General features: G+C 62.1%; 104 protein-coding genes, 1 tRNA gene and 2 pseudogenes (1 of these 107 running past the window's edge). 55 read left to right on the top strand and 52 right to left on the bottom strand.

Annotated features, from left to right (window positions below):
- The 4 genes from LDB05_RS06415 to LDB05_RS06400 all read left to right on the top strand — a co-directional run.
- Positions 1-1048: the 3' portion of a sodium-dependent transporter gene (locus LDB05_RS06415; RefSeq protein ID WP_226007096.1), read on the top strand. The gene continues 380 nt to the left of window position 1, outside the view; the window shows 1048 of its 1428 coding nt (coding positions 381-1428); its start codon lies off the left edge, out of view; it ends in the stop codon at positions 1046-1048.
- A 385-nt stretch (positions 1049-1433) separates the two neighbouring features.
- Positions 1434-2183, top strand: a complete 750-nt coding sequence (locus LDB05_RS06410; protein ID WP_226007095.1) for a hypothetical protein — start codon at positions 1434-1436, stop codon at positions 2181-2183.
- A 203-nt stretch (positions 2184-2386) separates the two neighbouring features.
- A complete protein-coding gene (locus LDB05_RS06405) occupies positions 2387-2938 on the top strand; it encodes an HD domain-containing protein (protein ID WP_226007094.1) in 552 nt (183 codons plus the stop codon).
- Between the two features lie 375 nt (positions 2939-3313).
- On the top strand, positions 3314-3760 hold the full coding sequence (locus LDB05_RS06400; protein WP_226007093.1) for a DUF302 domain-containing protein: 447 nt from the start codon (positions 3314-3316) through the stop codon (positions 3758-3760).
- 31 nt (positions 3761-3791) lie between these two features.
- Here the strand turns inward: LDB05_RS06400 and LDB05_RS06395 are convergent.
- Together LDB05_RS06395 and LDB05_RS06390 are read right to left on the bottom strand one after the other, a co-directional pair.
- Positions 3792-3920, bottom strand: a pseudogene (locus tag LDB05_RS06395) (transcriptional regulator TrmB); the annotation flags it as partial.
- Between the two features lie 193 nt (positions 3921-4113).
- Positions 4114-5016: an ADP-ribosylglycohydrolase family protein gene (locus tag LDB05_RS06390; RefSeq protein WP_226007092.1), complete on the bottom strand. Its 903-nt coding sequence runs from the start codon at positions 5014-5016 to the stop codon at positions 4114-4116.
- A 559-nt stretch (positions 5017-5575) separates the two neighbouring features.
- On the opposite strand from LDB05_RS06390, the gene LDB05_RS06385 reads away from it, so the two are divergent.
- On the top strand, positions 5576-5893 hold the full coding sequence (locus tag LDB05_RS06385; protein ID WP_226007091.1) for an RPA12/RPB9/RPC11 RNA polymerase family protein: 318 nt from the start codon (positions 5576-5578) through the stop codon (positions 5891-5893).
- A gap of 199 nt (positions 5894-6092) precedes the next feature.
- Positions 6093-6623 (top strand): annotated as a pseudogene (locus LDB05_RS06380) (thiamine pyrophosphate-dependent enzyme); the annotation flags it as partial.
- Positions 6624-6692: 69 nt separating this feature from the next.
- Here LDB05_RS06380 and LDB05_RS06375 read toward each other — a convergent pair.
- A complete protein-coding gene (locus LDB05_RS06375) occupies positions 6693-8003 on the bottom strand; it encodes a serine hydrolase domain-containing protein (protein ID WP_226007090.1) in 1311 nt (436 codons plus the stop codon).
- A 171-nt stretch (positions 8004-8174) separates the two neighbouring features.
- On the opposite strand from LDB05_RS06375, the gene LDB05_RS06370 reads away from it, so the two are divergent.
- From LDB05_RS06370 to LDB05_RS06355, 4 genes are all read left to right on the top strand, one after another.
- Positions 8175-8468 (top strand): PadR family transcriptional regulator, encoded by a 294-nt coding sequence (locus LDB05_RS06370; RefSeq protein ID WP_226007089.1) that lies wholly within the window; start codon positions 8175-8177, stop codon positions 8466-8468.
- Positions 8469-8720: 252 nt separating this feature from the next.
- Positions 8721-8993 (top strand): helix-turn-helix transcriptional regulator, encoded by a 273-nt coding sequence (locus LDB05_RS06365; protein ID WP_226007088.1) that lies wholly within the window; start codon positions 8721-8723, stop codon positions 8991-8993.
- Positions 8994-9079: 86 nt separating this feature from the next.
- Complete coding sequence (locus tag LDB05_RS06360) at positions 9080-9583, top strand: hypothetical protein (RefSeq protein WP_226007087.1); 504 nt, start codon at positions 9080-9082, stop codon at positions 9581-9583.
- Positions 9584-9704: 121 nt separating this feature from the next.
- Positions 9705-10127, top strand: a complete 423-nt coding sequence (locus LDB05_RS06355; protein WP_226007086.1) for a hypothetical protein — start codon at positions 9705-9707, stop codon at positions 10125-10127.
- A gap of 679 nt (positions 10128-10806) precedes the next feature.
- Here the strand turns inward: LDB05_RS06355 and LDB05_RS06350 are convergent.
- A complete protein-coding gene (locus LDB05_RS06350) occupies positions 10807-12039 on the bottom strand; it encodes an FG-GAP repeat protein (protein WP_226007085.1) in 1233 nt (410 codons plus the stop codon).
- A gap of 637 nt (positions 12040-12676) precedes the next feature.
- Between LDB05_RS06350 and LDB05_RS06345 the strand changes: the two genes are divergently transcribed.
- Genes LDB05_RS06345 through LDB05_RS06335 form a run of 3 tightly spaced genes read left to right on the top strand, consistent with a single transcriptional unit; the run spans position 12677 to position 15399 of the window.
- Positions 12677-13894: a CaiB/BaiF CoA transferase family protein gene (locus LDB05_RS06345; RefSeq protein WP_226007084.1), complete on the top strand. Its 1218-nt coding sequence runs from the start codon at positions 12677-12679 to the stop codon at positions 13892-13894.
- 3 nt (positions 13895-13897) lie between these two features.
- A complete protein-coding gene (locus LDB05_RS06340) occupies positions 13898-15031 on the top strand; it encodes a thiolase C-terminal domain-containing protein (protein WP_226007083.1) in 1134 nt (377 codons plus the stop codon).
- Positions 15028-15399 carry a Zn-ribbon domain-containing OB-fold protein gene (locus LDB05_RS06335; protein ID WP_226007082.1) on the top strand — a complete coding sequence of 124 codons (372 nt, stop codon included), beginning with the start codon at positions 15028-15030 and terminating at the stop codon, positions 15397-15399. The genes LDB05_RS06340 and LDB05_RS06335 overlap by 4 nt, the downstream gene beginning before the upstream one ends.
- On the opposite strand, the gene LDB05_RS06330 is transcribed toward LDB05_RS06335, so the two are convergent.
- Entirely contained in the window at positions 15387-16019 is a 633-nt protein-coding gene (locus LDB05_RS06330; RefSeq protein ID WP_226007081.1) for a TetR/AcrR family transcriptional regulator, read from the bottom strand. The genes LDB05_RS06335 and LDB05_RS06330 overlap by 13 nt on opposite strands.
- 110 nt (positions 16020-16129) lie before the next feature.
- Here LDB05_RS06330 and LDB05_RS06325 point away from each other — a divergent pair, with 110 nt between their 5' ends.
- On the top strand, positions 16130-17485 hold the full coding sequence (locus LDB05_RS06325; RefSeq protein WP_226007080.1) for an amidohydrolase family protein: 1356 nt from the start codon (positions 16130-16132) through the stop codon (positions 17483-17485).
- 44 nt (positions 17486-17529) lie between these two features.
- Entirely contained in the window at positions 17530-18417 is an 888-nt protein-coding gene (locus LDB05_RS06320) for a fumarylacetoacetate hydrolase family protein (RefSeq protein WP_226007079.1), read from the top strand.
- Between the two features lie 49 nt (positions 18418-18466).
- Here the strand turns inward: LDB05_RS06320 and LDB05_RS06315 are convergent, their stop codons facing one another.
- On the bottom strand, positions 18467-19471 hold the full coding sequence (locus LDB05_RS06315) for a TatD family hydrolase (RefSeq protein WP_226007078.1): 1005 nt from the start codon (positions 19469-19471) through the stop codon (positions 18467-18469).
- 128 nt (positions 19472-19599) lie between these two features.
- On the opposite strand from LDB05_RS06315, the gene LDB05_RS06310 reads away from it, so the two are divergent.
- The gene (locus tag LDB05_RS06310) at positions 19600-20652 is read left to right on the top strand and encodes a WD40/YVTN/BNR-like repeat-containing protein (protein WP_226007077.1); all 1053 of its coding nucleotides are present in this window, start codon (positions 19600-19602) and stop codon (positions 20650-20652) included.
- Positions 20649-21038: a DoxX family protein gene (locus LDB05_RS06305; RefSeq protein WP_226007076.1), complete on the top strand. Its 390-nt coding sequence runs from the start codon at positions 20649-20651 to the stop codon at positions 21036-21038. The genes LDB05_RS06310 and LDB05_RS06305 overlap by 4 nt, the downstream gene beginning before the upstream one ends.
- Positions 21039-21166: 128 nt before the next feature.
- On the opposite strand, the gene LDB05_RS06300 is transcribed toward LDB05_RS06305, so the two are convergent.
- On the bottom strand, positions 21167-21436 hold the full coding sequence (locus LDB05_RS06300; protein WP_226007075.1) for a hypothetical protein: 270 nt from the start codon (positions 21434-21436) through the stop codon (positions 21167-21169).
- A 56-nt stretch (positions 21437-21492) separates the two neighbouring features.
- On the opposite strand from LDB05_RS06300, the gene LDB05_RS06295 reads away from it, so the two are divergent.
- Positions 21493-24708 (top strand): DUF499 domain-containing protein, encoded by a 3216-nt coding sequence (locus tag LDB05_RS06295; protein ID WP_226007074.1) that lies wholly within the window; start codon positions 21493-21495, stop codon positions 24706-24708.
- Positions 24709-25036: 328 nt separating this feature from the next.
- Here the strand turns inward: LDB05_RS06295 and LDB05_RS06290 are convergent, their stop codons facing one another.
- Together LDB05_RS06290 and LDB05_RS06285 are read right to left on the bottom strand one after the other, a co-directional pair.
- Positions 25037-25390, bottom strand: coding sequence for a hypothetical protein (locus tag LDB05_RS06290; RefSeq protein ID WP_343232908.1), 354 nt, complete (start codon positions 25388-25390; stop codon positions 25037-25039).
- A gap of 275 nt (positions 25391-25665) precedes the next feature.
- Positions 25666-26460, bottom strand: a complete 795-nt coding sequence (locus LDB05_RS06285) for a CPBP family intramembrane glutamic endopeptidase (protein WP_226007073.1) — start codon at positions 26458-26460, stop codon at positions 25666-25668.
- Positions 26461-26738: 278 nt separating this feature from the next.
- On the opposite strand from LDB05_RS06285, the gene LDB05_RS06280 reads away from it, so the two are divergent.
- A complete protein-coding gene (locus LDB05_RS06280; RefSeq protein WP_226007072.1) occupies positions 26739-27734 on the top strand; it encodes a restriction endonuclease in 996 nt (331 codons plus the stop codon).
- A 231-nt stretch (positions 27735-27965) separates the two neighbouring features.
- On the opposite strand, the gene LDB05_RS06275 is transcribed toward LDB05_RS06280, so the two are convergent.
- From LDB05_RS06275 to ddh, 10 genes are all read right to left on the bottom strand, one after another.
- Positions 27966-28760, bottom strand: coding sequence for an enoyl-CoA hydratase/isomerase family protein (locus tag LDB05_RS06275; protein WP_226007071.1), 795 nt, complete (start codon positions 28758-28760; stop codon positions 27966-27968).
- Between the two features lie 160 nt (positions 28761-28920).
- A complete protein-coding gene (locus LDB05_RS06270) occupies positions 28921-29382 on the bottom strand; it encodes a MaoC family dehydratase (protein WP_226007070.1) in 462 nt (153 codons plus the stop codon).
- Positions 29383-29610: 228 nt separating this feature from the next.
- Positions 29611-30036, bottom strand: a complete 426-nt coding sequence (locus LDB05_RS06265) for a universal stress protein (RefSeq protein WP_226007069.1) — start codon at positions 30034-30036, stop codon at positions 29611-29613.
- A 551-nt stretch (positions 30037-30587) separates the two neighbouring features.
- Positions 30588-30929 (bottom strand): hypothetical protein, encoded by a 342-nt coding sequence (locus LDB05_RS06260; protein ID WP_226007068.1) that lies wholly within the window; start codon positions 30927-30929, stop codon positions 30588-30590.
- A 751-nt stretch (positions 30930-31680) separates the two neighbouring features.
- Entirely contained in the window at positions 31681-32151 is a 471-nt protein-coding gene (locus LDB05_RS06255; protein ID WP_226007067.1) for a DUF7970 domain-containing protein, read from the bottom strand.
- Positions 32148-32990, bottom strand: coding sequence for a ParA family protein (locus tag LDB05_RS06250; protein WP_226007066.1), 843 nt, complete (start codon positions 32988-32990; stop codon positions 32148-32150). The genes LDB05_RS06255 and LDB05_RS06250 overlap by 4 nt, the downstream gene beginning before the upstream one ends.
- An 809-nt stretch (positions 32991-33799) precedes the next feature.
- Complete coding sequence (locus tag LDB05_RS06245; protein WP_226007065.1) at positions 33800-34519, bottom strand: cysteine dioxygenase family protein; 720 nt, start codon at positions 34517-34519, stop codon at positions 33800-33802.
- Positions 34520-34707: 188 nt separating this feature from the next.
- Positions 34708-35880, bottom strand: coding sequence for an MFS transporter (locus tag LDB05_RS06240; RefSeq protein ID WP_226007064.1), 1173 nt, complete (start codon positions 35878-35880; stop codon positions 34708-34710).
- Positions 35881-36017: 137 nt separating this feature from the next.
- A complete protein-coding gene (locus LDB05_RS06235; RefSeq protein ID WP_226007063.1) occupies positions 36018-37187 on the bottom strand; it encodes an acyl-CoA dehydrogenase family protein in 1170 nt (389 codons plus the stop codon).
- A gap of 178 nt (positions 37188-37365) precedes the next feature.
- Complete coding sequence (gene ddh / locus LDB05_RS06230; RefSeq protein WP_226007062.1) at positions 37366-38295, bottom strand: D-2-hydroxyacid dehydrogenase; 930 nt, start codon at positions 38293-38295, stop codon at positions 37366-37368.
- A 228-nt stretch (positions 38296-38523) separates the two neighbouring features.
- Between ddh and LDB05_RS06225 the strand changes: the two genes are divergently transcribed.
- Positions 38524-39744, top strand: a complete 1221-nt coding sequence (locus LDB05_RS06225) for an MFS transporter (RefSeq protein ID WP_226007061.1) — start codon at positions 38524-38526, stop codon at positions 39742-39744.
- Between the two features lie 19 nt (positions 39745-39763).
- Here LDB05_RS06225 and LDB05_RS06220 read toward each other — a convergent pair whose 3' ends face one another.
- Positions 39764-40951, bottom strand: coding sequence for a CaiB/BaiF CoA transferase family protein (locus tag LDB05_RS06220; RefSeq protein ID WP_226007060.1), 1188 nt, complete (start codon positions 40949-40951; stop codon positions 39764-39766).
- Positions 40952-41229: 278 nt separating this feature from the next.
- On the opposite strand from LDB05_RS06220, the gene LDB05_RS06215 reads away from it, so the two are divergent.
- The gene (locus tag LDB05_RS06215; RefSeq protein ID WP_226007059.1) at positions 41230-42021 is read left to right on the top strand and encodes an HpcH/HpaI aldolase family protein; all 792 of its coding nucleotides are present in this window, start codon (positions 41230-41232) and stop codon (positions 42019-42021) included.
- Between the two features lie 84 nt (positions 42022-42105).
- On the opposite strand, the gene LDB05_RS06210 is transcribed toward LDB05_RS06215, so the two are convergent.
- Positions 42106-43749 carry a thiamine pyrophosphate-binding protein gene (locus tag LDB05_RS06210; protein WP_226007058.1) on the bottom strand — a complete coding sequence of 548 codons (1644 nt, stop codon included), beginning with the start codon at positions 43747-43749 and terminating at the stop codon, positions 42106-42108.
- Positions 43750-43957: 208 nt separating this feature from the next.
- On the opposite strand from LDB05_RS06210, the gene LDB05_RS06205 reads away from it, so the two are divergent.
- Genes LDB05_RS06205 through LDB05_RS06195 form a run of 3 tightly spaced genes read left to right on the top strand, consistent with a single transcriptional unit; the run spans position 43958 to position 45643 of the window.
- Positions 43958-44332 carry a VOC family protein gene (locus LDB05_RS06205; RefSeq protein WP_226007057.1) on the top strand — a complete coding sequence of 125 codons (375 nt, stop codon included), beginning with the start codon at positions 43958-43960 and terminating at the stop codon, positions 44330-44332.
- A gap of 18 nt (positions 44333-44350) precedes the next feature.
- Positions 44351-44512, top strand: coding sequence for a hypothetical protein (locus tag LDB05_RS06200; RefSeq protein WP_226007056.1), 162 nt, complete (start codon positions 44351-44353; stop codon positions 44510-44512).
- Between the two features lie 57 nt (positions 44513-44569).
- A complete protein-coding gene (locus LDB05_RS06195) occupies positions 44570-45643 on the top strand; it encodes a zinc-dependent alcohol dehydrogenase (protein ID WP_226007875.1) in 1074 nt (357 codons plus the stop codon).
- 48 nt (positions 45644-45691) lie between these two features.
- Here LDB05_RS06195 and LDB05_RS06190 read toward each other — a convergent pair whose 3' ends face one another.
- Positions 45692-46456 carry a CoA-transferase subunit beta gene (locus tag LDB05_RS06190; protein ID WP_226007055.1) on the bottom strand — a complete coding sequence of 255 codons (765 nt, stop codon included), beginning with the start codon at positions 46454-46456 and terminating at the stop codon, positions 45692-45694.
- A gap of 97 nt (positions 46457-46553) precedes the next feature.
- A complete protein-coding gene (locus LDB05_RS06185) occupies positions 46554-47468 on the bottom strand; it encodes a CoA transferase subunit A (protein WP_226007054.1) in 915 nt (304 codons plus the stop codon).
- Positions 47469-47618: 150 nt separating this feature from the next.
- Between LDB05_RS06185 and LDB05_RS06180 the strand changes: the two genes are divergently transcribed.
- Positions 47619-48755 (top strand): acyl-CoA dehydrogenase family protein, encoded by a 1137-nt coding sequence (locus LDB05_RS06180; protein ID WP_226007053.1) that lies wholly within the window; start codon positions 47619-47621, stop codon positions 48753-48755.
- A 6-nt stretch (positions 48756-48761) separates the two neighbouring features.
- On the opposite strand, the gene LDB05_RS06175 is transcribed toward LDB05_RS06180, so the two are convergent.
- Positions 48762-49544, bottom strand: coding sequence for an enoyl-CoA hydratase/isomerase family protein (locus LDB05_RS06175; RefSeq protein WP_226007052.1), 783 nt, complete (start codon positions 49542-49544; stop codon positions 48762-48764).
- Between the two features lie 6 nt (positions 49545-49550).
- Positions 49551-50717 carry an enolase C-terminal domain-like protein gene (locus tag LDB05_RS06170; RefSeq protein WP_226007051.1) on the bottom strand — a complete coding sequence of 389 codons (1167 nt, stop codon included), beginning with the start codon at positions 50715-50717 and terminating at the stop codon, positions 49551-49553.
- A gap of 102 nt (positions 50718-50819) precedes the next feature.
- Here LDB05_RS06170 and LDB05_RS06165 point away from each other — a divergent pair, with 102 nt between their 5' ends.
- Both LDB05_RS06165 and LDB05_RS06160 read left to right on the top strand, forming a co-directional pair.
- Positions 50820-51794 carry an LLM class flavin-dependent oxidoreductase gene (locus LDB05_RS06165; RefSeq protein WP_226007050.1) on the top strand — a complete coding sequence of 325 codons (975 nt, stop codon included), beginning with the start codon at positions 50820-50822 and terminating at the stop codon, positions 51792-51794.
- Between the two features lie 84 nt (positions 51795-51878).
- Entirely contained in the window at positions 51879-53135 is a 1257-nt protein-coding gene (locus LDB05_RS06160; RefSeq protein WP_226007049.1) for an MFS transporter, read from the top strand.
- Between the two features lie 63 nt (positions 53136-53198).
- On the opposite strand, the gene LDB05_RS06155 is transcribed toward LDB05_RS06160, so the two are convergent.
- The gene (locus tag LDB05_RS06155; RefSeq protein WP_226007048.1) at positions 53199-53633 is read right to left on the bottom strand and encodes a GNAT family N-acetyltransferase; all 435 of its coding nucleotides are present in this window, start codon (positions 53631-53633) and stop codon (positions 53199-53201) included.
- A gap of 158 nt (positions 53634-53791) precedes the next feature.
- Here LDB05_RS06155 and LDB05_RS06150 point away from each other — a divergent pair, with 158 nt between their 5' ends.
- From LDB05_RS06150 to LDB05_RS06140, 3 genes are all read left to right on the top strand, one after another.
- A complete protein-coding gene (locus LDB05_RS06150; RefSeq protein WP_226007047.1) occupies positions 53792-54988 on the top strand; it encodes a 3-hydroxyacyl-CoA dehydrogenase in 1197 nt (398 codons plus the stop codon).
- Between the two features lie 139 nt (positions 54989-55127).
- Positions 55128-56303, top strand: coding sequence for a thiolase domain-containing protein (locus LDB05_RS06145; protein ID WP_226007046.1), 1176 nt, complete (start codon positions 55128-55130; stop codon positions 56301-56303).
- Positions 56300-56710, top strand: a complete 411-nt coding sequence (locus LDB05_RS06140) for a Zn-ribbon domain-containing OB-fold protein (protein ID WP_226007045.1) — start codon at positions 56300-56302, stop codon at positions 56708-56710. The genes LDB05_RS06145 and LDB05_RS06140 overlap by 4 nt, the downstream gene beginning before the upstream one ends.
- Before the next feature lie 57 nt (positions 56711-56767).
- On the opposite strand, the gene LDB05_RS06135 is transcribed toward LDB05_RS06140, so the two are convergent.
- The 4 genes from LDB05_RS06135 to LDB05_RS06120 form a co-directional block, all read right to left on the bottom strand.
- Positions 56768-57772 carry an ornithine cyclodeaminase family protein gene (locus LDB05_RS06135; protein WP_226007044.1) on the bottom strand — a complete coding sequence of 335 codons (1005 nt, stop codon included), beginning with the start codon at positions 57770-57772 and terminating at the stop codon, positions 56768-56770.
- A gap of 106 nt (positions 57773-57878) precedes the next feature.
- Positions 57879-58394: an Lrp/AsnC family transcriptional regulator gene (locus tag LDB05_RS06130; RefSeq protein ID WP_226007043.1), complete on the bottom strand. Its 516-nt coding sequence runs from the start codon at positions 58392-58394 to the stop codon at positions 57879-57881.
- Between the two features lie 61 nt (positions 58395-58455).
- A complete protein-coding gene (locus tag LDB05_RS06125) occupies positions 58456-59781 on the bottom strand; it encodes an aminotransferase family protein (protein WP_226007042.1) in 1326 nt (441 codons plus the stop codon).
- A gap of 89 nt (positions 59782-59870) precedes the next feature.
- The gene (locus tag LDB05_RS06120) at positions 59871-61208 is read right to left on the bottom strand and encodes an aminotransferase family protein (protein WP_226007041.1); all 1338 of its coding nucleotides are present in this window, start codon (positions 61206-61208) and stop codon (positions 59871-59873) included.
- A gap of 177 nt (positions 61209-61385) precedes the next feature.
- On the opposite strand from LDB05_RS06120, the gene LDB05_RS06115 reads away from it, so the two are divergent.
- Positions 61386-62867: a CoA-acylating methylmalonate-semialdehyde dehydrogenase gene (locus LDB05_RS06115; protein ID WP_226007040.1), complete on the top strand. Its 1482-nt coding sequence runs from the start codon at positions 61386-61388 to the stop codon at positions 62865-62867.
- Between the two features lie 112 nt (positions 62868-62979).
- Here the strand turns inward: LDB05_RS06115 and LDB05_RS06110 are convergent, their stop codons facing one another.
- Together LDB05_RS06110 and LDB05_RS06105 are read right to left on the bottom strand one after the other, a co-directional pair.
- The gene (locus tag LDB05_RS06110; RefSeq protein ID WP_226007039.1) at positions 62980-64212 is read right to left on the bottom strand and encodes a mandelate racemase/muconate lactonizing enzyme family protein; all 1233 of its coding nucleotides are present in this window, start codon (positions 64210-64212) and stop codon (positions 62980-62982) included.
- 120 nt (positions 64213-64332) lie between these two features.
- Positions 64333-65727: an FAD-binding oxidoreductase gene (locus tag LDB05_RS06105; protein ID WP_226007038.1), complete on the bottom strand. Its 1395-nt coding sequence runs from the start codon at positions 65725-65727 to the stop codon at positions 64333-64335.
- An 88-nt stretch (positions 65728-65815) separates the two neighbouring features.
- Between LDB05_RS06105 and LDB05_RS06100 the strand changes: the two genes are divergently transcribed.
- Positions 65816-65998, top strand: a complete 183-nt coding sequence (locus LDB05_RS06100; RefSeq protein WP_226007037.1) for a hypothetical protein — start codon at positions 65816-65818, stop codon at positions 65996-65998.
- Between the two features lie 46 nt (positions 65999-66044).
- On the opposite strand, the gene LDB05_RS06095 is transcribed toward LDB05_RS06100, so the two are convergent.
- Positions 66045-66890, bottom strand: coding sequence for a beta-keto acid cleavage family enzyme (locus LDB05_RS06095; protein WP_226007036.1), 846 nt, complete (start codon positions 66888-66890; stop codon positions 66045-66047).
- A gap of 61 nt (positions 66891-66951) precedes the next feature.
- On the opposite strand from LDB05_RS06095, the gene LDB05_RS06090 reads away from it, so the two are divergent.
- Together LDB05_RS06090 and LDB05_RS06085 are read left to right on the top strand one after the other, a co-directional pair.
- The gene (locus LDB05_RS06090) at positions 66952-67959 is read left to right on the top strand and encodes a 3-hydroxyacyl-CoA dehydrogenase family protein (protein WP_226007035.1); all 1008 of its coding nucleotides are present in this window, start codon (positions 66952-66954) and stop codon (positions 67957-67959) included.
- Positions 67960-68034: 75 nt separating this feature from the next.
- Positions 68035-68472, top strand: a complete 438-nt coding sequence (locus tag LDB05_RS06085) for a universal stress protein (protein ID WP_226007034.1) — start codon at positions 68035-68037, stop codon at positions 68470-68472.
- A 56-nt stretch (positions 68473-68528) separates the two neighbouring features.
- Here LDB05_RS06085 and LDB05_RS06080 read toward each other — a convergent pair whose 3' ends face one another.
- Together LDB05_RS06080 and LDB05_RS06075 are read right to left on the bottom strand one after the other, a co-directional pair.
- Positions 68529-69710 (bottom strand): CaiB/BaiF CoA transferase family protein, encoded by a 1182-nt coding sequence (locus LDB05_RS06080; RefSeq protein WP_226007033.1) that lies wholly within the window; start codon positions 69708-69710, stop codon positions 68529-68531.
- Between the two features lie 79 nt (positions 69711-69789).
- Positions 69790-71415 (bottom strand): gamma-glutamyltransferase family protein, encoded by a 1626-nt coding sequence (locus tag LDB05_RS06075; RefSeq protein WP_226007032.1) that lies wholly within the window; start codon positions 71413-71415, stop codon positions 69790-69792.
- 108 nt (positions 71416-71523) lie between these two features.
- Between LDB05_RS06075 and LDB05_RS06070 the strand changes: the two genes are divergently transcribed.
- On the top strand, positions 71524-72315 hold the full coding sequence (locus tag LDB05_RS06070; protein WP_226007031.1) for an SDR family oxidoreductase: 792 nt from the start codon (positions 71524-71526) through the stop codon (positions 72313-72315).
- Between the two features lie 16 nt (positions 72316-72331).
- On the opposite strand, the gene LDB05_RS06065 is transcribed toward LDB05_RS06070, so the two are convergent.
- Positions 72332-73726, bottom strand: coding sequence for a M20/M25/M40 family metallo-hydrolase (locus LDB05_RS06065; protein ID WP_226007030.1), 1395 nt, complete (start codon positions 73724-73726; stop codon positions 72332-72334).
- A 321-nt stretch (positions 73727-74047) separates the two neighbouring features.
- On the opposite strand from LDB05_RS06065, the gene LDB05_RS06060 reads away from it, so the two are divergent.
- Positions 74048-75100, top strand: coding sequence for a TAXI family TRAP transporter solute-binding subunit (locus LDB05_RS06060; RefSeq protein ID WP_226007029.1), 1053 nt, complete (start codon positions 74048-74050; stop codon positions 75098-75100).
- A 27-nt stretch (positions 75101-75127) separates the two neighbouring features.
- Entirely contained in the window at positions 75128-77134 is a 2007-nt protein-coding gene (locus tag LDB05_RS06055; protein ID WP_226007028.1) for a TRAP transporter permease, read from the top strand.
- A gap of 49 nt (positions 77135-77183) precedes the next feature.
- Here LDB05_RS06055 and LDB05_RS06050 read toward each other — a convergent pair whose 3' ends face one another.
- Positions 77184-77576, bottom strand: coding sequence for a Zn-ribbon domain-containing OB-fold protein (locus tag LDB05_RS06050; protein WP_226007027.1), 393 nt, complete (start codon positions 77574-77576; stop codon positions 77184-77186).
- A 3-nt stretch (positions 77577-77579) separates the two neighbouring features.
- On the bottom strand, positions 77580-78746 hold the full coding sequence (locus LDB05_RS06045; RefSeq protein ID WP_226007026.1) for a thiolase family protein: 1167 nt from the start codon (positions 78744-78746) through the stop codon (positions 77580-77582).
- Between the two features lie 240 nt (positions 78747-78986).
- On the opposite strand from LDB05_RS06045, the gene LDB05_RS06040 reads away from it, so the two are divergent.
- The 5 genes from LDB05_RS06040 to LDB05_RS06025 all read left to right on the top strand — a co-directional run bounded on the left by LDB05_RS06040 (position 78987) and on the right by LDB05_RS06025 (position 85380).
- Entirely contained in the window at positions 78987-80261 is a 1275-nt protein-coding gene (locus LDB05_RS06040; protein WP_226007025.1) for an MFS transporter, read from the top strand.
- 104 nt (positions 80262-80365) lie between these two features.
- Positions 80366-81121, top strand: a complete 756-nt coding sequence (locus LDB05_RS06035) for an SDR family oxidoreductase (RefSeq protein WP_226007024.1) — start codon at positions 80366-80368, stop codon at positions 81119-81121.
- A 352-nt stretch (positions 81122-81473) separates the two neighbouring features.
- Positions 81474-82250, top strand: coding sequence for an IclR family transcriptional regulator (locus LDB05_RS06030; protein WP_226007023.1), 777 nt, complete (start codon positions 81474-81476; stop codon positions 82248-82250).
- A 336-nt stretch (positions 82251-82586) separates the two neighbouring features.
- Positions 82587-83222, top strand: a complete 636-nt coding sequence (rdfA, locus tag LDB05_RS23580; RefSeq protein WP_425498591.1) for a rod-determining factor RdfA — start codon at positions 82587-82589, stop codon at positions 83220-83222.
- Between the two features lie 208 nt (positions 83223-83430).
- Positions 83431-85380 carry an archaea-specific SMC-related protein gene (locus LDB05_RS06025; RefSeq protein ID WP_226007022.1) on the top strand — a complete coding sequence of 650 codons (1950 nt, stop codon included), beginning with the start codon at positions 83431-83433 and terminating at the stop codon, positions 85378-85380.
- Positions 85381-86294: 914 nt separating this feature from the next.
- Here the strand turns inward: LDB05_RS06025 and LDB05_RS06020 are convergent.
- Positions 86295-87068, bottom strand: coding sequence for an SDR family NAD(P)-dependent oxidoreductase (locus LDB05_RS06020; protein ID WP_226007021.1), 774 nt, complete (start codon positions 87066-87068; stop codon positions 86295-86297).
- Positions 87069-87313: 245 nt separating this feature from the next.
- Here LDB05_RS06020 and gfo6 point away from each other — a divergent pair, with 245 nt between their 5' ends.
- The 3 genes from gfo6 (at position 87314) to LDB05_RS06005 (ending at position 91692) form a co-directional block, all read left to right on the top strand.
- A complete protein-coding gene (gene gfo6 / locus LDB05_RS06015) occupies positions 87314-88387 on the top strand; it encodes a D-xylose 1-dehydrogenase Gfo6 (RefSeq protein ID WP_226007020.1) in 1074 nt (357 codons plus the stop codon).
- Positions 88388-89045: 658 nt separating this feature from the next.
- Complete coding sequence (rdfA, locus tag LDB05_RS06010) at positions 89046-89675, top strand: rod-determining factor RdfA (RefSeq protein WP_226007019.1); 630 nt, start codon at positions 89046-89048, stop codon at positions 89673-89675.
- Between the two features lie 61 nt (positions 89676-89736).
- Positions 89737-91692, top strand: coding sequence for an archaea-specific SMC-related protein (locus LDB05_RS06005; protein ID WP_226007018.1), 1956 nt, complete (start codon positions 89737-89739; stop codon positions 91690-91692).
- Positions 91693-92243: 551 nt separating this feature from the next.
- Here the strand turns inward: LDB05_RS06005 and LDB05_RS06000 are convergent.
- Positions 92244-93701 carry an MATE family efflux transporter gene (locus LDB05_RS06000; RefSeq protein ID WP_226007874.1) on the bottom strand — a complete coding sequence of 486 codons (1458 nt, stop codon included), beginning with the start codon at positions 93699-93701 and terminating at the stop codon, positions 92244-92246.
- Between the two features lie 270 nt (positions 93702-93971).
- Between LDB05_RS06000 and LDB05_RS05995 the strand changes: the two genes are divergently transcribed.
- Complete coding sequence (locus LDB05_RS05995) at positions 93972-95879, top strand: helix-hairpin-helix domain-containing protein (RefSeq protein ID WP_226007017.1); 1908 nt, start codon at positions 93972-93974, stop codon at positions 95877-95879.
- A gap of 148 nt (positions 95880-96027) precedes the next feature.
- Complete coding sequence (locus tag LDB05_RS05990) at positions 96028-96444, top strand: hypothetical protein (RefSeq protein ID WP_226007016.1); 417 nt, start codon at positions 96028-96030, stop codon at positions 96442-96444.
- Between the two features lie 86 nt (positions 96445-96530).
- On the opposite strand, the gene LDB05_RS05985 is transcribed toward LDB05_RS05990, so the two are convergent.
- The 3 genes from LDB05_RS05985 to LDB05_RS05975 all read right to left on the bottom strand — a co-directional run bounded on the left by LDB05_RS05985 (position 96531) and on the right by LDB05_RS05975 (position 97960).
- Positions 96531-96671, bottom strand: coding sequence for a hypothetical protein (locus tag LDB05_RS05985; protein ID WP_226007015.1), 141 nt, complete (start codon positions 96669-96671; stop codon positions 96531-96533).
- Between the two features lie 898 nt (positions 96672-97569).
- Positions 97570-97644 (bottom strand) — tRNA-Val (locus LDB05_RS05980).
- Between the two features lie 40 nt (positions 97645-97684).
- Positions 97685-97960 carry a DUF7553 family protein gene (locus tag LDB05_RS05975; protein WP_226007014.1) on the bottom strand — a complete coding sequence of 92 codons (276 nt, stop codon included), beginning with the start codon at positions 97958-97960 and terminating at the stop codon, positions 97685-97687.
- Between the two features lie 377 nt (positions 97961-98337).
- Here LDB05_RS05975 and LDB05_RS05970 point away from each other — a divergent pair, with 377 nt between their 5' ends.
- Positions 98338-98754, top strand: a complete 417-nt coding sequence (locus LDB05_RS05970) for a DoxX family protein (RefSeq protein WP_226007013.1) — start codon at positions 98338-98340, stop codon at positions 98752-98754.
- 156 nt (positions 98755-98910) lie between these two features.
- On the top strand, positions 98911-99099 hold the full coding sequence (locus LDB05_RS05965; protein ID WP_226007012.1) for a hypothetical protein: 189 nt from the start codon (positions 98911-98913) through the stop codon (positions 99097-99099).
- A gap of 127 nt (positions 99100-99226) precedes the next feature.
- Here the strand turns inward: LDB05_RS05965 and LDB05_RS05960 are convergent, their stop codons facing one another.
- On the bottom strand, positions 99227-99760 hold the full coding sequence (locus tag LDB05_RS05960) for a cob(I)yrinic acid a,c-diamide adenosyltransferase (RefSeq protein WP_226007011.1): 534 nt from the start codon (positions 99758-99760) through the stop codon (positions 99227-99229).
- Between the two features lie 133 nt (positions 99761-99893).
- Here LDB05_RS05960 and LDB05_RS05955 point away from each other — a divergent pair, with 133 nt between their 5' ends.
- Both LDB05_RS05955 and LDB05_RS05950 read left to right on the top strand, forming a co-directional pair.
- The gene (locus tag LDB05_RS05955) at positions 99894-100070 is read left to right on the top strand and encodes a DUF7838 family putative zinc beta-ribbon protein (RefSeq protein WP_277521778.1); all 177 of its coding nucleotides are present in this window, start codon (positions 99894-99896) and stop codon (positions 100068-100070) included.
- 158 nt (positions 100071-100228) lie between these two features.
- A complete protein-coding gene (locus LDB05_RS05950; protein WP_226007010.1) occupies positions 100229-100606 on the top strand; it encodes a twin-arginine translocation signal domain-containing protein in 378 nt (125 codons plus the stop codon).
- 54 nt (positions 100607-100660) lie between these two features.
- Here the strand turns inward: LDB05_RS05950 and gcvPB are convergent, their stop codons facing one another.
- The gene (gene gcvPB / locus LDB05_RS05945; RefSeq protein ID WP_226007009.1) at positions 100661-102172 is read right to left on the bottom strand and encodes an aminomethyl-transferring glycine dehydrogenase subunit GcvPB; all 1512 of its coding nucleotides are present in this window, start codon (positions 102170-102172) and stop codon (positions 100661-100663) included.
- Positions 102169-103506, bottom strand: a complete 1338-nt coding sequence (gene gcvPA / locus LDB05_RS05940; protein WP_226007008.1) for an aminomethyl-transferring glycine dehydrogenase subunit GcvPA — start codon at positions 103504-103506, stop codon at positions 102169-102171. Before gcvPA ends, gcvPB begins: the two co-directional genes overlap by 4 nt.
- Positions 103507-103720: 214 nt before the next feature.
- Between gcvPA and LDB05_RS05935 the strand changes: the two genes are divergently transcribed.
- Positions 103721-104434, top strand: coding sequence for a DUF2270 domain-containing protein (locus tag LDB05_RS05935; RefSeq protein WP_226007007.1), 714 nt, complete (start codon positions 103721-103723; stop codon positions 104432-104434).
- Positions 104435-104441: 7 nt separating this feature from the next.
- Here LDB05_RS05935 and LDB05_RS05930 read toward each other — a convergent pair whose 3' ends face one another.
- The 5 genes from LDB05_RS05930 to LDB05_RS05910 form a co-directional block, all read right to left on the bottom strand.
- Complete coding sequence (locus LDB05_RS05930) at positions 104442-105593, bottom strand: AI-2E family transporter (protein ID WP_226007006.1); 1152 nt, start codon at positions 105591-105593, stop codon at positions 104442-104444.
- A gap of 279 nt (positions 105594-105872) precedes the next feature.
- Positions 105873-107210, bottom strand: coding sequence for a hydroxymethylglutaryl-CoA synthase (hmgB, locus tag LDB05_RS05925; RefSeq protein WP_226007005.1), 1338 nt, complete (start codon positions 107208-107210; stop codon positions 105873-105875).
- Positions 107211-107306: 96 nt separating this feature from the next.
- A complete protein-coding gene (locus LDB05_RS05920) occupies positions 107307-109001 on the bottom strand; it encodes a hypothetical protein (protein WP_226007004.1) in 1695 nt (564 codons plus the stop codon).
- A 76-nt stretch (positions 109002-109077) separates the two neighbouring features.
- The gene (locus tag LDB05_RS05915) at positions 109078-109656 is read right to left on the bottom strand and encodes a DUF2150 family protein (RefSeq protein ID WP_226007003.1); all 579 of its coding nucleotides are present in this window, start codon (positions 109654-109656) and stop codon (positions 109078-109080) included.
- A 169-nt stretch (positions 109657-109825) separates the two neighbouring features.
- The gene (locus LDB05_RS05910; RefSeq protein WP_226007002.1) at positions 109826-110677 is read right to left on the bottom strand and encodes a TatD family hydrolase; all 852 of its coding nucleotides are present in this window, start codon (positions 110675-110677) and stop codon (positions 109826-109828) included.
- 271 nt (positions 110678-110948) lie between these two features.
- Here LDB05_RS05910 and LDB05_RS05905 point away from each other — a divergent pair, with 271 nt between their 5' ends.
- Both LDB05_RS05905 and LDB05_RS05900 read left to right on the top strand, forming a co-directional pair.
- Positions 110949-112502, top strand: a complete 1554-nt coding sequence (locus LDB05_RS05905; RefSeq protein ID WP_226007001.1) for a Na+/H+ antiporter NhaC family protein — start codon at positions 110949-110951, stop codon at positions 112500-112502.
- Positions 112499-112771: a DUF7513 family protein gene (locus LDB05_RS05900; protein WP_226007000.1), complete on the top strand. Its 273-nt coding sequence runs from the start codon at positions 112499-112501 to the stop codon at positions 112769-112771. The genes LDB05_RS05905 and LDB05_RS05900 overlap by 4 nt, the downstream gene beginning before the upstream one ends.
- A 15-nt stretch (positions 112772-112786) precedes the next feature.
- On the opposite strand, the gene LDB05_RS05895 is transcribed toward LDB05_RS05900, so the two are convergent.
- The gene (locus tag LDB05_RS05895; protein ID WP_226006999.1) at positions 112787-113245 is read right to left on the bottom strand and encodes an NYN domain-containing protein; all 459 of its coding nucleotides are present in this window, start codon (positions 113243-113245) and stop codon (positions 112787-112789) included.
- Between the two features lie 324 nt (positions 113246-113569).
- Here LDB05_RS05895 and LDB05_RS05890 point away from each other — a divergent pair, with 324 nt between their 5' ends.
- Positions 113570-115273 (top strand): S8 family serine peptidase, encoded by a 1704-nt coding sequence (locus LDB05_RS05890; protein ID WP_226006998.1) that lies wholly within the window; start codon positions 113570-113572, stop codon positions 115271-115273.
- Positions 115274-115343: the final 70 nt, after the last annotated feature.

Genomic DNA, 115343 nt, shown 5'->3' with positions numbered 1-115343 from the left:
CCACTTCGCGGCGATCAGCTACGGTGCCGAAGCGTTCGGCTACCAACTCGCCGTCCTCGCGGCCACGTCTCTGATCGTCGCCGCGGGGATCAGACGCGGCATCGAGGCGGCGACGAAGGTAATGATCCCCGGCGTCGTCGTATTGCTCATTGGACTTTCGATCTGGGCGGCCCGACAACCCGGCGCCGCGCAGGGGTACGAGTTCTACCTCACATTCGACGGTGCCTACCTCGCTGAGAACTTCCTATCGGTACTGGGAGCGGCCGCCGGCCAGGCGCTGTTCACGCTCTCGATCGGCAGCGGGACGATGATCACCTACGCCTCCTACATTGACGACGACCGCTCGCTGCCCCTCGACGCCTCGGCTATCGCCGCGTTCAATCTCGGTATCGGCATCCTGGCCGGATTCGTGGTGTTCCCGTTGCTGTTTTCCTTCGCGGCGGGACCGACTGAGGGCGGCCCCGGCGCCCTGTTCATCGGTATCGCCGGCGCGTTCGCGAGCCTGCCCGGCGGGCGACTTCTCGGCGCGGTCTTCTTCCTCGTCGTTCTCCTCGCAGCCCTGACGAGTCTGATCAGCATGCTCGAGATTCCAGTCTCGTTTCTGGTTGACGAATTCGATCTCGAGCGGTCGACGGCAACCCGAGGTCTATTTGCGCTGATCGTATTCACCGGCGGTGTGAACGCATTCAGCCCTGCGGTGTTTACGCTGTTCGCGAACCACCTCGTCGATCTACTCTTGGTGCTTGGCCTGACCGGGTTCATGGTGTACACGGCTTGGGTCCTCGGTCCGGCTGCGGTCAAAGAGTACCTCGAAGGTGCGGGACAGCTCTCACGCCCGCTGGTGGTCCCGTGGCGATACGCGATCGGGACGCTCTTCCCGGTGTTTCTCCTCTTTACGTTCTACGCCGACATCGCGGCTCTGGTCGGGCTCTCAGCGGGAACGGGACTGTTGTTGGTCGCGGCGCTGCTGACGGTGATGGCACTCGTCCTAGTGGCCCGCCGTTCCGTCTCCGAAAACCGACCGCAACCAAGCGAGAGTACAGACTAACTGAGACAAATCGTTCAGTGCGAACCGAACGCTTGCGCTCCGAGCGCGACAGAGTCGCGCCCTCGGCGAAATCTCGAGAGAGCGAAGCTTGCTCGGACTGGGCGATTCCGAAGGAATCGCTTCCAGTCGGGTGTTAAGCCGTCCGACGACAGCGGGGGACAACGGCGTTCGAGCGTCGGCGCTTCGTGCCGACACCCTCACGGGATCTTCGATACCGCTTAGCTTCGACGACAAGTACTCCTCTCCCTCAGCTCATGGCCGTCGGACGGTCACCCCCGGTGAGTACGCGTACACTCACTGTCCTGAACAGAACGGTAACTATGTGCGCATACTGAACAGCCGGGTTTCAGAAAGCACTTATCCCATATTCAATAGTTATCATTTAATGAAGTCTCGAGCCGTTCTACGTATATCAGTCCTTGTTTCTTTTCTCCTTCTAGGTGCTATTCTCTACCCAGGGGCGCTTACACAGCCATATAGTGGAGAGACTGACCATTATTCCATTGCGCACGAATCTTCAGAAGCCTTCAACGAGATTGTTGACGAAGAGAACCTTTCTATGAGTGACGCTCGATCGGTAGAAGAACTCTCTGCGGGCGAGCAGAGAGCCTTTGCCCAAGCACAAGAACAGAAACCAACCGAAGACGGCTACGGCCCAAATGGTTGGCAGTCCTTCGGTGATCCTCTCGTCTGTGATAATACGCTACTCCTGTGTAATGAGTATGAGCAGATTCCGAACCCTTCCGCCGGCAGCGTCTATACCGTCGTGGAAGATACTACTGGAGAGTTGTATCTTGTGAGAGTCGGTTTTGATATGCCGGGTCCAACATGGTCAGGGTTTGATGTACTCGTTGAATTTTTCATTAAGCTAGCTATTTTGGGGCCGTATTCCTTCTTCCTTATTCATCGAGGGTGGACGGTCGGCCCGCCAGAACCAACGCGCTCCTCAGCCGGGTACGGGGTGGCGCTCGTTGTAACAGTATTTGCGTATCCGTATCTCCTCATGTTCACAGATCTCTCACTCCCGTCGTGGCATCTTCACGCCTTAGCGGCGATAACATGGGCGATGATATTCGCTGAAATCTGGAGAGGGCGTAGCCAAATTGAATCAGAGACCGGTCAAGTCTCCGATTGACAACGTGGGTGAGAAAGCCTCGTGCAGGGCCTGGTAGTTCTTTTACACGCCCGGCATCGAATCTGGTGTTACGTGTTCCGTCTATACTTCCTGCTGTCCTCAGGGACCCGCTTTGTGGACGCAGTACTTACGGCAAATAGAGATGCGAACTGAGCATCACTGCACGACTGGTGTTTTTATTGATCAATACTGATACCAGAGGTATGAGCGAGGACGTAGTCCGGGCCGCATTCCCTGAACTCGAGGTGATCGAAGACGACGACCTGCGAGCAGGCGTCGCCAGTGCGTGGGCGACAGCCATCGAAGAGAACGACGTCGACGACCTTTCCGAGGTACCGTGGTTGCCCCCGACACAGCGTGCGTTGGGGTTGGAGGACGAACTACTGGTAAGCCACGTTCGGGACGTAACTGCCTGTGCTGTCACGCTTGCAGAGACGCTCCTCGAGCGGCGTGAGGTCGATCTCTCGTTGGATACTGTCGTTGCAGGTGCCCTTATCCACGACGTGAGCAAGCTCGCCGAATTCGACGGAATGGCTGAGACGCCGGTATACGACCTACTCGGGCATCCCTACTACGGAGTCTACGTTGTTGCAGCGGTGGACTTGCCAGTTGAACTTGCACACATCGTACTCTCCCATACGAGTCGAACGACGGTCGAGCCAGCGACGATCGAAGCGGAACTCGTCAAGCGGGCCGACGAAGTTGCGGCAGCTGCCATCCGGTCACAGGCGACAGACGACCTTCGAACTGCGTAAAAGCTGCACTGAACACCAACGATGTGCAAACTGAGAACTGTGAAATTACTGTGGATCCGAGCAGCTACGTGAGCAGCGTTCGGCGGGCGTCGACGTACGCTTCGGAGTCACGGATGTCGGTCCCGTTGCAGGCACTCGCTCACCGGATCACCCATCCTCGTGGCAGGGAAGGTCCGAATGGAGATAAAATTGTTTACGAATGCTACAATACTATTCAATATAATTCCGAGCGAGGGTATTCGGATTCCGTACGATTGTTACCGTCACTTAGATGCCTTACGTCGTGTGAATCCGACTGATTGGGGATACTACTGGTGGTCCATGTCGGATCGATGGCGAAAGAGTTATTCTCAGTCAGTACAATATTACACACGAATGACGCTCCCAATCGATCCGGCGCAGATCGACCCCAACGAGATCGGTACCGAACAGACGACCCTGGAGATGGACCACGATGAGGCCATCGAGCACGTGCGCGAAGCGTTCACCGACGCCGGGTTCGGCATCCCCGTCGAGTTTTCGCCATCCGAGATGCTCAACGAGAAGGTTGACGCCGACCGGGATCCCTACTACGTGCTTGGCGCGTGCAACCCGTCTGTGGCCGATCGCGCGCTCGACGCGACCGACAAGCGGATGGGCGGGCTGTTCCCCTGCAACGTCGTCGTCTGGGAGGAAAACCCGGGCACGCAGCGCGTCTATCACGTCTCGATCATGCGCATCGCGCGACTCGTCGGCATGGCACCGAACAACGACGAGATGGGCGACATCATCGCCGAGACGGGCGAACTCGTCGACGAAGCGTTCGAGAACCTCTACCGATAGGTCTCGATATACTCGCGTCCGAATGTTGCTCTCATTGTGGTCGGTCCACTTCGTAGTCAGTCGCCAGTTCCTGGAACTCGTCCCACTCCAAGAAGCGATCGTCGTCAATCTCGCCGTGCGTCTCGAGGTAGCGGAGCAAGGCGTCGATTTTTACAGATAGCGAGCACGTGAACCGGCGCCACCGACTTAACCAACAAAACGATGGATTGGCGTTCCGTGTTGGTTACTATCCTTGATCCCTCGTTCTGGTTGAGAGCACTGATAGCTGCGGCAAGGCGGATGAGTGTTCGTCTCAGTTTTGACAAATCTACATTATAACGGTCACCCCACTGAATAGACCAGCCACGTCTTCACTAATTTCGGAGTTGCAATGCGAGCTGAGCCAGTTCGTCGCGTTCATCGATCGATGACAGCCAGCCCCCCGGAAGATCACTTGCACCAAATCGTGCTCCGGCGACGGCGCCGGCGACCGCACCGATAGTGTCGGTGTCCCCGCCGCGGTTGACCGTGGTAACGATCGCGCTCTCGGCGCTATCGGCCGTGAGTGCGTCAGCGAGTGCCGTCTGAAGCGTGTGCACGACGTATCCAGACGTCTGCAGTGTTTCGGGTCGGTCGTCGTTGGCAATCGGATCGAGTGCCGAGCACAACTCATCGGGAGCGTCTCCTCGAATCGCGTTCAGTGCGCTCGAGAGTGGCTCCGATTCGTCGTTCAGGAGCCCTGCGATTGTAAGATTCAGAATGGCACACCCGTATGTACATCGGGGATCGGCGTGTGTGATCACCGAGGACTGTCGACTCACTCGAGTGAGTGTCTCTCGATCGTCGTGATACGCAATGGAGAGCGGCGGACATCGCATCACGCTACCGTTGCCGGCGTTGTTGCCTTCGGAACTCGCCTCCCAAACCTGCCGGCCTGCCTCGTCCCACGCGCGACCTCGCTTCAGTTGTTCGAGTGAGCGACGCGTCATATTCCCGATATCGAAGGGGCCGCTGTCGTACCACTGTACGAACCGGTCGGCGACGTCAGCGGGTTCGAATTCGTCGTGTTCGGCGAGACTACGAGCGATACAGAGCGCCTGCTCCGTATCGTCGGTGATAGTCCCAGCTGGTTGACCCCACGTGCCGTTGCCGACCATTCCAGTGAGCGTTCCGTACTCAGCCGCGATCCGGTCAGTGCCTTTGAATTCCACCGGACGACCGAGTGCATCACCACAGGCGAGTCCAAGGAGGACCCCTTCAGCACGGTCTTGATTCATAGGTCTTGTAGAGAGAGAGAGAGTTCGGAAAAGTGTATTCACCAATGGCTCCTCCTCGGGGAAAACAGCGGAATTCTTTCTCCGAAGCCATGTTAAAACACTCTCCCAGTGACAGGTTTTGTCAAACGTGCTGAATACAGGGCGGCAGCACGTCGTAAACCGAGAACCGGAGCTGTCTGATTCGGTCAGGACAGAGCAAACACGAAGTACACTACCGCTTTACCGCTGTAACTCCGCTAGTGTTTTTATTCCGAATAGATCCAGTGAAATCTCGATGCCAGCGGCTAAGAGTGCGTTTCGTGATACTGACGAGCGGCTGGTAATTGTATGATGACGAGTGTTCCCGCTATAATTCCGATGCCACCGACGTCCACTTTCGTCCCGAGATTCTGAGCCAGATCTACGACAACCCCGTGCCAGTCGATAGATATCGGGCAAGATCAAACGTTTCCTATTGCATATTCGATAACTCAGCACAATTAGAATGCGCAGTTGGGTGAAATCCACGACGGATCGGAAGTTGACACATTTATCCGACAACCTTGTATTCCTCCTTTATATGCAATTCTGTGACGAGTGTGGTTCGATGATGCACACGGAGGGCGACACGTGGGTGTGTCGCTCCTGTGAGAACGAGGAGCCGCGGGACTCGCAAGCAGAATCGGCGATGGCGACCCAGGATGGACAGCGGGACGACGGGGCACCCGCCGTGGCCGACGCGACCCAGGGCTCCACCGAGACGATGCAGGAGCCCTGTCCGGCGGACGACTGCGACAGCGACCGGGCCTACTCCGAGATGATGCCGAAGCCGGGCGGGTCCTACGAGGTTCGGCTATTCACCTGCGTCGAGTGCGGTCACAAGTGGCGCGAGTCCTGACGGCGCCTCTCGCGAACCCCGCCGCTGAAATATACACAGACCGCCACTTCAGACTTTCAACTGCCGGGGTTACTCGGTCTCAAGCGGAGCCACACATCGACTCCAAACCAACTCCCACAACGTTCTCGAGGGTATCAACAACCTCTGTCACAAGAGCCCCAGCCCGGATTTGAACCGGGGGCTCGGCCTCGAGCAAACGCCCTCAACCGAGGCACCATTCACCGTCCGTAATGTCCTCCCTGTCCTCCGAGAAGCAATGGAACCCGAAGACGTCCTCGTTTCGGACGTCGGCAGTCACGAGATGGCTATCGCCCAGCACTTCCCGACGTACGAGCCCAACACCTGCGTGATCTCGAACGGACTGGCGACGATGGGGATCGCGGTTCCGGGCGGAGTCGCGGCAGATCCGGAAGTCGACGCGAACGTCGTCGCCGCGACTGGAGACGGTGGATTTCTAATGAACGCCGCCGAAATCGAGACGGCCACTCGACTCGGCTGTGCGTTTATAATCATCGTTTTCACCAACGACGACTACAGCCTTCTCTCGGAGAAACAATGTGCACACACCGGAGACTCTGTCGGAACCGAGTTGACGAATCCCGATTTCGTCACGTTCGCCGACAGCTTCGGGATCGACGGCTATCGACCGGCCACTCGAGCCGAACTCGATGCGGCGCTCAGGGACGCGATCGGAGACGGAATGTCCCTGGTCGAGATTCCGATCGCCTAGCGCCTCCTATCGATCTCGATTCCCTGACAGAAAATAAACGGACGGAAGAACGGCCAGGTAAGTTCGTTGTTACGATAATTCGTGACGGACCGTGTCACCAAGGCGGGCGACACGCTGACTGTGTTCGTATCCATCATGGATTCCGTTAGTGACGTAGGCGAATGCGATGTCGTTGTCGGGGTCTGCCCAGGTCATGATACTACCGAGACCACCGTGTCCATAGACACCGTGTGAGGCAGTCATTCCGAAGTCGTCGCCGGGTTTACCACCGAACCGGACGCCGAGTCCACGGCGGGAGTATTCTCCGTTCTCCTCCTGTTCAACCTCAACAGAAGTAAAGGCACGAGCCACCTGATTGCTGAAGACGTCTTCGCCGTTGTTCAGGAGACAGTTGTAGTACCGGGCGAGATCGCGTGCAGTTCCGATCCCAGTTGCGGCACCGACAACGCTCTCCTGGACGTGGTCCCAATTGAAGAGGTCGGCCACGTAGGACGTGTACCCTGGTGAGTCGGGTTCGGTGATCTGGTTGTACGGTTCGAATCCGACCAGCGTTGCAACATCAACTTCGGAGGCGTCCGCAACACCGATACTCGTGTTGTCCAATCCGAGTGGGTCGAAGATCACCTCCTCCGCGAGGTCGTCGACCTGTTTCCCGACTACGTTCCGGGTGAGACCATCAATGATCCACCCATAGCTCAGGAGGTGGTAGTCAGTGCGTGTGCCCGGTTCATATGCGGTCTCCGCCTGTTCTACGAGGGCCTCCTTCTCGTCAGGATCTCCCCAGATCTCTGGATTATCATCGATTGCAGGGATCGAGTGCAGCCCTGATTGGTGCGAGAGGACATGCCGAATCGTCACTTCTTCCTTCCGTTCGTCGCCACGGGCGAAGTTTGGCCAGTGATCAACGACGTAGTCGTCGTAATCCACAAGCCCCTCGTCAACGAGGTGGTGAACCGTCCCTGCTGTGTATGGTTTCGTCGTCGAGAAGAGAATGTGACGTGTATCCGTCGTCTCTTCCGCTCCGTCAGGTCCAGTCGTTCCACCAGCGATGTTCAGGACGAGTTCGTCCTTGTGATAGACGGCGAGCTGTGCGCCGTGATGGAGTTCTTGCTCGACCTGATTATAGAACGTTTCCGAAATTCGCTCCGTACCAGTTGGAAGGATATCCGAGTTCCGAGCCGAATTCGAGCTCGACGGCGGATTCGGACGGTTCCCTCCTTTCTCTGGACCTGACGACGCAGATACTGGTACTGCCGATCCGACTGCCGCAGCAGCAATACTGCCCAGGAGTGTGCGGCGCTGCATAGATACAAGTCCATTGTATATATCTAAATAATAATTGGTTAGAATCATATTCTGAAAGGTTCTGTTTGTATACACCAAGTAAGGTAATCCAGTACGGTGATCCGTTTTCGGCTACCCACAATCGAGCAGTCGGAGACTGCCATGCTTGACGGTGTCCCCCTGAACGCGAGTAATAGCGCATTTGTATATACTTTCTCTCACACCCACTCCCGAAATCTTTATTTACTAATAAACGGTAATTTCCGTATGCACGATCTTACTGGTTTCCAGCGTGATTTGCTGTATACGATTGCTGGACAGGACGATCCCCACGGGCTCGCGATCAAAGAGGAACTCGAGGACTACTACCAGACAGAGATCCATCACGGGCGCCTCTATCCGAATCTCGACGAGGTCGTCGACAAGGGTCTGGTCGAGAAAGGCAAACTCGATCGGCGAACGAATTATTACACGGTCACCGCTCGCGGTCGGCGTGAACTCGAGGCTCGTCGAGACTGGGAAGATCAGTACATTGGCGAGTTGTTCCTGGAAGCAGAGTGACGGCAGTGATAACCGGCTAATTTACCCTAGTGTATTGGGCCTACCAGTCGTGAAATAGACTTTCTCATTCAACTCGATGGAGTATCAAACTGTGAGAGTGGAAACCAGGAACGTAGTGTCTTACCCAACAACTGCCAGATATCTGTTTCTTTGTTGGGTAGCTAACTACATCACAATGGAACTGCTATTTGTATAAGCTTACAGCTCTTTACGAACAAATAACAAATATTACCCCAATTGAATGTCGGCAGCATGGACGACCTCACGGGGTTTCAACGGGACCTCCTATACGTGATCGCTGGCGCTGATCAACCATCCGGGCAAGATATTAAAGAAGAAGTTGAGCACTACTACAGTGACGAAATCAATCACGGGCGATTGTATCTAAACCTCGATACGGTTGTCAACAAAGACCTCGTCGAAAAAGGGCAACTCGACAGAAGAACGAACTACTATGCGATTACAGAGGATGGTGAGCAAGCTATCGAGCAGCGACAAGAGTGGCAGTCACAATACATCGACTAGCTACTGCTGCTGCTGGTGTGATTACGTTCAATCTCGAGTTGGGAGTTCGTGTTAGAGCATGCTCTCGTCCAAATAGAACGAATAACATGTTCGAATTCACGACGAACCTCGAGGAGTTAGCGGTCGCTAATATATGTGATTCTGCTGTTGGAGAGATGTGTCTCATAAGAGACGAGGAAGAAGTTGGATACGTATCGTATCCTCCTCGCTTTGTCCCAGAAAACGGTCGCTATCTCCCTGCGCGGCACCGCGTAGGACTGACGGTATCCACCGAACCACTGGGAACGAAAACATCGGTTGATGCGACTGTTTCTATCAAAGAATTCAACGGCCAGATCATCAACATCGGGTTCGGCTCCCCTGTCCTTAAACTATTCTCCCTGAAGACTGAGGACCCGGTAGCCCAAGTCGAACTGCAACCGGAATACCTTCCTAACGGTGTAGGTGAAAAAGGAGATAGTTGTTACATCTCTATCCGGTTAGAATACGATCACCAAGCCATGCTGGATCACTATGATGAAAGCGGAATTGAAGACCGTCGGGAACGGTTTCATGATGAGGTCAAAGAGATCGAAGAAGAATATTTCTAATCTCTCTTAGAAGGTGTATTTTCGAACTCCAATACTACACCTCGACCTACTAACCACCAGAATATTTCACAACGAATTCGAACCTCTAGGATTATTAATGGATAGACATGTACGGTAATTCATGAGCGAAACGGTAGAGTTCGAAACGAGCTATGAGGAGTTAGAGCTGTTTTATAATGACGAGGCCGTGGGTGTTATGTGGCTCATATCTATCGATGGGAAGCGTCTAACCGAACATCTGTACTATCCTCCTCAATTTATGCCGAAGAACGGCCGGTACCTTTCGGCACCATATTCTGTCCGCGTATCGATATCCGATGAACGGCTCCCGGTTTCACCATCCATCGGGGCAACTATTTCCGTTCAGCAATTTGAGGGACTGATTTCTGGCTTCGAGTTCGACGCTCCGGCGTTCAAACTGTCCAACCTCAGCTCCGATGAGGTTGATATCGTGGCTCAGATTCAATTGCATCCGGAACATCTCCCCGATTGGCTGGGAAGGCGATACGTGTTACATCTCGATTCGACTCGAGTACGACCATGAGGCGATGTTGGAGAACTTTAGTGAGGACGAAATCGCGGAGAAGCGAGCACACTTTCAGGAGCGGATTACGAAAGTAGAGGGCAAGTGGTTGTAAACCATTTTGCCCGGAAAATCGCACCTGAAGCCGGCGATACAACTAATCGATCCACAAGAAGACCTCTTTATCACCGTCGCTCTGACCCAGCTCTGTATCCACTACGAGAACGCCGATCCCATCTCGCCGAACGTGTAGCTCTCGAGTTCGGAGTACGATACCGTCGACGTCGAGGCGCTCGAGGGAGTCTTGTACGCCTCGAGTGAGAACATCGAAGTACAGTTCACGGTAGAAGGAATTCGGCTCGCAGTGACGCCGAAAAGCGTCGATGTCCTGTTCGACGAAGAACCCTGCTCAGCGGATCAGTAGCGAAACCACGGTCAACGCCCGGAAAAGTTCCTGAAAGCCTGGGGCTGGTCGACATCCCGCGACTGCGCGAAACCCCGTCTCGCTGGCCCTCGTGTGCGGAGCGAACGAGGACGCCGCTGAGCGCCTCTTGCCTGCGGTGCTTGCGGGTCGGGGGACGGCCGAGGCGGATGCTCCGAGTACTCGGAGTGGATGTCGATGTGCTGGGTGCTTGCTTTTCAAACCCAGTATCACCGTTTGCTGAACTCAGAGGATTCGCGTTCTGAGAGCGACTGGGGGTCACTGCTCGTAAATATAGACGAAGCTCTCCTCGGAACACCTGCCTGCGACGATCGTCGTTCCGTTCGTGGTCGCTATCGCGTCGCCGAATTGCTCGGTCGTATCGGGCGCTGTGAAATATATTCCTCGCGGATCGTTTGTACTAGACGGCTGATCGAGGTTGTAAACCGCGCCGACCGAGTCACCGAACTGAGCATGTGGTGCGCCGACTAGCAACGTATCGCCATCCATCGCGACTATGTGACCGAAATATTGATGCGAGTTACCACTGGTCGCAGTATACATCTGCTCGCGAGACCATTGTCCATCTGAGAGGCCGAACACGTACGCTGTATCGTTGATATAATCGCCGATCAATGCCTTCCCATCGATCACCGAAACCGACCAGCCGAAGTGATCCCTCCCTGTCGCTCCGGAGAGGGTCGTCCGATGACTCCAGGTACCGTTCGATCGGTTGAAGACGTGAACGACACCCGATCCCGCGCGTCGACGCTTCGGCCCTGACTTCGGTGGCGCTCCGACCAGTATCGTCTCGCCATCAGTCGCGATTGATCTGACGGCCCGTCCGTCATCCTGATCAGTAGCAGACAGCGTCTGTCGCAGGCTCCATTCCCCGCCTTCACGCTCGAAGACATCTGCGAGCCCGTCGCTGTCTGCTGTCCGCAGGACGGCCGTATCATCGGCCACCGCCATCGATTCGATGTAGACGCCCTCGGTTAGCTCCGTCGTCAGTTGCCAGCCGTCACCGTTCGATCGCTCGAACACCGACACGGGGATTCGCGACGTCCCCGAAAAGTTGTACTCGTTACCGACCAGCAGCGTCGACCCGCTGGCTGCGATCTGTCCGCCGAAATAGTCGCGTTTCTGTTTCTGACCGGTCAGCGTCGCTGTCTGCCCCCATCCAGTCCCCGATTGTTTAAAGACGGCCACGGTTCCGGCTTTTTCGACGCCATCGGGAGCAGCTTGGGGCACGCCAACGAAGACAGTATCGCCCGTCGTAGCGACCTCCTGCCCGAACGATTCCGATCGATCAGAGCCGCCGAGTGTGGCTACTGGAGAGCGTGGTTTGGAAACCTCGGTGAACGGCTCTGGCGAGACAGTCTTCCAGTTCTCGTCTTCGGATTTGGGGCCGGTTGCGTTCTCCGAGAACACCTCCAGACAGCCACCGATCCCGGCGAGCGTTCCCCCCGTGAGACATCCCAGGATTGTCCGCCTCGTAAGCTCATCTCTCACCATAGTTCTGTTTCGAGGACTAATGCGGTATATTTTTTGAACGGACCACTTTCAAAAACTTGCTCCGATCGAAGTGGCGTGTAAAACACGCGCTGTGTATTCAGCACGTGATGTCTGTCGTTGTCGTCGGAAAACCGCGATGGAGGAGCATCGCGGTGTCGGGCGCTGAGCGCCTTCGGAATCTGGTCGATTCCACTGTCTAGTAGCAAGAAGGAGGGGTAGATCACTCCAAGCGGTCGGTCACTCCTTGTGGAACTACAACGCGATTTCCTCTTCTGCATCCGCCAGTTCGGCCGTATAGATCAAGTCACGCAATGCAAAGCCCCGAAAGCAGAACGAAATACATCCCCACCCGAGGCCGTCACGACGGCCGCCGAGAAGACAGTTCTGACACCGAACTCCGGACTGCCCCGACGGTATCTCGGTATACGCAACCGATCCTAACCGGGTAATCGTCGTTCAGAACGCGAGCCCGACCTTGCGAAGGTTTTACCACTTGGTAAGTCAATGACTCACCACGGATGTGTACTAACCACACGCTTGCTTCGAATAGCGGTCGAGAGCCCACCGTATCGTCCGCTTCGATACTTCGCTGGAAGGAACTCGAAGACACGAACGGCACACCGGTAGGGGAAGTATGACTGCCAACGGGAAGATCCTGGAGGGTGTCAAGGTAGTCGATCTCTCTACGTTCGTCACCGGCGGCTTCTGTTCGGCGATGCTCGCTAATCAGGGGGCAGAGGTCGTGAAGGTCGAACAGCCGGGCTACGGCGACGCTGTCCGGCATTCCGGCCCACCGTTCATCGACGGCGAATCGCCGTACTACTGGACGCTGAATTACGGGAAGAAGAGCCTCGAACTCGACCTGAAGAACGAGAGAGCGACGGAGGCGTTGTACGAACTCGTCGCAGAGGCCGACGTCTTCATCCAGAACTTCCGACCCGGGACTGCAGAGCGCCTCGGCGTCGATCACGAGACGCTCTCGGAATACAACGAGGACCTCGTCTATCTCGCTATCTCCGCGTTCGGACAGACTGGACCCTGGAGCGAGCGATCGGGATACGATCTGCTCATTCAGGGGATGAGTGGGATAATGGACGTGACTGGAGAAGAGGGACGACAGCCAGTCAAGGTCGGCTTGCCGATGACAGACCTCATCACAGCCATGTGGGCTGCTTTCGGCACGATGACTGCGCTCTATCGCCGAGAACAGACCGGTGAGGGAGAATACATCGACCTCGGAATGCTCGAGGCGACGCTGCCGTGGCTGACGAAACAGGCCGGCATGGTGTTCGCCGGCGAGGAGACGCGGCGGATGGGGACGAAGGATCCGGTACTCGCGCCGTACCAGACCTTCGAGACCAAGGACGGGCACCTGAACATCTGCATCCTCAACGAGAAGCTCTGGGGCGAGCTCTGTGAGGCACTCGACCGGCCCGATCTCCCGGCCGACGATCGCTTCGAGATGAACAAGGACCGCGTCGAGCACATCGACGAGTTGGAAGCGGAGATCGAGGACACCCTCAGCGAGAAGACCACGGACCAGTGGATCGAGATCATCGCGGAGGACGCCGGTGTCCCGGCCGGCCCAGTCTACGACGTCGAAGAGGCATTGCACAACCCACAGATAGACGCACGAGGGACGATCACCGAGATCGAACATCCGGAGCTCGGGGAGATTCCGGTCATCGAACACCCGCTCCGGTACGATAACGCAGAGAGCGGGTTTGACTCCGCGCCGCCGCTACTCGGTGAGCACAACCGAGAGGTGTTCCGCGAACTGGGTTACTCCGAGGAGGAGATCGAGGCGCTGGCAAACGCCGGCGTGTTCGGCTCGGCAGACGAGGAGGAGTAAGGGATGACGGATGTCCGTATCTCCGGGGTCGGAATGACCCCGTTCGAGAGCGAGGCGGCACAATCGATCCTCGAACTCGCGATAACCGCTGCAGAGAGAGCGATCGCGGACTCACCGCACACCCGAGACGAGATCACGTCACTTCACGTCGGCAACGCGCTCACCGAAGCGCTCGGGACGCGGACCGGATTAGCGAACGCGCTGATCTCCGCGCTCGGGATCGAAGGGGCGGCCGCCGATCGGATCGAAAACACGAGTGCCAGCGGCGCTAGCGCGTTCCAGCGCGGGGCGCACGTGGTCGATAGTCGCGCCTCGGACGTCGCGCTCGTCGTCGGCGTCGAGAAGATGTCGGTGGCGGAGACGCGAGAAGTCACTGAATCGATAAGCCGTCTCGTACACGATCGCGAGTACGAACAGGGAGTTACTCTGCCGTCTTTCGGGGCACTCGCTGCCGGGACGTATCTCGACCGCTACAACGTTTCCCGGGAGGCACTCGGTGCGGTCGCCGCGAAGAACCACCGGAACGCAGCGAACAACCGCGTCGCACAGTTCCAGACGGAGATCAGCATCGAGGATGCAGCCGAATCACCGATCGTCGCGGAGCCGCTCCGGCTGTACGACTGCTGCCCGACGACCGACGGCGGTGCCGCAGTGGTCCTCTCACGTGACGCAGGTGTTCGCGTCGAGAGCGTCGAAAGTGCGACCGGTACGCACGCCGTCGCAGACCGTACCGATCCGCTCGACATCGAGAGCGTCCGCCTGGCCGGCGAGCGCGCGTTCGCTGCCGCCGGGCTGGGGCCGCAGAACGTCGACGTGGCCTGTATCCACGACGCTTTCACGATCTTAGAGCTCCTCGAACTCGAGGAACTGGGTTTCTACGACGCGGGGACCGCGTGGGAGGCGACACTCGACGGGGAGACCGCGTTGGACGGAGGACTCCCCGTTAACCCGGGCGGCGGGCTGAAAGCCCGTGGCCACCCGCTCGGGGCGACAGGGATCTCGCAGATCATCGAACTGGTGTGGCAGCTCCGTGGGGACCTCCGACCGGACCGACAGGTCCCGAACGCAGGGACGGGACTCGCTGTCAACGTGGCGGGCTTCGGAAACAACAGCGTCTGCACGGTGTTAGAAGGATGAGCGGGGAACTGGCACCGCCGACGAACTCGCTCAGCGTCGATCGGGCGTTCGTCTGTGACGACTGCGGACACTGCTGGTACTACGACCGCCATCGGTGTTCCGAGTGTGCCGGGCAGTCGTTTTCGACGTATGAACTCGACACCGGAGAAGTGATCGCGAAGACGACCGTCGAGATGACACCACCGGACATCCGGTCACCGAACTACCTCGGACTCGCCCGGTTCGACGGGGTACAGGTGATCGCCCAGCTGGCCGACGACGCAGTGAGTGTGGGCGATACGGTCGAGTTCGCCGGCGAGCATCAGCTTCGAGCGGAACAGCGCACTGAGAAGCCCCGCCTCACAGCGGTCGAGGGTCAAGCCGATTGATCCTCGGCCTGTGACGCGTACAACGAATCGAGAATGAACTCGTCGATGGCCTTTCGAGCTTCTTCCGGTGCGTCCTCGTGACCCAGCGAGATCCGACGGCCGCGGGCGGCGTGGATGACGTCGGTGATGAGCTGGCCCATGCGGTCGGCGTTGACGGGTTCGAACGTTCCCTCTTCGATGCCCTCTTCGACGACTTCGACGATGCTGCCGCGAATCCGGTCGTAGTGGTCGTTGAATATCTCTCGGTGCTCGCCGTCGTTCTGGGCGTACGTGTACAGTTCGTGGTACACCTTCATTCGCTCCCAGTGACTGAAGTCCTCGAACTCCGGCCCGAACAGACACTGGTCGATCCGGGCATTGAGTTCCGTTCTGACCTCGGCGTCCTCGTTGACCTCGACGCTTCCCTCGTACTGGTCGATGACGTACTCGAGGAACGACGACAGGAGGTCGTACTTGCCGTCGAAGTGGTAGTGGATGACTTGCCGAGTGAGTTCCATCTCGTCACCGATGTCACGCATGCGCAGGTCCTTGTACCCGTGCTTGCTCAGGGCACGGAAGGTCGCTTCCATGATGACCTGCCGGGTGTCTTTGGAGGAGACCTTTTCGCGGGATTCGCTCATACGGGTAATCGTAGCGAGAGATATATAATACGATTGCTCCGAAACCCGCGACGGACGTGGTTTACCAGACGGTAAATTTTTAACCTCATGGTCAAACATAGCAGTTGTTCATGTCACGAACGATCATACAACACGGAACTGTCGTTTCCCTCGATCCAGAGATCGGACAACTGGACGAGGCCGACGTTCTGATCGAAGACGGAGAGATAGTCGAGATCGGCCACGGACTCTCTCCATCGAACGCCGAGGTCATCGACGCGGAAGACCACATCGTCGTTCCCGGCTTCGTCGACTCGCACATCCATCTCGCACAGACCCAGGTACGGGGAATCGCCGGGGACTGGTCGCTCATGGGCGAATACTTCGATGATATGCTCGGCAATCTCACCGGGCTCTACCAGCCCGAAGACATGTACCTCGGCGGCCTCTTCGGCGCGCTGGAGAAGCTCTATACGGGAACGACCACGGCCTTGGACTGGTCGTACCCCAACTCGCTCGAACACGGCGAGCGGGCCGTCGACGCGCTGAAGGATACCGGGATACGAGCGGTGTACACCTACGGCCCGCCGGGTGACGACGCGGCGAAGTGGTGGTACGACAGCGACGTCGGCCTCCCCGAAGGGAAGATCCGCGAGCTCCACGAGGAGAAGATCCGCGACGACGACCTGCTCAGCTTAGCTCTCGGGCTCCGAGGACCGGATTTCTGTACCGATGAAACCGCCCGCAGCGACTTGGAACTGGCACGAGATCTGGGAGTCCTCAGTACTATCCACATGGGTGCCGCGCTGTGGCCGTCGTCGGTGTACGGCGACGACTACCAGGGCTTCGGGGCCCTCCACGACATGCTCGGCCCCGACGTTAACGTCGCCCACGGGAACCACTTCGCCCAGGAAGATATCGACCACGCCGTCGAGCAGGGCGTCTCCTTCTCGTCGACCCCGGAGGTCGAGATGCAGATGGGCCACGGTATCCCCGTCACCGGAAAGGTGCTCGAAGCGGGCGGACGCCCGGCGTGGGGCGTCGACGTCTGTTCGAACATCAGCGGCGACATGGGCAGCCAGATGCGGATCGGGATGCAGCTCCAGCGGATGTTCGACAACCAGGAGATCCTCGAGAGCGACGAGGAGGTCGGCGAAGTCAGCATTTCGGCGCGAGATACCCTCGAAATGGCGACGATCGAGGGGGCGAAGGCACTGAACATGGAGGACGAGATCGGGACACTCACGCCGGGCAAACGCGCAGACATCGTGCTGATCGACACCAACGACTTCATGACGGCGCCGTCGCACTCTCCGATCGAGACCGTGGTGTTCCAGTCCGATCCGTCCCACATCGAGACGGTGCTCGTAGACGGCGAACCGGTCAAGCACGACGGCGAACTCCTGAACCCGAAGGTGAACGAGGAGTTCGAACGGTTCGTGGAATCCGGACAGCGCCTGATCGACGAAGCCGGGCTGGAGCTGTGAATACCTGCAGCGCGTGAGACGACGACACCAATACAGTACATCAAATGCGACTAGGACAATATCAGACGACGGCGACGGACGAACCGTGGTGTGGCGTAGCGATAGATGACGAGACAGTCGTCAACCTTCCGGAGGCAGGCGCTGCCACCGGCGTCCACATCGAAAACGAGACGAGCGCGCTCTTAGAGAACTGGGAGTGGCAACGGAAGGCCGAATTGGCGATCGAATACGCCGAGGAGACCGGTGTCGGCGTCTACGACCTCGCGGACGTCGAGCAGACTGCGCCGGTCACCGATCCGGAGAAGATCGTCTGTGTCGGACTCAACTATCAGGACCACGCCGAGGAGGGAGACAATCCGATCCCGGACGAGCCGGTGCTGTTCTCGAAGTTCCCCACGACCGTCACCGGGCCCGAGAGCACTATTTCCTGGGACCCGGAGCTGACCGAACAGGTCGACTACGAGGCCGAGCTGGTCGTGGTGATCGGCGAGGAAGCGCGACGCGTCGACCAGGACGAGGCACTCGACCACGTCGCCGGGTTCATGATCGGCAACGACGTCTCTGCCCGAGACCTTCAGCACGGCGACGGCCAGTGGGTCCGCGGGAAGAGCCTCGACTCGTTCGCCCCGACCGGGCCGGAGCTCGTGACGAAAGACGAGGTCTCCGACCCGCACGATCTCGAGATCTGGGCAGCGGTGAACGGTGAACGGTTACAGGAGTCGTCGACGTCGAACCTCATCTTCGGCATCGACGAGCTCGTGTCGTTCTGCAGTCGAGCGTTCACGCTGAAACCCGGCGACCTGCTCTTCACGGGGACGCCGCCGGGTGTCGGTGTGTATCGAGAGCCGCCGGTCCTGCTCGAGGACGGCGACGACGTGACTATCGGTGTCGAAGAGCTCGGAGAACTGCGGAACAGCTGCGAATACGACTGACGGCGCGCTGAGCGTCGTTCCGATCTGCCGTGGGCCGGCAATCCGGAACTCAGGCGTCGAAGTCGAAGACGTCGCGCGGGTTCTCGAGGACGACTTTTCGGATTGCCGCTTCGTCGATTCCGTAGCGATACAGTTCGAAGATCGCTCGCTTCAGCGCGAAGGGGTCCGTTCTGAGGACGTTCGCACAGTCCGTGTCGATCATGATCCGCTCCGGACCGTACTCGTCGATAGCGTTCGCCACGTCGGCCGCAGTCACACCGATGAGCCACGAGTGTCCGATGGTGTAGCTCAGATAGCAGTCTGTATTCTCCATCAGATACTCAGTATTGTTCCCGTCGGCGTGAGAGGCGACTACCTGTCGGTCGGCTAGACCGGCGTCACGCATCGCTTCGATATCCCGCTTGACCGAATCGAGCGCGGGGTTATCACTGTCGATGACGGGATCGGCGCCGAGGCCGGTGTTCTTTTCGTATCCCGGAATCCCGATCCCGTCACGGTACGATCGCTTCGAGTCGGTAGACTGGTTCGGCGTGTGCAGGAGGACCGGCAGGTCGTGCTCGTCGGCGAGTTCCATCTGTCCCTGAACGATCGCCTGCTGCTGGTCGACGTCCCAGCGACTCACGTGCTGGGAGGGCGTCACGCCCGTCTCGCCGATCGCGATCACTTCGTCGAGTTCGCAGTACGCGTTCAGCGCGTCCAGAAGTTCGTCCGGGTTCTCGATACGGACGCCCGTGTGAATCCCGAGGCCCAGTTTGGCCTCGAAGAAATGATTGCGCTGGATTGCTGCGCGTCGATTGATCGCGTCGTCCCAGAGGAACCGGATATCGTCGGCCTCGACGGGCTTGTACGGTGTCCAGTGATAGCCGGAAGCGACCATCATCATCGACCGACAGCCGGCGAGCGCGTACCGCTCCCGGTCCTCCCACGAGAGCGTGTGCGCGTGGTTGTGAATGTCTATCCACGGGAGATTGAGGAGTTCCGGCGGCAAGTCGACGTCGGAGTTATCGAGATGCGCTGCGTCTGTCGGTCGCTTTGTCGGGTGTGATGAGGTCATGGTGAGTCGGTGGATCCTGTGGGAGATAGCGGGCCACAGTGAGCGGTCGTATCCCCGTTTCTGCCCCTCCCACTTAGCGTTTTACAGCTTGGTAAAACTTTATTATGAGCCCGCCGTACACGGTACGTATGACACTGTTAATCGGGACAGATGACGGTCTATACCGAGCTGAAGGTGTGCCGTTCGAACCCAGTGACCTCGAACAGGTCCTCGACTGTGAGGTCGTGACCGCCGTCAAGTCGTGGGATCACACAGAGGGCGTGTTCGTCGCGTCGTCGACGGGTGCGTATCGCTCGCTGGACGGGGGCCGGACGTGGGAGGACCTCGGCGTTCCGCTCGGCGACCGCTTCTGGCACGCCGGGCAAAGCGAGGTGTGGTCGATTCTCGCGACCGCTGATGACGTGCTCTACGCCGGAACGAACGACCCGTACATCTTCAGGTCCGTCGACGACGGCGAGACGTGGTCTGAGCTGAAGGGGTTCCGCGAACTCCCGTCTCGCGGTCACTGGGAATCACCGATCGACCCACACTACGCTCGGCTCCGAGCCCTCGAGGTCGTTCCGGGGCGGCCGGAGCAGTTGATCGCCGGCGTCGAAGCGGGCGGCATCCATCTGAGCGACGACGGCGGCCAGACGTGGACCGACCGGCGCGACACCATCGTCGACGACGTCCATCAAATCCTCCCGATCTCCGAGGACGTCTGGCTCGCGGCCACCGGCTATCTCGACCACGATCTGGAGAACCTCGGCCTCGGCCACGCTGTCGGCGAAGGCGGACTCTACCGGACGACCGACGCCGGCGACTCCTGGACGCGGCTCGACCGCGGCAGCGACTTCTCGTACATCCGACGCGTCTTCGTCCACGACGGGACCGTGTTCTTCTGCGGTGGCGAGGAGGCACCCCCGGCATGGGTCAACGACGACCACGAGGTGGCGCTGTTCGAGTCGACGAACTTCGGTCGGGACTTCGAACGCGTCTCGTTCCCGGGTGAACCCCACGAGGTCATCGAAACGTGGGACGTCTACGACGGGGACGTGATCTGTGGCTCCGGACTCTTCGACGTCCCAGACCAGCGCGACGACGTAGCGGGACGGATCATGCGTCGGATGGACACAGGTGAGTACGAGACGGTCGGCCGGGTCCCGACGAACGTCAGTCGGATCGAGGTGGTGAACGCATGACTAAGACTGAAGCAGCGGACACGCCGCCGTCGTTCCTCGGACGGGCGCTGTACGGTGGTATCCTCGCGTACATGGCCGTCGACGGGTTCAAGAGCAACGACAAACGTGTCGCTATCGCCGAGGAGAAGGGCGTCCCGATGCCCGACGTACTTGTCCCGTTCGTCACCGGTATGCTCTTCGTCGCGAATCTCGGAGTCATTCTCTGGAAGTTCCCGCGGGCGTCAGCCGGCGCGCTGATCACGTTCTTCCTCAGTACGACGCCGTTCATTCACAATTTCTGGACGATGGAAGGGAAGGAGCGACAGGGTAACAAGATCAACTTTCTCAAGAACCTCGCGCTTCTCGGCGGTGCGATCGTGCTTCTCGACGAAGCGTCAGAAGAGTAACTGGTAGCGCGTTCATTGCTGTTCTTTCTACGTACCACACCGCTCTATCGCCGTCGATCAGCGGCGCCTGACAGCAGAGCTCCGCCGGAGAGATTTCCGCTACGTCTTCGGAGTAGATTCAGAAGCACTCAGCTATCTGCGTCTAATGGGCCATCAATCACGATATTCACCTGATGTCGGGATTCGTCACTGCCAGGAATCGGATCCACTTCACCTACGTACTCTTCGTGAATTTCGACAGATTCCTCATTTGTAACTTCCTCTACGAGAGTTCTTGCTGATTCGATAGCTGCAGATTTGTTTTCCGTGAACGTGGCCTCGATCGTTCTCGGTTCGGGGCTGAGAACGTCATTCTTAGCGCTCATTAGAAGATCAACTGTTTCTCCCAACTCGCCCATGACTCCGTATTCTTGTCCAATGTTTTAATGGTAGTTCATTTCCCGTGATGAGTTACATGAGTACTGAAGGAACTCCCAATACGATCAGCGACTACGTCACGCTGAGCCAGGAACTCCGCGAGGGTAGTGGCACGATCAAGGGGCAGATTCGCCTCTACGACGTCGAGAGCGACGAAGAGACGCTCGAATCCGACGTCACGCGGTTCTTCCAACGCACGCTTCTCACTCAGGGACTGGAAGACTCGTTCAAGCGTCTGCGGGACACGCTCAACGGCGAGGATACCGACGGGACCCACGAAATGTACGGCCCCTACGGGACCGGGAAGTCCCACCAGATGGTGGCACTCTATCACGCCTTCGCCAACCCGGAGACCGTCGGCGACTGGGCCAGGGGGCGCATCGATGGGCTGGCCGAAGCACTCCCCGACTCGGCCACCCCTATCGTCGTCTCGCTGCAGAAGAGCCAGTCGGACTACCTGTGGGAACCGTTCTTCGACGCGCTGGACTACGAACCCGACGAGGACGAGTTCGACGACGGGGGCTATCCTCCCATCGACATGATTCAGGACGCAATCGGCGACCGCACGGTTGCGTTCTTGGTCGACGAACTGGAGGACTGGTTCGGGTCGCTTCAGGGACGCCGCAAGCGCGCGAACAAGGGGTTCCTCCAGGCGCTCCTGGAGACGACGTCCCGTCCGGAAACGGAACTGTTCGCCATCGTCTCCGTACTCCGGGAGGGATCGGAGGTCCACGATATCCTCTCGCGCCAGGAGACAGTCCCAGTGAACATGTCCAACCAGGTCGACATCCGGGACGTGCTCCGCCACCGCCTGGTCGGGGAGATCACCGACGAGCCCGGCGTCCGGACGCTCGTGGAGCACTACATCGAGACGTATGCCGATACGGATTACGTCGACCTCCCGGAGGGACTCCGTGAAGACATGCTCCAGACGTATCCCTTCCACCCGGAGCTTATCGACGCGCTGAAAACGCGCTACTTCGCCGAGACCGAATCCGGAGCGACTCGCGGGATGCTCTTCTTGTTCGCCAAGCTCCTGAAGGACAAACACGAGGAGACGGACCTCCTGACCCACGGGACCGTCGACGCCGTCGGGTACATCGACGAACTCACTCGCATCAACGTCGAACACGCCCGTCCTGACCGCTGTTACGACGACATCACCGACCGCCTGGCGGACGCGAACATCGGCTACGGGCGGGAGATCCTGAGTACGGTCCTGATCTACTCGCTCACGCCCGGGCTGGACGAAGGAGCGACGACGGGTGATATCATCCAGGGCACCTACCACCAGGGTGACCGAGCGAACGACATCATCGTCAACCTCGAGCGCCTGCAGGGGGAGGTCTATCACCTATGGGAGACCGACGACCGATACGTCATCCGAGAGGACGAAAATCCCCGGTCGCTCGTCCGGAATGCCGCCAGAGATATCGCTGATGACGACGCTATGGCGCTGCTGGGCGAGGACGTTGAATCTATTTTCGCCGGGAGCACGCACGCTGTGGGCTTTTCGAAAGACCTGGGATCGGTCCCTGACAGCCAGAACATCAAGCTAGTCGTCCGGAACGAACCCTGGGACGCAGACAGCGTCGCGGCAGTCATCAAGAATCAGCCGGCGGGCCGCCAATGGCGCAACTCGCTATTGTTCATCCAGCCGAGCAACGACAAGAAGATCTCGCCGAGCGACCAACAGGATAAGTTCCTCGGCAAGGCAAAGGAAGTCCTCGGTGCCGAAATCCGCAAAGACGACCCGAACCTCAGTGAGGAGATCCGTGAGGAGATCGACAGCCTGCACGACGAGTATAAAGATGAGCTTCGCTCGCGGCTGACAAGCGCCTACGGTGAGGTGATCGACGGGAACGACCTCCTGAACGAGTTCGGCTACGCGGCGGCGACGCCCATAGAGAGCATCGTTGCCGAAGAGCCGGTTCTCAACCACCGGAATATCGAACGGGCGATGGAGGCTGACCCATTCGAAATTGAACAGAGCATCTGGGCGGTCGTGCAGGACCGGTTGGACAATAGATCTTCGACGACGATCGAGGATCTCTACGAACAGTTCCTCCAGAACCCGAGGATGCCAATCCCCGGTGACAGCAACGTCGTTGTCAACGCCGTCGAAAGTGAGTTGGAAGACAAGCCAGTGCTCGCCCACGATGGAAGTGAATTCAAGCCGCAGTTCCGTAATCTGAACCAGGACACGACGCTGGTCCTCGAGTCGACTGTGGATCACTGGGGGGTTGACGAGGTCGAGGAAGAGCTGCGACGGCGCTTCAGTGGCGGCACGACCGAGGTCGACGTGGGTAATTTCGAACTCGAGCTAATGCAGGACATCGAGATCTGGATCGATGGCGACTCACATGACGCCGTGATGCGGGCAGTAGGGCGGCTGGCAGCCGAGGACAAGTCTGTCCTCGTGTCGGGCACCGAGATTATCGACATGGCTCGCTCGGACGCCACACTCCGTGACGTCTCTAATGTTACCGAGATCGGGACGGAGGAGGTCCGGTCGCAAATCGAAGCGGTGCTCGAGGCCTCGGGCGAGGCAGACACCAGCCAGGTGCTGACAGCGATCCGCGGCGACTCCGATGTGTACCTCCCGAAAGACGAGACCGAGACCGCGTTCCGTGCTGCGGTGACTGGCCTTCTCTCAGACGGTTACAAGATTAAGGATGACTGGTCGTTCCTCGGCTCATTGGGCGACCGTCATCCGACACGTGTCGTGGTCGTTCCCTGGGTCAGCGAGGAGAACGAACAACGCATCCTCGACGACATCCACGATATGGAAGACGATCGAGATTTCGATGTCGACGAGATCCAGTCGAACGCCGTCCCCGAAGAGCTCGAGTACGCGATTCGGCACTTCCTCCTGGCAAACCTGGGTGAGGATGAGCCAGCCTACGTCGTCGGCGCTACGGGATCAACCGACTCTAGCGAGTGGTTCCCCGGTGCCGGGTTCAAGACCGATGGGACTGGGCGTGAGACCTTCGAGTACGCCGGTAACAGCGTGTCCGAGCTACGTGATGAATGGCTCGAGAGCGATATCACGGGTTCGGTTAGCTACGGATCGATCTCCTACACCACCACTGACGGTACTGGCGGTCCGGGGGCATTCAACGAGATCGGATTGAGTAAGGTCCATGCCGACCTCCAGCTCGAACTAGGACAGTCACACGACACGGTCACCACGATTTTCGAGGCCTTCCCCGAATCGGCCGGGGATATCGATGTACTGATCGAGTTTGAGTGACCCGACGACTGAAATACAATCACGGATCCACCCACTCCTATGCCTGATTCACCAAGAACATGAGGTTCCAGAGCAACTCTGTGTCGTCGGGTTAGCGTCCGTCTTCGAGTGACTGAGGTCGGAACCAGGGAGAGGAGGCAACTATCGGCTACGCCAGGAACCCGATACAGGTCTGCCGATGTTCTGCTGTTTGCGCGGGCCGGTGCTGCGTCGTTGGCGGCCTCGACGCCGAGATCTCGAGACTACCTTCGATGAATTCGATCCACAATTCTTCGTGCTGTTTTGGCTTTCGGGTATCACGTATCGATTCGTGTTGACGGAAGCCGGATCACTCGACGAATAGGTCTCTCAGCCGGGACAGTGGTCCCTCCGGGAACAACTGAAAGAACACGGCCCGTACTAGGACGAGTCCTCCGAGTATCCTTCCGAACACCAGCACAAAGATCGATGGGGAAACACCGCCCGTTTCCGCCAGGTGGTGAACGTATAGGGTCGCAACGACCCACCACAGGGTGTACACGGTGAGGGCTCCGAGGACGAACGAAGCGAAGATCCGAGTCACCGCCGTGTCACCGGGCCGGATCCGATCGCCGGAACCGAGAACTGCGGAGCCGAGTCGAATTCCGTGTGCCACCACACCGATCAAAACGGAAAGGGAGAGAAGACCGGGAACGAGTATCACTGCCGGGTACCAAAGCCGTCCGGGGACGATCTCGAAAAGAATCGGCCGTTCGTTGATTATACCGGCCGTCAAGAGAATTGCGAGGACGGCGAGGACTGGTTCGGCTATTCGTCTTTTAATCGGGCTCTCGAGGTGGAGGGGGAATATAATATATATATCTAACTATTTATTTGAAAATAATAAATTCACCTCCTGAATCGATGTCATCGAATTCCTGAGCGATGATCGTGATCTCTGATAGAAATCCGTGTCTGGCGAACTACTGCTCCACACCGCTACGACGCACGGTATCCGGAGAACGATTTCCGGGACAGTGTCGGCGTATCGAGAACTGCGATGGCAATCGCAGCAACGCCGAACGCGAGCACGCCGGCAGCACCCACGGGGCTTGCGACCAGCTCCTCGAGAGCCGCCCCATCCGCGGTCGCGTACACGACGACGAGACCAGCCGACCCGTTGAACACACCATGGAGAAGCGCTGCGGCGAGCACGGACTTCGCACGCACGACGACGTAGGTGTAGACCGGCGAAAAGGAGAGACACGCGACCGTCATGGCGAGAACACCGATATAGGGGAACGATGGGTAGTTGTACCCGGCGACGATCACGGGCGTATGCCAGATGCCCCACAGCGCACCGATCGCGAACGACGCCTTCCAGAAACCCCACGGTGCGAGTTCCCACAGGAGGTAGCCGCGCCAGCCGAACTCCTCTCCGAACGCAAAGATCGCGTTGACCGTGGCCCCGAGAACAAGTGCGAGTCCGACCGCTACCGCGACGCCGAGGAGGCCCGGCGGTAGTTCGAAACCCGGAATCGGGGTGGCGGTCGGATCGAAGTCCACCCCGGGGACTGCGAGGGCGAATGCGAGGGTCAGACCGATGAGTGGCAGCGCGACCACGGCCGCTATGGCAAGCCATCGGAGCCGGCCCCGTCGAAGCCCGACATCCGACAGTCGGATGTCCCGGGAGAGGCAGACTGCAAGGCCAGCGACCATCGGTGAGAACATGTAGGCCGGTGCGAGTGCAATCGGGCTCACGTCCAGACTGTCTGAGATAAGGACGAGTGCCACGGCAGCGACGAGCAAAATACCGACGAAGAGTCCGATCCGACCGCTATCGGGATCAGTCACCGAAATCACCCTGGAACACACCGCCGGAGAAGGATGTTTCACTCGCGTCGAGCGCGGTCCAGCAGGAATGCTGGCAACTCGGCGCCATCATGTCGAACTTCTAAACAATGCAGATATATAATAGTACCTGCACTGGTCGGACGACGTTTCGAGGTCTGCCGGTACAGCAGCCGGTATGCGAAATCTTTTGCTACCGTGACGACGATGCTCACAGCGTTATGGATACGGGAGCAGCGATGTCTTCTATTTTGCAGATCCTCCAGCAGTTGGACGGTCACGAGTTCGAGCACTTCATCGCTGATCTCTGGTCTCGCCGCGGCTGGTCCACCGAAGTAACGGCCCAATCGGGCGACAAAGGGATCGACGTTATCGCCACGAAAGCGTTCCCGTATCCGAAGAAGAGCCTCATCCAGACGAAACGATATCGCGATGGTAACTCCGTCTCCGGCCCCGAGTTACAGAAATACGCGTCGCTGAAGCAGCGGGAGAACGTCGACGAAGTCGTCATCATCACGACGAGCGGATTCACGAACCAGGCCGAAGTCATCGCCGACGATTTCAACATCAAGTTGATAGATGGGGGAACGCTGCAGCGATTAGTCGGAGAGATGTCCGCCGAAGACCTCGTCGCGACCTACGCGGACGGGACCGAAATCACGGATCGTTCGTACACCGAAACCATCAGCGCATTCGAATCAACGCCGCCGACGACTATCGTCGCCGAATGTGACCTCTTCAGAGCGGAGCTCGTCGGATACGAGTGGGTGACGTCGTCGGATCCGGCCGTAAGAAAACCGAGCGAATTCGACGGACCGTTCTTCGCGTTCGAATTCACGAACCTCGTCGATTACGATCTCTCCCTGCACCCCTGGGAGGATTTCACCGTCTACGACGACCGCGGCCGGACGTACACCCAAGCGATGCGATTCTCGAGGAACAGCTATTTTCCGGGCGACTGGCAGGTCAAACAGCCTATAATTCCAGCTGCGAGGAACGCCAAATTCGCGTTCTACGTCGACGGCGTCGCGGGCGAGGTCTCCAACATCCGATTTCGAAACAATACGCACCTGCTGCTCGACGATTACGACCGGGAATCGGACGAGTTTTCCACGGCGGACTTACTGCGGAAGGTAGAGTGGATGATGTACCTCTCCGAAGAACGGAAGGCGGAGATCTCGGACCTCCCACCGGAACTGGCGGCAGCCGTTACGTGATTAGTAGCAGAACGATTCGGTGACTGAGAGCTTCGAGGGGCTACTCCACGGAACTCGGACGTAGTCGTACGATACGGCGAGGGACGAAATTCGAACACTGTCGAAGAATGCGCAACTACGAGGTTCGATGCTGGTCGGATCTGCTGTCCAAGCCGCTTCGTTTACAGGAGAGCGAGAGGACGGCGTAAGATCATGGAACGCCGTAAACGGACGTCTGTGGTCCCCCTCCGCTCACGGTTTGTCGGTCTCGTGCATCCACTCGAGGGCGGCCTGCAGCCCCTCCTCGTCCCGAATTTCGCGAAACCGTTCCGCAGACGAGGATTCCATGGTGAGTGCGCCGACGTACTCGTCGACGCGGCCGTACCGTCTGAACCCCTGGGTTTCCTGCACGTCGTTGAGCATGTCTTTCGCGATCGCAACGGCCGTACTCGGGGTCTTTTTGATCGCGGCCACTTCCGTCTCGACGGTTGCGTCCAGTTCTCCCTCGGGGACGACCCGATTGACCAGTCCCATCTCGGCGGCGGTGGTTGCGTCGACGGTCTTCCCCGAATAGAGCAGTTCCCGGGCGTCTTTCAGGGAGTTCGTCACGAACGGCAGCACGAACTTCGGCGGGGGTTCGCCGAAGTGCATGTCGGGATAGCCGAACTCGGAGGGCTCCGTCGCGAAGGTGAGATCACAGCAGATCGCGAGGTTGCACCCGCCGGCGATTGCAGTCCCGTCGACCGCCGCGATGACCGGGAGCCGCGACGAAAAGATCGCTTCGAGGTGAGTCCGCTGGTCGAGGATACGGTCGTCGGTCGGTTTGTCGGTCTCGGCTTCGCTGATGTCGTAGCCCGAGGAGAAGGCTCGGCCGTTGCCGCTCAGGACGACGACTCGAACCTCGTCGGCGGCTTCGGCGCGTTCGATCGCATCCTCGAGTTCGCGCAGTAACGGTGGATTCAACGCGTTGAGGGCCTCGGGGCGATCCAGTGCGATTCGGGCTACGCCCTCGTCTACAGCGTACTCGAGACAGTCATACGTTCCCATACAACACTCATTCCGAGCCATCCACATATACCGTTGGGCGCCTCTCAGCGACGGAGCAGCGATTCCGAACGAGGAACGGATGCGCTCTCAGTCGGGATGGCTCAGTCCACGATACGATCAGCTTTCGTTCGTGGCAGCGCTGGAACGGGAGCGGGTGAGGCTAGTCCGCCGCGTCTATTCGACGGACGATATTGTGCGAGAGGATCGACATCACTTCTTCATCGACATCGTTGACGACGCTGCGACGGAAATCGACGTAACCGCGATCGGATCGGCTCGTCGAGGGTGTCTTTCCGACGACTTCGACCCGAACCCGCAGCGTCTCACCGGGGCGGACCGGCTCGTGCCAGCGCAGGTCGTCCATCCCGAGGCCGCCCATATTCGCGATATCGACCTCGCCGTTGACGATCTCCGTAACGAACAAGCGGACGGACAAACAGAGTGTATGGAGGCCGCTGGCGACCAATTCTCCGAACATCGAATCTCGGGCGGCCTCCTCGTCGAGATGGAACGGCTGCGGGTCGAACTGCTCGGCGAACTCGATGATCTCTTCTTTGGTGACCGTGTATCCGCCGGTTTCGTAGGTCTCACCGATCTCCAAATCCTCGTAGTACCGTGGCATACCACGTGAATTGCTAACGAATGGTGTAAAACATCCGGTCTGTGACGTGACGAGACCCCACTATCCACGAGAAGGTGGCGTAGAGATTCAGGTATCGGTGATCGGGTTATGAGAATCGGTTTCCCGTACCGTTAGAGTGCTCCCCAACCTCGCCGGCCATCCGACACAGCGAGAGACTTGGGCCCACGCGAACCTGCATCGGGACCAGTGGTCAGGCGCAGAGACGAGTCAGCGGACCACCGTCACCGGGACTGGCGAGCGCCGCGTCACGGTCTCAGCGACACTGCCGAGAAGAACACGCGCTGGCCCGGTGCGGCCGTGACTTCCGAGAACGACGTGATCCACGTCATGCTCCGCAATATACGCGGTAATCGTGCGCGCTGGGTTCCCCATTTCGAGCGCAGTGTCGACCTCGACCCCACGGTCAGCGGCGGTCTCGCTCGCTCTCTCGAGGATATCCGTCCCTCGTTTGCGAATCTGCTCGCGATATTCGTCACTGTAGAGGAATCCTTCGTCGCCGTACAGCGAGGTTCGATCGAACTGAACGACGTGGAGCACGGTGATTCGTTCGTCAGGGTACTCTTTAACGGCGTATTCGAGCGCTTTCGTCGATTCGTCCGAATTGTCGACTGGAACGATGATATGGCGTGCCATACTAGAGATTAGCTCTCATTCTATATATCCGCACTCATCTGCCAGATAGCCGTCTTATTCGCTGGCCACACCGCTCTCAGTGTCGAAGTAGAGAGAACCCACGTCGCATCTCTTTCGCTTCGATACGAGAATCGGACGTTCGAACGACCGCTTCGCTATTGTCTAAGAGACGGGCAGCTGCAGTGAAGCCCTGTCGTCGAGACAGTACTTCACCAGTGCCACGCTGTCTACCGTGTGGCGCGAGATAATCGTGTTTTCCATCGGGCGTGAGACCTGCATCTGCACAGAGTCGACGCGGGATCCGCCGACGCCGTCAGTATCGAGGAAGGTAACATCAGTTCGTACTCACGACGGTCACCGAAGATTTCGATTTCGCCAGCGCAACCACGACGAACGTCTCGATTTTTCCAGTTACCACATGTATTCGTTCTGTAGTCCCGTCGAAGCGTTTCGTAGAGCGTTGGGAGATGAAACGTCGAAAACATGGTTAGTCATCGGGGGGAGGATTGAACGATTCTTTGTATCGCCGTATTTGGTTTATCACCACTCCGTCAGTGAGCGATCGAATCAGTCTTGCTTCTCGAGAGGACGGCCTTCGTCCCGTCCGCGAAGGAGACGTCAGTCCACCGGAGTCCAGTACAGCGATTGGCTTCCGGATCAGCGAAAATTTCGTCCCCGCGGATACGGGAACAGCACAGGACGGAGACGAGCGTTCGGTAACCCGTTGATCGCACCCAGCCGTACCCATCGGCAGCATCGTAGGCGAGTGAATCGACGTGACATGTGATCAACAGCCGGTGTTCGTCGGTCCAGGCCTGCCGATCCCCCGATCGGCGCCCATCGTTTTCGGGAAGTGTTTCCTTCGCAACGGTAGCTGTGCGTGTTCGCCTCAAGGAACCCCTCACGAACGCACCAACCGATAGGACTGACCAGCACGCAATAGTCTGAACCGTTTCCGGGGCGAAACCCCTAGGGGTCGCGGGCGTACCATCGGAACGTTCGTTCGTCCGGGTCGTCGAACGTTTCCCCGACTGGAAGTCTGCCTCGAGCCATTCGAGGAAGGCGTCGACACAATGCTCGAAATTTCGCCGACAGTTCCCACTTTCCCCACCGCCCTTCGATTTCGATCGAAGGAGTTCCTCGAGTGAACTAGCGACCGGTGTCGTTTCGGATGTCACGATCGATCGGCCTCGAGAGTCGAGTTTCTGCTGTTCCATCGGTCGGGATCCACGGGGTACGGAGTCTGATAGAGCCGTATTTGATTATCGAGCCGGTCAAGTGTTCGACTCTACGGCTAATTCGGTGGAATCCGAGAAAAATACCGGTAGCACGCTAGCAGCGCACACATAAATCACATATGGCTATATAGAATGTTGCTCGGTACTGGGTGTGACTAGAGGGACGCAACGGGACTGTGATGCGTGGTTTCGACAAACCAGTGAGCGGGAACTGGTTCAAATCCCCTCCAAATCCTTGGTTCCGGTCGTGGTAACAACGATCTCGGCGACTCACTGAGATTAGTACCAGTGATGCAGATCGAAAAACAGATCTTCGATCGAATCGAGCTGTTTTCTACCCGATTCCTGTCTCCGTCTACAGTAGCGTCTTTCCCACTACGTCCGATTCGAGATCGGAGTCGGGTGATCAGTCGACCGATTCGAACCCCCACGCTTCGAGTCGGTCGACGACTTCGTCGACGTTGTGCATCGCCGCTTCGTAGGCCGCCTCCCGGACGTCGGTCTTCGAAACGTCGGTCCCGAGTTCGTCGCCAACTGCATCGACGAACTCGTCCTCCGCTTCGAGCATGAAATCCCGGAGATAGAACTGGACCATTTCGCGGTCCTGTTTGACGTTATCTCGAACGTAGACCCACGGAACGCCGCTATCGGTAGCACCGTCCTGTGGCGGCTCCCCGACGATCGCCTCGGTCGACCGATCTTCACTGCTAGCGGTTTGACCACCGTCATCGGCGGTTTCCCCTCGAGCCGTCCCGTCCTCGGTATCAGAGCGAGGCGGTTCGGTATCCAATTCGTCGTCGGGCTGTGACGCTTCACCCGCGTCATCGTCTTCGTCTCGCACATCCGCGAACGGATCGCTACCGGATCCCTTCTTCATTCCTCACTCACCTCCTCGATTTCGGTCGCCAGTCGGTCGATTTTGTCGAGCGTTTCGCTCTCGTGATCGCGTCGTCGGTCGCGGTGTTTCGCGACGTAGTATCGCGGTGTACACTGCTGGTCCCAGCAGCCTTCGAAGAGCGACGATCGCTCGCGGATCGCGACCGGCGCGGGATAGCCCCGATCCCGAATTTCGGTCAGATATCTGTCCTGGTCGGACGTCCTACCGATGCCGTTCGGAACGGCCGAGAGAACACCGATTTCGGCTTCCAGTCGCTCCTGGAGCCCGTCGACCAGCTCTTCCAATCCCAGAACGCTTTGCATTCCCTTGCCAGTCGGCTCGACCGGGATCACCAGACTTCGGGTGGCCGAGACGGCGTTGTAGAGATGCGGGCCCGCCGTCGCCGGCGGATCGACGACGAGGACGTCGTACTCCTGTGGAACGCTGGACTCGAGGAGTACCTGTCGGAGGCGGTCGTACGGGTCGAAGTCGTCACCCTCGCCGAGATCGTCGGCCATCTGCTGTGCGCGGTTGAGGAGATCTTCGAGGCTCTCGAGCATATTGTGACTGGGGATGAGGTCGAAGCCGTACTCCGTTTGGTAGATGAGATCCTCGAGTGGGCCTTTCGGTCGATCGATCAGGTGGCGAACGATATTATCCGCTTGACTGTCGTCACGGGGTGCGTCGATATCGAGGAGATAGGTGAGCGACCCGTTCTGCTGGTCCATATCGATCGCGAGGACGTCGAGCCCGTGGTTCGCGTGGGACTCGAGCAACGCCGCGCCGATCGTCGATTTCCCGACGCCGCCGGCCTCCGAGTACGTCGTGTACGTGAGCATGCGTATGGGTTAGCCTTCCCGAATATAATACTTCACCACATGTACCGAGTAGGAATTTCAGTTGGCCTAACCGAATAGGCTAATCGACTGGTTTGGTATTCGTGTTGCTGTGGGGGTTAGCTGCTCGAGATCGATTCTAATCCCGCATGAAGAGATAGGGGATTGAATAGCCTACCTAGTTAGCCTAACTGAATAGTATGTATAGACAATCTAACCTGTGGATGGGAAGCGGATTAGACTGAGGGTGCACTCGAGCAGTCGACTTGGGCGGCTCGCCTACATATTCGAACTATTTCACTAGATCAACCGTACAGTTCTACTAGACAACATAATTAGATAGCTAGTTTAGTTAGGTCATTTGATTAGCCTAACTAGCCAGCCTAATTAGTGAGTCGGAACCCGCGAATTTTCGCTCCCCACACAAGTATGCCTAAAAGAAGACCTAACTGATTGGACTAACTAAATAGGCTAAACAAAGGGGCTAACAAGATGGATGGCTCGGTAGTGTTCCGTAAGAAATCACACCAAGGAAGCGTTCGGATACGCTCGCTTTACTGACCAACACAGCAATGATGAATAGCCATTCGAATAGCCTAACCAAACAGCCCAACCACATAGCCTAATTGCACCGCTCGCACGGAACCACGGAATAGCTATGAGACCGATTGCACGCATACTCAGGCAGTCTACCCGAGGCATCATCCCCGTTCGAAAAGACGGAACACCAGCGAGTAGCTTTGCTGATCCGACCAGTTACGATTCGTGACGATAGTGGTACAGAGCTAGTCCACTACCGTCCCAGTCACTCTTCAGTCATGAACGTGGTCGTGTCGGTGGTCGTCCGCATCATGGTGTCCATGACCGACCGCCGGTGTGTCCAGTACGTCGTCGCACGCGACGTTCGTGTATCCCGAGTGGAAGAGCTCGACCGTCCCACCGTCGGCGTCGAACGCGTGCCGTTCGATGCAGCCGACGTCCGCTCCGAGCAGGTGGACGCTCACGCTGGGTTCGTCCGACGTCGTCTCCACCGAGTGAATGTCGTTGTTCGGCGGAACCAGTTCGTAGTAATCTCCTCGTTCCATCCGATCCGTCCGGATTCGCTCGAGTTCCGCCTCGCCCTCGTCAGTGGTCCCGTCGTCGACGCGACGATAGAAATCCTCCCGCTGGGTCCCCCCGTAGATTCCGACGAGTCCCCACGCCAGATGATCGTGCACCGGCGTCGACGCACCAGGCGGCAGGACGAGGGTGAACAACGACAGTTTGTTCCCCTCCCGGTACAACAGCCACTGCGCGATATCGTCGCCCATATTGCCGCTGTCCTCCTCGTCGTCGGCGGGAAGCCGTTGATATCGCTCGTCGAGCCAGTCGTCGTCCGCCAGGAGCGCCTCGAAGGGTTCAGACAGTGCCTTGAGCAACGCCGGAATCTCGTCGTGTTCGTTCGCTGTTTCTTTGACCGTGTCGACGAAGTCGCGCACCCGGTCGGTGTCGTAGACGAATTCCGGTTCGGGATCCACGTTTGGTGACGTCATCGTATATGTTTCTTGTGAGCAATAGGCATAAGGTCACCCCTCGCTCGAGTGGCGAAGCGGTTTCGGCACTGCCGGGGACAACTCACAGGGATCGTGAGTATCGGGGTCGAAATCTCGAGACGGTGGGGCCGCGAGAGACATGCCGGGATTATTGGGAGAAAGAGAGTGCGGATCGATAGGAGAGACGGTCAGTACCCGAGATCGAACGCCCAGTTGACGGCGAGCAAGACGGCGACGAACGACAGCAAGAGCATCAACATGCCGAACGACGCCGCCCAGCCGTAGGTGTCGGCGAAGAATCCGACTGCGACCGAGCCCAGCGAAGCGACCGACAAATACGTCGTCCGAACGAGTCCAAAGCCGGCACCCCGCTCCTGGTCGGTCATGTTGTCCATGAAGCGAGGCTCCACGGCGACTGCCCAGCTCAATCCGTTTGCGATCAGCACGACGCCGCCGACGATGCCGACGACCCCGGGAACGGCAACGAACAGGGCGAGCCCCCCGACGCTGGCGACCATGCAGCCGAAGGTCGTCACGTCACGGCCGAACCGATCCGACATCGCGCCGATACCGGGTTTGACGATCGACTGCACGACGAAGTATGCGGAGAAGACGACGCCGGCAGTCGTCGGCGATTGGCCGCGGTGTTCGACGAGAAACGTCGGCAGGAACGAGGCCGTTCCCTGCCAGACGAACGCACCGACCGAGGCGATGACGACGGTGAACGCGATCTCGGGCTTCCCGAGAATCGCCGTGACCTCCCGGAGTTCCAACCGCTCCCGGAGGGGCTGATCTGGGCGGTGTGGCTCGATCGGGCGGACACGCCAGAGGAACAACAGAAAAATCGGCGCAGCGATCACCGCGCCGAACGCGACGGCAGGGCGCCAGCCGTACCGGACGCTGATCCACGCGACGGCGACCGGTGCGATCAGTCCCGCGGCGGACGAGCCGATCGTGTGAACGCCGATGGCGAACCCGAGATTCTCGTAGGTCCGGTCCAGAAGCGTCGTCGCCGCGCTGTAGTGAAGTCCGGCGACACCGCCGAGGACGATCAGAGCGAGCACGAACAGCGCGTAGAACGGCGACACTGCGAGGAGGAGGCTCATCACAGTCGTTCCGCCGACGGAGATCAGGACAATCGATCGCTCGCCGAATCGGTCGGCGAGGATCCCGCTCGGAAACTGCATCAGCGCGTAGGCCATCCACATTCCCGTGAGTGCGATCCCGATGACGGTGTTCCCGATCCGAAAGTCGTCGGTGATGGCGGGCACGACCGGACTAACAGCGAGCCGAGCGACCATCGTCGCGAAGAACGCGAACGTACAGAGCGTGAGGACCGTGTGCCTGTACTCCCATCTCATCGTGCCTCGCGCATCGACCTGAACATGGATGTATCCTCTCGATTGGATACAATGAGTGTGAATTTTCCGGCAAACTGACCCTCCTTTCGACAGCGAAAGCGACCGCGGTGAGAACGATTACGCAGCGAAGCCGATGATCAGTACGACTTCGGCAGCCCGAGAACGTGTTCGGCGATGTAGTTCTTCACCATTTCGTTGGAGATCGGTGCGATGACGTTGATCATGGTCTCCCGCCAGTAGCGCTCGACGTCGTACTCGCTCGCGTATCCCATCCCCCCGTGAGCCCGGACCGCACGCTCACACGCCTCGAGTGCGTCCTCGCTCGCGCGAAGCTTGACCGCGTTCGCCTCGGCACCGCAATCGCGGTCGGTATCGTACAGCCACGCCGCTTTGCGGACCATCAGTTCGTCCTGCTCGAGTTTCGCCCACGAATCCGCGAGCGGATGTTGGACGGCCTGATAGGAGCCGATCGGGTTGTCGAAGACGACCCGATCGTCGGCGTAGGCGGCCGCTTTCTCGATCGCCGCCTGTCCGACGCCGACGGCGTTCGAGGCGAGCGCGATCCGTTCGGTGTTCGCGAATCGGAGGAGATAGCGGAACCCGTCGCCCTCCTCGCCGATTCGGTCCTCCGCAGGGATGCGGAAGTCGTCGAACCACACCTCGTTCGAGTCCGATGCCCCCCGCCCCGCTTTCGGGATCTCCGCGACGTCGACGCCATCCGCGTCCCGATCGAAGTCGGTAAAGAAGAGCGTGAGACCGCCGAACCGGTCGCTTCCCTCTCGGGCCTCGGTTCGAACGAGCAGCATGATCACATCCGCCTCCTGCGCCTTCGACGTCCAGATCTTCTGCCCGTTGACGGCGTACTCATCGCCCTCACGTCGGGCGGTCGTCTCGATTCGGGAGGTGTCCGTCCCCGCGTTGGGTTCGGTCACGCCCGTACAGACCTGCACCGACCCTTCGGCGATCTTCGGGAGGTACCGCTCCTTGTGGTCGTCGTCCGCGAACGCCACGAGCGGTTCCGTACTGAACGTGTGATGGGCGGTGATCGAGGTGCCCGCCATCCCCGCCCCCGACCGCGCGATCTCCTGCTGGACCAGCGACGCCTCCTGAACGCCGTATCCCTGGCCACCGTACTCCTCGGGGATCGTGATGCCACACCAGCCGTCGGCGGCGAAGGCCTCGAAGAACTCGGCCGGGTACTCGTGGTTCAGATCGCACTCGCGCCAGTACTCGTCGCCGAACTCGTCACAGAGCTCTCGTACCTGTGACCGGATCAGCCGCTGTTCGTCCGACAGCTCGAAATCCATGCCTGGTAGTATCCACCATACCAGCTAAACGTTTCCCCCGCCACCGGGTTCGATCGGCTCGCCAGCTCGAGCGAGTGAAAATTCGTCCTCGAGCGAGGCCGAACCGGCTGATCGGGACGTCGCCTTCCGATATCGACCGATCGGTCCGCCAGCATCCGATATTGATCGTCTGATCGGGTCAAACCACCTGATTCGACAGCGCCTCCCCGCGCTCGAGGCGACCGACGTTCTCGCGGACGATGTCGCCCACGTCGCGGTAGTAGTCGCGGGTGTAGGCGGCCGCGTGCGGCGTGACGATCACGTCGTCCATGGTCCACAGTGGGGAGTCCTCGGGCAACGGTTCGGTTTCGAAGACGTCGAGTGCGGCACCGGCGATGTCGCCGGCCGCCAGGGTTTCGACGAGTGACGGTTCGTCGACGACCGCACCGCGAGCGACGTTGACGAAGTAGGCGTCGTCGCGCATGGCATCGAATGCCGCCGCGTCGAAGAGGCCGCGCGTCGCGTCGGTCAACGGAACGGTGACGATCACGAACGCCGCGTCGGCGATCGCCTCGTGGAGGTCGTCGACGGCGTACATTCGATCGAATTCGGGGAGAGAATCGTCGGACCGCCTGACGCCGACCGGCTCGACGCCGAGCGCCCCCACGATGTCGGCGACGCCGCGACCGAGCGTTCCCGTGCCGACGATACAGGCCGTGGTGCCGGGCAGCGTGAACGCGTCGTCCCACGCGGGACGCTCCCAGCGCCGTTCCGTCGCGCTGGCGATCTGATCGTGGAGCCGACGAGCGAACGCCAGCAGATAGCCCGCGACGGTCTCGCCGATCGTCCGCCCGTGAATGCCGGTGCTGTTGGTGAGCGCGACGCCCTCGTCAGCGAGGGCCTCGAGCGGGAATCGATCGATGCCCGCCTGCGTCGAGTGGATCCATTCGACGTCGAGCAAGGATTCGAAGTAGTTGCGCGTGACGACCGCATCACAGTCCGCGATTCCGGCTTCGTCTACGACCGACACCTCGATCTGGAGATCGGAGAGGTAGCCGACGAGTTCTGCCGGGGGAAAGATCGCGTCGACGGACTGCTGAACACCGAGCCGCTCGAGTTCGAATGTCATCACGTATCACATGAGGGGTGACCGCTTCAACTTTCGGACGGGGGAGTCCGAAGCGGAGGGTACGACCGGTCACACGGCGTTATCGAGGGGGCCTCGCGTGGCGGACCGACGACCGGCCGCTTGGTGAACCGAGCGACCGTCTTCGCGGCTGATCGAGCGCCCGACCGATCGACGCGTCGTTTCGATAGAACAGAATCCTTATCATCGCTACCACGGTATCGATTTCTCGTGGAAACGACTCCCTCGGAGCGGCTTTCCGCGGCCAAGAGCGGCGCGGTCGATCTCTGGAGCGGGGGACGCGGAAAGGTACTCACTGCGGTCGCCGGCGGCTGGTTCCTCTCGATCGGCGTCCGGATGATCTACCCGGTGATGCTCCCGTATCTGCGGTCCGCCTACGGACTCGACCTGACGACTGCCGGCCTCTTGTTGACGACGCTGTTCCTCGCGTACGCGCTGGGCCAATTTCCGGGCGGGATTCTCGCGGATCGCTTCGGAGAGCGGATCACACTCTCGGCGAGCGCGGTGATCTCCGCGATCACGCTGACGCTCGTCGTCACCGCCCGCTCCTCGATCGTCCTCTTCGCCGCGACGGCGCTGTTCGGATTCGGCACCGCGCTGTACGCGGTCGGCCGGTATACCGTGCTCCCGCGGCTGTACTCCGACCGGCTCGGCGCTGCCAACGGCGTGACGGCCGCGTCGCAGGACGCCGGGCAGTCGGTCCTCCCGCCGATCGCCAGCGTGATCGCGGCGATCACCCTCTGGCAGTACGGATTCGGCTTCGCGGTGCCGCTGTTCCTCCTCTCCGCCGTCGCTCTCTGGATGATCGTCCCGACGCACCCTCCGGACTCGTCCGACGAAGACGAGGGATTTGGCGTCGATACGCTCCGAACGCTCGGCACGGAGTTCCGCAAGCCGTCCGTCGTGTACGCGACGGCAGTGCTCGTTCTCGGTCTCCTCGTCTGGCAGGCGTTCACGAGCTTCTACCCGACGTATCTCGTCGACGAGAAAGAGCTCTCGACGACCGTCGCGAGCCTCCTGTTCGGGGCGTTCTTCGCGCTCGGAATACTCATCAAACCGCTCGCCGGCGCGGCGTACGATCGATTCGGCATCCGGCGCTCCTTGACGATCGTCGCGACCGGCCCGACCATCGGCCTCATCGCGCTCCCCTTCGCAAGCGGCCTCTGGAGCCTCGTCGCCGTAACGGCGCTCGTGAGCACGCTGCTCGGGTTCGCGACGGTCGTCGAGCCGTCGTTGCTCCGCTCTCTGCCCGAAGACGTGCGCGGAACGGGGTTCGGCGTGCTGCGATCCGTCGCCTTTACGATCGGCGCGACGAGTCCGGCGCTGTTCGGTGCTGCGGCCGACCGCGGGTTCTTCGACGAGGTCTTCGTACTCCTGGCCCTCCTGGCGGGCGGGATGATCGTTCTGGCGTTCCGGATCCCAGAGCGCTGAGGCGCCAACCGCCAGCGGCCTACGAACTCGAGATGACCGCGCCGGTTTCGTGCAGTCGCTCGATTTCGCTCGCCGAGTACGACAGGGCCTCGAGGATGGTCTCGGTGTGTTCGCCCTTCTTCGGCGGTCGCGAGGAGAACCCGCCGTCGTGGATACCGGTACTGAACCGGAACGGAAGTCCCGCCGTGACGACGTCCTCGTCGACTTCGGGATTGTAGGTGTCGACGAGCATCGATCGCGCGTCGACGTGTTCGTTGTCGTCGACGAGATCTGCGACGGTCCGGACCGCCCCCGCCGGAATTCCCGCATCGAGGAGTTTCCCCTCGAGTTCCGTCGATGTGTACGCCTCGAATTCCGGGATCAGTTCGTCGCGAAGGGTCTCGCGGTGATCTATACGATCGTCGATCGTTTCGAACCGGTCGTCCTCGAGCAGATCCTGTCGGTCGAGGACCGTACAGAGGCGCTCGTACATCCCCTCCGAGAGGGTCGCGACGTAGATGTGGCCGTCGCCCGTCGGGAAGACGCCGTTGGGCGCGCTGCCAATGCCCTTTCCGCCGGCGCGCTCGGGCAGTTCGCCCGTCTGGTCGTAGTTCGTGATCCAGTAGGACATCCACGAGATCGCCACGTCGAACAGCGAGATGTCGATGTGTGTACCGTCGCCGCCCCGGTCGCGGTTGCGGACGGCGGCGAGGATCGCGAACGCGGCGTTCGCACCCGTCCCGCAATCGATGAGGCTCGCTCGGATGCGGGCCGGCGGCCGGTCGGCGTAGCCGTTGATCGCCATCAACCCGGAGATCGCCTGAATACACGGATCGTAGCCGGGATACGACTGATAGGGGCCGGTTCGGCCGAAGCCCGACAGCGAACAGTAGACGACGTCCTCGTTGCGTTCCGTGACCGACTCGTAATCCAGGTCGTACTGCTCGAGGACGCCGGGTCGAAAGCTCTCGACGATCACGTCGGCTTCGTCGGCGAGTTCGGTGACGACCGCGTGTCCGTCATCGGTTTTCATGTCGACGCAGAGGCTCTGTTTGCCGTGATTGAACGGGACGAAGATATTGCCGTTCATGAGGTTTCGGAAGTTGTCGCCGGACGGCGGTTCGACCTTCAGAACGGTCGCGCCCATCTCGGCGAGCAGTTGCGTACTGACGGGACCGGCGACTGACTGCGTGAGGTCGACGACGGTGAGATCGTCTAGCGGCTTCATACCACGCTGGATGTCATCGGGCGAGAAATGTCTTCGGGAACTACTAACATACGTGACGTGTATTCACACCACAATCTGTCGGCCCGTCACGGAGCACGCGTCGAATTCGACCGCCGCGTGTCACTCCGACCCACAACTTTTTGCTACTCCCCTCGGAACCGCGGAGCCATGGAGTCAGTTGCACACCAGAGCGATCGGATTGCCAGTCGGCGATTACTGCCTTACCGACCGAGTACGACGGTACCGGGCGGTCGAGGAGCCGAAACGGGGGAGCGGCGATGACGGACCGCTCGAGCGACCGCGACTTCCGGGCCCGGTTCCGCGACGGCGACGCGCTCGGGACGTGGATCTCGATCGGCCATCCGGCCGTCGTGGAAGCGGCGGCGAGGGCGGGGTTCGACTTCGTCCTCGTCGACACCGAACATAGCGAGTTGAGCCTCGAGACCGTCGCGGAGTTGACGCGAGCGGCGGCGGCTGCACCCGGCGACCTCGCCGTGATCGTTCGGCCGGCCTGGAACGACCCGGTTCGGATCAAGCGAGTCCTCGATATCGGCGTCGACGGACTCATGGTCCCGATGATAGACACACCGGACGCCGCCGAGGAGCTGGTCCGCGCGACGAGGTACCCGCCGGACGGCGACCGCGGCGTCGCGTCGGGGCGTGCGGCCGGCTACGGCCAGGATTTCGTGGAGTACGTCGAGGAAGGGCACCGATCGCTACTCACGATCGCGCAGATCGAGACGCCGACCGGCGTCGACCACGCGGGCGACATCGCGGAAACCGACGGCATCGATGCGCTGTTCGTCGGTCCGGCCGACCTCTCGGCGGCGCTCGGGGTCTTCGCCGAGTGGGACGCCCCCGAGTTGGATGACGCCATGGCCAGCGTCATCGACGCCGGCGCGAGCGCAGACGTGCCCGTCGGCACGCTCACCGTCCGCGAAGGGGACGTCGCGGACCGCGTCGAGCGGGGGTTCGATTTCCTGATCGCGGGCAAGGACATGACGACGCTCATCGAAACCGGCGAACGGATCCGCGAGACGTACGAGGGGAGCGTCGCCGACCGCGAGTGACCGACACGGCAGTTCGATTCTGCTATCGACTACTCGCCGGGTAGGGAGTTCGTGCCGAATCCCACTCCGCTTCGGAGGGGAGACTCACTCGTTCATCCAGACGCCTGACTGCGGTTCGTAGGGGTCGGTCGGGATCTCCACGAGGGTCGGCCCGTCGCTCGCGATCGCATCGGCGACGGTCGCTTCGACTTCGTCGGGCGTTTCCGCTCGTTCGACGTCGAGGCCGAGCCCCTCGGCGACGGTCGTGTACGATACCGGCGTCTCGTCCCAGCCGTACTCGCCTTCGTCCATCCGGTAGCTCCGGCCGGCCTCCTCGCTGATGATCGCGTAGTCGCTGTTGTTGAGAACGACGACCGTCACGTCGATCTCCTCGTCGGCCAGCGTGTGCAGCTCGTGGAGACACATCAGCAGTCCGCCGTCACCGGTGAGTGCCACGACGTCCTGGTCGGGGTTCGCCAGCTTCGCTCCGATCGCGGAGGGCAGTCCCGATCCCATCGTCGCCCACGAGCCCGGATTGACGTAATCCCGAGGATCGTACGCCGGAAACATCAGTAGCGTCCAGAGGCGGAACCCGCCCGCGTCGACGGCGACGACCGCATCGCGCGGCGTCCCCTCTCGGATCGCGTCCAGCGCCTTGACCGACGTCAACGGGGCCTCCGTTACCGCACGCAACTCCTCGAGGCGATCGTCGACCGCGTCCCGCGTTTCGCGAGCGCGCTCGACGCCGTTTCCGCTGGCGATCGATCGGCTCGCCAGCGCGTCGTCGAGTGCCTCGAGCGTCCGGGCCGCGTCGGCGACGATTCCCACCGCCGGATCGTAGCCGGTCCCGATGTCGTCCGCGCCCAGGGTGACGTGGACCAGGTCCTCGGGAATCTCGATCGACCAGCCGTGCATGGAGACCGCGTCGAAGTCGGTGCCGACCCCGAGCGCGGCGTCAGCGTCCGCGATCAGCTCCTTGACGGCCGTTCCGGTGCCGCCACAGAGCACGCCTCCCGCGAGCTCGTGATCGTCGGGGAAGACCGCCTTCCCCTTGTACGTGAGGACGACCGGTGCCTCGAGCCGCTCGGCGACCGCTTTCAGTTCGTCGCTCGCCTCGCCCGCTCGAACGCCGCCGCCGGCGACGATGATCGGGTTCGACGCGTCCGCGAGGAGGTCCGCCGCGGCGTCGACTTTCCCCTCGGGAACGCCGCTGAACGACTGGGGCTCGACGTCGCCCCGTTCGGCGAGCGAGACGTCCATCTTGAGGAAGTTCTTCGGAATCCCGACCCGTACGGGACCTTTCGGGGCGGTCCGTGCGGCGTCGATCGCCCGCTGGAGTTCCGCGACGGTGCTCTGTGGCGTCTCGACGGTGATGTTCTCCTTGACGACGTTGTCGTAGGTGTCCGGGGGCGTTTCGTGAATCCCGTCGCCGCCGCGGATCTCCGGTTCGGTCTCGACGGCGATGTGGACGAGCGGCGTACAGTCGTTCAGCGCGTTCTTCAGCCCGTTCATCGCGTTCATATCGCCAGGCCCGGGGATGACGACCGTCCCCGCCATTTCGCCGCTCGTTTCCGCGTACCCCCACGCCTGGTGGGAGACGGCGGTCTCGTGGCGAGCCATGACGAACCGGATGTCGTCGCGCTCGCTGATCGACTCGTTCAGCGGCAGCGACTGCTTGCCGGGAATACCGAACAGGGTGCCGATCTCGTTCTCGGTTAGACAGTCGATAATCGCCTCATTGACCTTCATAGAGGGAGTGTGTGTCGGGTGGCAGTGTAAAGCTTTAGGAGAAAGTGACCGCACTCGAGCGATCCAGCTCGTTCCGTATCGTGGCAGCAGTTACTCGAACGCCGGCACGGTCCGTATCACAACGATAGCCCGCCGACCGTCGGCGGGCTCGCTCGAGTCCCCGGGCAGCAACGGTACGTTTTTATCTCGATCATTGGTGATACGTAGCATGGACGTTCTGCACACGGCCGTCTGGGTCGACGACATCGAGGCACAACTGTCGTTTTACTGCGACGGGCTCGGACTCGAGCGCACCCGCGAGTTCGATCTCGACGGCGTGACGAACACGTACATCGGCGGGGAGAGCGACGCGGAAATCCAGTTCAAACACGACGACACCGAGCGGAACCCTGAACCGGCCGGGATCGATCACCTCGCCGTCGGCGTCGACGACGTGGACGGGACCGTCGACGAGCTCGTCGACCGCTACGACGGCGAGATCGTCGACGAACCGCGAACCCTCGAGGACAAGGGAGTCCGGATCGCGTTCGTGGCCGACCCCGAAGGCTACGTCGTCGAACTCATCGAAACGCTCGAGGCGTGACCGATCGAGAGTATTGGTATGAGTGACGAACGACCGGGTCCCGTCGGCCAGCTCCTCGACGCCGAGCGGCGGTTCCACGAACTGATGCCCGGGAAGGACATCTACAGCAAACTGTTCTTCCGGACGCTGCTGTGGTTCGCGCTGTTCACTGCCGCGTACGCTATCGTTACGGGACTGTGACGGCCGGCTGCTAACCGGGCCGATTCTCTTCCATCGACGGTGCTCCGCGTGAGCTATATGTCCGTCGGCCGCGTCGCCCCGGACGTGACATCGAACGCGACGGACCGAATGACTGCGCTCGTGAAGACGTCGCCCGAACCCGGAATGGACCTCGAGTCGGTTCCCGTCCCCGAACCGGGACCTGGGGAGGTCCGAATTCGCGTCGAGTCGGTCGGGATCGACGGCGGTGCGGAGGCGCTGATCTACGACTGGCACGAAAGCAAACGCCACTACGCCGACGCGTTACCCCAGTTGTTCGGTCACGAGTTCGCCGGCACAGTCGATGCGACCGGGCCCGACGTAGACGGCGTCGCGACGGGCGAGCGCGTCGCGGTGGAACCCATCGTCGGCTGCGGCCACTGTCGGTGCTGCCGGTCGGGCTCGTTCGCGATCTGTCCGGACCGGCGCATCCTCGGGCTCGATACCGAACTCGACGGCGCGCTCGCGGAGTACGCCGTCGTCCCCCGCGAGACGATGTACCCGATCGGCTCGCTGAGCGCGGACGAAGGGGTCTTCCTCGAGCTCCTCGGACTCGCCGTCCACGGGATCGAGCGATCCGGCTTCGAGCCCGGCGACAGCGTCGCGATCACCGGCCCCGGACCGGTCGGAATCGGCGCGCTCGTCGCCGCAGTCGCGGGCGGGGCGAGTTCGATCACCGTCGCCGGGACCGACGCGGACCGCGGGGACCGGCTCCCGCTCGCCCGACAACTCGGCGCGACCCGGACGGTCGTCACCGACGACGTCGAAGACGGACTCGAGGAAGACGTCGACGTCTTCATCGAGGCGGCCGGCCACCCGGACGCATTCTCGCTCGCCGCGTCCTCGACCCGCCGGGGCGGCGAACTCGTTCAGATCGGCATCTTCCACGGCGCGGAGACGGTGCCCGTCGACCTCACTCGTCTCGTTCGGCGCGGCGTCTCGATCACGACGGTCTACGGGCGTCGGGACTCGAGCTGGCGACGCGCGATCGCGATCGCGGCCGATACCGACCTCTCGCCGGCGCTCGGCCCGTCGTTCCCCCTCGAAGACTACGAGGAGGCCTTCGAAGCGACCCGACAGCGCGAGGGGATCAAGATCACGCTTCGCCCGTAACGAGACGCCAAGCGGGTCGCCGCTCCCTCGCGAAACGTAAGCTCGCGCTCACTCGGCCTGGTCGGTGTACATCTCGTCCGGATCGAGATCCTCGCGGATCAGCCTGAGTTCCTCTTCTTTCGGCTCCGGCGTCGTCTCTAGATCGTCGGCGAACTCGATCTCCCACCCGGTCTCGGCCTGCACCTCCTCGCGCGTCGCGTTCGGGTGAAGCGCGGCGACGTACATCTCCCCGCGCTCGTCGAATCGGCAGACGGCGAGGTCGGTGATGACCGCCTCTGGACCGCCGGAGAGGCCGAGCTTCTTCCGACCCTCACGGCCGTCGACGTAGCCCGGACTCGTGATGAAGTCCACCTCCTCGGGGAACCGCCGCGCCGAGTGCGGCGTGATCATCAGCGTGCGGCCGACGTGGCACGCGATCTCGCAGGCCCCGCCGCTGCCCGGCAGTCGAACGTCCGGATCGTCGTAGTCGCCGATAACCGTCGAGTTGATGTTGCCGTTCTTGTCGATCTGTGCGCCGCCGAGGAAGCCGACGTCGAGACGGCCGGCCTGCAGCTGGTAATTGAAATTGTTCCGCATCGGTTCGATCGAGACCGCCCCGGACGCGAGCACCGGATCGCCGATCGAGAGCGGCGGCGACGACGGGTTCGAGCCGATCGTCCCCGACTCGTAGACCATCTGCAGATCCGGCGCGTGCGTTCGTTTGGCGACGTTACACGCCAGGTTCGGTTTGCCAATCCCGACGAGGACCGAATCGTCGTTCTCGAGTTCCCTCGCGGCCGCGACCACCATCAGTTCGCTCTTCGTGTAGTTCATTGGATTGCCTCCGTGGATTCGTTCGATCGGTCGGCGCTGCCGTTCTCGCGAGCGCTCGAGCGGACTGCGGTCGTTCGTCCGCTCCACGGTGGATCGATCATCGGTACGCCCCCATGTCGACGGGCGTCGCGTACGAGCGATCCGGCTGCAGGTCGAGCAGCCTGTCGACGCCGAGCTTTTCGACGTACTCCCGTCGGTTCTCGACGCCGTAGACCCACTCGTCGAGCCACGCCTCGACGCGGTCGACGTCGCTCGCGATCTCGGCCCACTCGATGTACGCCTCGTTGTCCCGCCCGTAGTAGCCCTGCGCGTACGACGGATGCGATCCGTAGGGGTCGTGGACGACGTGATCGACGTCGTCGCTCGTGATGACCGTCCGGTTCGGATCGCTGCGAATCGTTTCCTCGGAGCAGAGCTCTTCCACCGAGAGGATTACCGTGTCGGCGGCCAGCCCGGCGATCTTCACTTCGCCCTGGATCCCCCAGAGGTGTGCGTTACCGGACTCGTCGGCCCGCTGGGCCCGGATAACCGCTACATCCGGCTCGATCGGAGCCACGGCGTAGACGTAGTCGTCGTCGAACGGACTCTCCACGCGAGCGATATTGTCGTTGTGCTCGGGCAGGTCCGAACCGATGAATCCCCGCAGCGGGGCGAAGGGCAAGTTGGACGCGCCCGCGTCGAGGGCGGCAATCAGCCCGAAGTGCGTGTACTCCTCGAGTTCGAGTTCGGTCGGAATCCCGTCCTCGGCCGCCCGGCGGAACGCCGGCAAACTCCCCACGCCCGGGTTGCCGGCCCACGAGAACGTCGCTTTTCGCGCACAGCCGGCGGCGATCAGCTGATCGTAGACCAGGTCCGGCGTGGCCCTGATCAGCTCGAGGTCGCGTTTCTCCTGTCTGATGATCTCGTGTCCCGCCGCGAACGGGATGAGGTGTGTGAACCCCGCGAGATAGACGCTATCACCGTCGGAGACGCCGTCGCTGACGGCGTCGTGCATGGACGTGAGTTTGCTCATAGCTGTGCTGAACTACGGAATGAATGGCGAAATTCGCACATAAGAATTGGTGTTGAGGCACTTCGAGGCGGTATCGGCACGCGAGTCGCTCCGTCGCGGCAGCGGGTCCAGGTCCGTACATTGATATCGGACGCCGCGATATCATGACGCATGATCTCGCTCAGCCCCGAGCAGGAGCTGCTCGTCTCGTCGCTGGAAGACATCGCGGACCGCGAGTTCGCCGAGCGGGCGTTCGACTGGGACGGCGAACCGCCGTGGGAGAACGTGCGACTGCTGGCCGATCGGGGTTTTCTCGGCGTCAACTTCGACGAGGAGTTCGGCGGCGGTGGGATGACTGAACTCGACGCCATCCTCGCTATCGAGGCCGTCGGCCGCGTCTGTCCCGATACCGCGGAGTTCCTCTACAATCAGACGCTCGTCGCGCCGCGCGCCATCGAACTGTTCGGCACCGACGACGCCAAAGAACGATACCTGCCGCCGGTCCTCGCCGGCGAGGACAGTATCGCGATCGGCATCTCCGAGCCGGAGGCCGGCTCCGACGTCGGGTCGATGGGGACGCGGATCGAGGAGGCGGATTCGAAACTGGTGCTCGACGGCGAGAAGACGTGGGTGAGCAACGTCGAACACTCGAGCGCGGTACTCGTCTGGACGAAGTTCCCCGAGGGGCTGGGCTCGGTCATCGTCGAGTTCGACTGGGACGGCGTCGAGATCCAACAGCACTACGAGAACATGGCGGGCCACCACCAGACCCACTTCGTGATGGAGGACGTGACCGTGCCCGAGGAAAACGTCGTCACCCGCGGCCCGGACGGGTTCAGGAACCAGCTCCGAGCGCTCAACTGGGAGCGCCTGGGAAGCGCGACGCTCGCGAACACCTATGCCAGTTGTGCGCTCGAGAAGGCCCTCGACTACGCTGACCAGCGCGAGCAGTTCGACCAGCCGATCGGGGAGTTTCAGGGGATTGAGTGGAAGCTGGCCGACGCCGCGACCGACCTCGAGGCCTCGCGGGCGCTCACCCATCAGGCGGCGGCGCGGGCTCACGAGCGGGGACGGATTCCTGATCGTCGCGACGCGTCGATGGCCAAACTCCAGGCCAGCGAGATGGTCGAGCGCGTCGTCAGCGAGGCCTTGCAGGTCCACGGCGCGAACGGCTACCAGCGGGGCCACCCCCTCGAGTACCTCTACCGGCTCGCGCGGGGGCGTCGACTCGCCGCCGGGACCGACGAGGTTCAGAAGAATCAGATCGCGGCGAGCCTGAAACAGGAGGGACTGCGGGATCTCGCCTGAGGCGAGTCAGGAATAGTCGCGATCGAACTCGGGTTCGCGGCCCTCACCGAACGCCGCGATCGCTTCCGCGTGTTCGGGGTCGTTGACGCACTCCCACTGGTACGCGATCGCTCGCTCGCAGTACTCCTCGAACGATTGCTCCGGATCGACGAGCGCGTTGGTCCGACGAACGGCCAGCGCGGGGAGCTCGAGGAGGTCATCTGCCAATTCGGACGCGCGTTCGACGGGGTCGTCGGCGACGTCGACCGCGAGGCCGAGGTCGACGGCGTCCTCCGGCGTGATGTCGTTGCCGGTGAGGAGGTACTCCTTGGCCTTCGCCTCGCCGATGAGCCGGGGGAGGAGCCACGAGCCGCCGTCGCCGGGGACGAGGCCGACGCGGACGAACCCCTCGCGGAGGAACCCGTCGGGGCCGATAACGCGCAGGTCACATGCCAGCGCGAAGTCACAGCCCGCACCGACCGCCGGGCCGCCGACTGCGGCGATCGACGGCTTCTCCATGCCGCGGAGCTGTCGAACGACGTTCTGGACCGCCCAGAGGTAGCCCGCGTACTCCTCTTCGGTCATCTCCTCGCTCCAGTCGGGCATCTCCGTGACGTCAGCCCCCGCACAGAAGCCGCCCTCTGCGCCGGTCAGGACGACGACGTAGACGCCGTCGTCCCCGGCGGCCTCGCGCAGCGCCTCGTTGAGCTCGAGGATCGTTTCCCGGCGAAACGCGTTGTGGACGTCCGGTCGATCGATCGTTATCGTCGCGATACCGCCGGCCGTCTCGTATCGAATGTCTTCGGGCATCGTCGATCACTCGTACACTCGCCGCCCGATCTCGCGGGCCTCGATCTCGTCCCAGTCGTACTCGACCCCGAGTCCCGGTCCGTCCGGCACCTGCACGCGGCCGTCCGCGTCGACGGTGTCCAGCATGTCCGAGTAGTCGTCCGCGTACACCGGCGGCTGGGTGTTCGGACAGATCGGGTGGACGAGCGCCACTTCGTAGTAGTTGCTGTTGCGCGTCGCGGCGAGGCAGTGGCGTTGGGCCGGCCCCGGCGCGTGGTACTCCACGTCGAGCCCGAACCCTTCCGCCATGTGGGCGATCTTCATCGCGCCGGTGATTCCGCCGTCGTATTCGGGATCTGCCCGGACGAAATCGGTCGATTCCATCGCCACGAAGTCCGTGTGGGGCTCGAGCCCGCGAACGTGCTCCGTCTGCAGGATGGGCGTGTCGAGCATCTCGCGGAGCTTCCGGTGGGAGTGCTGGGAGACGCCGCCGTCGCGGTAGGGATCCTCGTACCAGAGGAAGTCGGCCTCGTCGCAGGCCTTCCCGATCTTCAGCGCGTCGGCGAAGGTGGCCGGGTTACAGGCGGGGTCGAGCATGAGGTCCATCTCGTCACCGACGCGGCGGCCGACCTCGCGAACGACCTCGGCCGTCTCCTCGGGGTCCGTCCAGTCGCCGCCCCAGTCGTGGATCTTGAAGCCCTGATACCCCATCTCGAGACAGTCCTCGGCGAAGTCGGCGTACGCATCGGGCGAGTCGAGGCCGCCGTTCCGGTCGCCCTGGTACGTCGAGGCGTAGGCGGGGAAGGAGTCGCGGTAGCTGCCGAGCAGTTCGTGGATCGGCGCGCGGCGATACTTGCCGGCGAAGTCCCAGAGCGCGATGTCGATCGGCCCCATCCCCATCCAGTCGTACTTGCGCAGCGCGCGCTTGAAGGCGCTCCAGTGGCGCTCGCGCTCGAGGGGGTTCTTCCCGATCAGGTAGTCCGCGATCATGTTGAGCTGGGCGGCGCCGGGGGAGTTGCCGCCGACGTACTCGCCGGTGGTGCCCTCGTCGGTGTGTACTCGCAGGGCGAACAGTTTCCGTTCAGTCGTCGCGTCGGGGTCGTAGACGATGCTGAACCCGTTCGGGGCGTAGCCGACTTCCGGGAGGTCGTAGCCGAACTCGATCGACTCGATGCGCGTGATCGTTGGTGCCATCGGTACGGTATCACATATCGAACGAGTCGCAAATGCGTTTGCATCGCGGAGATACGCCACTCGAGCGCAAAGGGTTACGGCGATGCGTCGAAAACGAGTGGTATGGTGTCACACGGATTCGTCCTGCCGACCCGCGGCGTCGTCCTGTCCGCCGACGACTCCCTCGAGCAGACCGCCCGCGTCCAGTCGGAAGTGATCGGCCTCGCCCGCCGGGCCGAATCGCTTGGTTTCGACGGCGTCTGGGCCGGCGACAGCGTGCTGGCGAAGCCCCGGCTCGAACCCCTTTCGACGCTAGCTGGGGTCGCGGGCGCGACGGAGTCTGTCACCCTCGGCACGGGCGTCTACCTTCCCCAGCTCCGGCATCCGGTCCACGTCGCCCACCAGACCGCGACGGTCGATCAGGTCAGCGGCGGCCGCCTCGCTCTCGGCGTCGGTGTCGGCGTCGGCGGCGGGGTCGAGACCGAACACGAGCAGCTCGACGTTCCCTACGAGCGGCGGGGGGCGCTGCTCGACGAGGGGCTCGAGATTCTCGAGGGACTCTGGGGCGACGAGCCCGTCTCCGCGGACGGCGAGTTCTTCGACCTCACCGACGCCGACATCGGAATCCGGCCGTCCGGGGGGTCCCCGCCGGTCTACATCGCATCGGCGACGTTCGACCCCCGGGACGGCTTCCCGCGGCAGATACGGGACCGCATCGCCGACCGCGGCGACGGCTGGCTCCCGATCGGGATGTCGCCCGAGATGTACGAGGGCGGCCTCGACCGGGCGCGCGAGATCGTCGACGACGCCGGCCGCGACGCCACCGGCTTCGACGCCGCCTACTACCAGGACGTGGTGATCGCGGAGACCGAAGCCGAGGCGATCGAGCAGGCGCGGGACTTCCTCGATCGGTACTACCCCTCCTGGGGCGAGCTGAGCGACGACGATATCCGGGGGCGCGGGGCGTTCGGCCCGCCGTCGGTCGTCGCGGCACACCTCGAGCGCTACGCCGACGCCGGCGTGGAGAGATTCGTCACGCGGTTCACGGCGACCGACCAGCGCGAGCAGTTACAGCGGTTCGCGGATATCGTCGGCTGAGACGCATCGTCTCGAGGGACCGGCGAATCGTCCCCGCGCCGAAGAAATTCGAATCTTTATCACCCCTGAATTTGATGTCCCGATATGGGCGTGACGGAGAGTCGGTTGGGAGCCGCCGGTCGGGTACTGATCGCCGAACGAGCGTTCGTCGGCTGTCTCCTCGGAACGTGGCTGCTGACCGCAGCGGCTCACTACTACGTGATGGCACCCGCGAGCGTCCTCTCGCAGGTCGCCGACGATCTCGCGGTGACGCCGGCCGTGGCGGTCTGGCTGGTGAGCGCGGTACCGGGGACCTGGGCGCTCACGAATTTCGCGCTCGGCGTCTGGATCGACAGATTGGGGGAGTATCGAATGATCGTCGTCGGAACCGCGGTGCTCATCGCGGCGGGGATCTGGAGTTGGTGGGCCGGCCGTCGAGGAACGTTCTACCCCTTGCTGGCGTCGCGGCTGCTAGCGGGCGTCGCGGTGGGCGTGATCTGGACGGCGTCGACGAACCTCATCGGGGGCGCCGTGTCCGGTGCCAATCGAGGGACCGCGATCGGGTTCTACGTCACGAGCGCCCCGGCCGGATTCGCGCTCGGGCAGCTCTTCGGACCGATCGTCACGGCGCGAGCCGGCTGGCCCGCGAATTTCCTCGTGATGAGCGTCGTCGCTGGCCTCGTGATCGGCGTGATCTCCCTGTCGGTCCGCCGCATCGAGGTCGATCCCGTGACGAACACCGCGTCGATGCGGTCGAATTTCACGTCGGTGCTGGGCCATCGAGTCGTGTGGTACGGCTCCGCGATGGCGTTCGCCGCCTACTCGTACTACCTGTTCATGAACAGCTGGATGCCCACGTATCTCGGGAACGAGTTCGCCCTCTCGGCGGGCCTCAGTGGGTTGTTGACCGCAGCGTTCCCGGCGATGGGCGTGCTGTCCCGGGCCGGCGGCGGCCTCATTTCGGATCGCCTTCTGGGCCAGCGCCGCGTTCCCCTGCTCCAGGCGTCGTTTCTCGTCTCGGTGCCGCTGGTCGTCCTCATCGGGTGGACGCGGCGTCTCGCCGTCATCGTCGCGGCGCTGGTCGCCGCCGGCTTCGTCATCCAGCTCACGTTCGGCGTCGTCTACAGCTACGTCCAGGAGGTCGTCGAGACGAATATCTCGGGCACTGCGCTCGCGTTCGTCACGTCGGCGGGCATTTCGGGGGCGTTTTCGGCACCCCTGATTACCGGCGCACTCATCGACTGGACCGGCGGCTACCTGGCCGCCTTCGCCTACGCGACCGCGCTGACCGTACTCGGACTCCTCCTCTCGAGCGTGGCTCCCGAGTCTCCCGCGGCGGCCGACCGCTCGCAGTCCCGCTGATCCGGCGCCGCCGGTGGGCGACCGCTGAGACGTGTGGTTCCCGCTCGCCGGGCGAACGGCTCCTTACGCCAGATGATGAACGAACGACGTACAGTACTCCTCGTAGCCCATCTTCTCCGTGTAAAACCGGTGGGCGTCCTCGCGCCACTGCCCCGACTCGAGTTCGACCGCCTCGCAGTCGTTCTCCGCAGCCCAGTCGTGAACGAACTCGAGGAGCTGTTGACCGTACCCCTCCGACCGGTGGTCCTCGTCAGTCACGAGGTCGTAGACGTAGACGTGCCGGCCGAGGTAGAAGTTCGTCGCGATCTTCACGCCGGCGACCGCGACCGGTTCGTCGTCGACGTAGCGCGCGAACATTCGATACCCCTCCTCGCGCATCTCCTCGAACAAGGCGAGATAGGACTCGGCGTCGAGGTGATCGCGGAGCTGGACGAGGACTGGAAACGCCTCTCGACGCTCGCTCTCCGTCGTCAGTTCCCGTATGTCGGTTGATGACATACACCGCTATGGGGAGGCGCGGCTAATCAAACCGCAGGTCGCTGGAGCAGGTCGCGCCGCATCGCGACTCGAGAACTCGCTGTCGACGGATCGCCCGGATCGAGACTGGAGCAATACTATCACCGACGTTTATGACGAACTCGAGCAATGAGGGAGACATGGTCGTGACTATCGACGACATCGAAACCGTCGCAGTTGTCGGTGCGGGACAGATGGGACGCGGCATCGGCGCCGTCGCAGCCCTCGCGGGGTACGAGACGTACGTCACCGACATCGACGAATCGCAACTCGAGGAAGCGAAAGACGAGATAGAGTGGTCCTACGGGAAGGCAGTCGAAAACGACGACGCGACCGAGCGGGAGACGGAGGCGGCGCTCGAGTCGCTCACCTTCACGACGGAGTTCGACGAGGCGGTCGACGACGCGGAGTTCGTCACCGAAGCGGCGGTCGAACAGCAGGCCGTCAAGCAGGACATCTTCGCGGATCTGGACGCGGCGGCCCGCGACGACGCCATCCTCGCGACGAACACGTCGGGGCTCAACATCACCGAACTCGCCGAGTCGACCACCGACCCCGAACGGGTCATCGGCACGCACTGGTTCAATCCGCCGATGCTGATGGAACTCGTGGAGGTCATCATGACCGAGCACACGCCCGACAGCGTGGCCGATACCGCGGAGTCGCTCGTCGATTCGTTCGGTAAGACGCCGATCCGCTGCAAGGTCGACGTTCCCTCGTTCATCGTCAACCGGCTCATGCGACCCTACGGCGAAGGACCGGCGTGGATGGCCTATCGGGGCGAACACTCCTTCGAGGAGATCGACTCGGCGATGAAATACGCGGAGGGGTTCCCGATGGGGCCGTTCGAACTCGCCGACTTCACCGGGGGCATCCAGCTCCGCGTCGAGGGCGAGGGCGATCACCTCGAGGACGACCGGCCGATGTCCTACGACACGGAAGTCTGCCCGATCCTCCACCAGCTCTACGAGAAGGGGCGGTACGGCCGGAAGGCCGACGCGGGGTACTACGAGTACGACGAGCGCGACGAACCGCAGATTTCGGTCGACGCCGGCCAGGGCTTCGACACGCTGTTGGTGTGGGCACCGATCGTCAACGAGGCCGCCAAGATGGTCGAAAACGGCGTCGCGAGCGTCGAGGATATCGACACCGGGGCTCGACTCGGCGGCAACTGGCCGACGGGACCCCTCGAGAAGGCAGACGAGGTCGGAGCCGACGTCATCCTGCAGAAACTGACCGAGGTGGCGAGCCGCCACGAGGACACTAACAAGCTCGCGGAGACGCTCCCCTGCGACCTCCTCGTCCGGAAGGCGAAGAACGGCGGAACGTTCTACTGAACCGACACAGGCGTCCCGTTTTCGGACGCTACACTGGTCGTCGCTGCGAAATCGGCAAGCCATCGTTCCGTCCGAGGGCGTCGCCGATCCGTGCGGAGAACCACCAACGCTTACGGGGTCGCTTGTGAATTGATATCTAATGGCAGGAACAGAGCCAGTGTACATCGCCGGGGCGTTCGAACACCCCACGAGAGAGGCACCGGACAAGTCGACGATGCAGTTGCACGCGGAGGTCGCGAAGGGCGCACTCGAGGACGCGACCCTCGAGAAGGGCGACGTGGACGGCTTCTTCACGGCCGGCGTCCCGGAGTACGAGTCGGGACTGCCGCCGCTGATCATGGCCGACTATCTCGGTCTCGAGCCGTCGTACGCCGATACGACGGACTTCGGTGGGTCGTCGTACGTCAGCCACGTCGGGCACGCCGCGAGCGCGATTCGCGACGGTCGGTGCGACGTCGCGCTCGTTACCCTTGCCGGTCGCCCGCGGTCACACGGGCAGGCGACCGGCTCCGGGGCTCGAGACCTGCGAACCGTCCAGGACAGTTTCGAGCGGATCTACGGGGCCACAAACGTGAGCATGTACGGCATGGCCGCACAGCGGCACATGCACGAGCACGGGACGACGAGCGAACAGCTCGCGGAGATCCGCGCTGCGGCCTCCCACCACGCCCAGTACAACGAGCACGCGATGTACCGGGAGCCGGTGACCGTCGAGGACGTCGTCGAGTCGCGGGTGGTCGCCGACCCGCTTCACCTCCTCGACTGCTGTGTCATCTCGGACGGCGGCGGTGCGCTGGTCGTCGTCTCCGAAGACGTCCGATCGAACCTGGACCGGGAGTGCGTCGAACTCCTCGGCTTCGGCGAGTCGATCGGTCACCACGACGCCGGTCGGATCGACCTCACGAAGACCGCCGCCGACCGATCCGGCTCGCGCGCCTTCGCGGAAGCCGGCCTGGGTCCCGAAGACGTCGACTACGCGTCGATCTACGACTCGTTTACGATAACGGTGCTCGAGGCCATCGAGGACCTCGGCTTCTGCGAGAAAGGCGAGGGCGGATCGTTCGTCGAGGGCGGAACGCTCCGCGCGCCCGACGGCGACCTCCCGTTCAACACCGACGGCGGCGGCCTGTGTTCGAACCACCCCGCGAACCGCGGCGGCATGACGAAGGTCATCGAAGCGGTTCGCCAGCTCCGAAACGAAGCCAATCCGGAGGTGCAGGTCGACGCCGACGTCGCGCTGGCCCACGGAACGGGCGGGAGCATCGGCACTCGCCACGGCGCGGCGACCGTCGTTCTGGGGAGGGAAGACCGATGAGCTGGGATCCGCGTCCCGTCCCGGACGTGACCCCGGAGACGGAGCGGTACTGGACGGCCGCCGCGCAGGGGGAGCTCCTCGTCCGTGAGTGCCAGGACTGCGGGCTCGTCTACCACTATCCGCGCTCGCTGTGCCCCGACTGCTTCAGCGAGCGCGTCGAGTGGCGCGAGGCGTCGGGCCGCGGCGAGGTGTACTCGTACTCGACCGCCCGAACGATGAGCGGGTGGCCGGACGACGACCTCCCGCTCGTCCTCGCGTACGTGGAACTCGAAGAGGGGCCGCGGCTGATGACGAACGTCGACGCCGATCCGTCAGCAGTCGAGATCGGAACGCGCGTCGCGGTCGAGTTCCGCGACGTCGACGATGCAGAGATCGCGATCCCGGTGTTCGTCCCCGAGGACGGCTGACGCGCCGCTCGGGGTCGTTCGGAGACGAGAACAGGAGAACCTCCAGTTGCGACGTTCTCAGGGAAGTCGACCGGTCAGCGCCTCGCTCGCGGGTGCGATGGGGAACTCCGTCCCGAGTCCGTCCGCGCGCGCCTTTTCGTAGAGCATGTAGGCGGCAGCGACCGTCTCGATACCCGTGCCGCCGCTGTCGAAGACCGTGATCTCGTCGTCGCTCGTCCGGCTGGGCTCGGTCCCCGCCACGACTTCGCCGAGTTCGGCGTGGACGTGGTCCTCGTCGACGACGCCCGCCTCGAGGGCCGCCAGGAACGAGCCCGCGTCCTGCGTCACGCGATCGCGGAGGTCGGGCACGTACGTCGCACGCTCGATAGTCGTCGTATCGAGTTCGCGCCGACCGGGAGTGTACTGACCCATCGCCGTCACGTGCGTGCCGGGCTCGAGGTCCTCGCCGTCGAAGACCGGATCGGACGCTTTCGTCGCCGTAATCACGATATCCGCGCCCGAGACGGCGGCCTCGCTCGAGTCGACCGCGTCGACGGACGCCTCGAGGTGATCGTCGAACTCCGCGGCGAACGTCTCCCTGTTTTCGGGCGTCGGCGAGAAGACGCGGACCTGCTCGAGATCGCGGACGGTCGCCGTCGCGTGGAGTTGACCGCGCGCCTGCGCGCCGCTGCCGATGACGGCGAGCGTGGTCGCGTCGTCCCGGGCTAGCGCGTCGACGGCGACGGCACCAGCCGCCCCGGTTTTGAACGGGTTCATGCTCGCGCCATCGATGAGCGCGAGGGGTTCGCCGCTCTCGGCGTCGAACAGCGGCGTCACGAACCACGCGTTCGGCCCCGAAAAGCCGGACGTGTACATGTAGCCACCCATCGCGCCCGTCTCGGGCAGGATAGTCGAGTAGTTCGTCAGCTTCCCGTCGGGGTTCTCCCGACGGAACGTCTGTCGCGGCAGCGCCGGTGCGCCCTCGCCGCGCTGACGGTAGCCGTCCCGGACGACGGCGACGTATTCGGCGGGCGTTGCGAGCCCTTCGACTTCGTCACTGGTGAGAAACAGTGTGTCTGTCATACGCAGCAACACACACGCGAGGTAGAAAAAGACAACCGATCGATCGCAGTCGGAAAGCGAACGCGACGGGCACCGATGGAACCTGTCCGTGTAAACGGGCGGCCGATCACTCGGTCTCGAGTACCCGATTGACCATTCCCTCGGACATGGTCTCCAGGAGCCGGTTGCCGTCCTTGAGTTCGCGCATCACGAATCGGGACGACGTCTCGTTGACGCCCTCGAGGGCGACGATCTCGTCGATCAGCTCGTTCATCTGTTCGTGGTTCTGGACGCGAGACACGACCATGAAGTCGACGTCGCCCATCGTATAGAACACCTGTTGAACGCCGGGGAGGTCGGCCAGATCGTCGCCGATCTCGTCGGCGTAGCCGCTCTCGTGGGAGACGTACACCTCGGTGATGATGACCATCGACATGCCGAGCGCGTGGGGGTCGATATCCGCGGAGATGTTCCGTATCACGCCGCTGTCTTTCAACTGGTTCAGCCGGTAGTGGATCGCCGATTTCGAGAGGTCGAGTTCGTCGGCGAGTTCCTCGAGGTTTTTCTCGTCGTTCTGCTCGAGCTCGCGGATGATGTCGAGGTCGTTTTCGTCGAGGTTCGTTGTGGCGTCGGTGTGGTTCATGGCAATTCCTACTGACTTCGGGGTAATAAGGTTCAATATTATCGGGACCGAGCCGAATCGATCAGAAGACGGCGTCGATCGCCGAATCGAGCGTGTCGATCGCGGTTTCGATTTCGTCGGCGGTCGTACACAGCGGGGGTGCGAGCATGAGCTGCGTCGCCGGACGACCGGCACCGAACAGCACGCCGCGATCGCTCGCCTCGGCGATCACGTCCCGTACCGGGTTGTCTCCCTCGTCGACCCGCGGGTCGTGGAACGGCTGGCCGGTCTCTGGGTCAGCGAATTCGACGGCGCGGAGGAACCCCCTCCCTCTCGCGTCGGCGACGACGTCGTGGTCGCGCTCGAGCGCCGAGAGGCCCTCGGCGAACGCGGATTCCGTGGTCTGTACGTTTTCGATCAGTCCGTCGGCGTACTCCTCGAGGGCGGCGAGGCCGGCGGCGCAGCCGACCGGGTGGCCGCCGAACGTCTGTCCGATGTCGAAGCCGTCCGCTCGGACGTGCGCTGCGATCTCCGGTCGCATCATCGCGCCCGCGAGCGGCGCGTACGCGCTCGTCACTCCCTTCGCGAAGGTCAGCATGTCGGGCTCGACACCTTCCGTCTGGATGCCGAACCAGTCTCCGCAGCGGCCGAAGCCGGTGATCACTTCGTCGACGATTAGCAGGATATCGTACTCGTCGCAGAGCTCCCGGACCCGCTCGAAGTAGCCGGGCGGTGCCGTGTACGCACCGCTCGTGCCGGCGATCGGCTCGGTCAGGATTGCGGCGATCGTGTCCGGGCCCTCGTTTTTGATGACGAACTCGAGGTGGTCGGCCGCGGCTTCGGCGAGTTCCGCGGGCGTGTCCGCGTCGAACGGCGAGTCGTATGACATCGGCGGCAGGAACTTCACGGCGCCCGTCGTCGACGCGTGGGCCTCGAGTGGCTCGCGCGTTTCCGGATCGCCAGTCATGCTCCCCGCACCGTAGGTGGAGCCGTGGTAGGACCGCCAGCGCGACAGCACCTTCGGCGCGTCCGCGTAGTCGCGGGCGATCGTCATCGCGAGTTCGTTCGCCTCGCTCCCCGACACGGAAAACGATACGCTCGACAGTGAGTCGGGGGCGACCGCGGCGAGGTCGTCGCTCAGTTCGGTTCGGGCCGGCGTCCGCTTCGCCGACGAGACGTACTGGATATCCTGTAGCTGGTCGGTCATCGCGTCCACGATCGCCTGGTTCCCGTGCCCTGCGTTGACGCAGTACAGCTGCGAAACGAAGTCGAGGTACTCCGTTCCCTCGTCGTCGACGACGCGCGTGCCGTCGCCGTCGGTGATCGTCATCGCCGTCGAAGACGGGTCGTACCAGTGGGGAATGTTCGCGTCAGTGTCGGTCTCGGGTTCGATTGATTCGTCGAGCATGGGTTGTGGTATGTAGTAACAGAATACGTTCGTTTTGGTCGGGGTAGTCGGGTTGGTCGCGTTCGAGGACGATCGGCTCTCGCTCCCTCTCAGCGGTCCATCGCGGCGTCGGAGACCTCGAGGGCCGAATCGAGGGCCGCGACGGCCTCGTCGATGTCGGATTCGGTGATCGGCAGCGGCGGTGCGATGATGAGCGTGTTGATCATGTTCGCGACGTAAACGCCCTCCTCGCCGGCAGCCGCGGCGACCTCGTCCACGACGGTCGATCCCGTCGAGATCTTGTCCTCGCGTTCGCCGAAGGGAACGCGCTCGTCCGGGTCCTTCGTCAGCTCGATCCCGCGGAAGAGCCCGACGCCGCGCGTGTCGCCGACGCTCGGGTGATTCTCGGCCAGCTCCTCGAGGCGGTCGCCGAGGTAGTCACCGACCTCGCTGGCGTGTTCGATGAGATTCTCCTCCTCGTAGGTCTCGATGGCTGCGAGGCCGGCCGCGCAAGCGACGGGGTGGCCCGAATAGGTGTGGCCGTGGCAGAACATCTCGTCCTCGAAGTGATCGGCGATCTCGTCCGTGACGATCGTGGCTCCGAGCGGTGCGTACGCTCCCGAGAGGCCCTTCGCCATCGTCATGATGTCGGGCGTGACGTCGAAGACGTCGCAGCCGAACCACTCGCCGGTGCGGCCGAAGCCGGCCATCACTTCGTCACAGATCAGGAGCGCGCCGTGCTCGTGGGCGATCTCCTTCAGCCGCGGCAGGTACTCCTCCGGCGGGACCAGGATCCCGTTCGAACCGACGATCGGTTCGACTACGATGGCCGCGACCGTATCGCCCTCGAGCATCAGCATTTCGTCGATGTACTCGAGGCTCTCCATCGGCTCGAGCGTCGAGCCGTAGGCGTACGGGTCGGGCGCTTTGATCGCGCCCGGAACGCCGGGTTCGGCCATCAGCCGACGGGGATCGCCGGTGACGCTGATCGAGCCGGCCGTCGCGCCGTGGTAAGAGCGGTACCGCGAGACGATCTTCTGCTTGCCCGTGTACATGCGCGCGATCTTGATCGCCGCCTCGACGGCCTCGGTGCCGCTGGTCGAGAAGAACGTCTTCGAGAGGTTCCCCGGCGTCACGTCGGCGAGTTTCTCGCCCAGACGGGCACGCGCTTCCGTCGCGAACCCGGGCGCGAAGTACGCGCCCTCGCGAGCCTGTTCCGCGATCGCATCTGCGACGGCGTCGGCCGAGTGCCCGAGGTTCGAACACATGAGTTGACCCGAGAAGTCGATGAATTCGTTCCCAGATCCGTCCGTAAACCGGACGCCCTCTCCGCCGACGACTTCCGTCGGATCGACTTCGCTCTGGAACGACCACGTCCCGAACACGTACTCCTTGTCGAGTCGCTCTACCTCGGTCCGATCGTCAGACACTGGTGTCTTCTCTGCCATCCTTTCACAGGGGTATGGTGTGCTAATTCATTAATCTTTGGTGAAGGAAGATGATTTCGATACTAGAATACAGAAAATATAGCTACCTATTGAAACAGGTGTGTATATCGTGGTCCTTATTCGAATAATATCCTGAACGACCGAAGATTTTATTTCGACGGTTACAGTAGCACCCCTATGGTAGAATTAGCGTCGATCGGGCAGAGCAAGACTGTACGCAACTACGTGAACGGCGACTGGAAAGACGCCTCGGGCGACGAGGAACTGACCAGCGTCAACCCGGCGACGGGCGAGGAACTGGCGACGGTCCCGTTCAGTTCCGCCGCGGACGTCGACGAAATCGTCCGAACCGGCAACGAAGCGTTCGAGGAGTGGTCGGCGCGTCCCGTCGAAGAACGGATCCAGCCGCTGTTCCGGCTGAAGACGCTCCTCGAGGACCACCAGGAGGAGCTCGCGGAACTCCTCGTCGAGGATCACGGCAAGACACTCGCGGAGGCCCGCGGCGAACTGCGCCGCGGGATCGAGAACGTGGAAGTCGCCTGCGGCATCCCGTCGATGATGCAGAGCGGCTCGCTGCTGAACGCCGCTCCCGAGATCGACGAGAGCGCGGTTCGAAAGCCCCTCGGCGTCTTCACCGCGATCACGCCGTTCAACTTCCCGGGGATGATCCCGCTGTGGTTCCTCCCCTACGCGGTCGCGACCGGGAACAGCTTCATCCTCAAACCGAGCGAGCAGAATCCGCTCGTCGCCCAGCGCTTGTTCGAACTCATCGGCGAGGCGGGGTTCCCCGACGGCGTTCTCCAGCTCGTCAACGGTGGTCCCGACACCGTCAACGCCTTGCTCGACCACGACGGCGTCGAGGGAGCGTCCTTCGTCGGCAGCACGCCGATCGCGAAGCTCGTCTACGAGCGGGCGGCGAAAAACGGCAAGCGCGTCCAGGCACAGGGCGGGGCGAAGAACCACATCATCGTCACGGAGACCGCAGACCTCGAGTTCGCCGCCGAGAAGACGGTGTCGTCGGCGACCGCCTGCGGGGGCGAACGGTGTCTCGCCAACGATATCGTCCTCGTCGAGGAGTCGGTGTACGACGAGTTCACCGACCTCGTCGTCGAGGAAGCCGCCGCGCAGGTCGTCGGATACGGCCTCGAGGAGGAGACCGACATCGGGGCGCTCATCAGCCCCGAACACGAGCAGACGGTTCGAAACTACATCCAGACCGGCATCGAGGAGGGGGCTGAACTCCTGCTCGACGGCCGCGACGTCACCGTTGACGGCTACGAGGACGGCAACTTCCTCGGACCGACGGTCTTCGGCGACGTCACGTCGGACATGGTCATCTCCCAGGAGGAGATCTTCGGGCCGGTGCTCGGTCTCGCGTCGGTCGCGGACGCCGACGAGGCGATCGACCGAATGAACGAGAGCCAGTTCGGCAACGCCGCGAGCCTGTTCACCGGCAGCGGCGCGGACGCGCGGAAGTTCCGACACGAGGGCGAGATCGGCAACCTCGGCGTCAACGTCGGCACCTCCGCGCCGATGGCGTTTTTCCACTTCGGCGGCTGGAAGGAGTCGTTCTTCGGCGACCTCCACGCGCAGGGCGAGGACATGATCCACTTCTACACGGACAAGGCCGTCTACATCGAGCGCTGGCCCGACGCCTGAACGGCCGGATCGTCTCGCCTTCGACGGAACTGATCTCCGCGATATCCGGTCGACACTTCCTCTTTTAAATAGACGCGAACTCGGCAGCGGTCGAAATCTCAGCAACCGACGGCTACTCCTTCCGATGTTCCTCGACGACGTCCCAGTCGAGTTCGATCCCGAGTCCCGGCTCGTCCGGAACCTCGATATACCCGTCCTGGATGAGCGGTTCGTCGCGAGCGACGAGGTCGTCCCACCACGGCACGTCGCGAGCGTGGAACTCGAGCGCGAGGAAGTTCGGGACCGTCGCGCCGACGTGGACCCCGGCCATCGTCGCCACGGGGCTCCCGATGTTGTGCGGGCTCATCGTCAGGTAGTAGGTGTCCGCCAGCTCGGCGATTTTCTTGGTCTCCGCGATGCCGCCGGTCTTCGGGATGTCGGGTGCGACGAACGAGACGGCTTCCTCTTCGACGAGATCGCGGAAGCCGTGGCGGCCGTACCGGTTCTCTCCGGTGAGCAGCGGCTGCTCGACGCTCCGGTTGAGCGTCGCCAGCGCGTCCGCGTTCTCCGGCGGGAGCGGATCCTCGATCCACGCGAGATCGTATGGCTCGAGCGCCTTGCACAGCTTTTCGGTCGCCTCCACGCTGAAGTTCCAGTGGAGGTCGACCGCGACCTCCGCCTCGTCCCCGACTTCGTCGGTCACGGCCTCGACCAGTCCGCGCTTGTGCTCGATCTCCGGGCGGTCGAAGTGGCGCGCGAGCGTGTCGATATCTCGGCCCGACGGCACGTCGAGGTCGAACTTGACGATCTCGTAGCCGTCGTCGACCGCCGCTCGAGCGGCGCGAGCGTAGGCGTCGGCCTCGTAGGTCTCGTCGGGCTGGTCGTTGAGCGCCGATTCGACCATCCCCTCACCCGCGTGGCAGTCCGCGTACATTCGGACCTCTTCGCGGGTCTTGCCGCCGAGGAGCTGGTAGACTGGCTGCTCGAGGACCTTGCCGGCGGCGTCCCAGAGCGCGAGTTCGATGCCGCTGATCGCGATCGTCCCGATTCCCTGCTGGGAGCCCCGTCCCGAGAGACTCTCCCGCATGAGGTGATACAGCCGCTCGACGTCGAGCGGGTTCTCGCCGACGAGGACGGGCTCGAAGTAGTCCGTGATCACCTCGTGGACGCCCGGCGAGGGGTAGGCTTCGCCGATTCCCGTCACGCCGGCGTCCGTCTCGAGGCGAACGATCGTCCACGGGAAGTTGCCGTCGACGACGACCGTCGACAGGCCGGTGATCTCGGGCGTCTCCGTCGAACGAGCCGGCGTGTCGCCGAAGTCGGGCCAGATGCTGGACGCTAACCGCGCCGCGAAGTCGGAATACATGGTATCATCTCTCATTTTTCGGAGTCGTCATATTAACTTATGGGCGAGACGTGAACGCGATCCGCTTCGAACGGAGTTCGTCGCGTGGAGGAACTGAGTCTGAGACTGTGAACCGATATGCTACGCGTCGGGGAGCACCTTCCCGGGATTCAGGATTCCGTTCGGATCGAACGTCTCCTTGACCGATCGCATGAGGTCGATCGCCTGGCCGTGTTCCTCGTCCATGAACTGTCGCTTCCCGATGCCGACGCCGTGTTCGCCGGTCGAGGTGCCGCCGAGCGCGATCGCCTTCCGGACGACGCGCTCGTTCAACTCGTGTGCCCGTTCGACCATCTCCTCGTTGTCGGGATCGACGAGCGACGTGAAGTGGAGGTTCCCGTCCCCGGCGTGACCGACGCAGGACGTCAGCAGGTCCAGTTCCTCGCTGACCCGCGAGACCTCCTCGACGATGTCGGGGTAGCGCGAGATCGGCACGACGACGTCACCGACCAGCGCGACCTCCCACCCCTCTCGATAGCTTTGCGTCGCCGGGTACTTGTCGCGGCGAGCCTGCCAGATATCGTCCAGGTTCTCCTCGCCGGCCGCCTCCCACGAGAGCATCCCGTGATCTTCGCAGATCGCTTTCGCGAACGCGAGGTCCTCCTCGATCCCGCTGTTGTTCGCGTGCAACTCGATGATCAGCGTCGGTCGCTCCTCGAAGGAAACGTCGTCGTGGTACGCGTTCAGCATCTTGATCGCCGTGGTGTCGATGAACTCGATCGCACCGGGGACCAGCGCCGAGCCGATCGCGTCCGCGACGGCGCCGGACGCGTCGACGCGCGAGGGAAACGTCACCAGCGCCGCCCGCCGATACTCGGGAATCCCGACGAGTCCGAGCGTCACCTCGGTGACGACGCCGAGCGTCCCCTCGCTCCCCACGAAGAGGTCCTTCAGACTGTAGCCCGCGGACGTTTTGACGACGTCTCTCCCGCAGTCGACGACGCGTCCGTCGGCGGTGACTACCTCGAGCCGACGGACGTGGTCGCGCGTCTCGCCGTAGCGGACCGCGTTGAAGCCGCTCGCGTTCGTCGCGACCATCCCGCCGATCGTCGCCACGTCGCCGCTCGAGATACCGGGCGCGAACCGCAGCCCGTGGGACGCCAGCCGCTCGTTCAGATCGTCGTAGACGACGCCCGCGCCGACGGTCGCCTGCATGTCCTCCGGCGACACCTCGATCCCTCCGATCTCAGCCGTACTGAGGACGATGCCGCCGGCCGAGGGAATGGCGTTGCCCTCGAGACCGGAACCGCCCGATCGCGGCGTAACCGGCACTCCGCGGTCGTTCGCCGCTTCGAGGACGGCCGCGACCTCGTCGGTCGACGCCGGCCAGACGACGGCGTCCGGTACTCGTCCGGTGTGCGGGCTCTCGTCGGACGCGTACTGTTCGCGAACGCTCGTTCCGTGTGCGACGCGTCCGTCAGTGACCGCATCGTCGAGGAACGCGCAGTCGTAGCTCGAGTCGGGATCCCGTTGCATGGTACCGTATGGGATGCGGACTGGGATAAACGCTCTCCGATTCCTCCCCACCAGTAGCTATTCGTAGATCGGGGGTCTGGTGAGAAACATGACCTGCCCCTACTTGTCGTACCGTCAGTCGGCCGGCGACCAGGAGTTCGAAACGGAACGCGCCTACTGCGACGTCGTCGAGGAGTTCGTCTCCCCGATGCGCGCGGACGTCTGCAACGACCGCCACGAGTTGAACCACGAGCGAGACTGCGAGTTCTACCGCGACGCGGAGTCGGAGTGAACGTCGGTCGACGCCCGCGGAACAGATCTTCAGTCGGGAGTCGCGATCACCGGGTCGGAATCCCGAGCAATTCGCGCGCCTCCGCGGGCGTCGCGAGCTCTCGATCGAGTTCGTCGGCGATGCGAACCGTTCGCTCGACGAGCTGGGCGTTGCTCTCAGCGGGTTCGCCGCGGCGGTAGTAGAGGTTGTCCTCCATGCCGATGCGAACGTGACCGCCCATCACGATCCCCATCGTCGTCAGCGGGAGCTGGTGCGGGCCGATCGCCAGCACATTGAAGATCGAGTTCTCCGGGAGGTTGTTCACCATGTTGACCATGTTCTCCGGCGTCGGCGGCGTCAGCGTCCCCGGTCCGAAGATGATGTTGATGTAGTACGGCTCCTCGAGCAGCCCCTCGTCGATGAGGCGGTGAACCTCGTTCATGTGACCGTTGTTGAACACCTCCATCTCCGGTTTGATCCCCTTCTCCTGCATCTCCGCGGCCAGCGTGTCGATCATGTGGCGCGTGTTCTCCGAGGTGATGTGCTGATACCGGTTCATCGGCCCCATGTCGAGCGACGCCATCTCCGGGAGCGGATCAGTTCGGATCCCCGCGGCTCGCTGCTCGAGCGGGATCCCCGTCCCGCCGGTCGTGTTCTGGATGATGATATCGTCGCAGCGCTCGCGAACGGCAGCGTTGATCTCCTGGAGGCGACCCGCGTCGCGCTCGCCGTGTTCGTCCCGGCCGTGCAGGTGAACGATCGCCGCGCCGAGTTTCTCGCACTCCCGGGCCGCCTCGGCGATCTCGTCGGGCTGTTCCGGCAGGTTCGGGTTCGCTTCCTTCCCCTGCACGCCGCCCGTCGTCGGGACGGTCAGGATCAGCTTCCCGCCCTCGAGGTAATTCTGGTAACTCATCTATCGTATTCCAGACGGGCCACCACGAAAGCATTAATGGACGGCCCCGAGAGGGTGGACCATGGACGATCAGCCGTCGGAGGATCGGGAGGCAGCGCCCCGTCCCGCGATCATCGGTGCCGGAACGATGGGACGGAACATCGCCGTGGCCAGCGCGGTCGGCGGCCAGCCCATCACGCTGTTCGACGTCGACGAGGACGCGCTGGCGGACGCGGAGAACGAGATCCGATCGACCGTCGGGACAGTCATCGACCGCGGCGTGGGGGACACGACTGACGTCTCGGCCGTCCGCGATCGCGTCACGTACGCGACCGAGCTGCCGGCGGCCGTCGGAGACGCGCCCCTGACCATCGAAGCGGTGACCGAAGACCGCGAGGTGAAAGCGGCCGTCTACGAGGAGATCGAACGCGAGGCACCGACGACCGCGACCATCGCGACGAACACGTCGTCGCTGTCGATCACCGAACTCGCGTCCTCCCTTTCCCACCCCGAACGCTTCTGCGGGATGCACTGGTTCCACCCCGCTCACATCGTCCCCGTCGTCGAGGTCGTCTACGGCGACCGAACGACCGACGAGACGGTCGACACCGCCACGGCGTTCCTCGAGTCCATCGGCAAGGATCCGGTCGTCGTCGAACGGGATATCCCGGGGTTCATCGCCAATCGAATCCAGTCGGCGATGGCTCGCGAGGCGTGGGCCCTCCTCGAGTCGGGCGTCGCCAGCGCCGAGGACATCGACCGCGCGGTCAAGGGGACGTTCGGCTTTCGGCTGCCGACGCTGGGCGTGCTCGAGAAGGGCGACCATTCCGGACTCGACATCCATCACAAGGTGCTCACGGAACTGCTCGAGGAGATCGATCGGCAACGAGAACCGGCGTCCGTCCTCTCCGAACTCGTGGAAGAGGGTCGACACGGCGTGAAAACCGACCGGGGCGTCTACGATTGGTCGGACGCCGATATCGAACGGGTGACGGCCGAACGTGACCAGCGACTCCTCGATCAACTCGAGGTGTACCGGGCCGCACGCGGTCCGCCCGAGGTCCCCGACGAGTCGGAACCGGATCCGTGAGTGGTTCATCCGTCATTACTCGGCGCACCTGCGAGTACGACTATATGGCTGGAACAACAACCCTCACTGAAGCTCATGTACCAGATCGTCATCCCGATCGACGAGGACGAGTCGCGAGCGATAACTGCAGCGGAGTTCGTGACGGACCTCGGCGACGAGTCCAGTCTCGGCGCCGATCTCGACGAGATTTCGGTGTCGATAATAAACGTCTTCAAGGAGTTCAAGGCGGTCGACGACGGCGGCAACGTTCGATCGGAAGACCTCTACGACGAGGACAGTTTCCCGGACTCCGTGGCGACCGCTCGGGATCACCTCGCCGCGGCCGGCGTTGACGTCGACATCGAGCGCCGTCACGGCGAGCCCGCGGACGAGATCGTCGACTACGCCGAGTCGATCGACGCCGATACGATCGTCATTCCCGGCCGAAAACGATCACCGGTCGGCAAAGCCGTGTTCGGAAGCGTCACCCAAGACATCATTCTCAACGCCGATTCGCCGGTCACGATCGTCTAGACGCGCAGCCGATGCCATTCGATCGGTCGACCCATCGCGACGGGCGGTCGCCCTTCCTAGATGACATCCTCCGCCTGTAACCGCTCGAGCTCGGCCTCGTCGTAGCCCAGTTCCGCCAGCACCTCGTCGGTGTGTTCGCCGAGGCGGGGCGGTGGCCCCTCCGCGTCGGTCTCGAGCGAACCGAAGTTGACCGGATTGGCCGGCGATTTGAACGTCCCGAGATCGGGGTGGTCCATCTCGGCGATCATATCTCGCGTCTCGATGTGCGGATCGTCGACCAGCGTTTCAACGTCCTGAACGGGCGTACAGGGGACGTCCTCGGCCTGGAGGATGCTCATCCACTCGTCGGTCGTCCGCTCCGCGAACATGTCGTCGAGGACGGGATCGAGTTCGTCCCGGTTTTCGACGCGATCGGAGAAGGTCGCGTAGCGCTCGTCGTCGATCCACTCCTCGCGGTCGACCGCTCGGCAGAACTTCGGCCAGATGTGTTCGCTTACGACGCCGACGACGATGTGTGAGTCGACCGTCTCGAACGCCTGGTAGGGCATGAGACTGGGATGGCGGGTTCCCATCCGCGTTGGATTCTCGCCCGTCGCGAAGTAGTTCGAGACGTGGTAGCCGAGGAACTGAAAGCTGGCGTCCAGTAGCGAAACGTCGATGTACTCGCCTTCCCCGGTTCGCTCGCGGTGGTACAGCGCGGTGAGGATCGAGTAGATCGACGTCATCGCGCCCGCCAGGTCACAGATCGAGACGCCGATCCGGGCGGGCTGGTCCTCGGTGCCGGTGACGCTCATCATCCCCGATTCACCCTGGAGAATGATGTCGAAGGACTTCCGATCGGCGTAGGGGCTGTCCGGCCCGTACCCGGAGATGTCGCAGTAGACCAGCTCCTCGTTGATTTCCGAGAGGGTCTCGTACTCGGCACCGAACCGCTCCTCGTTCCCGGGCGAGAAGTTCTGGATGAAGACGTCCGCCTCCTCGACCAGGTCGCGAAGGATGGCCTGTCCCTCGGCCGTCGTGAGATCCAGACTGACGCTGCGCTTGTTTCGGTTCGTGCTGACGAAGTACGCGGAGAGTTCCTCGCCGTACTGCGGCGAGTACGTCCGCGTGAGGTCCCCGTGACCCGGCCGTTCGATCTTGATCACGTCCGCCCCGAGGTCGCCGAGCGTCTGGCCCGCGAACGGACCGACGAGCGCCTGCGTCGCGTCGATCACGGTAATGTCCGCTAATGGTTGCATACTCACCGGACGTGACCCGGCGAGGCGGATATAGTTTCCGCCGGTGGGCGGGCCGACGCGGTCGCGGTCCGTGCGGAATTCAGAAACCGATCGCCGCGCCGTCCTTTCGCGGATCGGTCCCCCCGGAGAGGACTCCGTCCGCGTTGCGGGCGATCTGACCGCCCCCGAAGTGTGGCGGCTTCATCACGCGAACCTCGTGGCCGCGGCGGGCGAGTTTCGTCAGCGCGGTGCCGTCGAACCGGCCCTCGACGGCCAGCTGGCCGTCGACCTGATACCGCCAGCGCGGCTCGTCGAGCGCTTCCTGAATCGACATCCCGTCGTCGAGGAGGTTCATCAGCACCTGGAGGTGACCCTGCGGTTGCATGTAGCCGGCCATCACTCCGAAGGCGGCCCAGTCGTCTTCGTCGAAGCGTGCGATCCCTGGTATCAGCGTGTGGAACGGACGCTTTCCGGGCTCGAAGCGGTTCGGGTGATCCGGGTCGAGCGAGAACGAACTGCCGCGGTTCTGGAGGGCGATGCCGGTGTCGCCGGCGACGACGCCGCTGCCGAAGTCCTTGAACCGCGAGTTGATGTACGAGACGACGTTCCCCGCCTCGTCGGCGACCGTCAACAGCACGGTATCGGCCCCCTCCGCGCGGTCATTCGGGAAGCCGACGTCGACGTCTGCCGTCGCTTCCGAGCCGATCTCCGCGGCGCGATCGGCCGCGTACGACTTCGACGCGAGCGGCGGGACGTCCTCGAACTCGGGGTCGGTGACGTGGTGGAGGCCGTCCGTCAGCGCTCGCTTCGCCGCCTCGGCGGCGAGGTGAATCCGTTCCGGCGAGCCGGCCGGGTGGTCGCCCGCACCCAGTGCTTCGGCGATGTTGAGCGCCTCGAGCGCGACTGGCCCCTGATTGTTCGGCGGGAGTTCGTAGATCTCCGCGCCTCCGTAGGTCGTGCTGACCGGGTCGAGGAACTCGGGCTCGAACGACGCGAGATCGTCGTGCGAGAGGAACCCGCCTCGAGATTGAACCTCCTCGACGATCTCGTCCGCGATGTCGCCCTCGTAGACGACGTCAGCGCCCTCGTCGGCGATGCGTTGCATGGTTTCGCCCAGCGAGGTGAGGCGAACGCGCTCGCCGACCTCCGGCGCGCGACCGTCGGTGAGATACGCCGCCCGTGCGTTGTCCCCGCGGAGGACGTCGGCCGCCTCAGCCCACTGCTGGGCGATGATCTCCGAGACGGGGAATCCCTCGGTCGCGTACTCGATCGCCGGCTCGAGCGCTCGCGCGAGGCTCAGCTCGCCGAGCTCCTCGACGGTTCGCTCCCAGCCGCGAGCCGTTCCGGGGACCGTAACGGTGAGAGGCCCGTACATCGGCATTCGGGCGTCTTCGGGGTCGACCCCCTCCTCGTCGGCGACCCGTTCCCGGATTGCCTCGAGGGAGGCATCCGTCGGTGCGCCACCGCAGCTCCGAAGCGCGCCGACCTCGCTGTCGGCGGTTTTGTAGAGGGCGAAGACGTCGCCACCCAGCCCGGTCGACGTGGGCTCGACGACGTTCAACGCCGCGGCGGTGGCGACCGCCGCGTCGAACGCGTTTCCGCCGTCCCGCAGCGTCGCAACGCCAGCTTCCGCGGCGAGGGGTTGGCTCGTTGCGACCACGCCGCGGGTGGCGTATACTGTCGATCGCCGAGAGGTAAACTGGTCGAGGTCTGGCGTCGTGTCCATAGGAACGGATTATCGGGTCTCGACTAAAGTATTGGTATCTCCTCACACGGTACTGCGTCGGGGGCCGACCACAGCAGATATAGTAATGTGGGACGATATCACACCACGATGGACCTGCAACTAGACGGCGATGCGGCACTCGTAACGGCCTCCAGCAGCGGACTCGGAAAGGCGTCCGCGAAGGCGCTCGCGCGAGAGGGAGCGAACGTCGTGATCAACGGCCGCGACGAAGACCGCCTCGAGGCGGCCCGGGAAGAGATCGCGGCCGTCGCCGACGGTCGCGTCGTCACGCAGACGGGCGATCTGACGGATTCGGACGACATCTCCGACCTCGTCTCGGTTACGGTCGAGGAGTTCGGCGGCATCGATCACCTCGTGACGTCGGCCGGCGGGCCGCCGAGCGGCCCGTTCCTCGAGACGACCGACGAGGACTGGTACGACGCGTACGACTTGCTCGTCATGAGCGTCGTCCGGCTGGTCCGGGAGGCGGCCGACGAGTTGCGCGCCGGTGACGGGGGGAACGTCGTCCACATCACGTCCCGGAGCGTGAAGGAGGCCATCGACTCGCTCGTGCTCTCGAACTCGGTCCGAATGGGCGTCATCGGCCTCGAGAAGACGCTGTCGCGGGAACTCGCGCCCGAGGTACGATTCAACAGCGTCCTCCCCGGCCCGATCGAAACAGAGCGCACCAGCGAGCTGATCGAGCAGGCGATCGAGCGAGGGGAGGTCGACTCCTACGAGGAGGGGCTCGCGGCCAAAGGAAGCTCGAACCCGCTCGAGCGGATCGGTCGGCCGATGGAACTCGGCAACACGGTCGCGTTCCTCTGCTCGCCCGAAACGGCGTACATAAACGGCATCACCGTCCCCATCGACGGCGGTCTCGGACGCTCGAACCTCTGATTTGCCGCGTCCGAACTCACTCGAGGGTCGCGTCGGCGTACTCCGCGAGCAGTTCGACGGTGGTCCGGGCACCGGCGCGGAAACAGGAGAGCGCGATGTTTTCGTCGGGCGCGTGGTTGTTCTCGTCTGCGTTCGCGTAGGGAACGACCAGACACGGGACGTCGAGGGCGTCGGCGAAGACGTACGTCGGCACGGAGCCGCCCAGCGATGGTTTGAGAATCGGCTCCTCGTGCCACGCCTCGCGGACGGCCCGCAGCATCGGCTCGACGACCGGACTGTCCGCCGGCGTCCGCTGAGGAGCCATCGCCGCCACGCGCGAGAGCGTCACGTCGATCCCCGGCGGTACCTGCGCCTCGGCGTGACGGGAAAGCGACTCGAAAACCTCGTCCGGGTCCTGGTCGGCGACCAGACGGAAGTCGATCTTCGCTCGAGCGCGCGACGGTAACACGGTCTTCATTCCCTCCCCATCGTAGCCGGCGTCCAGCCCGGCGACGTTCAAATTGGGGCGACAGAGCAGGCGTTCGGTGTAGCTCTCGCCCTGGTCCGTCGCGAGCGCCGAGAGTCCGAGGTCCGCTTTCACCGCCTCCTCGTCGACGGGAATCGCCTCGAGCACCTCGCGATCGCGATCGGTGAGCGGGCGCACGTCGTCGTAGAACCCCTCGAGTGCGATCCGACCGTCGTCGGTCCGGAGCGACGAGAGCAGGTCGACGACGGCCGTCGCCGGGTTGGGAACCGGCCCGCCGAAGTTTCCCGAATGGAGATCGCGATTCGCCCCCGTCGCCTCGATGTCGACGTAGAGCAACCCCCGCGAGCCGAGCAGCACGTGCGGTCGGCCCGATTCGTCGATGGGACCGTCGGCCACGATGGCCACGTCCGCGCCGAGTTCGTCGCGGTGTTCCCGAACGAGCCACTCGAGGTGTTCGCTGCCGCTTTCTTCCTCGCCTTCGATCACGAGGGTGACGTCGGTCGGGAGCCCCGACGTCTCGCGGAGCGCACGAACGGCACAGAGGTGTGCGAACCACTGTCCCTTGTTGTCGCCGGCGCCGCGAGCGTAGAGGCGATCGGTTCCGTCCGGTCCCTCGCGAACGGTCGGTTCGAACGGGGGCGAACGCCACTCGGAGGCGGTCGCCGGCTGGACGTCATAGTGGCCGTAGAGCAACACCGTCCGCCCCGCCCCCGCCGGTTCGATATCGGCGGACGCGTGAGCGATAACGGCCGGCCGACCGGGCGTTTCGACGATCTCCGCGTCGTCGAAGCCGTACTCGAGACACGACTGCCGGACCATCGCCGCGCAGTCGTCGATCCCCTCTCCGGTCGCGCTGATCGACGGCTGGGAGAGCAGCGATCGGAGATCGTCGAGAAACGCCGCGTCGTGACGCTCGAGGAACGCGTGTGATTCTGCCGTCGTCATCGGTACGGCACCGTCCACGGATGTTCCGTTCTCACTGCCGTTCGCTGGCTCCAGTTCATAGCGATACTCATGCGTACCCGCCGGGGTACAAAGTTCTAGTGTGAAGCTATAATTTTTGTTTCATTTTCGGCCGCGTTACCGGATGCGGACGAGTTACGAACCGGGTAATATCACGTTCGGCCAGATGTCGATATTGGAGAATATTATTCAGAATCGTGTAGTATCTATGCGCTATTTTCCACGGGCTATTTAAGTGCCGCCGGAACACGAGGGGGCGCTCTGGGAAAAGTTTAAATATAGGTGGCTATATCATGTATAACGATGTTTGATAACGATAGGCAAACACGCAGAAGCGTCTTGAAAGGAACGGCCGGACTCGGGACGCTTTCGCTTGCGGGGTGCCTCGGTGGTGGCGGTGACGGTCAAGAACAGGTCGACTTGACGGTCGGCTCGTCGTCTTCCGGATCGTCGACCTACGGTAACTCACAGGCGATTCAGCGGGTAGTGAGTCAGCAATCGGACTACCTGAACTTCATTACGCAGGACGCGGGCGGTGATCCGCAGTCCATCCGACTGTACGCTGACGGGGAGCTCAACTCCTACTCCGCCGGGAATTACATCATGAATCAGGCCCTCACCGAGACGGGCCCGTTCTCGGAGGATCCGGTTTCCGAATTCCCGCAACTCGGGTTCGGTCACCTCTCGCTCAACCTGTACTGGATGGCCCTGGAAGACAGCGACATCCAGACGACCGACGACCTCGCCGGGAGGAACGTCTACTGTCTCCCCGCCAGCTGGGGACTGCGTGCGATGACGGAAGAGATGTACGGCGAGGCCGGTCTCTGGGAGGGACTCTCCGAGAACGTGGTCAACGTGGAGACGAGTCAAGCGGCCAGCGCACTGTCCGAGGGCCGAGCCGAGGCGTTCATCGTGTACACCTCGAACTACACCCAACTGCCCTCGTGGGCGTCCGAGATCGACTCGCGCGTCGACGTCAGACCCATCGAGATGACCGACGAGTACGTGCAAGCGGCACAGGACTTCGCAGGCGCTGGCTACGAGGAAGTCGACGAGATCGGCGGCTGGGAGCAGGACGTCGAGGGTGACTTCCCGAAGCACACGTGGACGGAGACCTACCCGTACTACTTCAGTCCGGACATCTCCGCAGACGCCGTCTACGACCTGATGGAGATCTGCCACAACAACTACGAGTCGATGCAGGAGGCGAACCCGACGATCCTCGACTGGTCCGACCCGTCGAACTTCACGTTCGCACTGACCCACACGGACGAGATCCCGATTCACCCAGGTGCCGCGGATTGGTACGAAGAGAACGACGTTTGGGACGACAGCTGGACTCGCGGCGACGAATAACACCTGCAGAATCCGTCACCGCCATACATGGTTTATTCAACAGCAGATAAGGACCGAATAGAAATCGCCAACGACGTAGTTACCGGACTCGCTATCTTGACCTGGTTGTGGATCCTGTACTTCGCGTTCACACAGGGAATCCAGCGAATTCTATTTACCGTCACCTTTCTCGGATCGGTCATGCTCGTCTATCTCGGAAACGAACTCATCGAAGCGTACGAAGACGGTGACAAATTGGGGTTAGCCGGCCTGACTCTCTCCGCGATCATCACCGCCGGAACGACGGTGTACTTGATCCTGAACTACAGGGAGTTGCTGCGTGTTCGCGTCGGTACGGCGTTCGGCTACGAGTACGCGATCGCCATCGCGTTCTTCCTCGTCATCCTGTACCTGTCGTACCGAGCCTACGGAATCACGTTTCTGGCCGTGATCGTTGGCGTGATACTCTACGGGCTCTACGGTAACTACGTCCCGGGAATCCTGCGCCACGCCGGATTCAGCGTTAACCGCATGATGAGTATCATGGTGCTCGACTTTCAGGGGGTCTACGGTTCGATCTCCAGAATTATCGCGACGTGGGTCGCCCTATTCTTGCTATACGCAGGGCTGATGCGCGGCTTCGGGGCGTTCGACCTCATCATGCGGATCGGACTCCGGTCGGCCAACTACGTCAGATCGGGCGTCGCCCTCTCCGCGGTGACCTCGAGCATCATCATCGGCTCGATCACCGGTAGCCAGGCGGCGAACACGGCGATCACCGGATCGTTCACGATTCCGCTCATGAAGGAGACGGGAATGAAGGGGGAGACAGCAGGCGGGATCGAATCCGTTGCCTCGACGGGCGGGCAAATCATGCCGCCGATCATGGGCGCTGCGGCGTTCGTCATGGCGTCGTTGCTCGGTATCACGTACGTCGAGGTGATCATCGCAGGTATCATTCCCGCCATGATCTTCTACGGGTCTGTCACCTTCGCCGTCCACTACAAGGGCATCGGACAACTCCGAGGCCAGGCGACCAAGATCGACGTGGAGAGTCAGTTCGAGGAGCAGATGTCCCAGAGGGAGTTCGTTATCCAGTGTCTTCGGTTCGGAATTCCGTTCGCCCTCCTGATCTACGTCCTCGGCGTCCTCCAGTACACGGTGCTCACGGCCGCGCTGTACACCATCATCGCGATGTTCGTCACCGGCTTCGGATTCCCGCTGATCCAGACGGCCGTGGGGGGCGGTGACCTCGTGGCCGAGTTCGTCAGTCTACTCGGCGACGCGGCGAACGGCTTCAGAGAGGGAGCGATGATCCTCGCACCGATCGCGATCATCATCGCCGCGATTAACGGTGTCGTCGACGTCTTCACCGCGTCGGGCATTCCGGGAATCCTCTCGCTGGCGTTGCTTGACCTCTCCGGCGGCGTCATGCTGACTGCGGTCGTCCTCGCGATGGTCATCTCGATCGTCCTCGGAATGGGGATGCCGACGGTCGCCGCGTACGTCATCGTCGCGGCGCTGATCGCGCCGGCACTGATCCAGCAGTTCTTCGTCCCCGACCTCGCGGCGCACTTCTTCGTGCTGTACGCCGCGATTCTCTCCGGACTGACGCCCCCGATTGCGATCGCCGTCGTCGTTGCGACGGGGATCGCCGAGAGTAACTTCTGGCGGACGGCCCACGAGGCCCTGAAGATTTCCGCACCGATCTACGTCCTGCCGTTCGCGTTCATCTACAATCCCGAGATCGTCGTCGGTGGCTTCGGCCTCGAGACGTTCTTCTCCGGCATGATCGCACTGGCCGGCGCACTGGGAATCTCTCACGGCCTCAACTACTACGGGACGTTCCTACGCGAGAGTCTGTTCGTCGAGTACCCACTCAGGGCCGTCTTCTTCGTCCTCGGCGTCCTCGCGATGGTCTATCCGGGCACCACGATCCGTCTCGGCTGCGTCGCAGTCATCTTCGTTCTGATGGGCCTCCAACTCCAGAAACCGATCCGCGGGCGGCTGAGCCAGCGATCGACGACGGAAACCATCAACGCCGTCGAAGACTAACGACTACCACCTTTTCATCGGATTCAGCCGACCGAGAGCCAGCACGGTTTCAGTCGAGCGGCCGCGCCGCGAAGAACGGATAGTCTTCGAGCCAGCCGCGATCGTACTCGACGTCGTACTCTGCGGCCTCGATACGGACGTCGTCGCCGATCTCGAGGGCGGCGTACGACTCGTCGATCGGCGCGAGTAGTGTCGGTCCGTCAGCGAGTTCCACGAGCCCGATCACGAGCTCGTCGTCGAACGCCGCCGCCGTCGCGTGGGTTCGGGTAAACGAGTAGAGCGTCCCCCGTCCTGTCGTCTCCACCCAGTCGACGTTCGTCGAGTGACAGTGTGGACAGATCGGACTCGGGGGGAAGAACCGCTCGTCGCAGCTCTCGCAGGCGTGAATCAGGACCACGTCGTCCCGAAGGGACTCCCAGAACGGTCGCGTGTAGGGCTCCATCGATCACACCTCCGTCGCGAATACGGTCGCGGTTACGCCGTTGACGTGGCCGTGTTCCGCCGTCGTGAGGACGCGCTCCGCCTCGGGAACCTGCGTCGACGCCGTCCCGCGAAGCTGTTTCACGGCCTCGACGTAGTTGAGCAGCGGCGTCACCATCGGCGGATGGCCCCGTCCGAGACAGCCGCCCGACGGGCTTATCGGAAACGGTCCGTCCGGTGCAGTGTGGCCCTCGAGACAGGCGTCGACACCGCGGCCGCGTTCGGCGAGCCCGAGCTCTTCCGTCACGATCGCTTCGATGTGCGGAAACGGCGCGTATGGTTCGAAGACGTCGATATCAGCGATCGAAACGCCGGCACGATCGGTCGCCGTGGTCGCGGCACGTCTGACGGCCGGCAGTTCCGTGATCGACGTCTCCCGACTCATCAGGAAGTGGCTCGCCGTGTGGTGGTATCCGGTTCCGTCGACGGCTATCCGCGGCGATGCCGACTCGTCGAGGTCGTCCGCGGTGAGTAGTATCGCAGCTGCACCGTCGCACGGGGCCGGACAGTCGAACAGTCGGATCGGGTCCGCGATCAACCGTGCGTCGAGTACGTCGTCCCGCGACGGACTCTCGTCGAAGAGTCCGTTCGGATTGACGGCCCCGTTCTCGCGGTTTTTGACGACGACGTCGGCGAGATCGTCGCGATCGATCCCGTACTCGTACGCGTACCGCTGCATGCTCTGTGCGTACGCCGCCGGAACGGTCATGCCGATCGGCGATTCGAACTCCGCGTCGAACGACTTCAGGATGTAATCGAAGTACGGGCCCGTCGTCTCGACGATCGAGTTCCGCTCCACCGCAAGCACGAGCGCCGTCTCGACCGTCCCGTCACGGATATCCGACACTGCGGAGTGAAACGCGTTCCCCCCGCTGGTCCCTCCCGTCGATACCTCGAGCGAGCGATCGACGTCGAGTCCGAGCACGTGCAGCAGATAGGTCGAAAAGAACCCCTGCGGCGTCCACGGGCGCGGAGCGGGCATATAGAGCCCGTCGACGGCCGAGAGTTCGAGCGACGCGTCCTCGAGGGCATCTCGAACGACACGCAATGCGAGGTCTCGCTCCGGTACCGAATGCGTCCCGTTCGGAACGGAACCGATACCTGCAACGGTTGGAATGGTAGTCTCCGTCATGGTACGATATAACAGACCAGTGCGGATTATATACATTTGCATGACGCTGCAGAAGCGATCGAGAGGAGTCAGTCAATGTATGGATTATATTCGTACAGAACCCATATTTTCGTATATTATCCAACAGAGAAACAACTGTTTTGAATTTACGATCGGTATCGGCTCCGATGTGCGTCGTCGAGTTCACAATCGATAAGTAACCGGGTGGAGTGGTATTCGACGAAAGACACTCTACACATTATGGGACTTGACAAAAACGACCGGGCGATCGCTAGCTTTACGATGGCAGGCCACTCGCTCGTCCACTGGTTCGAAACGTCGATTCCGATCTTTCTGGTCGTCTGGCTCGCGGAATTCGACGTTTCCGTCGCACTGATCGGAGTCATCGTCGCGCTAGGATACGCCCCGTTCGGGCTCGGCGCGCTGCCCGGCGGAATCCTCGCCGATCGGTTCGGTCCGAAGCGACTCATCTTGCTCTGTCTCGCTGGAATGAGCGGTGCGTTCCTCCTACTCGCGCTCTCGACGTCGATTTACACCGTCGCGATCGGGCTGATCTGCTGGGGGATCGCAGCGAGCGTCTACCACCCTGCAGGACTCGCCCTGATCAGCACCGGCGTCGAGGAGCGAGGCACCGTCTTCGCGTGGCACGGAATCGCCGGCAACGCCGGTATCGCCCTCGGCCCGTTCGCCGCAGCGACGCTCCTGTTCGTTCTCGACCAGTGGCAACTCGTCGCCGCACTTCTCGCGATTCCGGGTCTCGTCGCGGCCGTCTACGGTCTCCAGGCCGACTTCGACCCGGTCGCAGCCGAAGACGACGCCGACGTCACCACGGACGACGCCCTCTCGCTTTCCGAGTTCATCTCCAACTCGCGAGTGCTGTTCGCGAGCGCGTTCGCCGCGGTCTTCGTCATCGTTACATTCGAAGGGCTCTTCTACCGAGGAATGCTCACGTATCTCCCGGAAATTCTCCACGGCCTCCCCGCCATGGACGACGTGACGCTCTCGGCCGGACTCGAAGGGATCGAACCCGGCGATTACATCTACGTCGGCCTGCTCGTCATCGGAATGGGCGGCCAGTACGCCGGTGGCAAACTCACGAATCGCGTGTCCGCCGAACGAGGACTGATGGCGATCTTCGCCGTCCTCTGCGTCCTCGCGCTCACGTTCATTCCGGTTACGTCGATGGGTCTCCTCCCCGTTATCGTTCTCTGTGCCGTGCTCGGCTTCTTCCTCTTCGCGATTCAGCCGTTCTATCAGGAGGCGGTCGCAGTCCATACGCCTGCTAACACGCGCGGCCTCTCCTACGGCTACACCTACCTCGGCGAGTTCGGACTCGGCGCGGCGAGCATCGCGATCGGCGGGTTCGTCCTCGGCGGGTTCTCGACGGCGATGTTCTTCGTCGTCCTCGCGACGTTCGCTCTGACCGGCATGGTGCTCTCGGCCGGCCTCCTGTTCACCCTCGATCGAGCCGGGTGGTGGGAAACGAGTCCGACAGGAACGAAATCCGGGGACTAACCCCCTCGACCACCCGCCGGCGAGCACACCCTCAACGATGTTCGCGACGTCATCGACGTCGACGCTCGAGTAATACTTATACCGGTAACTGCACATTGGTAACTATGAGCACAGAACGGCCCCTAGCGGGAAAAACGGCGTTTATTACGGGTGCGAGTTCCGGTATCGGAGAGGCAACGGCAGAGGCTCTTGCGGTACAGGGCGCGGACGTCGCGTTGATCGCCCGACGGGAGTCGAAACTCGAGTCGATCGCGGAGCGGATCGAATCGGAAACCGAACGCACCGCGCTCGTCCTCCCCACCGACGTCACTGACAGCGACGCAGTAGAGAACGCCGTCGAACGGACCGTCGACACGTTCGGCCAACTCGACGTGCTGGTCAACAACGCGGGAATCGCGACCGGAAGCGATGTGACGGTCGAAACGATGCCTGCCGAGCAGTATCGGACCGTCATGGGGGTGAACGTGGATGGGATGTTTTTCGTCACGCAAGCGGCGATTCCCCACCTCCGCGAGACGTCTGGCATCGCGGTGTTCGTCGCGAGTTTCGCCGGCCAGTACCCCCGGCCGGGAGCGCCGATCTATGCAGCGACGAAGTGGTGGACGCGGGGCTTCGCACACAGCCTGGCGGGATCGCTCGGAGCGGAGGAAATCGGCGTGACCGTGATCAACCCCTCCGAAGTCCGAACGGAGTTCGGAAAGGAATACCGGGACCAGGTTTCCGAAGATCGATACGAACCGAACGAAGTAACCGAGCCGGAGGCGATCGGCGACGCGGTCGCCTTCGCCGCCCAGCAAGAACCGCCGAACGTCGTTTCCGAGTTGGATCTCTACCGGCGCGATAAGTTCTCGAATTTCTAGGGGCGTCGCCCACGAATCGGTCTTCGGACCGTCCCAAGCAGTGTCGGTCACGGACCAGCTCGACACGACCGTCGTTCTCTGACTGTCGTGTGAGTACGGTATTGCCGGCTAGACCCTGCGGTATCTATCGAAGCCGCTGAAAGACAATGCAAACCCAAACCTCATCGCACGACTCCGTCACCAGTAGTCTGGAAATCGTTCAGTGCCTACTGGAATTCGCTCTCGGAAAACGAATCGCCAATCGTTCTCTCTGAGCGAACAGTGACGAATCGGGACTCGGAGCAGCCGTCACCGGGAATGGTCGTTCAACGATACGAATGATTAATCACCGGGGGTGATGTTATCACACCGTATGTCTACGGAAACGGGATCGGACGGGTACGTGAAATCCGATCAAACGGTGTTCGCCATCATCGAAGCGATTCATCGAGCGGAGGAAATCGGCGTTACGGAGCTCGCAACGACACTCGACATGTCGAAGAGTGCCGTTCACAAGCACCTCAAAACGCTCGAGAAACACGGATACGTCGTCAACAAAGACGGACGCTATCGACTGGGGCTCAAACTGCTCACGCTCGGTGGTCACCTCCGCGATCAGGACAAGTTCTGTCGGGCGGTCCGGTCGGTAATCGACGAACTAGCCGACGAGAGCGATCAAATGGTCTCGTTCATTCTCCGAGACGGCGTCCATGGCGTCTTCGTGTTCATCGAAAACGATCGGTACGGGCTGCGGAAACCGGTACCGCTCGGCAATCGATACCCGATTCACCAGAACGCGGCGGGGAAGGCCATTCTAGCGAAACTCCCCGACGAGACGATCGACCGAATCATCGCGGAGACCGGACTGCCGGGTGAAACGGAGAATACGATCACGGAGGCCGACGAACTCCGCTCGGATATCGAACTGATCCGCGACCAGGGATACGCGACGAGTACCGGGGAACGACTCGAGGGGATTCAGTCGATCGCCGCTGCCATCGAAAGTCCGGATACGGATCAGATCGGGGCGATCAGTATCACCGGGCCTGCTGAACACTTCACGCAAGAACACGTTCACAACGGATACGCCGAAATGGTGATGGAAGCGACAAACGAACTCGAACTCCGCATGCGGTACGCACTCGAGTGACCGCTCTCGAAACCCACCCCGAGTCCATCGATCCATCTTCCAGTAGACTACCGTTCACTGTCAGCGAACGCATCGAAGTTCGGATGGAAAACGAGGAGCGACTGTCCGACGAACTATGTCCCATCGGCCAATATCGTCCGCTCGTGTTTCCTGAGACGCGTACAGCCTGTTCGAGGAGAGCTCGGTAAAGCGAAGACGGCAAACGAGACGAACGCGGAAGCCAGCTTCTGCTTTCCAACCATACGGTTGGAAAGGAATTTATTTGACGGCGGCGGCCAATCACTCTCACAGACATGGCAGAACCGCTAGACTGGTCCCGGAGCGAGGTGCATCGTGATGACTGAATCGATGGATCATCGCTGCTCGTGCAAGGTCGGACGAAAGCGCCGAAAGTACGATCTCGACGGGTTGAACGATGAACTCCGAGAGCGACGGTTCGATCACGACGCGAGTCTCCGCGATCTCGCCGAATACGTCAACCGACGAATGCTCGAAACGGCAATCCAGCGGGCCGGGATCGATTTCACGGATGTCGCATACGGTGCCGTCAGCCCCGACGATGCACTAGCGGTAGTATACGAGGCTCTCACGAGCGATGCAGTTCCTGCCGACCGCGAAGTACGCGTCCGAACCCGTCTCGAACAACGCGGAGTCGATATCGACGCGATCGAATCGGATTGGGTCACTCATCCGACGATCCGAGCACACCTCAACGAGTGTCTCGAGATCGAAACGAGTCGATCGAGTCGAATCACGCCGGACGACTCGAGAGATACGATCGAATGGGCACGAACGCGATGTGCCCGAGTCGTCGACCAGACCGTGTCACGGCTCATCAGTTCCGGTCACGTCACAATATCCGAGCCCGAAATCTCGGTATTAATAAATATAACCTGTTCGGATTGTGGACGAACGTACCGACTATCGGAGCTGCTAACTGAACGCTCGTGTTCCTGTCACTCGAATGAATAATACGAAAATGACCGAAACGAGGTCAATCCGGTAAATCCCATAGAGACAGTCAAAAACCGTCAAATCCGCAAACAGATCTCGAGTTAGTTGGTGTTTATAACACGCGAGACATCTAATACCGTCCGTGATCAGTTGCTATCATAATATAGTATGCTAAAACGACGGATTGTAGCCATCGATTTTAAATACTCCGTCGCCAATATGGGCAATGATGTCAACGACGAGTGCGGGAAACGAAGAGGCGACAGTTACCGATAGGACTCGGATCGAAGTGAGAAATATCGGCGGTATCGAAGACTGTTCGCTCACCATTCGAAAGGGGGAAACGCTTCTCACGGGACGAAACGCGACGAACCGGACCAGTCTCTTGCAAGCGATCAACGGTGTCCTCGGCGGGACCGCTGCGACGCTAAAAAGCGACACTGCGGAAGGCGAGGTCGTCTTGAAACTGGACGACACCACCTATAGTCGACGGTTCGAACGAACGGACACCGGGATCGAAGTGGGCGGCGATCCGTACGAGACTGACAGCGATCTCGTCGATCCGTTCGTTTCCTTACTCGAAAACAATCCCGCACGACTGGCGGTCGAACGAGGGGACGACCTCCGCGACATCATCATGCGACCGGTCGATACGGAGGCCATCGAACGACGGATCCGAACCCTCCAAACCGAACGCGAAGAGATATCCGATGAACTCGAAACCGTCGAGGAGGAGTCGAAGCGATTACCGACGCTCGAGGAACGACGGCAAACCCTCGAGACCGAACTCGAATCGATCGACGATCGAATCGACGCGGCTCGAGAAGCGGCGGCCGAATTCGAGGCGAACGCCGAAATGGCCGAAGAAGCCGAAGAACTGGTCGATCGACTCGACGACCGTCGCCAGGACGTAAGCGAAGTGGGAGACGAGCTCGAACTGGTGGAGGCCGAACTCGATGCCCTCCGCGACCGACCGGCTGAACTCCGTGCCGAGCAGGAAGAAGTACCGGAGCATACCCAGGCGGACCTCGAACGAGTGCAAGACGAATTACGAACGCTGCGCGCTCAAAAACGAGAGCTCGAAAATACGATTGCGGATCTCTCGTCGATCGTCGATTTCAACGAAACCGTTCTCGCGGACAGCGGTTCGGATGGACCCGCCTCGACGACCGACACTGCGGATCCGGTCGCGGAACTCGCCCCGTCGGACGAACAGGAGATTACTTGCTGGACCTGTGGCAGTACTGCCAAACGCGGAACGATAGAAGATCAGTTAGACAACCTCCGGGGTGTCGTTTCCGAAAAGCAGGCCGAACTCGGTGATCTGACGGATCGAATCGACGAATTAACCGCCGAGGAGGAATCCATACGGGAAGCGATCGACACGCGAGAACGTCTCACACGAGAGCTCGACGATGTCGAAGCGAAACTCGAGTCGAAGCGAACGCGACGCGAAACGCTCGAGGAACGGATCTCGGAGCTGCGTGAGACGATCACCGAACTCGAACGGGAGGTCGCGATCACCGAAGACCTTCGGAACAACGATCTCCTCGAGACCTACGAAGAAATCAGCGAACTCCAGTACGAACGGGGGCAAAAACAGGAACAACTAGAGACGGTCACGGACGAAATCGAGGAGATAGAATCGCTGCCGGATAAATCGCGGCTTCGAGACCAACTGGACGAGATCCGTCAGGAGTTACGACAGGAGCGCGGTCGAGTGGACGAGCTCGAGTCACGATCGGTGTCGCAATTCAACGAGCACATGGCGGACGTGTTAGAACTGCTCGATTATCGGAACATATCGCGCGTCTGGATCGAGCGAAAAGGAGAGCGCCGGAACGACCGCAACGAGAGTTCGTCCTTCGATCTACACATCGTTCGGAAGTCGGAGTCTGGAACGGTATACGAGGATTCCGTGGACAACCTGAGCGAAAGCGAGCGCGAAGTGATCGGGTTGGTCGTCGGCCTTGCCGGCTATTTAGTCCACGAGGTGTACGAAGAGGTGCCGTTTATGTTGCTGGATTCGCTGGAAGCGATCGACTCGGAGCGCATCGCCGAGCTCATCGAGTACTTCGCGGATTACGTCCCGTACCTCGTCGTCGCCTTGCTTCCCGAAGACGCGTCCGGAATCACAGACGAATACCAAGAGATTCCGGCCACTGAACTGAATTGAGCCGGAAAAAATACCGCAGTTGAACGCGATTGGCTTCGATAGGCGACGGAAGATCGCGGTCACGGAAAGACAATTACGGACCTGCAGGGGACTTTCGCGGTTGGTGACCCTGAATACGAAGTATTCGGCACTCCGTGTCAGCGACGTAGTGGCAGCAGCACAGCTCCCATACCAGACGGATGGAATGGATCGTCTATCGAATCGTTCTGCACTGGGTTGTTCCGATTAGACTAACCAGTTAGCCTAACTGATTTGGAGCGTATCGAACTCCAAAGTATCGGTTTCAAGTATAAATCGAGATTTCGATACTATGGTAGTGATCGCTCGAAGAGGACCTCTCAGAGGTGGGTACGCGAGTTCGGTTCACGGCCGATCGCCGGTGGCACTCCGAATCCCGCCATACTTTCTGAAACCGAAATCCTGGTCGACGACTCCGGTACTACTATCCGATACTACTGAGCGAGTTAGAAGTAAATCAAGACGTATGGGGGGATCTTACGACGAATTCGATATTCGTAGCGATCCGTCTCCGAGAGGAAATCGGAACTATAATATCATACCCGTTTTATTAGGGGAGCAAGCTATACACGACAACACTCCATCTGCGGAGGAGCAACTTCGAGCCACTAACTGAGGGAGTCGGGTCGCTACAACATCTATCATTAGGAAGATAGAAATAGACAAACCTATGACTTCACACATGTTTTAAATAGTATGTGATAAAATCATGCCTGTAGACCTTCGCCAACGGACACTGCTACGTACAGAGACTACCGAGCAAGGAACGGATAATATATAATTCCGAATTATACTATGATAATCTGTATTTCGAGACGGGAGATCGCAGGTATCGCGATCACGAGTCGAGCCGTCCGGTTACTGCCGCCGATGTCCCTTCACAACCGCTGATTCGATCAGAACGCGCTGTCGGCGAATCCGCCGTCGACAGTGAGGACTTCGCCGGTCACGAAGGACGCGGCGTCACTGGCGAGGAAGATCGCAGCGCCGACGATTTCCTCGCGTTCCGCGACGCGACCGAGCGAAGTTCTGCGATCGATACGGTCGCGCTTCTCGGTTCCCTCGGCGTACGTCTCCGCGTTCTGAGGCGTGATAACGAATCCGGGCGCGATCGCGTTGACTCTGATATCCGGAGCGAGTTCCTTCGACGATGCGCGGGTGAAGGCGTCGACACCTCCCTTGGCAGCGGTATATGCCGGGAGGTCCGCCATCGCGAGTCGGGCCGCAATCGACGAGATGTTGACGATCGATCCGCCGGCCTCCATCGCCGGCGCGAACGTCTGCGTCACGCGACGGACCCCATCGAGCGCGACGTCGGTGACGAAGTCCCACTCGTCGTCAGAGATATTCCGGACCGATGCCCGGGAGATCGCCCCTTGCGACGCGACGACGGTATCGATGCCGCCGAGTTCATCGACGGCCGTTTCGCGGACGCGCTCGAGCGAGTCGGGCTCGGTCACGTCACAGGTGATTCGCGTCGTTTCGACGCCTCGATCTTCGATCTCCGACGCCGTCTCATCGACGTTCGTCTCGTTCCGACTCGTCGCGATGACGTCGGCTCCCTCCTCTGCGAACCCGAGGGCGATCGCCTGTCCGATCCCGCTCGTCCCGCCGACGACGACGGCTCGTTTGTCGGCGACGGTCACCGGGCTGTGCTGGTACTCGACCATGCGACAATCGACCCCGGCCCGACACATTACGTTTACTTTCCTGCGTCGGCGACCGCTCGACGGATCGACGGCGAGTACCGGCCCGTCGCCCGGTCCGTTACTGCTTCGCCGCGGACCACGTGACGGGTTCCCAATCGATGCAGAACCGACCGGTGGCGAGTCCCGTCCGCCAGCCGTTCCGTACGCTTGCTATGGTCACCACGGCCATCGGTCGTTTTTTATCAAATCGGGAGGTAAGCCCGACCATGCGAGAGTGGATCGACGACTACGAGGAACGGACGTGGCAGACGACCGAGAGCGGGACCGTACGATACGCCCTGATCGGTCTGGGCTGGTGGACGATCGACGTCGCACTGCCGGCTATCGAATCGTCGGAGCTGGGCGACGTGTCCGTTCTCGTCAGCAGTTCGACGGAGAAGGCGACCCGGCTCGCCGACGAGAACGATGTCGCACGCGGGATCAGTTACGACGAGTTCCACGACGGCGCGGCCAGCGACGAGTACGACGCCGTCTACATCGGGACGCCCAACGCCTATCACCTCGAGTACGTCGAGACCGCGGCCGAGCTAGACAAGGCGGTTCTCTGCGAGAAACCGATGGAAGCGACCGTCGACCGCGCTGAGGCGATGGTCGAGCGCTGCGAGACGGCGGACGTGCCCCTGATGATCGCCTATCGCATGCAGACCGATCCGGCCGTCCAGCGAGCGCGCGAACTGATCGCGGACGGCTTCGTCGGCGACCCGGTGTCGGTCTACGGGCACAACAGTCAGCCGCTCCTCGAGATGATCCCCGACCCGGACCAGTGGCGGCTCGACCCCGACCTGAGCGGCTACGGGACCTCGGTGATGGATCTGGGAATCTACTCGATCAACACGACTAGGTACCTGCTCCGGCGTGAACCCGTGAGCGTCCAGTCCGAAATGGCCTCGAACCACGAGGCGTTCGCCGACATGCCCGACGAACGGGCGTCGTCGCTGTTCGTCTTCGAGGACGACGTCCAGATGATCTCGACCGCGAGTCAGAACGCCCACGAGGACACCCACCTGAAGATTACGGGAACGGACGGCCAGATCGAACTTCGGCCCGCCTTCCACGGGGAGTGCTCGCTGCACTGCTCGCGCGGAGACGTCTCCGTCACGGTCGAGCACGACAGTTTCGACGCCGAGCGCGAGATGGAAGAGGAGTTCGACTACTTCGCCGACCGAGTGCTGGGCGACGGCGATATTTATCCCGACGGGCGACACGGCCTTCAGGACATGCGGATCATCGAAGCCGTTCACGAGTCCGCCGAGCAGGGTGAGCCGGTCGCCCTCGAGTGAGAGTGCAATAAGATCACCGGACGGAACGCCGCCCCGCCGCGAAGTGTGACTATCGACCGCTCGTGGCCGAAGGCGTACGTGGCGAGTTTCGATCCGTCAGTCAGCCGCGCACGGTCGCGCGAGTCGCGATCATCGGTGACCGTTTCCCAATACTGAACAGTCCGCCGTTGCAGTTACGCACTAATCGAGCGTCCCTGGATATCTCGTGTGAAATACTGTTCCCGTCCCGAGTGTATCGCTAGTCCACTTCCGGACCTGGCCGATCGCTACCTATCACCGCGGCATGGTCGCTGATGGTTTACAAGCATATATCTGTCATAGATGCTGCCGAGAGGCGGGTCCCTCCGGTCGATCGTCGTTCGGCGCCTCGCCCATCGGATACGTCGTTCATTGCGACAGAAATAGTCTCGAGGGCCGTTCAAACCCCCGTACCGAAATCGTCCTGCTCACCGCACTAAGCGGGAACGCGTCGTCGACGGAACGGAGCCGACTCGTACCGGTATCGATTCGAGTCGAAAGTCGATGATCCGAAGCCGATAATCGATACCGAATAGAATTGGTTTCGAGGACTCAGGCCCACGTCGACCAGTCTTCGGCCCGCTTGCGGGTACCGAAACCAACCGCAACATTTGTACGAGAGGCATCAGTGACATATAGTATGACAGAGGACTCGAGTCGCGGGCGACGGACCAAAGTCGAGCGCGTGATGGATCAGTACGGACTCGAGGAGTGGGGCCCTCGCCTGGAGGCCGAGTGGATCGGTGACGAGACGGAGCGAACGAGCCTTCGCGACCTCGCGACGGAATTCAATCAGGCCGTCCTCCGCGCAGCAGTTCGTGATTCGGGAGCGTCCGTCCTCGATACCGATATCGAATCCCTGTACCGAACGCTGACCGACGACGACGTGTCGCGATCCGATGCCGTCCGACGGCGTCGCGACCTCGAGCGTGCCGGAGTCGACATCGACGACGTCCGTTCGGACTTCGTTACCCACCAGACGATTTACACGTACCTCACGAACGTTCGGGATGCCTCGCTCCCCGAAGAAGACGCCGAGGACCGCATCGAACGAAAGAAAGAGACGGTCCAGCGGCTCGCGGGTCGCACCCAAGTTATAACCGAGTCGACACTCGAAGAACTGGGCAACGCAGGTGAGATCGCGGACCGAGAGTACGACGTGTTCGTCGACGTGCGCGCGATCTGCGGGGACTGTGGGGCCGACTATCCGATCGTCGACCTGCTCGAACAGGGCGGCTGTGACTGCGACGGGAGCGACACCGCTCGATAGTCGGGTCCCGAAAACGATCGTAACCAAATAACATTTATTGGAGCGGCGAGAAACGGGACTCATGTCATCTCCGGAGTCAGTCACCTCGTCGATCACCGTCCGGGCGGAGAATATCGGCGGCATCGACAGCACCGAGGTACTGCTCGAGCCCGGCGTGAACGTTCTGACTGGCCGAAACGCGACGAACCGGACGTCGTTTCTCCAGACCATCATGGCGGCGCTGGGAAGCCGACGGTCGTCGCTGAAAGGCGACGCGGACACCGGCTCCGTCGAATTGACGTTCGACGACGAACGGTATACGCGATCCCTCGAGCGACGCAACGGTGAGGTCGTCTTCGACGGCGATCCGTACCTCGAGAACCCGGAGCTCGCGGATCTCTTCGCGTTCCTGCTCGAGTCGAACGAGGCGCGTCGGGCCGTCAGGGCCGGCGACGATCTCCGCGAACTCATCATGCGCCCGATCGATACGGACGAGATTGAGGCCGAAATCAGCAGGCTCGAGGCCGAGAAGCGGGAGTTGGACGACCGTCTCGAGGAACTCGCACGGCTCGATACCGAACTCCCCGATCTCGAGGAGGATCGCGTCGCGCTCGAGGACGAGATCGAGACGAAAACAGAGCGGATCGAAGCCCTCGAAACCGAACTCGAGGAGTTCGATCTCGACGTCGAGGCGAGTCGCGCCCGCAAAGACGAGATCGAATCGGCGTTCGCCGATCTCCAGGAAGCCCGTACCGAGCTCGAATCCATCGAGTACGACCTCGAGACCGAACGGGAGAGCTACAGCGAACTGGAGGGGGAACGCGACGAGCTCGAGCAAGAGCTCGAGGCGTTCGACGACGAGCAGGAATCGCCGGACCGCCTCGAAGGGCGAGTACAGGAACTTCGCGCCCGGAAACGGTCGCTCGATACGACCGTCAGCGAGCTCCAGAGCGTGATCCGGTTCAACGAGGAGCGACTCGCCGAGGACGGGTTCGAGCTGGATCTCGAGGAGACGGTCGAGTCGGACGGCGAGACCGACGGCGACATCACCGAGCAACTCCTCCCGGACTCGGACGACGTGGTTTGCTGGACGTGTGGCTCCCAGGTCGATCGCGAACGGATCGAAACGACGATCGATCGATTGCGATCGCTCCGGCAACAGAAACTCGACGAACGGAGCGACCTGCAGGAACAGATCGACGAGCTCGCTACTCGGCGGAAGGAGCTCCGCGAGCGATCCCAGAAACGCGGGGAGATCGAAACGCGACTCGAGGCGATCGACGACGAACTCGAGCGACGGGCCCAGCGGATCGAGGATCTCGAGGCCGACCTCGAAGACCAGCAGGAACGCGTCGACGACCTCGAATCGGACGCCGAAACGTTCGAGAACGCGGAATACGGCGACGTCATCGAGACCCACCGCGAGCGAAACCGACTCGAACTCGAACGGGAGAACCTCGAGGAGGAACGCGACGAGGTACAGGCCCGGATCGACGAAATCGAGGGGCAAATCGAGGAACGCGACGAGCTCGCGCAACGGCGTGAAACCGTCGAGGACGAGCTGACCGATCTCAGAACCCGCGTCGACCGAATCGAGGAGAACGCCGTCGACGCCTTCAACGAGCACATGGACTCGATTCTCTCGATCCTCGAGTACCGGAACATCGATCGGATCTGGATCGAACGTCGCGAGAAGACGGTCCGTGAGGGGCGTCGGAAGGTCTCGCGGACCGCGTTCGACCTGCACATCGTTCGGACGACCGAGGACGGGCGAACCTACGAGGACACCGTCGACCACCTCTCGGAGAGCGAACGGGAGGTCACCGGACTGGTCTTCGCGCTCGCCGGGTATCTGGTCCACGACGTCTACGAGGTCGTCCCGTTCATGCTGCTGGATTCGCTCGAGGCGATCGACTCGAACCGGATCGCCGATCTCGTCGAGTACTTCGAGGAGTACGTCGACTGTCTCGTCGTCGCCCTGCTTCGGGAGGACGCCGAAGCGCTCTCAGATTCGCACACCTACGTCGAGGAGATCTAATCGCCGCGACTGTAACTCGTTCCCCTGGTCGACCGATCGACTCCGGACCCGAGAACGGCCGGGTGGCGATAGGTTCGTTCTCGCTACCCACCGGCCCTATTTCATATCTAAAATAGTATGTTACACCACTCGTATTTGGATATTGATATAAGTTCTGAGCGACGATCGTTCGAAGGACATCTCGTCCTTGTCTGAAAGCGAATTCGGTCACAAGCGACTGTTCGTCGCATTAATCGGGTTAATAGCGTTCGTCAAGCGGATCGGTCACGGACGGGTTCAAGCGAGACAGTGATTTGTCAGGCTCAATCTTTCGAGGAGAATATCGGCCCGTTTCCTCACATCTACTGTGAGAAATACCGCCAGCGAGCGACGAGCGTCTCTCTGGAACTGATCGACAGTAATTCGCTAGCTATCAGGACATGTCTGTTCAGAGAGTACTGTAATATTTGGATATGTGGACTATATTTCCACTTTCGGATATCGACGGATAACGGGTTCGGTTCGGAGTCTACCCGTGACGATTTCCCCACCGATCGTTGTGAGATGACGGTTCAATCGCCGGGTGCGGAGTCGGGTCGATAGCCGCGACTGATGACCTTCCAGTGGCCGGCAGCGAACCGGTAGTACGTGACGGCGGCGGGAACGAGCGTCTCGAGGATCAGGGCCGCGTAGAGCGCACCGATTCCGAGGGGCGTGACCGCCTCGAGGAACGGTATTGGGACCGCGACTGCACCGAGCGCAGCGACGGGGAGTGCGAACACGTATAGCCCGAGTATCTGGCCGTAGAACGGCCAGTGCGTGTCACCGCTCGCGCGGAGCGGCCCGGTCGCGCCGCCGCTCACGCCGCGGAAGACGACGCTCGCGCAGGCGACGACGATGAAGGTCGTCACGAGCGGCTGGACCGACGGATCGTCGACGAAGAGGCTCCCGACCTGTCCGGCGAAGACGAGCACGACGGTCGCAGCGAAGAGATACACGGCAGTCCCGAACCAGAGCACTTCGTAGCCGTACGTGTCGGCGTCTCCTTCGTCCCCGGTTCCGAGTTCCTGCCCCACCAGACTGCTGGACGCGAGCGAAAACCCCCAGCCGGGCGTATCCATCAGATCTCGAACGCGTCGCGCGATGACGTATGCGGCCACCACGTTCGGCCCGAACAGCGCGACGATGGCGAGCATCGGGAACTGGGCGGCCCGCCGGGCGACGTTCGTAAACACCAGCGGCGTCCCGATATCGATCACGTTCCGGACGTCCTCGAGCGTCGTGTACGGGCGTGCGAAGCGTACACGAACCGGGAACTCGCCGATCAGGGGCAGCCGCCCGAACGCAAACCCGGTGACGAACGCCGCCAGCACCAGGACGTTCGCCAGTACCGTCCCGATCGCCGCACCGACGACGCCCCACTCGAGGACGAACAGCAAGACGCCATTGACGGCGATATTGACGACGGCACCGCTCGCTCGGAGTATCATGGGCGTCCATGCGTCGTCGGCCCCGACGAGGGTTCGGCTTCCGATCAGGTTCAGCGCGGCGAAGGGCACGCCGAGGGCGACGACTCGAAGGTAGTCCGCGCCGTACGCGAGCGACGTCCTATCGTCCCCGACGAGCGAGATCAGCCGTTCGGGAACGGTCCAGTAGAGGACCGCGAGCGGAACGGTGATCGCAACGACGACGAGCGCACTCGTCGTCACCGCACGCGACAGCTCCTCGGTCGCCTGGACGCTGTATCGCTGGGAGACCAGACTGATCGTCGCCCCGGCGATCCCGCCGCCGATACCGAACGCGATCGCCCAGAAGGGCGTGGCGAAACCGACCCCAGCGATCGCTGCCGGCCCGAGGGCGATCCCGACCATCGCTACGTCCGCCGCTGACTTGGACATTCGGGCGATGCCGGTAACGATCCGCGGCCAGGCGAGATCGGTCGTCCGCTCGGCGCGCCCCGAGTCGATGAGACCGACCCGCGCGAGCAGATACCCGATCGACAGCAGGAGCCAGCGGAACGGATTCGGCACTCGAGAAGCCACGATCTCTCGTACCGCGCTCAGCGCTAAAACGCTTTATACATTAGCGATACGTCATGGTTAATGCCGTTCGATAGGCGATCTCACGGTCGATAGGGAACGGTTGAGGAAGATATTACGACAGTTCAACAGAAGACGTGCCTCCCGTCGAGCCACCGAGTACTCGAGCGAGCGCAGCCGAAATCTCGGCCGTTTGTTTCGAACTGGTGGCACGCGGGTGCAGGCACGACTGGCTTGTTCCGGACTGGCCCACCCTCCGGTGTGAGTGGAAGATTTTCGAACGCGGACGTCGGAAAAACGGTCGAGAACGAAAACGGAGAGGTGATCGGTCGGATCACGGAAACGCGGGGTGATACCGTCAGTGTCGAACCGAACCCCGGAGTGATCGCGTCGATCAAGGCGGCCCTCGGCTGGAAACGAGCGCACGACGAGACGCTGGTGATTCACGAGGATGCGATCGAAACGGCGTCCGACGAGATGGTTCGGCTCGAGTCTGACCCTGACGTCGCGGCCATGCAGGCCGCGGTCGACGAACGAGACTCCAGTCCCGAGACGTACGATTTAGGGTTCGATGCAAAGCGAAGCCGCGACGGTTCCGCAGGGGCCGAGGGCGATGGTATCGCGAACCGAACGACGGAACGAGAATCAGGAGGGGACGATCCAGGAGCGTCGCCCGACGAGACGGAGCCGCTCACAGCGGCGGACGCGGACGAAGAGACGGTCAGTGCCGACGAACTGGAAACGTCCGAAAAACAACACCCGGCAGCGGAAGTCGACGAAGGCGGTACGGAAGCCGACCCTACTCACGTGGATATCGATGACGATCAACCCGAACCGGAAAGCCGAGAGGACGCCCAGGCTGCGAGTATAACCGACGAAACCGTCGGTTCTGGTGTGCAGGATCCACCTGAAGAGTCGTCCGCAGTTGACGGAACCAGCACGAATGCTGACCTCGAGATGGGTGACGACGGTAGTCTCGAGATGGGACCGCGGCCCGAAGAGACGGCAGGGGAACTGACCGAATCGATGGACGACAACCAGACCCCCGAACGGAGCACACCCGATGAAGCCACATCGACCGAAGACACTGGTGACAAGCGGGATACGACAGAGGTTGGGTCATCGACCTCGAGCGACGAGTCGATCGGACGTATCGACAGCACGTCGCTCGAGGACGTCAGCGACGGATTGGATGACGCTGACGAACTGAGTTCGACTGCGGACGTGAGTACGTCTCTCGAGGACGTCAGCGAGGGACTGGACGACGCCGACGAACGAAGTCCGTCGGAGGACGTGAACCTGACGGACGAACTGCATCCCGGGACCGATATCGAGGCACTCGAGGGAGCCGACGAATCCGATCCGGTAACTGTCGATGCGGGGACGGCCGACCAGCCGAGCGACGAACCCGAGGAAGTAGACTCGAACGTTGATCCCGAATCAGCGACGACGATCGATCGAACGCTGGGTCCCGATATCGATCCCGACACCATCGAGGGTCAACACACCGACGTCGGGAACGGCGTCGAAACGGCCGATCGCCGAATCGTCACCGATGACCGCGATATCGATCGTCGGTCCACCGAGACGGGTGGTGAGCACGAGAGAACGACAGTCGGTGACCGCGAAACCGAGTCCGATGGTGCCACGACCGAAGAGACAGCATCGGACGAACCCACAACGACGGACGGACGTCATCGATCCACACCGGCTTCGGCACTGTTCGCCGGCCAGCGAGCGGCGCTCGAATCCGGAAACCGAACCGTCCAGAACGGGGTCGAAGCCCAACGGCGGATTGCCGTCGCCGCACTGTCCGGGGGGCTGGCACTGCAGCGTCAGCGGCTGACGCTGGTCGAGAGGGCAGCCAGCGCGCCGTTCGAACTCGTCACCGCGATATCCGGCTCGAGCCGCGGGGAGACTGACGTCCGACTCGAGGACCGACGCGACGAACTCGAGCAGGGGCGGGAGCAACTGGGACCGGACGCCGACCCGACGTCCCATCCGCTCGAGCACGTCGGCGGTCTCGATACGATGTACCGCAAGCGCCTCGCTGATGCGGGTATTACGTCGCTCGACGATCTCGCCCGAGCGGACAGCGATACCGTTGCCGAGGCCGCCGGCGTCACCGAGAAGCGCGCGAAGAGCTGGATCGAACAGGTCGAGACGTAAGACCGGTCATGCCGTGGGTGGAACCCGCGATCCGAAATCGGATTCGATCAGTGTCCGGCCGCTGTTGAGTGACTATCGGCACCGATGCGCCCAGATTTATTATATTCGAGACGCTCCGTTGGAGCGTAGTACCACGAACCCTCCCGCAATGACCAGCCCTGATCGATACAAACTGTTCGGCGTCTACCTCTCGGAGGACGTCTACGACTCGCTCGCGGAATTCCTCTACGAAGCGGCCGGCGTCGTCGAGTACGACACCTACTTCGAGACGTCCGAATCCGCAGTTCCAGCGGGCGATCCCGGCGCCGAGGCGACTGATCAACTCGTTTCGGACCTCGTCACGGCGTTCGCGGACCGCTACGACGAGGCGGATTTCGACGCTGCACGGCGAGTCGACGACGACGCGTTCGTTCTCGCACATCTCGCCGCCGACCCACAGACGGTGACGCGTGCCCGCGAGCGATTTCAGGCTGCCGCGACGATTCAGGACACGGACAGCCGGACGGTTCACACCGCTATCGTGGCGGCACATCTCGACGACGGGACCGATCTCGAGTCGCCGTAAGCAGTCGCCGATCGGGATCTCGAGGCTGTTCGGGCGCCGGGGATCGCCTCGGGAAGTCCCGTCCTGCCCGCTACGAATGGTCGTACTCAGGCCTCCTGCAGATCGACGATGCTCACCCAATGATCGCCGTACTCGGCCTCGTGGTCGCTGGCATCCCTGTTCGCGTCGGCCCAGTCCGTGTGCCTGCGGTCGAGATCGCAGCTGTCACACTGCAGCTGGTATGCCATGTCGAGTGCTACCACCTCAGTTGGCTTAAATTTCGCCGCTACTATCTCCTGCCGAGAGTATCTGCACGTCGGTTTCGACGGCGTTTCCGAGGGGCCGAGAGCTAACGCTCTCGTTCGGTATGTATTCGAGTCCTCGAGCGGAGAATAATCGTCTTCGAACCACTACTCTGGCGACAGGAGAGACCGCGCCCGCTATAGGATACGGGCAACACCACTCTCTCGGAGCGACGATCCGGTCAAGCTGGAATTAGGAATCGAACCTAACTCTCTACCGAACATATGGTAGTGCCTCGCCTTGAAGGCCGTTCCAGCGCGTTGCGGTTCGAACGATCACTTCGAATTCGAATCACATCCGTGCTGCGGGTGATCCAATCGTCCGAGAGCGTTCTCGTTCAGGTCACGGTAGAGTCCCTACTCGGATAAAAGTTGAGAGTGGCGGGAGAGTCGGTCCGAGACCGAGAGAACTGAGAGTGCCGTAGTATAGCAGGATAGGGACGCAGACCGGATGGTGTGTCGATTTTCCGATCGATAACGAGTTCTCATTTCCGTGGCGCTACGCGCCATGCGACGCTCCTCGTCGTCGTATCGACGAAAGTGGGTTGGGGCAGATTTGAATCACGCCGAGACATGCTCGCTTCGCTGCGCGTGTCTCGTCTAGTTCAAACTGCCGATCGCGTTTGCCGACACGGACTCGTCGTGGTTCGAAAGACGCGAAGCGTCTTTCGTCATCACGAAACGGCTTCGCCGTTTCGAACGACTACGCTCCTCGTCATTGTGTCGGCAAAAGTGGGTAGGGGCAGATTTGAACCACGGTCGTTCCGCTTCGCTCCACTCCCTGATTCAAATCTGCCCACCGTCACGATCCTGTCGCTCACGGGTTTGCTCGCGACAGAAATAGTGGGTTGGGGCAGATTTGAACTGCCGACTTCCTCCGTGTGAAGGAGGTATCATAACCGGACTAGATCACCAACCCGCACGAGGTGATACCTGTGCGTTCGACTTAAGACTTCCTTTCACCGATCGCCGTCGGACTCGCTCGAGCGGCCAGCCACGAGCCGCTCCTGCACCGAGTCGACGGTTCCGCGGGTGCGCACCACCGCCCGGTGCTCGAGTGCGGTCGCCTCCGCCAGCACGCCCTCGAGCCGGCTGGGTTCCGGGTCCGGGTCGTCGCGTCCGAGGAGTGCTCGAACGCGAGTCGTCGGTCCCTCGAGGGCGTCAGTAACGCCGAGGCGGGCGTGTTCCGCGGCGCGGGCGAGGTAGTAGCGGCTGTCTGTGAAGTGTTTGTTCATCTGATTCTCTTCCGTAGAGAGGCTTCCAGCGGATATAGTTCTTTCGCAGACAACAGAATCTGTCCGTCCGCGAAACGGGCGGCTTCCGTCGCGGCCACCACCGATTGCCGTCTCCCGACAGCAACCGCGAGCCACAGCCGGTCATTATGGTGGGTACAGCTGCTGAATAAGACCGTGCTTCGTGACCACACACGACAGTCCAATTCCGCTAATAACCGCCGTTTCACCCGGTAACACTCCCGTTAGCGAGAATATAACTGGTGCGGGAACGAACCAGATAACGTAATGCAACCACAGATGCGGTTCGCGGTGACGAATCGATTCCAGGAGATTCACGGACGACAGGCGACGGCCTTGAGAACGGAGGTGGGCAACTGATGGCGTTCGAGAGCGGGATCGGTGCGGTACTTTTGCTCGTCGGTCGGTTGCTCTTCGGCGGACTCCTCGTCTTTCAGGGGCTGAACCACTTCATGCAAACGGACATGATGGCCGGCTACGCGGAATCGAAGGGCGTCCCTGCGGCGCGGTTCGGCGTCGTCGCGTCGGGAGTCATGCTCGTCCTCGGCGGACTCGGTATCATCCTGGGAGTCTACCCCGTGATCGCCGCGGGAATGCTGGCGGTGTTCTTCCTCGCCGTCACGCCGTTCATGCACGACTTCTGGGCCGTTCCGGAGGACCAGCAGCAAAACGAGATGACCCACTTCCTCAAGAACGTCGAACTGCTGGGGGTCTCCTTGCTCGTATTGGTTCTCGCCGGCGAAACCTGGGGCTACGCCCTGAATATCGGACTATAAACTGGCTACCGCTGTGCGTCGCTTCTATCGAATCGTCGTGAACCCCTCGTTTTCCGGGCGCATCGCCACCGGTTCCCCGCCATTCGGTCGGAACCGGGCGTCGATCCAATTTTGTTTGGAGTGTGATTCAAGCGGTCGGTCAGTGAACGGGGGCCTATGGCAACGAAAGAAACGGCCCCTGCTCGCGGAGAAACGAAGCGGTTCCTCGTGGAGTGCGACGGCTGTTCGTACGAGCGGTCGGCCGACGGTCGTGACGAAGCGATGCGGATCGGAACCGACCACCGACTGGAGACGGGCCACGAACCCATCGCCGTCGAACTCCCGCCCTCGACCGAGAACGCGTAGGTTCCCTCGCAGTATCGGAGACGATACGGGACGAGAGTAGGCCTATATTCGGTTCGATACGGGTCACCGAGGAATATCCGCTTCCGGCGAACTACTGAAACGAATCCGGGTGCGTGACCGTTCGGGTCTAGTAATCGGGTGCTTCCTCCGGTTCGCCGTCTCGAGCGTTGACCACGCGAGCAAGGGTAAATAGCCCGTCCGAGAGGCGATTGAGGTACTGGACCGCGTCCTCGTTGATCTGCTCTTCAGCAGCCAGTGCGACCGCTCGCCGTTCGGCCCGCCGGCAGACCGTCCGGCTGTGGTGGAGCGCCGCTCCGTGTTCGCTGCCCGTCGGGAGAACAAACGAGGTCAGGGGCTCGAGTTCCTCGTCGTACTCGTCGATCCAGTCCTCGACGGTGTCGACGTGTTCGGGGCGAATGGCGGGGTCGTCCTCGTCGGGATCGGGGTTCGCGAAGTCCGCCTGCACGACGTGGAGGTGGTTCTGGATCGTCGAGAGTCGCTCGTTGATGTCGTCGTGGTCGGTCGGTCGAACCGTCCCGATCAGGGCGTTGAGCTCGTCGACCGTTCCGTAGGCCTCGATTCGGGGGCTCGCCTTCGAAACGCGGGTCATGTCCCGAAGGTCCGTGTCTCCGTCGTCGCCGCGACCGGTGTAGATCGACATAGATGGGGCGACGGCGGGAGCATACTTAACTTCCCTGTCACCCGGAACGCAGACCGTTGCTACCGATTCGGTCACGGACCCGCCTGCCGTGGAAACCAATATGTTAAACTCGCTTCGCACTCTACGGCCGCGCATGGCTATGGAACTCGTACACGAGTGTCCCAATTGCGGGGGCGAAAAGACGTTCTACCGGGCCGCCAGCACGACGCTCCACCTCGGCGAAAAGATCAAATGGCATTGTCCGGACTGCGATTACGGATTCGTCCGAATCGGCGACAACGGAACCGCCGTCGATTCGAGTACCGCGTAAGTCCGTCGTCCCGTCCCGATATCACTTCTTTTCGCGGAGCGACGATTCGATATCTGCATCGACGTTCCGACGGTCTCCCTCGAACGTGTGCGGAACGAGGGAGTCGTCCGTAGCGAAGAACTAACGGGTTTCAAGTACCGTGTTACTCGCTATGCGGTATGAATCGACGTCACTTCCTCACGGGGACAGCGACTACTGCGCTGGCCGGCTGTGCGGGAGCGTTCGGTACCGCGAAGAGTAGTCGACTCGACCTCACCGTGCAAAACGATCGCGCCGACCAGATCACGGTTCGGATTACGGTCACCGACGAGGAGGGCACGATGTACGAAGATGCGTCAGATCGAATCGATAGCGGTGTCGCTCGGGCGTTCGAGGTGGTCGCAGGCACAGAGGGGCGTCACGAAGTAACCGTCTCGGGTGAGGATTGGCGCGGCCAGCTCGCCTGGCACGCCGACACCTGTGCACTTTTCGATGGGACGATCAGGGTGGCGCCCGAAAGCGTCGAAGTAGCCAGCGAGTGCCTCGAGCAACGATAGCGCGTCGGTTTCTCCCCGCTCGCTGAGGCACCAACACGGGGTCGGATACCCTCGTCAGGACTCGTCCTCGAGCGCCTGCCACGACAGCCGCGGCGTCCGCGCGGCGCTCGTCTGGTCGATACGGCGTGCGGTAGTGCGTTCCGGCGCGTCCGCCAGGGTGTCGTCGTCTTCGCCGGCGACGGCGTTGAACGCGGCGGCGAGTCTGTCGAGCGTGTCCTTGCTCTCGACTTCGGTCGGCTCGGTCATCAGGGCTTCGGGGACGATCTCGGGCCACTTTGTCGTCGGCGGGTGGACGCCGTAGTCGAGCATTCGCTTCGCCACGTCGGCCGCGTCCTGCTCGCCGGCGCTGGCGACGAACTCGTGATGGAACGGGCCGTACGGCACGTCGTACTCGATCTGCTCCGCGAGATAGTTCGCGTTGAGCACCGCGGAGGCGCTCGCGTCCGACAGGCCGGCGTCGCCGAGGCGTGCGATGTAGGCGAACGCTTTGATCAACACCAGCCAGTTGCCGTCGAATCCGTGGACCTTGCCGATGGTGTGTTCGGGATCGAAGCGTTCGTAAATGGGTTCACCGGCCTTCGACTGCTCGTCGCGCTCGCGGACGCGAGGCGCGGGCAGGAACGGTGCCAGCTCTTCGGCGACGCCGACCGGCCCCGCACCCGGCCCGCCGCCGCCGTGGGGCGTGGCGAACGTCTTGTGGACGTTGTAGTGCATCACGTCGAAGCCCATGTCGCCAGGCCGAGCGCGGCCGAGCAGGGCGTTCAGGTTCGCCCCGTCGTAGTAGAGCAGGCCGCCGACGTCGTGGACCATCTCGGCAATCTCCGTGATATCACGTTCGAACAATCCGAGCGTGTTCGGGTTGGTCAGCATGAGCGCGGCCGTCTGCTCCGAGAGAGCGGCCTCGAGCGCGTCGAGATCGACCCGTCCCTCGTCGTCGCTCGGCAGAGAGACGACGTCGTAGCCGCCCAGCGCCGCAGTCGCGAAGTTGGTCCCGTGGGCGCTTTCGGGGACGATGACCTCGTCGCGGTGACCCTCGCCATTGTGCTCGTGGTAGGCCGCGGCGACGCGAATACCGACGAACTCGCCCGCCGCGCCCGCGGGCGGTTGCAGGGTCACCGCGTCCATCCCGCCGATCCGGGCGAGGTAGTCCTGCAGCCGATACAGGAGCCCGAGGGTTCCCTGAACGGACGCTTCAGATCGATCGGGGTGGACGGCTGCCGACGGCAGCGCGGCCACGTCCTCGGTGAACTTGGGGTTGTACTTCATCGTACAGGATCCCAGCGGGTAGGGGCCGCTGTCGATCCCGTAGATCATCTGGGAGAGCCGCGTGTAGTGACGAGCGAGTTCCGGTTCGGAGAGTTCGGGCAACTCCAGCGAGTCACGCGTCAGATCGTCGGGGAGCGGCGAGGTGCTGTCGTCGTCTCCCGCATCACTAGCAGCGCCGATCTCGACCCGCGTCTGATCTTTCTCCGAGAGTAGCGGCTCGTACTCGCCGTCCTCGACGTATCGGGCCTGATCGTAGCGCGACTGTGCGGGGTCGGAATCGTCGGAGCGGTCGGCGGTCATCGCGTCACCTCCTCGAGCGCCTCGACGAACCGATCGATCCGGTCGTCGGACACGCCGGCGACGCAGACCTGAATCCCGTGATCACCGACGACGTGAACCGCGAAGCCGAGGTCCTCGAGGTCGTCGGCGACGGCTCGCGCGGGCTGGTCGACGCGGGCGACGAATTCTCGGAGGTGGTAGCGATCGTGAACCGGCGCTTTCACGCCAACGATGTCGTCGAGGCGGTCCGCGAGGTCCCGCGCTCGCCGGACGTCCCGCTCCGCCAGGTCGACCATCCCGCTCGGGCCGAGGACGGCCGCGTGCATCGCGGTTCGAAGCGCGACCCAGGCCTGGTTCGTACAGATGTTACTCGTCGCGCGTTCCCGTCTAATGTGCTGTTCGCGCGTCTGGAGGGTGAGCGTGAACGCCCGGCGATCGGTCGCGTCCTCGCTCGCCCCGACCAGTCGGCCGGGGACCTGCCGGAGGTAGTCCTCGCGCGTCGCAAAGAGTCCGAGTCCCATCCCGTAGCTCGTCGGCAGACCGAGGACGCTGGCGTCGCCCACGACGACGTCGGCACCGACGTCCGCAGGCCGCTCGAGTAACGAGAGGGCGATCGGGTCCGAGCCGAGCACGAAGAGGGCCTCGTTTGCCGTCGCCAGCTCACCGACCGCCGCGAGCTGCTCTTCGATCGTCCCGCGAACCGTCGGGTTCTCGGCGTAGATCATGACGACGTCCTCGTCGACGGTCGCCTCGAGCCCGGTGAGATCTACGTTTCCGTCGTCGACGGGATACGTCTCTACGTCGAGAGCCGTGCCCGCGACGTAGTTTTCGAGGGTACTCCGCCGTTCCTCGCGCAGGAGGTCGGGGACGAGCACGCGGTGGCCCGTGGTGTCGCGGACCCGGTCCGCCAGCGTCGCGGCCTCGCCCAGCGCCGTCGCGGCGTCGTACATCGAACAGTTCGCGACTTCGAGGCCGGTCAGCTCGACCAGCAGCGACTGGTACTCGAAGAGGGCCTGCAGGAATCCCTGAGAGACCTCCGGCTGATACTGCGTGTAGGACGTGAGGAACTCCGAGCGGTCCGCGAGGTGATCGACCAGCGACGGGATATAATATCCGTAGTGGCCGCGGCCGAGCAGCTCGGTCAGGTGGTCGTTGCGACCCAGAATCGAGCGTACCAGTCGTCGAGTCTCTCGTTCCGTTCGCGCGTCGATGTCGAAACTCCCCTCAAACTGGACGTCCGACGGGATGTCGAAGAGATCTTCGACGGTCGCCGCGCCGACGGCCTCGAGCATCGCCGTGCGATCTTCCGCCGTATGGGGAGCGTACGGACTCCCCGTTGCGTGTGATCCGTGCATGATTAGCAGTGGTCTCGATCGATCCATCCGTTCGCTCCCCACCCGCGCCGGCTACCGCGATCGATCCGAGACACGATACTGACTCCTAACGGGCAGGGGGTAATGAACGCACTCGTTTCGGAGTAGTTGGCCGGTGCTCGCTCGCGGACGAAATCTACGGTCCCTGCAGTCGCCACACGGACCACTATGCGAACCGGTGGTGTCAAACGGCCACATGGCTGACGAACGCGACGGGCGAAACGGCCCGCTCGACCGTGATGACCAAGAAATCGGGGCAACGGTCGCCAACGACACCGAATCCCTGCTCAGCGTCCTCCCTCACTTTTACCGCGGCGAGGTCAGTCAGGCCAACAGCGCCCAGGACCGGATCGATCGGACGACCGACTGGGCGATCACGCTACTGGCCGCGCTGCTCTCGCTCGTCTTCTCGAGCCGTAATATGCCGGCGTTCCTGCTCCTGATCGGAATGTTCGTCCTCTCGATCTTCCTGTTCTACGAAGTACGCCGTTACCGGTTCTACGATCACTGGCGGGCACGCGTCCGCTTCGTCCAGGAAAACGTGTTCGCGAACGCGCTGGAACCCACCGGCGTCGAACATCCGGCGTGGCGCGAGGAACTGAGCGATGACCTCCGCAATCCGACGTTCAAGGTCTCTACTCGAGAGGCACTGTCCAGACGAATACGACGAGTGTACGGACTGTTGTTCGGGGTGGCCGGGATCGGCTGGGCGTTCAAAGTCACGCTGTTCACGCCGGAGCAACAGTGGACCGAAGCCGCCGAACTGCCGGGGATTCACGGCAGTGTCGTTGCCGTATTCCTCGGACTCTTCTTCGCGAGCTTGATCGTCATCGCACTGTGGCCGGGCGGTCGGGAAGCGAAGGGGGAGATTCACGGTACGGAACCGGGCGACTGGAAAAACGATCGGTAGCGTCCGATCAGGAACCGGAGTCGACGTCGGTGTTGCTCTCGCTGGACGCCGTCACATCACCGGACGACTCCGTTCCGTCGGCCGCGTCCCTGACGCCAGTCCCAGTAGCATCGAACGTAGCCCCCGTCTCTACGTCTCCGACACGTTCTCGAGCGAAGATATCGAGCACGACCTTCGCACCGCCGAGGACGACCGGGCCGATGAACAGGCCGACAGCGCCGAAGGTGAGGAGTCCCCCGAAGATGCCGACGACGATGATCGCGGAGTTGAGCGCGCTCGTTCGGCCGATGAGCGCGGGCCGCAGATAGGTGTCCGAAATCGTGACGAGGAAGCCATAGACTGCGAGCGCTGCGGCTCCGACGGGACGCCCGATCGCGACGAGATAGATCGAAACGGGGAGCCAGACGCCGAACGCGCCCACCAGCGGGAGGAGCGTGAGGACGAACGTCAGCACGGTCAGCAAGACGACGGCGGGAATCCCGAGCACCGCGAGCCCCGCGCCGAGCAACACCGCCTGAATCGCCGCCACGAGAACGTTGCTGATGACCGACGCCTGCATGAGCTGATCCAGTTCCGCGAAGAGCTCGCGCTGGATCCCGTCGTCGATCGGGACGACGCGATACAGCCACGCCATCAGCCGATCCCCATCGCGCAACAGCGCAAAGCAGACGAACAGCGTGATCGTCAAGCCGATCATGATTCCCGGTAGCCCGCCGACGACGTCGAGCGCACCGGTCGCGAACCCGCGAAGCCCCCTCGTGATCCCGTCCTGATACGATCCGTAGAGGCTCGTGAGATCGACCGAATAGCCGCTCTCGGCGAGAGCCTGTTCGATCGAGGCGAGATCGACGTCACCGTTCCGGACCGCGGTCACGAGGAGGGACGACTGCTGGAGCGCGACGTAGAGGATGTACAGCAGCGGTAGCACGATGACGATAACCGCGATGATAACGGTGACGAACGCGGCGATAATCGGCCTGACGTACCCCTCGAGTCGGTGTTGAACAGGCAAGAGAATGTACGCGAGGACGATTCCGAAGAGGACGTACTGCAGGTACGGCAGGACGATGAGGAGCCCGAGAACGATGCTGATCAGCGCCAGGCCGGTCAGGACGGGCTGCTCGACGACCCACGCGGGGGGCTCCGGACGGTCTGCCATACGTCTGGCTCCAACGTCCCGACAGATTAGTCCTCTGAACGGTGATTGAAATTCTGGGTCTGACACGCTCGCGGAACGGACCGAAAAATGCGAGCGACTACGTGCCCGGTCTGTGACCTATTCGACGCATCGGTACGTCCGCTCACCCATACCGACGGACCGTTTTCCTCGCTCGCGCTCCGCGCTCGCTCGCAAAAATCTCCCTTGCGAGAGCTTCGCTCTCGCCAGTCCTCCGCTCGTTCCACTCGCGAAGACACCAAAAAGACTGCCCCGACCCCACTACTCGACGTATCGGTACTTCCGCTCACCCATGCGACCCCAGCCGTCGAAGACGAACTCCTCGCTGGGGGTCGTGAACTCCTCGACGTCGACGTCCATCTCGTGGTTGTGGGCGTCGTGGATCTCCTCGTAGTCCTCCCAGGCCATCTCGTAGCGATCGGCGAGTTGCTCGTCGACGTTCAGGGCCTCGATTTCCGCCTCCCAGTCGTCCTGAACCGTTTCGGAGTGGATCTCCGCCTGCGCACCGCTACCGTAGGAGCCGATGAGCAGTTTCTTCCCGGTCATCTCCCGATCGTTCTCGAGGGCGTGTTTGAGCGCGCTCGCGCGGGCGACGTGGACGGAGCCGGTGTACCAGTTACCGACCTCGCGGGCGATCGTCAGCGTCGGGTCGATCGTCGTGTCGTACCACTCGGCGTAGCGGTCGGTCTCCTTGAGCAGGTCCATGTACTCGCGGAGTGCCTCGTGGTAGTCCTCGTCGGAGTCGAACGCCTCGGGTCGAGGCTGTCGACCGATTTCGTCGGCGAGTTCGTCCTCGACTTCGGTGTTCCGAGTGATGTGTCGGAACGCGAGCAACGCGGCCTTCCGGACCATGCCCGGGAACGGCGTGTGGAAGGGGGCGTAGACGAAGTCCTCCTCGTGGACCTCGCCCGCGACGCTCTCAAAGTCCTCGAGGGCCTCGCGCATCCGCGCGAGGTAGACCTGCACGGAGCGTTTGCCGTCGACGGACGGGAACTGCTGGTTGGGTTTGAGGAAGTCGGTCTCGTCGGCCGAGCCATATCCCTGCTCGGCGGAGAGTTCGACGAGGTTCGGATCCTCGCTGATGAGCATCGCGACCGCACCCGCACCCTGAGTGGCCTCGCCGTCGTCGCCGCGCGCGTACAGCGCCGTGTCGGTCGCGATGACCAGCGCCGAACGACCGCGATTGCGGCCCGCGCGGATCCAGTTGTAGGCGTCGTCCAGGCTCTGGGTCCCCGCGATGCAGGCGAACTTCCGTTCGCCCTTGTTCGCGTGGTGGAAGTCCCCCTCGTAGACCTGCTCGAGGCAGCCAGCGACGTACGTCGAAACCGGCTTAGAGTTATCGAACGCGCTCTCGGTCGCGACGTCGATGCGACCGATATCGTCGGGCTCGAGGCCTTTGCGTTCCATCAGCCGGTGCGCGGCGTTCGCCCCCATCGTGACGATGTCCTCGTAACTGTCGGGGAACGAACTGGCGTTGAGGCCGAGTCCTTTCGTGTACTTTTCGGGGGCTTCGCCCTTTTCGGGGGCGAACGTGCCGGGAAGGTCGAGTTTGAGGTTCCCGGTCCAGATTTCGATGGCGTCGATACCGACTGCAGTCATGTATCGTCAATATAGGTGATCATACATCATATTGTCGTTCGGAGTTTCGACGATCGTCGATGACTCCCCTGTCGTCATCGCTCGAGCCGGCTATGACTACTGTCGTTCGAAATAAAATACTTGTTCGGAGCCGTCGCTCAGAACTAACGTGACGGTCACGTCGGCGTCGGCAGCCGAATCGACGACCGCGAGGGTTCCGAGGTCTTGACTGAAGTATCTGAAGTCGATCTCGACACTGTCGTCAGTGGAATCAATAATCGCGTACTGGCCATCGCTTCCCTTGTTGCTGTCGGCGACGAGATCGTACCGCGTGCCGTCGGCGTTGAACACGTCCCTATTTTTCCTGTTTGCCTCACCGTTCTGGGTCGCACGGCGGATTTCGCCCTCGAACGCGTTGCCGTTGTCGATCGTTATTCCACTCCCGATGCCGGTCGCGTCGACCTCGAACTTCTCGACGGTAACTTGCTCGCTGCCGGTGTTCTCCACACGGAACACCAGTCGATCACCCGTATCTCTGACCTCGACTGGCTGTAGCACCTGCCCGCCACCGCTTTCCCGATCGATTTCGAGGAGAATCTTGTCACCGTCGCTTCCGCTCGAGGTGTAGACGTTGACGGTGTCGCCGTCCACCGCGTTCGAATCCACTGTGAACGTCGTGGTATCGGTACCGTCAGCATCGGTCCTGTCACTGGACGGCGAGACGGTTCCGACGCTCTGGTCGCTGACCGCGTATTCGACGCCGGCATCGGCAGCGGTTTCGTCGGTTTCCATCGTGAGATCGACTTCGTCGCCGGTGACGATACACGAGGTCGAATCGCAGTTGCTATCGTCGACACTGGACTGTCCGGACGGATCCTGCCAGTCGACGTAGTAGGCGGGCGTCGATCCACCACTACCCCCGCCGCCGTCGGCGTCCCGAACGTCGAACGGATCGTCGGCCGGCGCGCTCGCATCACCGACGCCGACGCGGGCCATCTGTAGTTCGTACTCCGCAGCCGACTCGTTCTCGAGTTCGATCGTCAGGTTGCCGTCCGCGTACGCCGTGACTCTCGCTCGCTCCTCGCCAGTCCCGAAATCGGTCCCGATCGTCTCGTTCCACGCGGTCGGCGACCGCGTCGGAAGCGTGATCGTGATATTGCCGCCGTCGGACTCGAGATCGACGGGATCTGTGGGACCGCTCAGTAGTCTGGTGTCGACGGTCGTCGCGCTGCTCGAGGACGTCGACAGGTTCCCCTCGACGAGGACGATAGTGATTCGGTCGCCGTCGATCAGCGGTTGCTCGGTGAGCGCGACCGTGGCGTCACCGAAATCGTTGAACGCGAAGCCGTGCTCGAGTCGAGTCGTCGGTGCAGTGCGGTACTCGTTGTACGAGGGCTCGTAGCGGAGCGTCCGCGTCTCGTGGTCTGTCCCCAAAAGCGCGTCCGGATTTCCGGTGTACGATCCGTCGGCTTCGTCGACACTGGCGTTGTCGATACGGACGGTTCCGGTCTCACTCGTCCGAAGCGTTCCCGTCGGGTCCGTCGGGTTCGTCAGAAAGGTCCGGGTCGGGTAACTGGTACCGAGCGTGACCGAGACCGACTCCGAACCGCCGCTCGTGCCGACGTTTCGGATCGCGTTTCGCAGCTCCTGCAACTCGTCGTGGACCTGCTGGTTGTGCTCGCTCTCGATGGCCTGATTCTCGGCGGGAACGGCGTTGACCTGGTAGAGCGCGAGCGCGGAAAAGACGATGGCGAGCAGGAGGACCGCCCCGATCTGGACGGTCACCGCACGCTCGTCTGCCCACCGTGACATACGCGAGGATAGTCACCGTCGGTTAAACGTTTGGTGGCTATCGAACGACCAGTCCGTAACCGACGCGGTCGATCGATTACTCGTCTTCTTCGACGACTTCCGGATCGCTCATTGCGCTCTGGAGACTATCGAGCCCGTTGATCCACTCCGTGACCAGTCCGTACTCGAGGTCCTCGGCGACGCTCATATCGAGTTCCCCATCGTCGATAATCAGCGTCCCGGCCTGTGCCGCGTAGCCGAGCGCGGCGTCGAGGTCTTCTTCGGCTTCGGCGTCGGCCGCAGCGCTGAGGTAATCGCCGACGCTGCCCTCTTCGGCCGAGCCGTTCGCGACGTACTCCTCGGCCGCGAAGAAGACGCAGACGAGACTCGTCTGGACGCCGTCGACGAGAATCAGCTTCTCCTCGTCCTCGATGTCGATCTCGCTGAGGACGATCTCGCGGACGTCGTTGATCTCCTCGAGTGCGTCCTCCTGATCGAGTTCCCCGTCGTCGTAGGCGGCGACGATCTTGGCGATCGCGATCGCCGTGTCGTCCTGCAGGTTCAACAGGAGCCGCGCCGACGATTCGTCTTCCGGATCGATGTCTTCGTCTTTGATGCGATCGATCCAGTTCTGCCAGCGTTCCTCCGAGTAGAACTCGGTCGGGGGATTGCTCATACAAACACCTACACCGGCCGCTTGAAATGCCTTTCTCTACACTGACCGCTTCACGTGACTGTTTAGCCGGGACGAACGAACCCCCTAGAGTTGCGTACAGCCACGCGTGGGGGGAGTAACCCGCCCATCACCGTCCCGCGCGTCCGCAGCCGAAGAACGTAATCGGATATTACTCGTCTCCCGCGAGCGTCGATTCCGTGTCGATCCCATAGACCGCCATCGGCGTCTCGACGTGTGCGATCCGGACCGCCTCGTCGTGACCGTTCTCGAGCAACCACCGGACTCGCCGGGGGACCGTCTTGGGGCCCAGCACCGCGCCCGGGCGGTCGGGATCGTCGATGTAGTCGGTCTCCATCAGGAACGGCTCGCCGCGCTCGGCGGCCGTCTCGAGGCGCTCTTTATCGGCCATCACGCTCGGGGTCGGTCCCTCGAGGCGGCCGCTCGCGTAGTGTTTGACGACCCGGTGGGCAGGCATTCCGGCGTCCTCAGCCCAAGCAGCGACCTCGGTCATGTCCTCGCTGGCCTCGGCGTGGAGCTGGACGGCGCACTCGAGGTCGGCCCCGTGTTCGAACGCGTGCCGCATGACCGCGTTCGAGGCCGCCCAGACGTCGTCGTCGACCTCGTAGTGGGGGCGCCCGGATTTCAGCGCCAGCGCCTCGCCCGCATCGACGTACTCCGCGGCGACGTCGATCCCCGCCTGCATGAGATCCCGGGCTTCCTGGGGCGCGAAGCCGCGGTCGTCCACCAGCCGCGAAATCAGTCCCGGGTGGACGCCGAGGACGGGCCAGGCTCGGCCCTCGAGTTCGCTCGAGGCCTCGTCGACGATTTCGATGGTTCGCTCGAAAACCGCTCGGAAGTCCTCGCCGGTCTCGGCCTCGACGCCGAGGTGCCAGGAGGGTTTGTTCACCACGAGCAGGTGGGTGCCGCCGACGCGGGCGAAGTCGCGGACGGCATCGATACCCCGATTGTTGTCGGGATCGAGGTGGAGGTGGTCGTCGAGCACCGGCCGATCGTCGATCATGCCAGTCAGTGGGGGAGCCGCGTCCGAAAAGTCATCGACTTCCGGCCGCACGCCGGCGACTCTCTCGAGCGTCGGCCGTCGAGTTTGGCTCGAGGAGTGGCATCCACTGACCGGCCGCCGTCGGCCGAAATCGACGGGTAAATGACAGGGCCCGTCCGTACTGGACGAAGGATAGATAGCAATCGACGATATCCAGAAACCCAGTACTGTCAGAAATAGTTATTATGTCGAATATAGTTAGCACAGTCGTGTACCACATGAGTGATCGAGTATGAGTGATACCGGGACGGATCCGACCGATCAATTCGAACAGCCGGACGACGACGGGCCGAGAGTCGAGTTCTACGGCGGCCGCGGCATGAGCGCGCTTCCGATCGGGATCTTCATCGTCTGGGCCATCGTCCAGACCGCCCTCTGGCGGATCGGGGATACCGGCGGACTCATCGTCGGCATTCTCATCGGACTCATCGTCGGGATGTTCTTCGTCCGGGGGAACTGGCAGTCCTACGCCAACACGATCTTCGAGGGAATGACACAGCCGGTCGCGGTGACCGCGATCGTCGCGTGGCTCTGGGCCGGTATGTTCGCCCAGCTGTTACAGGACGGCGGTTTCGTGGGCGGGCTCGTCTGGTTGGCTGACAGCGTCGGCGTCGGCGCGGCGCTGTTCCCCGCGATCACGTTCGTCCTCGCGGCGGTGTTCACCACGGGGATCGGAACCGGATACGGCGCGACCGTCGCCTTCGTCGGCCTGTTCTTCCCGGCCGGCGTGTTGCTCGGTGCGAACCCCGTCTTGCTGTTCGGTGCGATCCTCTCGGGGGCGATCTTCGGCGACAACCTCGCGCCCGTCAGCGACACGACCATCGTCAGCGCCGTCACCCAGGACGCCGACATCGGCGGCGTCGTCGCCTCGCGGTTCAAGTACGTCATCGTCGCCGCGATCGTCGCCTTCCTCGGCTACGTCGCCGCCGGCGGAGCGATGACCGGCCTCGACGTATCCGCCGAAGCGCAGGCGATCTTCCTCGAGGGCAGCGAGGCGATCGGTCTCGTTCACGTCCTCTCGATGGCCGCCGTGATCGGCGCGGCCGTCGCCGGCCGTCACATCGTCGAGGCGATCTCGTGGGGGATCGTCATCGCCATCGCCTTCAATCTCGTCTTCGGCCTCGCGAGTCTCGGCGACATGGTCATGTTCAACGCGCCCAGCGACGCGCCGCTCGCCGAACCGCTCGAGTTTCTCCCGGTCCTCACCGTCGTCGACAACCCCGACTCGGTCGGCGTCACCGGGAGTCTCATGACCGGCGTCTCCGGCTTCCTCGAGCTCTCGATTCTCGTCCTCCTGATCATCGGCGCCGCCCAGATCATGATTCGGGGCGGTGCGTTCCAGGTGTTACTCGAGTGGTCCATCGAGAACCTCGCGACGAACGTCCGCAACGCCGAGTTGACGATGGTCGGATCGGCGGCGCTGATCAACGCGATCATCACGATCAACACGGCCGCCGAGGTCGCGATCGGTCCGTACATCTCGAAGATCGGCGAGCGATTCAACCTGAACGGGTACCGACGCGCGAACATTTTGGACGGCCAGACCGCCGCCCTGGGCTACATCTTCCCGTGGTCGGGCGGCGTACTCGCCGGCTTCAGCGCGATGCAGAACCTCCCCGGCGAGTACGACTGGTTCGAGCAGTCGATGGTCGTAACGCCCATCGACGTCGTCCCGTTCGTCTTCCAGGGATGGTTGCTAGTGGCAGTGTTCGTCCTCGCGGCGCTCACCGGCTTCGGCCGCGAGTACGTTATCGATCGCGAGAGCGAGGAGGTGGCACGCGTATGAGCTTCTTCGAAACCTATCTCAAAGGCTGGCAGTTCCGGGCGAATAGACCGTCCCTCGAAGTGGGAAGCGAAATCGACGTCTTCGTGGCCGAATCGAACGGCACCAGCGGGACGGTATACATCGGCGATACGGAGCTCGTAGTCGACGGTGCCGGTGCAGAGACCGTCGAAAAGCAGGTTCGAGTCCGCGTGACCGAATTCGATAAGGCGACCGCGAGCGGGCGCGGCGAACTCCTCGAAGTGGTCGGCGAGAGTTCTTACAGCGGTTGAGTTCCCCGAACTTTCTCAGGGCTCGAGCGTCACCGCGTCGTCGGCCGCGTTCTGGAGCGCGTCGGAACGGCCGTGCGAGCCCGGTGCGATCGCGACGGTTTCGACGCCGACGGTGCCCGCGTACTCGAGAACGGGTTTGAAGTCGGTATCCCGTGACGCGATCGCAAGGCGATCGATGGTTCCGTCACCGGCGAGCGCGGTTGCGTCGACGGCGAGTTTAACGTCGACGTCACCGCTGGTGACGATCACTTCGAAGCCCCGGGCCTCGGCGGCCTGAATGAGCCCGGGTGTGGCGTGTTCGTCGAGATAGAGTCGGATGACCCCGACGCGCCCGTGCTCGCGAGTTACGTCGCGGAGGTCGTCGAGGTCGACGTCGAACTCGTCGCGGAAAACGTTCGGTCCGTCGACGAACAGGCCCACTGCCGGCTCGCGTGCGGTATCTGGGGCGAGACGGGTACGAACGCGGTCGAACATAGTCAGGTGCCCGCTCTTTCCCGCGCCCGGAGATAGGTGTGACGAAACGCCACCGTCGCCGTGAGTCGCCGTCGAATCGATCCGAGTATCGATCGATATCGGGCCGCATTAGGGCCTGAAGGTTAAAAAATCATTGCTATAACAGGGAACAAATAAATACTTATTGCGTTTATTATCTATTATTGTGTGTGAGTCTAGATCATGGTATCTGCTATCAGTAATAGCGTTTGCCCGTAATTTTTTAAATAATATATCTAGCTTATTTCAAATCTTATTCAATTTGGAAATATTTTAATATGCGAATCAATACCATTCATCCGCATCATGTCCGATAATAAACGCACGCAAATGAACCGACGGTCGCTTCTCGAAGCGGCCGGCGCGTTCGGTGCACTGGTCGGTTTCGGCGGCGTTACGTCCGCAACGCCGGGGCGCGAGCCGGGGCCGAAGAAAGACGAAATGATCGTCGGTGTCGATTCCGACGTTTCGAACATCGAAGCAGCAGTCGAGGCGAAACTCCCGAGCAACGCGACGATCGTCCACACGAACGAAACGCTCGGCTATGCGTCGGTAAAGATGGCCGACGAAGCCTCCATACAGGCCAAGGAAAACGTCAAACGGAACCTCATGGACGTCAACGAGGTACAGTACACGGAAGACAACGTAACCTACCACACCCTCGAAGCCGAACCACTCGGATCGGGGGACGATGGCCAGACGGTTGACACGCAAGGGAGTGCGTCGCCGCTTCTCACGCCCGACGACCCGCGATATGGGGAGCAGTACGCGCCACAGCAGGTCAACTGCGAGGAAGCCTGGGACGAGACCCTCGGCGATCCGAGCGTGACGATCGCCGTCGTCGACCAGGGGATCCAGTACGACCACCCCGACCTCGAGGAGAACATGGTCGACGACATCTCGAACGGCGGGCAGGACTTCGTCGACGATGACGACGATCCGTACCCGGCAGACGCCAGCGAGAACCACGGCACCCACGTCGGCGGTATCGCAGCCGGCGGTACCGATAACGGCACGGGACACGCCGGTATCTCGAACTGTTCGCTGATCTCGGCTCGAGCGCTGGGCAGCGGCGGGGGCGGTTCGCTCACCGATATCGCCGATGCAGTGCAGTGGGCGGCCGATCAGGGGGCCGACATCATCAACATGTCCCTCGGTGGCGGCGGTGCGACCGACACGATGCAGCAGGCGTGTGAGTACGCACAGGAGCAAGGTTCGTTGATCGTAGCGGCTGCCGGCAACGGGAGCGGAGCCCCCGTCTCGTACCCGGCCGCATACGACACGGTCCTGGCCGTCTCTTCGCTCGACGAAGGCGAAACGCTGTCGGACTTCTCGAACGTCGGCCCGGAAATCGAACTGGCCGCACCCGGTGGCCAGGTTCTCTCGAGCGTCCCCTTCGACGAGTACGAACGCTTCTCCGGCACCTCGATGGCGTCGCCGGTCGTCGCCGGCGTGGCCGGACTCACGCTGTCGGCCTGGCCGGAGCTCTCGAACGAGGAGCTGCGAACCCACCTCAACGAGACGGCCGTCGACATCGGCCTGGATGACACCGAACAGGGGAACGGTCGCGTCGACGCCGCCAACGCCGTCACCACCGATCCCGGTACGGAGCCTGACCCCGATCCAGATCCGGACCCGGACCCCGATCCGGATCCGGATCCGGACCCCGGTGAGTGTGGCGACGAAGTGAACACGGCCAGTGGAGACGGCCAGCTCAGCGGCGGCTGGTTCGGTAACCCGAGTGACAGCTACACCTACACGCTCAAAACGGCGGATCCCTGCAGCGCTACCGTCAGCCTCGAGGGCCCGAGCAACGCGGACTTCGACCTCTACCTGACCCTCGACGGACGGACGCCGACGACGTGGGACTACGACGAGCGTTCGGTCGGCAGTGACTCGACGGAATCGATCGAGGTCGAACTCGACGGCGACGAGGAGTTCGGCATCCTCGTCGATCGGTACAGCGGCAGCGGCTCCTACACGGTGAGCGTCGAAGAGCGAGGCCGATAGGCCAGTCACCTCGGACACGCCGATCGCAGTCGCTGCTCGAGGTCATCGACGGGGCTAGTTCGACATCCCG

It is taken from the genome of Natrinema salinisoli (genome assembly GCF_020405205.1).
Classification (GTDB): Archaea; Halobacteriota; Halobacteria; order Halobacteriales; family Natrialbaceae; genus Natrinema; species Natrinema salinisoli.
The sequence above is the reverse complement of the archived record's forward strand: the minus strand, read 5'-3'. Positions and strand labels throughout refer to the sequence as shown.

Excerpts from the sequence above, each read along its gene's own strand:
- LDB05_RS06240 (WP_226007064.1), bottom strand. The coding sequence starts at position 35,880 with ATGAGATGGGAGTACAGGCACACGGTCCTCACGCTCTGTACGTTCGCG.
- LDB05_RS06280 (WP_226007072.1), top strand. The coding sequence starts at position 26,739 with ATGGATACGGGAGCAGCGATGTCTTCTATTTTGCAGATCCTCCAGCAG.
- LDB05_RS06400 (WP_226007093.1), top strand. The coding sequence starts at position 3,314 with ATGACGCTCCCAATCGATCCGGCGCAGATCGACCCCAACGAGATCGGT.
- gcvPA (WP_226007008.1), bottom strand. The coding sequence starts at position 103,506 with ATGCACGGATCACACGCAACGGGGAGTCCGTACGCTCCCCATACGGCG.
- LDB05_RS06085 (WP_226007034.1), top strand. The coding sequence starts at position 68,035 with ATGTACCAGATCGTCATCCCGATCGACGAGGACGAGTCGCGAGCGATA.
- LDB05_RS06335 (WP_226007082.1), top strand. The coding sequence starts at position 15,028 with ATGAGCGGGGAACTGGCACCGCCGACGAACTCGCTCAGCGTCGATCGG.
- LDB05_RS06175 (WP_226007052.1), bottom strand. The coding sequence starts at position 49,544 with ATGCCCGAAGACATTCGATACGAGACGGCCGGCGGTATCGCGACGATA.
- LDB05_RS06370 (WP_226007089.1), top strand. The coding sequence starts at position 8,175 with ATGCACGATCTTACTGGTTTCCAGCGTGATTTGCTGTATACGATTGCT.
- LDB05_RS06305 (WP_226007076.1), top strand. The coding sequence starts at position 20,649 with ATGACTAAGACTGAAGCAGCGGACACGCCGCCGTCGTTCCTCGGACGG.
- LDB05_RS06075 (WP_226007032.1), bottom strand. The coding sequence starts at position 71,415 with ATGGACACGACGCCAGACCTCGACCAGTTTACCTCTCGGCGATCGACA.
- LDB05_RS06080 (WP_226007033.1), bottom strand. The coding sequence starts at position 69,710 with ATGCAACCATTAGCGGACATTACCGTGATCGACGCGACGCAGGCGCTC.
- LDB05_RS06320 (WP_226007079.1), top strand. The coding sequence starts at position 17,530 with ATGCGACTAGGACAATATCAGACGACGGCGACGGACGAACCGTGGTGT.
- LDB05_RS06245 (WP_226007065.1), bottom strand. The coding sequence starts at position 34,519 with ATGACGTCACCAAACGTGGATCCCGAACCGGAATTCGTCTACGACACC.
- LDB05_RS06055 (WP_226007028.1), top strand. The coding sequence starts at position 75,128 with ATGGTTTATTCAACAGCAGATAAGGACCGAATAGAAATCGCCAACGAC.
- LDB05_RS06130 (WP_226007043.1), bottom strand. The coding sequence starts at position 58,394 with ATGAACCACACCGACGCCACAACGAACCTCGACGAAAACGACCTCGAC.
- LDB05_RS06315 (WP_226007078.1), bottom strand. The coding sequence starts at position 19,471 with ATGACCTCATCACACCCGACAAAGCGACCGACAGACGCAGCGCATCTC.
- LDB05_RS05910 (WP_226007002.1), bottom strand. The coding sequence starts at position 110,677 with ATGATCGACGATCGGCCGGTGCTCGACGACCACCTCCACCTCGATCCC.
- LDB05_RS06385 (WP_226007091.1), top strand. The coding sequence starts at position 5,576 with ATGCAATTCTGTGACGAGTGTGGTTCGATGATGCACACGGAGGGCGAC.
- LDB05_RS06135 (WP_226007044.1), bottom strand. The coding sequence starts at position 57,772 with ATGACAGACACACTGTTTCTCACCAGTGACGAAGTCGAAGGGCTCGCA.
- LDB05_RS06185 (WP_226007054.1), bottom strand. The coding sequence starts at position 47,468 with ATGAGCAAACTCACGTCCATGCACGACGCCGTCAGCGACGGCGTCTCC.
- LDB05_RS05915 (WP_226007003.1), bottom strand. The coding sequence starts at position 109,656 with ATGAGCAATCCCCCGACCGAGTTCTACTCGGAGGAACGCTGGCAGAAC.
- LDB05_RS06330 (WP_226007081.1), bottom strand. The coding sequence starts at position 16,019 with ATGAGCGAATCCCGCGAAAAGGTCTCCTCCAAAGACACCCGGCAGGTC.
- LDB05_RS06255 (WP_226007067.1), bottom strand. The coding sequence starts at position 32,151 with ATGAAGAAGGGATCCGGTAGCGATCCGTTCGCGGATGTGCGAGACGAA.
- LDB05_RS06340 (WP_226007083.1), top strand. The coding sequence starts at position 13,898 with ATGACGGATGTCCGTATCTCCGGGGTCGGAATGACCCCGTTCGAGAGC.
- LDB05_RS06030 (WP_226007023.1), top strand. The coding sequence starts at position 81,474 with ATGTCTACGGAAACGGGATCGGACGGGTACGTGAAATCCGATCAAACG.
- LDB05_RS05890 (WP_226006998.1), top strand. The coding sequence starts at position 113,570 with ATGTCCGATAATAAACGCACGCAAATGAACCGACGGTCGCTTCTCGAA.
- gfo6 (WP_226007020.1), top strand. The coding sequence starts at position 87,314 with ATGCGAGAGTGGATCGACGACTACGAGGAACGGACGTGGCAGACGACC.
- LDB05_RS06295 (WP_226007074.1), top strand. The coding sequence starts at position 21,493 with ATGAGTACTGAAGGAACTCCCAATACGATCAGCGACTACGTCACGCTG.
- LDB05_RS05970 (WP_226007013.1), top strand. The coding sequence starts at position 98,338 with ATGGCGTTCGAGAGCGGGATCGGTGCGGTACTTTTGCTCGTCGGTCGG.
- LDB05_RS06390 (WP_226007092.1), bottom strand. The coding sequence starts at position 5,016 with ATGAATCAAGACCGTGCTGAAGGGGTCCTCCTTGGACTCGCCTGTGGT.
- LDB05_RS06410 (WP_226007095.1), top strand. The coding sequence starts at position 1,434 with ATGAAGTCTCGAGCCGTTCTACGTATATCAGTCCTTGTTTCTTTTCTC.
- LDB05_RS06090 (WP_226007035.1), top strand. The coding sequence starts at position 66,952 with ATGGACGATCAGCCGTCGGAGGATCGGGAGGCAGCGCCCCGTCCCGCG.
- LDB05_RS06070 (WP_226007031.1), top strand. The coding sequence starts at position 71,524 with ATGGACCTGCAACTAGACGGCGATGCGGCACTCGTAACGGCCTCCAGC.
- hmgB (WP_226007005.1), bottom strand. The coding sequence starts at position 107,210 with ATGACTGCAGTCGGTATCGACGCCATCGAAATCTGGACCGGGAACCTC.
- LDB05_RS06275 (WP_226007071.1), bottom strand. The coding sequence starts at position 28,760 with ATGGGAACGTATGACTGTCTCGAGTACGCTGTAGACGAGGGCGTAGCC.
- LDB05_RS05930 (WP_226007006.1), bottom strand. The coding sequence starts at position 105,593 with ATGGCAGACCGTCCGGAGCCCCCCGCGTGGGTCGTCGAGCAGCCCGTC.
- LDB05_RS06365 (WP_226007088.1), top strand. The coding sequence starts at position 8,721 with ATGGACGACCTCACGGGGTTTCAACGGGACCTCCTATACGTGATCGCT.
- LDB05_RS06035 (WP_226007024.1), top strand. The coding sequence starts at position 80,366 with ATGAGCACAGAACGGCCCCTAGCGGGAAAAACGGCGTTTATTACGGGT.
- LDB05_RS05920 (WP_226007004.1), bottom strand. The coding sequence starts at position 109,001 with ATGTCACGGTGGGCAGACGAGCGTGCGGTGACCGTCCAGATCGGGGCG.
- LDB05_RS06345 (WP_226007084.1), top strand. The coding sequence starts at position 12,677 with ATGACTGCCAACGGGAAGATCCTGGAGGGTGTCAAGGTAGTCGATCTC.
- LDB05_RS06170 (WP_226007051.1), bottom strand. The coding sequence starts at position 50,717 with ATGGCACCAACGATCACGCGCATCGAGTCGATCGAGTTCGGCTACGAC.
- LDB05_RS05935 (WP_226007007.1), top strand. The coding sequence starts at position 103,721 with ATGGCTGACGAACGCGACGGGCGAAACGGCCCGCTCGACCGTGATGAC.
- LDB05_RS06160 (WP_226007049.1), top strand. The coding sequence starts at position 51,879 with ATGGGCGTGACGGAGAGTCGGTTGGGAGCCGCCGGTCGGGTACTGATC.
- LDB05_RS05985 (WP_226007015.1), bottom strand. The coding sequence starts at position 96,671 with ATGGCATACCAGCTGCAGTGTGACAGCTGCGATCTCGACCGCAGGCAC.
- LDB05_RS05950 (WP_226007010.1), top strand. The coding sequence starts at position 100,229 with ATGAATCGACGTCACTTCCTCACGGGGACAGCGACTACTGCGCTGGCC.
- LDB05_RS06250 (WP_226007066.1), bottom strand. The coding sequence starts at position 32,990 with ATGCTCACGTACACGACGTACTCGGAGGCCGGCGGCGTCGGGAAATCG.
- LDB05_RS06265 (WP_226007069.1), bottom strand. The coding sequence starts at position 30,036 with ATGGCACGCCATATCATCGTTCCAGTCGACAATTCGGACGAATCGACG.
- LDB05_RS06300 (WP_226007075.1), bottom strand. The coding sequence starts at position 21,436 with ATGGGCGAGTTGGGAGAAACAGTTGATCTTCTAATGAGCGCTAAGAAT.
- LDB05_RS05900 (WP_226007000.1), top strand. The coding sequence starts at position 112,499 with ATGAGCTTCTTCGAAACCTATCTCAAAGGCTGGCAGTTCCGGGCGAAT.
- LDB05_RS06100 (WP_226007037.1), top strand. The coding sequence starts at position 65,816 with ATGACCTGCCCCTACTTGTCGTACCGTCAGTCGGCCGGCGACCAGGAG.
- LDB05_RS06025 (WP_226007022.1), top strand. The coding sequence starts at position 83,431 with ATGATGTCAACGACGAGTGCGGGAAACGAAGAGGCGACAGTTACCGAT.
- LDB05_RS06050 (WP_226007027.1), bottom strand. The coding sequence starts at position 77,576 with ATGGAGCCCTACACGCGACCGTTCTGGGAGTCCCTTCGGGACGACGTG.
- LDB05_RS06155 (WP_226007048.1), bottom strand. The coding sequence starts at position 53,633 with ATGTCATCAACCGACATACGGGAACTGACGACGGAGAGCGAGCGTCGA.
- LDB05_RS06020 (WP_226007021.1), bottom strand. The coding sequence starts at position 87,068 with ATGGTCGAGTACCAGCACAGCCCGGTGACCGTCGCCGACAAACGAGCC.
- LDB05_RS06005 (WP_226007018.1), top strand. The coding sequence starts at position 89,737 with ATGTCATCTCCGGAGTCAGTCACCTCGTCGATCACCGTCCGGGCGGAG.
- LDB05_RS06060 (WP_226007029.1), top strand. The coding sequence starts at position 74,048 with ATGTTTGATAACGATAGGCAAACACGCAGAAGCGTCTTGAAAGGAACG.
- LDB05_RS06150 (WP_226007047.1), top strand. The coding sequence starts at position 53,792 with ATGGTCGTGACTATCGACGACATCGAAACCGTCGCAGTTGTCGGTGCG.
- LDB05_RS06165 (WP_226007050.1), top strand. The coding sequence starts at position 50,820 with ATGGTGTCACACGGATTCGTCCTGCCGACCCGCGGCGTCGTCCTGTCC.
- LDB05_RS06200 (WP_226007056.1), top strand. The coding sequence starts at position 44,351 with ATGAGTGACGAACGACCGGGTCCCGTCGGCCAGCTCCTCGACGCCGAG.
- LDB05_RS06105 (WP_226007038.1), bottom strand. The coding sequence starts at position 65,727 with ATGCAACGGGATCCCGACTCGAGCTACGACTGCGCGTTCCTCGACGAT.
- rdfA (WP_425498591.1), top strand. The coding sequence starts at position 82,587 with ATGACTGAATCGATGGATCATCGCTGCTCGTGCAAGGTCGGACGAAAG.
- LDB05_RS06205 (WP_226007057.1), top strand. The coding sequence starts at position 43,958 with ATGGACGTTCTGCACACGGCCGTCTGGGTCGACGACATCGAGGCACAA.
- LDB05_RS06120 (WP_226007041.1), bottom strand. The coding sequence starts at position 61,208 with ATGGCAGAGAAGACACCAGTGTCTGACGATCGGACCGAGGTAGAGCGA.
- LDB05_RS05990 (WP_226007016.1), top strand. The coding sequence starts at position 96,028 with ATGACCAGCCCTGATCGATACAAACTGTTCGGCGTCTACCTCTCGGAG.
- LDB05_RS06270 (WP_226007070.1), bottom strand. The coding sequence starts at position 29,382 with ATGCCACGGTACTACGAGGATTTGGAGATCGGTGAGACCTACGAAACC.
- LDB05_RS06210 (WP_226007058.1), bottom strand. The coding sequence starts at position 43,749 with ATGAAGGTCAATGAGGCGATTATCGACTGTCTAACCGAGAACGAGATC.
- LDB05_RS06180 (WP_226007053.1), top strand. The coding sequence starts at position 47,619 with ATGATCTCGCTCAGCCCCGAGCAGGAGCTGCTCGTCTCGTCGCTGGAA.
- LDB05_RS06195 (WP_226007875.1), top strand. The coding sequence starts at position 44,570 with ATGTCCGTCGGCCGCGTCGCCCCGGACGTGACATCGAACGCGACGGAC.
- LDB05_RS06235 (WP_226007063.1), bottom strand. The coding sequence starts at position 37,187 with ATGGATTTCGAGCTGTCGGACGAACAGCGGCTGATCCGGTCACAGGTA.
- LDB05_RS05895 (WP_226006999.1), bottom strand. The coding sequence starts at position 113,245 with ATGTTCGACCGCGTTCGTACCCGTCTCGCCCCAGATACCGCACGCGAG.
- LDB05_RS06220 (WP_226007060.1), bottom strand. The coding sequence starts at position 40,951 with ATGAAGCCGCTAGACGATCTCACCGTCGTCGACCTCACGCAGTCAGTC.
- LDB05_RS06310 (WP_226007077.1), top strand. The coding sequence starts at position 19,600 with ATGACACTGTTAATCGGGACAGATGACGGTCTATACCGAGCTGAAGGT.
- LDB05_RS06145 (WP_226007046.1), top strand. The coding sequence starts at position 55,128 with ATGGCAGGAACAGAGCCAGTGTACATCGCCGGGGCGTTCGAACACCCC.
- ddh (WP_226007062.1), bottom strand. The coding sequence starts at position 38,295 with ATGACATTCGAACTCGAGCGGCTCGGTGTTCAGCAGTCCGTCGACGCG.
- LDB05_RS06190 (WP_226007055.1), bottom strand. The coding sequence starts at position 46,456 with ATGAACTACACGAAGAGCGAACTGATGGTGGTCGCGGCCGCGAGGGAA.
- LDB05_RS06115 (WP_226007040.1), top strand. The coding sequence starts at position 61,386 with ATGGTAGAATTAGCGTCGATCGGGCAGAGCAAGACTGTACGCAACTAC.
- gcvPB (WP_226007009.1), bottom strand. The coding sequence starts at position 102,172 with ATGACCGCCGACCGCTCCGACGATTCCGACCCCGCACAGTCGCGCTAC.
- LDB05_RS05975 (WP_226007014.1), bottom strand. The coding sequence starts at position 97,960 with ATGAACAAACACTTCACAGACAGCCGCTACTACCTCGCCCGCGCCGCG.
- LDB05_RS06040 (WP_226007025.1), top strand. The coding sequence starts at position 78,987 with ATGGGACTTGACAAAAACGACCGGGCGATCGCTAGCTTTACGATGGCA.
- LDB05_RS06045 (WP_226007026.1), bottom strand. The coding sequence starts at position 78,746 with ATGACGGAGACTACCATTCCAACCGTTGCAGGTATCGGTTCCGTTCCG.
- LDB05_RS05955 (WP_277521778.1), top strand. The coding sequence starts at position 99,894 with ATGGCTATGGAACTCGTACACGAGTGTCCCAATTGCGGGGGCGAAAAG.
- LDB05_RS06215 (WP_226007059.1), top strand. The coding sequence starts at position 41,230 with ATGACGGACCGCTCGAGCGACCGCGACTTCCGGGCCCGGTTCCGCGAC.
- LDB05_RS06065 (WP_226007030.1), bottom strand. The coding sequence starts at position 73,726 with ATGACGACGGCAGAATCACACGCGTTCCTCGAGCGTCACGACGCGGCG.
- LDB05_RS05960 (WP_226007011.1), bottom strand. The coding sequence starts at position 99,760 with ATGTCGATCTACACCGGTCGCGGCGACGACGGAGACACGGACCTTCGG.
- LDB05_RS06110 (WP_226007039.1), bottom strand. The coding sequence starts at position 64,212 with ATGTATTCCGACTTCGCGGCGCGGTTAGCGTCCAGCATCTGGCCCGAC.
- LDB05_RS06140 (WP_226007045.1), top strand. The coding sequence starts at position 56,300 with ATGAGCTGGGATCCGCGTCCCGTCCCGGACGTGACCCCGGAGACGGAG.
- LDB05_RS06095 (WP_226007036.1), bottom strand. The coding sequence starts at position 66,890 with ATGAGTTACCAGAATTACCTCGAGGGCGGGAAGCTGATCCTGACCGTC.
- LDB05_RS05905 (WP_226007001.1), top strand. The coding sequence starts at position 110,949 with ATGAGTGATACCGGGACGGATCCGACCGATCAATTCGAACAGCCGGAC.
- LDB05_RS06360 (WP_226007087.1), top strand. The coding sequence starts at position 9,080 with ATGTTCGAATTCACGACGAACCTCGAGGAGTTAGCGGTCGCTAATATA.
- LDB05_RS06405 (WP_226007094.1), top strand. The coding sequence starts at position 2,387 with ATGAGCGAGGACGTAGTCCGGGCCGCATTCCCTGAACTCGAGGTGATC.
- rdfA (WP_226007019.1), top strand. The coding sequence starts at position 89,046 with ATGACAGAGGACTCGAGTCGCGGGCGACGGACCAAAGTCGAGCGCGTG.
- LDB05_RS06325 (WP_226007080.1), top strand. The coding sequence starts at position 16,130 with ATGTCACGAACGATCATACAACACGGAACTGTCGTTTCCCTCGATCCA.
- LDB05_RS06355 (WP_226007086.1), top strand. The coding sequence starts at position 9,705 with ATGAGCGAAACGGTAGAGTTCGAAACGAGCTATGAGGAGTTAGAGCTG.
- LDB05_RS05965 (WP_226007012.1), top strand. The coding sequence starts at position 98,911 with ATGGCAACGAAAGAAACGGCCCCTGCTCGCGGAGAAACGAAGCGGTTC.
- LDB05_RS06125 (WP_226007042.1), bottom strand. The coding sequence starts at position 59,781 with ATGCTCGACGAATCAATCGAACCCGAGACCGACACTGACGCGAACATT.